At 72.1% G+C, this 110,560-nt stretch carries 117 protein-coding genes and 1 tRNA gene (2 of these 118 only partly in view); 61 read left to right on the forward strand and 57 right to left on the reverse strand.

The features are described 5' to 3' along the window. The 6 genes from DEJ12_RS12055 to DEJ12_RS12080 all read right to left on the reverse strand — a co-directional run. Nucleotides 1–684, reverse strand: partial view of an AraC family transcriptional regulator gene (locus tag DEJ12_RS12055; protein WP_111030169.1) — the 5' portion only. Its footprint begins 300 nt before the window's first position; 684 of the gene's 984 nt are visible here — the first part of the coding sequence; it begins with the start codon at nt 682–684; its stop codon lies beyond the left edge, outside the window. Between the two features lie 129 nt (nt 685–813). Beyond that, entirely contained in the window at nt 814–1,227 is a 414-nt protein-coding gene (locus DEJ12_RS12060; RefSeq protein WP_035808261.1) for an ATP-binding protein, read from the reverse strand. Then, the gene (locus DEJ12_RS12065) at nt 1,227–1,562 is read right to left on the reverse strand and encodes an STAS domain-containing protein (protein WP_017886068.1); all 336 of its coding nucleotides are present in this window, start codon (nt 1,560–1,562) and stop codon (nt 1,227–1,229) included. Before DEJ12_RS12065 ends, DEJ12_RS12060 begins: the two co-directional genes overlap by 1 nt. A 59-nt stretch (nt 1,563–1,621) precedes the next feature. Continuing rightward, entirely contained in the window at nt 1,622–2,830 is a 1,209-nt protein-coding gene (locus DEJ12_RS12070; protein WP_258370639.1) for a multidrug effflux MFS transporter, read from the reverse strand. A 347-nt stretch (nt 2,831–3,177) separates the two neighbouring features. Further along, a complete protein-coding gene (locus DEJ12_RS12075; RefSeq protein WP_111030171.1) occupies nt 3,178–5,835 on the reverse strand; it encodes a phosphoenolpyruvate carboxylase in 2,658 nt (885 codons plus the stop codon). Nucleotides 5,836–6,018: 183 nt separating this feature from the next. Then, on the reverse strand, nt 6,019–6,711 hold the full coding sequence (locus tag DEJ12_RS12080) for a heme oxygenase (biliverdin-producing) (protein ID WP_071406136.1): 693 nt from the start codon (nt 6,709–6,711) through the stop codon (nt 6,019–6,021). An 84-nt stretch (nt 6,712–6,795) separates the two neighbouring features. On the opposite strand from DEJ12_RS12080, the gene DEJ12_RS12085 reads away from it, so the two are divergent. Beyond that, nucleotides 6,796–7,641 (forward strand): siderophore-interacting protein, encoded by an 846-nt coding sequence (locus tag DEJ12_RS12085; RefSeq protein WP_111030172.1) that lies wholly within the window; start codon nt 6,796–6,798, stop codon nt 7,639–7,641. 520 nt (nt 7,642–8,161) lie between these two features. Next, nucleotides 8,162–8,728, forward strand: coding sequence for a GIY-YIG nuclease family protein (locus tag DEJ12_RS12090; RefSeq protein WP_111030173.1), 567 nt, complete (start codon nt 8,162–8,164; stop codon nt 8,726–8,728). 28 nt (nt 8,729–8,756) lie between these two features. Here DEJ12_RS12090 and DEJ12_RS12095 read toward each other — a convergent pair whose 3' ends face one another. The 4 genes from DEJ12_RS12095 to DEJ12_RS12110 form a co-directional block, all read right to left on the reverse strand. Then, nucleotides 8,757–10,307, reverse strand: a complete 1,551-nt coding sequence (locus DEJ12_RS12095; RefSeq protein WP_111030174.1) for a GMC family oxidoreductase — start codon at nt 10,305–10,307, stop codon at nt 8,757–8,759. Beyond that, the gene (locus DEJ12_RS12100; RefSeq protein WP_111030175.1) at nt 10,304–11,683 is read right to left on the reverse strand and encodes an alpha/beta fold hydrolase; all 1,380 of its coding nucleotides are present in this window, start codon (nt 11,681–11,683) and stop codon (nt 10,304–10,306) included. The genes DEJ12_RS12095 and DEJ12_RS12100 overlap by 4 nt, the downstream gene beginning before the upstream one ends. Nucleotides 11,684–11,765: 82 nt before the next feature. Then, nucleotides 11,766–12,755: a zinc-ribbon domain-containing protein gene (locus DEJ12_RS12105; RefSeq protein ID WP_111030176.1), complete on the reverse strand. Its 990-nt coding sequence runs from the start codon at nt 12,753–12,755 to the stop codon at nt 11,766–11,768. An 88-nt stretch (nt 12,756–12,843) separates the two neighbouring features. Next, a complete protein-coding gene (locus DEJ12_RS12110) occupies nt 12,844–13,095 on the reverse strand; it encodes a DUF4287 domain-containing protein (protein WP_111030177.1) in 252 nt (83 codons plus the stop codon). A gap of 154 nt (nt 13,096–13,249) precedes the next feature. Between DEJ12_RS12110 and DEJ12_RS12115 the strand changes: the two genes are divergently transcribed. From DEJ12_RS12115 to DEJ12_RS12125, 3 genes are read left to right on the forward strand one after another with little or no spacing between them, the layout of a single operon-like run. Further along, nucleotides 13,250–14,365: an amino acid ABC transporter permease gene (locus DEJ12_RS12115; protein ID WP_111030178.1), complete on the forward strand. Its 1,116-nt coding sequence runs from the start codon at nt 13,250–13,252 to the stop codon at nt 14,363–14,365. Next, nucleotides 14,365–15,138, forward strand: a complete 774-nt coding sequence (locus DEJ12_RS12120) for an amino acid ABC transporter ATP-binding protein (RefSeq protein WP_111030179.1) — start codon at nt 14,365–14,367, stop codon at nt 15,136–15,138. The genes DEJ12_RS12115 and DEJ12_RS12120 overlap by 1 nt, the downstream gene beginning before the upstream one ends. A gap of 40 nt (nt 15,139–15,178) precedes the next feature. Then, nucleotides 15,179–16,195, forward strand: a complete 1,017-nt coding sequence (locus DEJ12_RS12125) for a transporter substrate-binding domain-containing protein (protein ID WP_111030180.1) — start codon at nt 15,179–15,181, stop codon at nt 16,193–16,195. A 211-nt stretch (nt 16,196–16,406) separates the two neighbouring features. Here DEJ12_RS12125 and DEJ12_RS12130 read toward each other — a convergent pair whose 3' ends face one another. The 3 genes from DEJ12_RS12130 to DEJ12_RS12140 are packed head-to-tail and all read right to left on the reverse strand — an operon-like array spanning nt 16,407 to nt 20,154. Next, entirely contained in the window at nt 16,407–17,549 is a 1,143-nt protein-coding gene (locus tag DEJ12_RS12130) for an LLM class flavin-dependent oxidoreductase (RefSeq protein ID WP_111030181.1), read from the reverse strand. Next, on the reverse strand, nt 17,546–18,931 hold the full coding sequence (locus tag DEJ12_RS12135; RefSeq protein ID WP_111030182.1) for an NtaA/DmoA family FMN-dependent monooxygenase: 1,386 nt from the start codon (nt 18,929–18,931) through the stop codon (nt 17,546–17,548). The genes DEJ12_RS12130 and DEJ12_RS12135 overlap by 4 nt, the downstream gene beginning before the upstream one ends. Further along, a complete protein-coding gene (locus DEJ12_RS12140) occupies nt 18,928–20,154 on the reverse strand; it encodes an LLM class flavin-dependent oxidoreductase (RefSeq protein ID WP_111030183.1) in 1,227 nt (408 codons plus the stop codon). The genes DEJ12_RS12135 and DEJ12_RS12140 overlap by 4 nt, the downstream gene beginning before the upstream one ends. A 103-nt stretch (nt 20,155–20,257) precedes the next feature. Here DEJ12_RS12140 and DEJ12_RS12145 point away from each other — a divergent pair, with 103 nt between their 5' ends. Next, nucleotides 20,258–20,818, forward strand: coding sequence for a histidine phosphatase family protein (locus DEJ12_RS12145; protein WP_111030184.1), 561 nt, complete (start codon nt 20,258–20,260; stop codon nt 20,816–20,818). Between the two features lie 68 nt (nt 20,819–20,886). Here the strand turns inward: DEJ12_RS12145 and DEJ12_RS12150 are convergent, their stop codons facing one another. After that, nucleotides 20,887–21,909, reverse strand: a complete 1,023-nt coding sequence (locus tag DEJ12_RS12150) for a transporter (RefSeq protein ID WP_111030185.1) — start codon at nt 21,907–21,909, stop codon at nt 20,887–20,889. A gap of 102 nt (nt 21,910–22,011) precedes the next feature. Continuing rightward, nucleotides 22,012–22,860 carry a DUF1684 domain-containing protein gene (locus DEJ12_RS12155; RefSeq protein ID WP_111030261.1) on the reverse strand — a complete coding sequence of 283 codons (849 nt, stop codon included), beginning with the start codon at nt 22,858–22,860 and terminating at the stop codon, nt 22,012–22,014. A 348-nt stretch (nt 22,861–23,208) separates the two neighbouring features. Here DEJ12_RS12155 and DEJ12_RS12160 point away from each other — a divergent pair, with 348 nt between their 5' ends. Continuing rightward, nucleotides 23,209–24,435, forward strand: a complete 1,227-nt coding sequence (locus tag DEJ12_RS12160) for a cobalamin-independent methionine synthase II family protein (RefSeq protein ID WP_110863887.1) — start codon at nt 23,209–23,211, stop codon at nt 24,433–24,435. Nucleotides 24,436–24,726: 291 nt separating this feature from the next. On the opposite strand, the gene DEJ12_RS12165 is transcribed toward DEJ12_RS12160, so the two are convergent. Continuing rightward, nucleotides 24,727–25,689, reverse strand: coding sequence for an SDR family oxidoreductase (locus DEJ12_RS12165; RefSeq protein WP_181433107.1), 963 nt, complete (start codon nt 25,687–25,689; stop codon nt 24,727–24,729). 75 nt (nt 25,690–25,764) lie between these two features. Here DEJ12_RS12165 and DEJ12_RS18050 point away from each other — a divergent pair, with 75 nt between their 5' ends. Beyond that, on the forward strand, nt 25,765–26,025 hold the full coding sequence (locus tag DEJ12_RS18050) for a hypothetical protein (RefSeq protein WP_071405277.1): 261 nt from the start codon (nt 25,765–25,767) through the stop codon (nt 26,023–26,025). 103 nt (nt 26,026–26,128) lie between these two features. After that, nucleotides 26,129–26,983: a family 16 glycosylhydrolase gene (locus DEJ12_RS12170; protein ID WP_111030262.1), complete on the forward strand. Its 855-nt coding sequence runs from the start codon at nt 26,129–26,131 to the stop codon at nt 26,981–26,983. 25 nt (nt 26,984–27,008) lie between these two features. Here the strand turns inward: DEJ12_RS12170 and DEJ12_RS12175 are convergent, their stop codons facing one another. Together DEJ12_RS12175 and DEJ12_RS12180 are read right to left on the reverse strand one after the other, a co-directional pair. After that, on the reverse strand, nt 27,009–27,209 hold the full coding sequence (locus DEJ12_RS12175; RefSeq protein WP_111110269.1) for a hypothetical protein: 201 nt from the start codon (nt 27,207–27,209) through the stop codon (nt 27,009–27,011). Nucleotides 27,210–27,220: 11 nt separating this feature from the next. Then, a complete protein-coding gene (locus DEJ12_RS12180) occupies nt 27,221–27,586 on the reverse strand; it encodes a DUF3140 domain-containing protein (protein ID WP_111030187.1) in 366 nt (121 codons plus the stop codon). Nucleotides 27,587–27,709: 123 nt separating this feature from the next. On the opposite strand from DEJ12_RS12180, the gene DEJ12_RS12185 reads away from it, so the two are divergent. The 3 genes from DEJ12_RS12185 to DEJ12_RS12190 all read left to right on the forward strand — a co-directional run bounded on the left by DEJ12_RS12185 (nt 27,710) and on the right by DEJ12_RS12190 (nt 30,240). Continuing rightward, on the forward strand, nt 27,710–28,930 hold the full coding sequence (locus DEJ12_RS12185) for an alcohol dehydrogenase catalytic domain-containing protein (RefSeq protein WP_071405280.1): 1,221 nt from the start codon (nt 27,710–27,712) through the stop codon (nt 28,928–28,930). A 140-nt stretch (nt 28,931–29,070) separates the two neighbouring features. Next, nucleotides 29,071–29,217 carry a hypothetical protein gene (locus DEJ12_RS18055; RefSeq protein WP_164941096.1) on the forward strand — a complete coding sequence of 49 codons (147 nt, stop codon included), beginning with the start codon at nt 29,071–29,073 and terminating at the stop codon, nt 29,215–29,217. Nucleotides 29,218–29,292: 75 nt separating this feature from the next. After that, on the forward strand, nt 29,293–30,240 hold the full coding sequence (locus DEJ12_RS12190; RefSeq protein WP_111030188.1) for an isoprenylcysteine carboxylmethyltransferase family protein: 948 nt from the start codon (nt 29,293–29,295) through the stop codon (nt 30,238–30,240). Here DEJ12_RS12190 and DEJ12_RS12195 read toward each other — a convergent pair. The 3 genes from DEJ12_RS12195 to DEJ12_RS12205 all read right to left on the reverse strand — a co-directional run bounded on the left by DEJ12_RS12195 (nt 30,221) and on the right by DEJ12_RS12205 (nt 32,569). Further along, a complete protein-coding gene (locus tag DEJ12_RS12195; RefSeq protein WP_111030189.1) occupies nt 30,221–30,637 on the reverse strand; it encodes a VOC family protein in 417 nt (138 codons plus the stop codon). The two genes, DEJ12_RS12190 and DEJ12_RS12195, sit on opposite strands and share 20 nt — an antisense overlap. A gap of 242 nt (nt 30,638–30,879) precedes the next feature. Further along, the gene (locus DEJ12_RS12200; protein WP_111030190.1) at nt 30,880–31,494 is read right to left on the reverse strand and encodes a DapH/DapD/GlmU-related protein; all 615 of its coding nucleotides are present in this window, start codon (nt 31,492–31,494) and stop codon (nt 30,880–30,882) included. A 118-nt stretch (nt 31,495–31,612) separates the two neighbouring features. Next, complete coding sequence (locus tag DEJ12_RS12205) at nt 31,613–32,569, reverse strand: AraC family transcriptional regulator (protein ID WP_181433108.1); 957 nt, start codon at nt 32,567–32,569, stop codon at nt 31,613–31,615. A gap of 106 nt (nt 32,570–32,675) precedes the next feature. Between DEJ12_RS12205 and DEJ12_RS12210 the strand changes: the two genes are divergently transcribed. After that, entirely contained in the window at nt 32,676–33,005 is a 330-nt protein-coding gene (locus tag DEJ12_RS12210) for a hypothetical protein (protein ID WP_071405284.1), read from the forward strand. 10 nt (nt 33,006–33,015) lie between these two features. Here the strand turns inward: DEJ12_RS12210 and DEJ12_RS12215 are convergent, their stop codons facing one another. After that, nucleotides 33,016–33,330 carry a hypothetical protein gene (locus tag DEJ12_RS12215; RefSeq protein WP_146245575.1) on the reverse strand — a complete coding sequence of 105 codons (315 nt, stop codon included), beginning with the start codon at nt 33,328–33,330 and terminating at the stop codon, nt 33,016–33,018. 189 nt (nt 33,331–33,519) lie between these two features. Here DEJ12_RS12215 and DEJ12_RS12220 point away from each other — a divergent pair, with 189 nt between their 5' ends. From DEJ12_RS12220 to DEJ12_RS12230, 3 genes are all read left to right on the forward strand, one after another. Then, entirely contained in the window at nt 33,520–34,353 is an 834-nt protein-coding gene (locus DEJ12_RS12220; protein WP_111030193.1) for an SDR family oxidoreductase, read from the forward strand. A 137-nt stretch (nt 34,354–34,490) separates the two neighbouring features. Continuing rightward, on the forward strand, nt 34,491–34,988 hold the full coding sequence (locus DEJ12_RS12225) for a hypothetical protein (RefSeq protein ID WP_027465412.1): 498 nt from the start codon (nt 34,491–34,493) through the stop codon (nt 34,986–34,988). A gap of 538 nt (nt 34,989–35,526) precedes the next feature. Continuing rightward, nucleotides 35,527–36,684 carry a glycosyltransferase family 4 protein gene (locus DEJ12_RS12230; RefSeq protein ID WP_146245064.1) on the forward strand — a complete coding sequence of 386 codons (1,158 nt, stop codon included), beginning with the start codon at nt 35,527–35,529 and terminating at the stop codon, nt 36,682–36,684. Nucleotides 36,685–36,849: 165 nt separating this feature from the next. On the opposite strand, the gene DEJ12_RS12235 is transcribed toward DEJ12_RS12230, so the two are convergent. Then, nucleotides 36,850–37,518, reverse strand: coding sequence for an ArsR family transcriptional regulator (locus tag DEJ12_RS12235; protein WP_111030195.1), 669 nt, complete (start codon nt 37,516–37,518; stop codon nt 36,850–36,852). A gap of 45 nt (nt 37,519–37,563) precedes the next feature. On the opposite strand from DEJ12_RS12235, the gene chrA reads away from it, so the two are divergent. Both chrA and DEJ12_RS12245 read left to right on the forward strand, forming a co-directional pair. Beyond that, complete coding sequence (gene chrA, locus DEJ12_RS12240) at nt 37,564–38,769, forward strand: chromate efflux transporter (RefSeq protein ID WP_111030196.1); 1,206 nt, start codon at nt 37,564–37,566, stop codon at nt 38,767–38,769. A 14-nt stretch (nt 38,770–38,783) separates the two neighbouring features. Then, a complete protein-coding gene (locus DEJ12_RS12245; RefSeq protein WP_111030197.1) occupies nt 38,784–39,176 on the forward strand; it encodes an arsenate reductase ArsC in 393 nt (130 codons plus the stop codon). Here DEJ12_RS12245 and DEJ12_RS12250 read toward each other — a convergent pair. Further along, nucleotides 39,154–39,981, reverse strand: a complete 828-nt coding sequence (locus DEJ12_RS12250; RefSeq protein ID WP_111030198.1) for an alpha/beta hydrolase — start codon at nt 39,979–39,981, stop codon at nt 39,154–39,156. The two genes, DEJ12_RS12245 and DEJ12_RS12250, sit on opposite strands and share 23 nt — an antisense overlap. Nucleotides 39,982–39,983: 2 nt before the next feature. After that, nucleotides 39,984–40,511, reverse strand: coding sequence for a phenolic acid decarboxylase (locus DEJ12_RS12255; protein ID WP_017885669.1), 528 nt, complete (start codon nt 40,509–40,511; stop codon nt 39,984–39,986). A 63-nt stretch (nt 40,512–40,574) separates the two neighbouring features. Between DEJ12_RS12255 and DEJ12_RS12260 the strand changes: the two genes are divergently transcribed. Both DEJ12_RS12260 and DEJ12_RS12265 read left to right on the forward strand, forming a co-directional pair. Further along, nucleotides 40,575–41,045 (forward strand): MarR family winged helix-turn-helix transcriptional regulator, encoded by a 471-nt coding sequence (locus tag DEJ12_RS12260; RefSeq protein WP_111030199.1) that lies wholly within the window; start codon nt 40,575–40,577, stop codon nt 41,043–41,045. A gap of 240 nt (nt 41,046–41,285) precedes the next feature. Then, the gene (locus DEJ12_RS12265) at nt 41,286–42,236 is read left to right on the forward strand and encodes a nuclear transport factor 2 family protein (RefSeq protein ID WP_111030200.1); all 951 of its coding nucleotides are present in this window, start codon (nt 41,286–41,288) and stop codon (nt 42,234–42,236) included. Between the two features lie 24 nt (nt 42,237–42,260). Here the strand turns inward: DEJ12_RS12265 and DEJ12_RS12270 are convergent, their stop codons facing one another. Together DEJ12_RS12270 and DEJ12_RS12275 are read right to left on the reverse strand one after the other, a co-directional pair. Then, entirely contained in the window at nt 42,261–42,836 is a 576-nt protein-coding gene (locus DEJ12_RS12270; protein ID WP_111030201.1) for a GrpB family protein, read from the reverse strand. Between the two features lie 41 nt (nt 42,837–42,877). Then, complete coding sequence (locus DEJ12_RS12275) at nt 42,878–44,077, reverse strand: MFS transporter (protein WP_258370570.1); 1,200 nt, start codon at nt 44,075–44,077, stop codon at nt 42,878–42,880. A gap of 125 nt (nt 44,078–44,202) precedes the next feature. Between DEJ12_RS12275 and DEJ12_RS12280 the strand changes: the two genes are divergently transcribed. The 6 genes from DEJ12_RS12280 (at nt 44,203) to arr (ending at nt 48,009) form a co-directional block, all read left to right on the forward strand. Next, a complete protein-coding gene (locus DEJ12_RS12280; protein WP_181433109.1) occupies nt 44,203–44,760 on the forward strand; it encodes a cyclophilin-like fold protein in 558 nt (185 codons plus the stop codon). A gap of 87 nt (nt 44,761–44,847) precedes the next feature. Next, nucleotides 44,848–45,690: an SDR family NAD(P)-dependent oxidoreductase gene (locus tag DEJ12_RS12285; protein WP_111030203.1), complete on the forward strand. Its 843-nt coding sequence runs from the start codon at nt 44,848–44,850 to the stop codon at nt 45,688–45,690. 73 nt (nt 45,691–45,763) lie between these two features. Next, nucleotides 45,764–46,612: an alpha/beta fold hydrolase gene (locus tag DEJ12_RS12290; protein WP_111030204.1), complete on the forward strand. Its 849-nt coding sequence runs from the start codon at nt 45,764–45,766 to the stop codon at nt 46,610–46,612. Then, nucleotides 46,605–47,177 (forward strand): TetR/AcrR family transcriptional regulator, encoded by a 573-nt coding sequence (locus DEJ12_RS12295; RefSeq protein WP_111022959.1) that lies wholly within the window; start codon nt 46,605–46,607, stop codon nt 47,175–47,177. The genes DEJ12_RS12290 and DEJ12_RS12295 overlap by 8 nt, the downstream gene beginning before the upstream one ends. Continuing rightward, nucleotides 47,174–47,566 (forward strand): hypothetical protein, encoded by a 393-nt coding sequence (locus DEJ12_RS12300; RefSeq protein ID WP_111030205.1) that lies wholly within the window; start codon nt 47,174–47,176, stop codon nt 47,564–47,566. Before DEJ12_RS12295 ends, DEJ12_RS12300 begins: the two co-directional genes overlap by 4 nt. 20 nt (nt 47,567–47,586) lie before the next feature. Beyond that, complete coding sequence (arr, locus tag DEJ12_RS12305; protein ID WP_111030206.1) at nt 47,587–48,009, forward strand: NAD(+)--rifampin ADP-ribosyltransferase; 423 nt, start codon at nt 47,587–47,589, stop codon at nt 48,007–48,009. A gap of 6 nt (nt 48,010–48,015) precedes the next feature. On the opposite strand, the gene DEJ12_RS12310 is transcribed toward arr, so the two are convergent. Both DEJ12_RS12310 and DEJ12_RS12315 read right to left on the reverse strand, forming a co-directional pair. Continuing rightward, nucleotides 48,016–49,320, reverse strand: coding sequence for a glutathionylspermidine synthase family protein (locus tag DEJ12_RS12310; RefSeq protein ID WP_111030207.1), 1,305 nt, complete (start codon nt 49,318–49,320; stop codon nt 48,016–48,018). Next, nucleotides 49,320–49,691, reverse strand: coding sequence for a tRNA-dihydrouridine synthase (locus DEJ12_RS12315; RefSeq protein WP_258370571.1), 372 nt, complete (start codon nt 49,689–49,691; stop codon nt 49,320–49,322). Before DEJ12_RS12315 ends, DEJ12_RS12310 begins: the two co-directional genes overlap by 1 nt. A gap of 132 nt (nt 49,692–49,823) precedes the next feature. On the opposite strand from DEJ12_RS12315, the gene DEJ12_RS12320 reads away from it, so the two are divergent. Both DEJ12_RS12320 and DEJ12_RS12325 read left to right on the forward strand, forming a co-directional pair. Further along, nucleotides 49,824–50,336 (forward strand): hypothetical protein, encoded by a 513-nt coding sequence (locus tag DEJ12_RS12320; RefSeq protein ID WP_111030208.1) that lies wholly within the window; start codon nt 49,824–49,826, stop codon nt 50,334–50,336. Between the two features lie 129 nt (nt 50,337–50,465). Beyond that, nucleotides 50,466–50,993, forward strand: a complete 528-nt coding sequence (locus tag DEJ12_RS12325) for a hypothetical protein (protein WP_111030209.1) — start codon at nt 50,466–50,468, stop codon at nt 50,991–50,993. A 45-nt stretch (nt 50,994–51,038) separates the two neighbouring features. On the opposite strand, the gene DEJ12_RS12330 is transcribed toward DEJ12_RS12325, so the two are convergent. Then, complete coding sequence (locus DEJ12_RS12330; RefSeq protein ID WP_111030210.1) at nt 51,039–51,692, reverse strand: helix-turn-helix domain-containing protein; 654 nt, start codon at nt 51,690–51,692, stop codon at nt 51,039–51,041. A 188-nt stretch (nt 51,693–51,880) separates the two neighbouring features. Here DEJ12_RS12330 and DEJ12_RS12335 point away from each other — a divergent pair, with 188 nt between their 5' ends. From DEJ12_RS12335 to DEJ12_RS12350, 4 genes are all read left to right on the forward strand, one after another. Beyond that, nucleotides 51,881–52,378 (forward strand): hypothetical protein, encoded by a 498-nt coding sequence (locus DEJ12_RS12335; protein ID WP_111030211.1) that lies wholly within the window; start codon nt 51,881–51,883, stop codon nt 52,376–52,378. Between the two features lie 3 nt (nt 52,379–52,381). Further along, entirely contained in the window at nt 52,382–53,188 is an 807-nt protein-coding gene (locus tag DEJ12_RS12340) for a trypsin-like serine protease (RefSeq protein ID WP_111030212.1), read from the forward strand. Between the two features lie 162 nt (nt 53,189–53,350). Continuing rightward, nucleotides 53,351–54,457 carry a tyrosine-protein phosphatase gene (locus tag DEJ12_RS12345; RefSeq protein ID WP_111030213.1) on the forward strand — a complete coding sequence of 369 codons (1,107 nt, stop codon included), beginning with the start codon at nt 53,351–53,353 and terminating at the stop codon, nt 54,455–54,457. 138 nt (nt 54,458–54,595) lie between these two features. Then, nucleotides 54,596–55,615: a LacI family DNA-binding transcriptional regulator gene (locus tag DEJ12_RS12350; protein WP_111030214.1), complete on the forward strand. Its 1,020-nt coding sequence runs from the start codon at nt 54,596–54,598 to the stop codon at nt 55,613–55,615. Nucleotides 55,616–55,713: 98 nt separating this feature from the next. Here DEJ12_RS12350 and DEJ12_RS12355 read toward each other — a convergent pair whose 3' ends face one another. Genes DEJ12_RS12355 through DEJ12_RS12365 form a run of 3 tightly spaced genes read right to left on the reverse strand, consistent with a single transcriptional unit; the run spans nt 55,714 to nt 58,479 of the window. Beyond that, nucleotides 55,714–57,024, reverse strand: coding sequence for a HAMP domain-containing sensor histidine kinase (locus DEJ12_RS12355; RefSeq protein ID WP_146245576.1), 1,311 nt, complete (start codon nt 57,022–57,024; stop codon nt 55,714–55,716). 50 nt (nt 57,025–57,074) lie between these two features. Continuing rightward, nucleotides 57,075–57,758: a response regulator transcription factor gene (locus tag DEJ12_RS12360; RefSeq protein WP_111030216.1), complete on the reverse strand. Its 684-nt coding sequence runs from the start codon at nt 57,756–57,758 to the stop codon at nt 57,075–57,077. Nucleotide 57,759: 1 nt separating this feature from the next. After that, entirely contained in the window at nt 57,760–58,479 is a 720-nt protein-coding gene (locus DEJ12_RS12365) for a VIT family protein (RefSeq protein WP_111030217.1), read from the reverse strand. 124 nt (nt 58,480–58,603) lie between these two features. On the opposite strand from DEJ12_RS12365, the gene DEJ12_RS12370 reads away from it, so the two are divergent. From DEJ12_RS12370 to DEJ12_RS12380, 3 genes are all read left to right on the forward strand, one after another. Continuing rightward, on the forward strand, nt 58,604–59,068 hold the full coding sequence (locus DEJ12_RS12370; RefSeq protein ID WP_111030218.1) for a DUF2231 domain-containing protein: 465 nt from the start codon (nt 58,604–58,606) through the stop codon (nt 59,066–59,068). Between the two features lie 158 nt (nt 59,069–59,226). Beyond that, nucleotides 59,227–59,877: a 2'-5' RNA ligase family protein gene (locus DEJ12_RS12375; protein ID WP_111030219.1), complete on the forward strand. Its 651-nt coding sequence runs from the start codon at nt 59,227–59,229 to the stop codon at nt 59,875–59,877. A 2-nt stretch (nt 59,878–59,879) separates the two neighbouring features. Then, nucleotides 59,880–60,899: a LacI family DNA-binding transcriptional regulator gene (locus DEJ12_RS12380; protein WP_181433110.1), complete on the forward strand. Its 1,020-nt coding sequence runs from the start codon at nt 59,880–59,882 to the stop codon at nt 60,897–60,899. 83 nt (nt 60,900–60,982) lie between these two features. Here DEJ12_RS12380 and DEJ12_RS12385 read toward each other — a convergent pair whose 3' ends face one another. After that, nucleotides 60,983–61,846 (reverse strand): inositol monophosphatase, encoded by an 864-nt coding sequence (locus DEJ12_RS12385; RefSeq protein WP_111030220.1) that lies wholly within the window; start codon nt 61,844–61,846, stop codon nt 60,983–60,985. Between the two features lie 391 nt (nt 61,847–62,237). Between DEJ12_RS12385 and DEJ12_RS12390 the strand changes: the two genes are divergently transcribed. The 4 genes from DEJ12_RS12390 (at nt 62,238) to DEJ12_RS12405 (ending at nt 66,638) form a co-directional block, all read left to right on the forward strand. Next, nucleotides 62,238–63,083 (forward strand): carbohydrate ABC transporter permease, encoded by an 846-nt coding sequence (locus DEJ12_RS12390; protein WP_258370572.1) that lies wholly within the window; start codon nt 62,238–62,240, stop codon nt 63,081–63,083. After that, nucleotides 63,083–63,913 carry a carbohydrate ABC transporter permease gene (locus DEJ12_RS12395; protein WP_111030222.1) on the forward strand — a complete coding sequence of 277 codons (831 nt, stop codon included), beginning with the start codon at nt 63,083–63,085 and terminating at the stop codon, nt 63,911–63,913. Before DEJ12_RS12390 ends, DEJ12_RS12395 begins: the two co-directional genes overlap by 1 nt. Before the next feature lie 56 nt (nt 63,914–63,969). Continuing rightward, complete coding sequence (locus tag DEJ12_RS12400; protein ID WP_111030223.1) at nt 63,970–65,307, forward strand: ABC transporter substrate-binding protein; 1,338 nt, start codon at nt 63,970–63,972, stop codon at nt 65,305–65,307. A gap of 122 nt (nt 65,308–65,429) precedes the next feature. Continuing rightward, nucleotides 65,430–66,638: a glycosyltransferase gene (locus DEJ12_RS12405; RefSeq protein ID WP_258370573.1), complete on the forward strand. Its 1,209-nt coding sequence runs from the start codon at nt 65,430–65,432 to the stop codon at nt 66,636–66,638. A gap of 268 nt (nt 66,639–66,906) precedes the next feature. Here the strand turns inward: DEJ12_RS12405 and DEJ12_RS12410 are convergent, their stop codons facing one another. Beyond that, entirely contained in the window at nt 66,907–68,064 is a 1,158-nt protein-coding gene (locus tag DEJ12_RS12410) for an alpha/beta hydrolase (RefSeq protein WP_181433111.1), read from the reverse strand. 188 nt (nt 68,065–68,252) lie between these two features. Here DEJ12_RS12410 and DEJ12_RS12415 point away from each other — a divergent pair, with 188 nt between their 5' ends. Next, on the forward strand, nt 68,253–68,909 hold the full coding sequence (locus DEJ12_RS12415) for a TetR/AcrR family transcriptional regulator (protein WP_111030226.1): 657 nt from the start codon (nt 68,253–68,255) through the stop codon (nt 68,907–68,909). Between the two features lie 45 nt (nt 68,910–68,954). Here the strand turns inward: DEJ12_RS12415 and DEJ12_RS12420 are convergent, their stop codons facing one another. Further along, on the reverse strand, nt 68,955–69,830 hold the full coding sequence (locus DEJ12_RS12420) for a hypothetical protein (protein WP_146245066.1): 876 nt from the start codon (nt 69,828–69,830) through the stop codon (nt 68,955–68,957). A 100-nt stretch (nt 69,831–69,930) separates the two neighbouring features. Between DEJ12_RS12420 and DEJ12_RS12425 the strand changes: the two genes are divergently transcribed. Next, the gene (locus tag DEJ12_RS12425; protein WP_146245067.1) at nt 69,931–70,443 is read left to right on the forward strand and encodes a hypothetical protein; all 513 of its coding nucleotides are present in this window, start codon (nt 69,931–69,933) and stop codon (nt 70,441–70,443) included. A 26-nt stretch (nt 70,444–70,469) separates the two neighbouring features. On the opposite strand, the gene DEJ12_RS12430 is transcribed toward DEJ12_RS12425, so the two are convergent. The 5 genes from DEJ12_RS12430 to DEJ12_RS12450 all read right to left on the reverse strand — a co-directional run bounded on the left by DEJ12_RS12430 (nt 70,470) and on the right by DEJ12_RS12450 (nt 76,684). Further along, a complete protein-coding gene (locus DEJ12_RS12430; protein ID WP_111030229.1) occupies nt 70,470–71,810 on the reverse strand; it encodes a cation:dicarboxylate symporter family transporter in 1,341 nt (446 codons plus the stop codon). Nucleotides 71,811–71,937: 127 nt separating this feature from the next. Next, nucleotides 71,938–72,939 carry an endonuclease/exonuclease/phosphatase family protein gene (locus tag DEJ12_RS12435; protein WP_111030230.1) on the reverse strand — a complete coding sequence of 334 codons (1,002 nt, stop codon included), beginning with the start codon at nt 72,937–72,939 and terminating at the stop codon, nt 71,938–71,940. Between the two features lie 221 nt (nt 72,940–73,160). Then, nucleotides 73,161–73,841, reverse strand: coding sequence for a hypothetical protein (locus DEJ12_RS12440; protein ID WP_111030231.1), 681 nt, complete (start codon nt 73,839–73,841; stop codon nt 73,161–73,163). A gap of 46 nt (nt 73,842–73,887) precedes the next feature. Further along, nucleotides 73,888–75,132, reverse strand: coding sequence for a cytochrome P450 (locus DEJ12_RS12445; protein ID WP_111030232.1), 1,245 nt, complete (start codon nt 75,130–75,132; stop codon nt 73,888–73,890). Between the two features lie 52 nt (nt 75,133–75,184). After that, nucleotides 75,185–76,684 carry an FAD-dependent oxidoreductase gene (locus DEJ12_RS12450; protein WP_111030233.1) on the reverse strand — a complete coding sequence of 500 codons (1,500 nt, stop codon included), beginning with the start codon at nt 76,682–76,684 and terminating at the stop codon, nt 75,185–75,187. A gap of 234 nt (nt 76,685–76,918) precedes the next feature. Between DEJ12_RS12450 and DEJ12_RS12455 the strand changes: the two genes are divergently transcribed. Beyond that, complete coding sequence (locus DEJ12_RS12455; protein ID WP_111030234.1) at nt 76,919–78,247, forward strand: nucleotide disphospho-sugar-binding domain-containing protein; 1,329 nt, start codon at nt 76,919–76,921, stop codon at nt 78,245–78,247. Nucleotides 78,248–78,331: 84 nt separating this feature from the next. Here DEJ12_RS12455 and DEJ12_RS12460 read toward each other — a convergent pair whose 3' ends face one another. Continuing rightward, a complete protein-coding gene (locus DEJ12_RS12460; RefSeq protein WP_111030235.1) occupies nt 78,332–79,087 on the reverse strand; it encodes a GntR family transcriptional regulator in 756 nt (251 codons plus the stop codon). Between the two features lie 239 nt (nt 79,088–79,326). Between DEJ12_RS12460 and DEJ12_RS12465 the strand changes: the two genes are divergently transcribed. Next, nucleotides 79,327–81,498, forward strand: a complete 2,172-nt coding sequence (locus tag DEJ12_RS12465) for a phosphocholine-specific phospholipase C (protein WP_111030236.1) — start codon at nt 79,327–79,329, stop codon at nt 81,496–81,498. A gap of 143 nt (nt 81,499–81,641) precedes the next feature. Here DEJ12_RS12465 and DEJ12_RS18060 read toward each other — a convergent pair whose 3' ends face one another. From DEJ12_RS18060 to DEJ12_RS12495, 6 genes are all read right to left on the reverse strand, one after another. Then, nucleotides 81,642–82,163 (reverse strand): hypothetical protein, encoded by a 522-nt coding sequence (locus DEJ12_RS18060; protein WP_181433112.1) that lies wholly within the window; start codon nt 82,161–82,163, stop codon nt 81,642–81,644. A gap of 67 nt (nt 82,164–82,230) precedes the next feature. Continuing rightward, on the reverse strand, nt 82,231–82,896 hold the full coding sequence (locus tag DEJ12_RS12475) for a hypothetical protein (protein WP_111030238.1): 666 nt from the start codon (nt 82,894–82,896) through the stop codon (nt 82,231–82,233). A gap of 89 nt (nt 82,897–82,985) precedes the next feature. Then, nucleotides 82,986–83,525, reverse strand: a complete 540-nt coding sequence (locus DEJ12_RS12480) for a GNAT family N-acetyltransferase (RefSeq protein ID WP_111030239.1) — start codon at nt 83,523–83,525, stop codon at nt 82,986–82,988. Between the two features lie 102 nt (nt 83,526–83,627). Next, nucleotides 83,628–83,870 (reverse strand): hypothetical protein, encoded by a 243-nt coding sequence (locus DEJ12_RS12485; protein WP_111030240.1) that lies wholly within the window; start codon nt 83,868–83,870, stop codon nt 83,628–83,630. 10 nt (nt 83,871–83,880) lie between these two features. Continuing rightward, nucleotides 83,881–85,044 carry a HAMP domain-containing sensor histidine kinase gene (locus tag DEJ12_RS12490; protein ID WP_111030241.1) on the reverse strand — a complete coding sequence of 388 codons (1,164 nt, stop codon included), beginning with the start codon at nt 85,042–85,044 and terminating at the stop codon, nt 83,881–83,883. Beyond that, entirely contained in the window at nt 85,041–85,727 is a 687-nt protein-coding gene (locus tag DEJ12_RS12495) for a response regulator transcription factor (protein ID WP_111030266.1), read from the reverse strand. The genes DEJ12_RS12490 and DEJ12_RS12495 overlap by 4 nt, the downstream gene beginning before the upstream one ends. A 117-nt stretch (nt 85,728–85,844) precedes the next feature. Here DEJ12_RS12495 and DEJ12_RS12500 point away from each other — a divergent pair, with 117 nt between their 5' ends. Continuing rightward, nucleotides 85,845–87,002 carry an acyltransferase gene (locus DEJ12_RS12500; RefSeq protein ID WP_111030242.1) on the forward strand — a complete coding sequence of 386 codons (1,158 nt, stop codon included), beginning with the start codon at nt 85,845–85,847 and terminating at the stop codon, nt 87,000–87,002. Nucleotides 87,003–87,017: 15 nt separating this feature from the next. On the opposite strand, the gene DEJ12_RS12505 is transcribed toward DEJ12_RS12500, so the two are convergent. Next, the gene (locus DEJ12_RS12505) at nt 87,018–87,500 is read right to left on the reverse strand and encodes a MarR family winged helix-turn-helix transcriptional regulator (RefSeq protein ID WP_181433113.1); all 483 of its coding nucleotides are present in this window, start codon (nt 87,498–87,500) and stop codon (nt 87,018–87,020) included. Between the two features lie 52 nt (nt 87,501–87,552). Here DEJ12_RS12505 and DEJ12_RS12510 point away from each other — a divergent pair, with 52 nt between their 5' ends. Beyond that, complete coding sequence (locus DEJ12_RS12510) at nt 87,553–88,335, forward strand: NAD(P)-dependent oxidoreductase (RefSeq protein WP_181433114.1); 783 nt, start codon at nt 87,553–87,555, stop codon at nt 88,333–88,335. Between the two features lie 233 nt (nt 88,336–88,568). Here DEJ12_RS12510 and DEJ12_RS18235 read toward each other — a convergent pair whose 3' ends face one another. Beyond that, nucleotides 88,569–88,694 carry a hypothetical protein gene (locus tag DEJ12_RS18235; RefSeq protein ID WP_258370574.1) on the reverse strand — a complete coding sequence of 42 codons (126 nt, stop codon included), beginning with the start codon at nt 88,692–88,694 and terminating at the stop codon, nt 88,569–88,571. A 22-nt stretch (nt 88,695–88,716) separates the two neighbouring features. Here DEJ12_RS18235 and DEJ12_RS18240 point away from each other — a divergent pair, with 22 nt between their 5' ends. After that, nucleotides 88,717–88,842 carry a hypothetical protein gene (locus DEJ12_RS18240; protein ID WP_258370575.1) on the forward strand — a complete coding sequence of 42 codons (126 nt, stop codon included), beginning with the start codon at nt 88,717–88,719 and terminating at the stop codon, nt 88,840–88,842. 8 nt (nt 88,843–88,850) lie between these two features. Here the strand turns inward: DEJ12_RS18240 and DEJ12_RS12520 are convergent, their stop codons facing one another. Continuing rightward, nucleotides 88,851–89,783: an AraC family transcriptional regulator gene (locus DEJ12_RS12520; protein ID WP_111030245.1), complete on the reverse strand. Its 933-nt coding sequence runs from the start codon at nt 89,781–89,783 to the stop codon at nt 88,851–88,853. 167 nt (nt 89,784–89,950) lie between these two features. Here DEJ12_RS12520 and DEJ12_RS12525 point away from each other — a divergent pair, with 167 nt between their 5' ends. Then, entirely contained in the window at nt 89,951–90,307 is a 357-nt protein-coding gene (locus DEJ12_RS12525; RefSeq protein WP_111030246.1) for a putative quinol monooxygenase, read from the forward strand. A gap of 47 nt (nt 90,308–90,354) precedes the next feature. Here DEJ12_RS12525 and DEJ12_RS12530 read toward each other — a convergent pair. Together DEJ12_RS12530 and DEJ12_RS12535 are read right to left on the reverse strand one after the other, a co-directional pair. Next, nucleotides 90,355–90,427, reverse strand: a tRNA-Val gene (locus DEJ12_RS12530). A gap of 54 nt (nt 90,428–90,481) precedes the next feature. Beyond that, nucleotides 90,482–92,659 (reverse strand): hypothetical protein, encoded by a 2,178-nt coding sequence (locus tag DEJ12_RS12535; protein ID WP_111030247.1) that lies wholly within the window; start codon nt 92,657–92,659, stop codon nt 90,482–90,484. 248 nt (nt 92,660–92,907) lie between these two features. Between DEJ12_RS12535 and DEJ12_RS12540 the strand changes: the two genes are divergently transcribed. Genes DEJ12_RS12540 through DEJ12_RS12560 form a run of 5 tightly spaced genes read left to right on the forward strand, consistent with a single transcriptional unit; the run spans nt 92,908 to nt 96,562 of the window. Further along, nucleotides 92,908–93,552 (forward strand): SatD family protein, encoded by a 645-nt coding sequence (locus DEJ12_RS12540; protein ID WP_111030248.1) that lies wholly within the window; start codon nt 92,908–92,910, stop codon nt 93,550–93,552. Then, nucleotides 93,552–94,421, forward strand: a complete 870-nt coding sequence (locus DEJ12_RS12545) for a hypothetical protein (RefSeq protein WP_111030249.1) — start codon at nt 93,552–93,554, stop codon at nt 94,419–94,421. Before DEJ12_RS12540 ends, DEJ12_RS12545 begins: the two co-directional genes overlap by 1 nt. 43 nt (nt 94,422–94,464) lie before the next feature. Further along, a complete protein-coding gene (locus tag DEJ12_RS12550) occupies nt 94,465–94,998 on the forward strand; it encodes a hypothetical protein (RefSeq protein ID WP_071405333.1) in 534 nt (177 codons plus the stop codon). A gap of 35 nt (nt 94,999–95,033) precedes the next feature. Then, nucleotides 95,034–96,014: an aldo/keto reductase gene (locus tag DEJ12_RS12555; protein WP_111030250.1), complete on the forward strand. Its 981-nt coding sequence runs from the start codon at nt 95,034–95,036 to the stop codon at nt 96,012–96,014. Beyond that, nucleotides 96,011–96,562, forward strand: coding sequence for a hypothetical protein (locus tag DEJ12_RS12560; protein ID WP_111030251.1), 552 nt, complete (start codon nt 96,011–96,013; stop codon nt 96,560–96,562). Before DEJ12_RS12555 ends, DEJ12_RS12560 begins: the two co-directional genes overlap by 4 nt. An 18-nt stretch (nt 96,563–96,580) precedes the next feature. On the opposite strand, the gene DEJ12_RS12565 is transcribed toward DEJ12_RS12560, so the two are convergent. Together DEJ12_RS12565 and DEJ12_RS12570 are read right to left on the reverse strand one after the other, a co-directional pair. Continuing rightward, nucleotides 96,581–98,155: a CoF synthetase gene (locus DEJ12_RS12565; RefSeq protein ID WP_258370576.1), complete on the reverse strand. Its 1,575-nt coding sequence runs from the start codon at nt 98,153–98,155 to the stop codon at nt 96,581–96,583. Beyond that, entirely contained in the window at nt 98,152–99,207 is a 1,056-nt protein-coding gene (locus DEJ12_RS12570; protein WP_111030252.1) for a hypothetical protein, read from the reverse strand. Before DEJ12_RS12570 ends, DEJ12_RS12565 begins: the two co-directional genes overlap by 4 nt. Before the next feature lie 106 nt (nt 99,208–99,313). On the opposite strand from DEJ12_RS12570, the gene DEJ12_RS12575 reads away from it, so the two are divergent. The 5 genes from DEJ12_RS12575 to DEJ12_RS12595 all read left to right on the forward strand — a co-directional run bounded on the left by DEJ12_RS12575 (nt 99,314) and on the right by DEJ12_RS12595 (nt 103,807). After that, the gene (locus DEJ12_RS12575) at nt 99,314–99,688 is read left to right on the forward strand and encodes a holo-ACP synthase (RefSeq protein WP_171907809.1); all 375 of its coding nucleotides are present in this window, start codon (nt 99,314–99,316) and stop codon (nt 99,686–99,688) included. Nucleotides 99,689–99,769: 81 nt separating this feature from the next. After that, entirely contained in the window at nt 99,770–100,069 is a 300-nt protein-coding gene (locus DEJ12_RS12580; protein WP_111030253.1) for an acyl carrier protein, read from the forward strand. After that, nucleotides 100,066–101,241, forward strand: coding sequence for an acyl-CoA dehydrogenase family protein (locus DEJ12_RS12585; protein WP_071405339.1), 1,176 nt, complete (start codon nt 100,066–100,068; stop codon nt 101,239–101,241). The genes DEJ12_RS12580 and DEJ12_RS12585 overlap by 4 nt, the downstream gene beginning before the upstream one ends. Continuing rightward, the gene (locus DEJ12_RS12590; RefSeq protein ID WP_220034802.1) at nt 101,238–102,224 is read left to right on the forward strand and encodes an amino acid--[acyl-carrier-protein] ligase; all 987 of its coding nucleotides are present in this window, start codon (nt 101,238–101,240) and stop codon (nt 102,222–102,224) included. The genes DEJ12_RS12585 and DEJ12_RS12590 overlap by 4 nt, the downstream gene beginning before the upstream one ends. Beyond that, entirely contained in the window at nt 102,221–103,807 is a 1,587-nt protein-coding gene (locus DEJ12_RS12595) for an alpha/beta fold hydrolase (protein WP_111030254.1), read from the forward strand. The genes DEJ12_RS12590 and DEJ12_RS12595 overlap by 4 nt, the downstream gene beginning before the upstream one ends. Before the next feature lie 14 nt (nt 103,808–103,821). On the opposite strand, the gene DEJ12_RS12600 is transcribed toward DEJ12_RS12595, so the two are convergent. Further along, nucleotides 103,822–104,748, reverse strand: a complete 927-nt coding sequence (locus DEJ12_RS12600; RefSeq protein ID WP_181433115.1) for an alpha/beta fold hydrolase — start codon at nt 104,746–104,748, stop codon at nt 103,822–103,824. A 56-nt stretch (nt 104,749–104,804) separates the two neighbouring features. Then, nucleotides 104,805–105,293: a peroxiredoxin gene (locus DEJ12_RS12605; protein WP_111030255.1), complete on the reverse strand. Its 489-nt coding sequence runs from the start codon at nt 105,291–105,293 to the stop codon at nt 104,805–104,807. Between the two features lie 241 nt (nt 105,294–105,534). Between DEJ12_RS12605 and aceE the strand changes: the two genes are divergently transcribed. From aceE to DEJ12_RS12625, 4 genes are all read left to right on the forward strand, one after another. Next, nucleotides 105,535–108,279, forward strand: a complete 2,745-nt coding sequence (gene aceE / locus DEJ12_RS12610; RefSeq protein ID WP_071405343.1) for a pyruvate dehydrogenase (acetyl-transferring), homodimeric type — start codon at nt 105,535–105,537, stop codon at nt 108,277–108,279. A 7-nt stretch (nt 108,280–108,286) separates the two neighbouring features. Continuing rightward, nucleotides 108,287–109,513, forward strand: a complete 1,227-nt coding sequence (locus DEJ12_RS12615) for a CdaR family transcriptional regulator (RefSeq protein WP_027465341.1) — start codon at nt 108,287–108,289, stop codon at nt 109,511–109,513. Between the two features lie 95 nt (nt 109,514–109,608). Continuing rightward, entirely contained in the window at nt 109,609–110,550 is a 942-nt protein-coding gene (locus DEJ12_RS12620; protein WP_071405344.1) for an ACP S-malonyltransferase, read from the forward strand. Next, a protein-coding gene (locus DEJ12_RS12625; RefSeq protein ID WP_071405345.1) for a beta-ketoacyl-ACP synthase III crosses the window boundary here: on the forward strand, nt 110,547–110,560 show its 5' portion. Its footprint extends 1,039 nt past the window's final position; 14 of the gene's 1,053 nt are visible here — the first part of the coding sequence; it begins with the start codon at nt 110,547–110,549; the stop codon falls past the right edge of the window. The genes DEJ12_RS12620 and DEJ12_RS12625 overlap by 4 nt, the downstream gene beginning before the upstream one ends.

Consider the following 110,560-nt stretch of genomic DNA (forward strand, 5'->3'; position numbering starts at 1 on the left):
GGCGAAGGCGTGCATGAACTCCACGGCCTCGCGCACACGACCAGTGGCACCCTGTGGCAGCGCGACGTCGGGGGCGATGGTCTCGTGCGGGAACGTGTCGAGGAACGCCAGCGCAGTCTCCCGCACGGTCTCGGCGAGGGCCAGTGCGGTGAGCGGTGCCGGGCCGAGCACGATCGCCGCGGCGCGCTGCACCCGGGCGTTCCAGGCGCGGAGGTCCTCGGGCCGGGGCACTGCGGTGTGGTCGAACACGAGGGGGCCGGGCCGGGTGCCGTGCACCTCGGCGGCGACGCCCTCCAGGTACGTGCGGTCGAACTGCACGAGGCTCTGGCGGACGTCCTGCAGGTCGAACACGAAGGGACGCCGCGTCGGGAACACCCGCGGGGCCCCCGGTGCGAAGTCGACCTCCTGGCGACCGACGTCGACGCGGCCACCGCCGTCCGACGTCCACATCACGACGTACTCGTCGGGGACCTCGACCTCGCCCTGCATCCGCCCGTCGAACCGGGTGGAGCGGAAGGTCATCGATCCGTCGCCAACGACCTGGAACCGGTACGCGAACGGACGATCGGTCCGGGACGCCGAGAACCCCGTGCTCTCGTAGGCCTCTTCGTACAGTTGCACGGCCGCGTCGAGTCCGGCGCCGGACGTCTCGAACCGGATCCGGGGATCAGGCTCGACAGTCATCGCGCGAATCGTGACACGGTATCCGGGAAACGCGACAATCGGCGACCAGTCATTGCGGTTTGCGGCCCACGGAGTGCGCTGGGCGGACGACCGGTGGCTCCGGTCGGTGTGTGACGGCCGTGCTCCCGCTCAGTGCCGGGAGCGAAGCACCGTCCAGCGGTTCCGGTCGGCCACGCGTTCGTACCGCAGGTCGTCGACGACCATGCGGACGAGCGCGAGCCCGCGACCGCCCTCGGCGAAGTCGTCGGGCAGCACGGCGGCGTCGGGATCGACCGTCGCCGCGACCCCGTCGTCGGAGAGCAGCGCCTGGAAGCGCTCGTCGCCGATCTCGAGCCGGAGCTCGCACGAGACACCGTCCGGGCGGGCGCCGTGCTCGATGACGTTCGAGGTGAGTTCGACCAGGGCGAGCTCGAGGGCCATCCGGTCCTCGGCGGCGACGGACGGCTCGTGCTGCCAGACGCCTGCGAGGAAGTCGTGCACGGCGGACACGTCGTCCGGGGGGCACGCCAGTGCGAGCATGTGCTCGGCGACGGGGGCGGTCATCACCAGTCGGTCACCGCGGCGTCCCCGTCGGGGTACGTCCGCAGGATCTTGTCGATGTTGGAGAGCTTGAGCACCATCTGGACCTGTTCCGACGGCGCCGCGATGCGGAGGTCGCCGCCGGCCTGACGTGCGGTCTTCAAACTGCCGACCAGGGCGCCGAGGCCGGAGGAGTCCATGAACTCGACCCCGGAGAGCTCGACCACGAGCCGCGAACGCCCGTTGCCGACGATCTGGGCGACGGTCTCGCGGAAGGTGGGCGCGGAGACCATGTTGAGCCGGCCGCTGCACTCCAGGACGGCGGTGTCGGTCTCCGCCTCGTGTACGACGATGTCCATCTCGGTGGGTCTCCTCAGATCGGTGCGCCTTGCAACCAGCAACCTACCGGCTCAGCCCCTCAGTTGTGGGACCGGTTTCGCCGCGTCGCCGTCACCTGGACCACGACGGCCGCGGCCATCAGCGCTGCCATCACCCCGCCCATCGCCAGTGCGGTGCCGCCGAGGGCGCCGGCGAGCGGGGTGCCGAGACCGCCGATGCCGAAGGTCAGGCCGCCCTGCAGGGCAGCCGCCGTGCCCGGGTGCGCCGCGCCGACGTGCTGCGTGCGGGTCATCGCCGCCGGCAGGACGAAGCCCCACGCGGCCGTCACGACCGCGAGGCCGCACCACACCGGCACCGGCCCGAGCCCGAGGAGCGCCGACACCAGCACGGCCGTGGCCCCGACCGTCCCGACGACCAGGCCCAGGGTCAGCAGGGCGTCCTCGCTGAACCGCCCGACGAGCCGACCGAACAGCAGCGTCGTGACGATCATCATCGACGCGTTCGTGGCGAAGACGAGCGTGTACAGCCCCTCGGAGAACCCGAACTCCGACTGGAACACGAACGAGCTCGTCGCGATGTACGCGAAGAACCCCACCGTCGACAGCACCCCGCTCAGCACGTAGGCCCGGAACCGCGGGATCGCCAGGAGCTCGCGGATCCGCTGCCCGTTGGCCGCGAACCCGACCCCGCCACGCCGCTCCGGCGGCAGGGTCTCGCGGAACCGCAGGACCACGGCCACGAAGAACACGGCGCCGAGCACGGCCAGCACGACGAACATGAGCCGCCACGTGCCGACCGTGAGCACCGCTCCCCCGGCCAGCGGGGCCACCACGGGTCCGATCGCGTTGATGGCCGCGAGCGTGCCGAACACCTTCGCCATCCGGGTGCCGCTCGTCACGTCGGACACCATCGCCCGACCGGCCACAGCGCCCGCGGCTCCGGCGAGTCCCTGGGCGACGCGGGCCACCACGAGCGTCACGACGTCGGGGGCGAGCGCGCAGCCGACCGACGCGAGGGCGAACAGGGCGGTCCCGACGACGAGCATCGGCCGACGACCGATCCCGTCGCTCACCGGTCCGACGAGCAGCTGGCCGACCGCGAAGGCCACGAGGAACGCCGTGAGCGACAGCTGCACGGCGCCGGGCGTCGTGTCGAGGTCGCGCGCGATGGCCGGGAGTGCGGGGATGTACATGTCCGTCGCGAACGGCGAGACCCCGACGATGAGCGCCAGCGGCACGATCGGGGGCAGCACGGTCGTCGTCGGTCCCAGGCTGCGCTCCGTCGTCACCTCGGACACGCTACGCGTCCCCGAATCGATTCGACGGGCACTTCGTGAGCAGGAACGGTCGGTTCCCGGTGCCGGAGGCGACCGTTCCTGCTCACGAAGTGCGGCCCTGCGACGTGCGCGGGGACGGACAGGAGGCCCGGTGCAGGCCCGCCACGGGCCTCCCGTCCGGCGGCGCGAGTGGTCACGACACCCCGCTCACGTCCGCCGAGTGGTCACGTTCCGTCGCCCGGCGACGGCGCAGCCGACGCCTCGTGACCACTCGACGGCGCGGCCCGGGACGTGCGCGCGGACGGACAGGAGGCCCGGTGCCAGCTGGCACCGGGCCTCCTGTCCGTGGGGTGGGGGCGTCAGCCCGTGTTCTGCAGGCCGGCCGCGATCCCGTTGACGGTGAGCAGCAGGAGCCGGTGGTCGGCGTCCGTCGGGTCCGTGCTGCCGGACGTGCGGATGGCACGTAGCGCACGGAGCTGCAGGTGCGACAGTGCGTCGACGTACGGGCTGCGGAGGCGCACGGCGCGGGCGAGGACGGGTCGGTCCTCGAGCACGTCGCTGCCGCCGGAGACGCGGAGCACCCAGTCGCGGGTGCGGACCATCTCGTCGAGCACCTTCGCGGCGAGGTCGTCGCGGTCGGCGAGCTCGAGGTACCGGCGGGCGATGTGCTCGTCGGTCTTCGCGAGCGACATCTCGACGTTCTTGATCATCGCGGCGAAGAGCGGCCAGTCGGCGTAGGCGGCGCGGAGGACATCGACGTCGCCGACGGCCTCGAGCGCGGAGCCGAGCCCGTACCAGCCGGCGAGGTTGATGCGCGCCTGCGTCCACGAGAACACCCACGGGATGGCGCGGAGGTCCTCCAGCGACTCCACCGACAGGCCACGACGGGCCGGGCGGGAGCCGAGGGGCAGCAGGCCGATCTCCTCCATCGGGGTGACCCGGGCGAACCAGGGCGCGAAGCCGTCGGCCTTGACCAGGTCGTAGAACGCGACGCGCGAGACGTCGTCGAGCTGCTGGGCGAGGTCGGCGAACCGGGCGGCCGCGGCGGCGGTCCGCGCCTCGTTCGACGGCGTCGACGCGAACAGCGTCGCCGAGGCCATCTGCTCGAGGTGGCGCGCGGCGATGTCCTGGTCGCCGTACTGGGCGAAGATGACCTCACCCTGCTCGGTGAGCTTGAGCCGGCCGTCGATCGATCCCGGCGGCTGCGCGAGGACGGCCTCGTTGGCGGGACCGCCGCCCCGGCCGAGCGAACCGCCCCGGCCGTGGAACAGGGTCAGCTCGATGTCGTTGTCTCGGGCCCAGTCGGCGATGCGGGCCTGCGCGTCGTACAGCGCCAGGTTCGCGGACACCGGGCCGACGTCCTTCGACGAGTCCGAGTAGCCGAGCATGACCTCGAGCCGACGGCCGGTCGCGGCGAGACGTCGCTGGAACGCCTCGGTGCGGACCGCCTCGTCGAGGATGTCGACGCTGGCGTGCAGGTCAGCGAAGGTCTCGAACAGCGGGATGACGTCGAGAACCGGCGCAGCCTCGGCCGACCCGAGCGCGGCGACCGCGAGCTCGTGCACGTTCGCCAGGTCGGCCGGGGACTGCGTGAACGACACGATGTACCGGTTCGCCGCGCGGACGCCGTAGCGGGACTGCAGCCCGGCGATCGTGCGGAAGACGGCGAGGACCTCTTCGGTGGTCTCGCTCAGTTCGCCACCGGCGCGGATCTCCGCCAGGGCCGTGCGGTGCACTTGCGAGTGCTGGCGGACCTCGAGCTCGGCCAGGTGGAACCCGAAGGTCTCGACCTGCCAGATCAGGTTCTGCAGCTCGCCGTTCGCCGGGCGGATCGCGCCGGCGACGATGAGCGACGCCTGGATCGTGCGGAGGTCGGCCAGCAGCGCCTCGGGGCCGTCGTAGGCCAGCGGCGTGGTGCCGGTCCGGGTGGCGTCGATGCGCGCGGCGACGAACAGGAGCGCACGACGGTGGGTCTCGTTCGGTGCGCGGACGCCGATGCGCTCGGCGATGCCCGGGTCGAGGGACTCCTGCGCGGCGACGAGGGCGGTGAGGCCGGCGTCGGCGGGGGTGTCGCTCGCGTCGAGCGTCAGGGCGCTGCCGATGCGGGTGGTCGCGCGGGCGAGGCCGAGCAGGATGTGCTCCGCCGCGATCTCGGCGGCCTGGCGGGTGACGTCGGCCGTCACGTGCGGGTTGCCGTCGCGGTCGCCGCCGATCCAGGTGCCGAAGCGCACGAACGCAGGGGCGATCACGGATGCACGGCCGGCGTCGTCGCCCTGCAGCCGGTCGTCGAGCAGGCGGTACACCTGCGGGACGATCTCGAACAGGGTCTGGTCGAACACGCTCATCGCGGTGCGGACCTCGTCGAGCGGGGTCGGCCGCGTGGTGCGGAGCGGCGAGGTGCGCAGGAGGGTCGTGATCTCCTCGAGCAGGCGGCGCTCGTTCTCGGCGCGGGCCGTCGCGTTCCGGGCGCGGTCACGCTCGTCGATGAGGTCCGTGATGCGGCGGACACCCGTGGTGACCGCGCGGCGGCGGGCCTCGGTCGGGTGGGCCGTCAGCACCGGGTGGAACCGCATGGTGCGGAGGCGCTCGGCGGCCTCGGCCTCGCCGACCTCGGCGACGAGCTCGGCGTAGGTGGCGGGGAACGAGTCGCCGGCCACACCACCGTCGTCACCGCGCTGCCGGAGGACCCGCACGCGGTGGTGCTCCTCGGCCAGGTTCGTCAGGTGGAAGTACGTGGTGAACGCCTGTGCCACGGCCTCGGCGCGTTCGGCCGACATGCCCGAGACGATCGCCTGGGCACGCGCTGCGCCCTCGGCGTGGTCGCCCTCGTAGGCGTCGATCACGGCGGCGCGCAACGACTCCACGTCGTGGAGCAGTTCGTCGCCCCCGTTCTCCCGCAGCACCCGGCCGAGGAGGTTGCCGAGGTACCGGACGTCGGCGCGCAGGTCACTGTCGACCGCACCGCTGACGTCGTCCCGCGCGCGCTCGTGGCGTGCAGATCCGTCGATCGCCGTCATGGAGTCCTTTCCGGGTCGTCCGGGAGGCTGGTCCCGGGTCCCAGCAGCGTATCGGCACCCGGGGGCGCATGACGTCGACCGTCCGGACGGACGCGGGGCCGGGTCCGGACGGACGCGGGCGGGGTCCGGACGGACGCGGGGCAGGGTCCGCGCTGGCCCGCCTCGACGACACCCGCTGTGCGGTCAGGCCGTGACGGCGGCGACCGTCGTGTCCCCCGGCTCCTGACGGAACGGAGCACGGCGGGCATCGAGGCCGGCGAGCAGCCCACGGTTCAGGTCGTAGGCGAGCTCGACCTCGGCGATCACCCGCTCCTGCTCGTCGGCCGTCCAGGGCGCGGCGTCGAGCTGGGCGCGGTAGGTGTGCTCGAAGTCGCTCGGGTCGGCGACCTGGTCGAAGATGTAGAAGAGGACACCGTTCGTGTCGAACCCGAACCGCTCGGCCAGCACCTGCCCGATCACGTGCCCGCCGGACACGTCACCGAGGTACCGCGTGTAGTGGTGTGCCACGAAGCCGCCGGGCCACTCCGCCGCGACCTCGTTGAGGCGCCGTACGTACGCGGTCGTCGCGGGCAGCGGGCACACCAGCTCGGACCAGTCCGGGCCGATCAGGTACTCGAGGTCGGCACGGATCGCCGGCATCCGGGTGAGCTGCGCGGTGACGAACGGCGCCGCCACGGGGTGGTCGGCCATGCGTTCCGCCGCCCGCTCGAGCGCGTCGTACACGAAGGCGTACTGTCCGAGCAGGTCCGCGTAGTCGGCGACGTCGCAGTCGCCGCCGAGCAGGTCCTGCATGAAGCCGCTCGTGGCCGAGGCACCGTGCGAGCGCCGCGTGCGTCGGCGCAGCAGCTCGGAGAACGGGATGACGGTCGAGTCCATGAGGTAAGGCTAACCTTAGTGATGCGCGCGTCAAGCAGGGAGCACCCAGGTGGCGCCGAACCCGCGAGAGGAAGCTCCCCCACGATGAGCTCGAAACCCAAACGCCCCCAGCACGTCTTCGTCGTCGACCGCACCGAACGGCTCTCGCCCCACATGGTGCGCGTGCACCTGGGCGGCTCGGCCTTCGAGGACTTCGTCGCCCAGGCCGACCCCGACCGGCTCGGTGCGACCGACAAGTACGTCAAGCTCCTGCTCGCGAAGCCGTCGCTCGGACTGGTGCCGCCGTACGACCTCGAGGCCCTGCGCGAGACCCTGCCGAAGCACGACCGCCCCGCCCGCCGCACCTACACGGTGCGGGCGGTCGACCACACCACGCGGACCATCGCGATCGACTTCGTCGTGCACGGCGACGAGGGCCTCGCCGGTCCCTGGGCAGCGTCCGCGCAGCCGGGTGACCGGCTCGCCCTGTCCGGGCCCGGTGGCGGCTACGCGCCGACCACCGACCCGGCGGTCACGCACGTGCTGCTCGGTGACGACAGCGCCCTGCCCGCGATCGGCGCAGCACTCGAGTCGATGCCCGACTCCGCCACCGGGGTCGCCCTGGTCGAGGTGGCCGGGCCCGCCGACGAGCAGGACATCCGGCACCCGGCCGGGGTCGACCTGCGGTGGCTGCACCGGGACGCCACCGGCGCCCAGCCGGGCACGCTCCTGCTGGAGACGGCCCGCGGGCTGCCGCGTGCCTCCCGGCCCGTCCAGGTCTTCGCGCACGGCGAGCGGACCGCGATGAAGGCGATCCGTCGGCTGCTGCAGGACGACTGGGGGCTGGAGAAGCGCGAGATGTCGTTGTCGGCGTACTGGGCGCTCGGTCGTGGTGAGGACGAGTTCCAGGAGGAGAAGCGCGAGCCCGTCGGGGTGATCTTCACCGACTGACGGCGGGCCTGCGTGTCTGTTCCTTCCCATGACGGGCGGGATGGCTGATGGGAACGGGCATACCGGGTCGGACGAACGGACCAGGTACGCCCGATTCGACCAGGTACGGCCGTTCTCGGTCGGTACGCCCGGTTCGGCGGAGGTGCGAGGCGCCCGTTTCCCGCAGGTACGCCCGTTCCTTCCCAGAACGGGCGCGATGGCTGGTGGGAACGGGCGTACCTGGTCGGAAGAACGGACCAGGTACGCCCGATCTTGGTCGGCACGCCCGTTCTCGGTCGGTACGCCCGGATCGGCGGACGTGCGGGGCGCCCGTTTCCCGCAGGTACGCCCGTTCCTTCCCAGAACGGGCGCGATGGCTGGTGGAAACGGGCATACCTGGTCAGAAGAACGGACCAGGTACGCCCGATTCGACCAGGTACGCCCGGTTCGACCAGAGACGCCCGGTACGGCCGGTCCGCACAGCGCGCGGAGCGGCCGGGAGGCCCGGGGCACGTCGGCGGGTCGGGCTAGCGTTCGGCGCATGGTCACCTCGTCGTGCTGCGTGCCGGGTTGCGCGGGCGTACTCGCGGACGATCTCGCGGGCGTCCCCCTGTGCGGCGCGCACGTCGCGTTCGTCGCCGACCTCGCGGCCGAACACCCCGGCGTCGAGGACGCCCTGCCCGGCCCGTGCCCGGCGTGCGGTTCGCGGATCGGGGTGCGGTACCCCTCGGGGATGGTGTGTGCCCGGTGCGAGTGGCGGTGGGGTGACGTGCCGGACGGCGACCTCGCTCCCCCTCGGGTCGACGTCGTCTACTACCTGCGGATGCGCGACGACTTCGGCGACCGCATCAAGATCGGCACGACGATGAACCCCCGGCAGCGGCTCGCGGCGATCCCGCACCAGGATCTGCTGGCGTTCGAGCGCGGTGACCGGACCCTCGAACGCCGACGGCATGCCGCATTCGCCGCCAGCCGGTACCCGGGTACCGAGTGGTTCCGGGTGACGCCGGAGCTCCTGGCCCACGTGGACACCGTCGCCGCCGGCGTCGACGACCCGTGGGACCTGCACGCCCGGTGGACGAGCGAGGCGCTCGCGCTCCGAGGCTGAGCCCCGGCCGGACGGTCGGGGCTCCTGCTCAGGCGGCCTGCAGCATGCGGTCGGCGGTACGGAGCGAGAGCGCCATGATCGTCAGCGCCGGGTTCGCGATGACCGCGCTCGGGAACACCGAGTTGTCGGCGATCCACAGGTTCGGGACGTCCCACGAGCGGCCGTCCTGGTCGACGACGGAGGTCTCGCGGTCCGTGCCCATCCGCGCGGTGCCGATGGTGTGCGCCGTGCGTTCGAGCACCCGGACGTCCTGGCCACCGGCAGCCTCGACGATGGTCGTCATCGTGCGGACCGCGTGGCGGCGGATCGCCTCCTCGTTGGAGCCCGGGGTGAACGAGACCCGGGCACGTGGGACACCGTGCTCGTCGAGTTCGTCGGTCAGCTCGAGGCGGTTGTCGTCGTACGGCAGGCACTCGGCGTTGATGCCGACGCCGGCCGAGAACGGGTAGTCCTGCAGCGCCCGGACGAGCTCGGCACCGCGGAGTCCGCCGCCCCGGACCAGCGAGGTCGCGAAGGTCTGCGGCTGCACGCCCAGGCTCTGGATGAGGTAGCCGCCCGCGAAGTCGGCGTCCGCCGGTCGGACGAAGTCCTCGGTGATGATCGACGACGGGTACCCACGGTACGAGCGCATCGACTCGTCGAACCGCGCCCACACCTGGGTGGCTCCGTGCGCCGTGAAGTTCCGGCCGACCTGCCCGCTGCCGTTCGCGACACCGGTGTGCAGCAGCAGTCGTGGCGTCTCGACACCACCCGCGGCGAGGACGAGGGTCCGGCAGCGCTGGCGGTGCTCGCGGCCGTCGGCGGTGTACAGGACCGCCTCGACCCGTCCCGCCGCGTCGAGCTCGATGCCGTGCACGAAGGACTCCGGACGGATCTCCGCACCGAACGCCACGGCGGCCGGCAGGTAGGTCGTGTCCATCGAGACCTTCGAGCCGTTGCGGCAGCCCTGGTGGCACGAGCCGCAGGACACGCAGGCCTGGCGCAGCCCGTGGTGCTCCTGGTGCCGGTCCTCGGTGGTCAGGCCGACCGGGGCGTCGGTCGCGGTGATCCCGGCGGCCGCGGTGCCGCGCATCATCATGTCCGATGAGGCGTTCCGGGCCGGCGGGCGCATCCGGTAGCGGCGGGAGGGGTCCCACGGGTAGTGCTCGGGGCCGGCGACGCCGACGTCGTGCTCGACCTGCTCGATCCAGCCGGTGAGCTCGGCGTGGCTGATCGGCCAGTCCTGCCCCGCGCCGCTCTCGGTCCGCAGCCGCAGGTCGTGCTCGCTCGGCCGCGGGGTGAACGCGCCCCAGTGCAGCGTCGACCCGCCGACGCCCGTGCCGCTGTTGTTGGGGCCGAAGGCCGTGGGGGCTCCGCCGCCGCTCAGCCGCTCGTCCATCCAGTTGATGTCACCGGGGGCGGCGACCTCGTCCGGCACGTGGTCGCCCGGCTCGGTGTTGCGGCCAGCTTCGAGCGCGACGACCGTCAGGCCACGGCGGGCCAGCGATGCGAGGAGCGGTGCTCCCCCGGCCCCGGTGCCGACCACGACCACGTCGACGACGTCGTCCGTGCCGTACGTGCGTTGTCCGTCGAGTCTCATCGTGCAGCTCCGGTCGTCGGTGCGGTGTCGATCGTCGTGGCGGTGCCGGCGGGGGCCTCGGGTTCCCAGGCCTCGCGCTCGCCCGCCGCGAGCAGCTGGAAGCCCTGCTTGCGGACGCCGTCGCCGCCGTTCGCGTAGCCGTCGAAGTCGATGGCGGCCATGGTGGCGGGGTGTGCGAGCCAGTGCTTCACGAGGTCGACGCTGGCGTCCTCGAACCACGCGCGCAGCTGCTCGGCGTCGAGGTCGCCGTCGGCGCGGTACCGCCCGACAGCCACGGACTCGAGGGCCTGGTCGAGCACGCCGTCGCGGGCAGGTGCAGCGAGCACGTCGAGCGCGGCACGGTAGGCCTCGGCGTCCACCGGCAGGCCGTCCGGCCGCCAGCCGTCGCCGAGCCCCGCGGCCAGCTGCGCGTCGACCCGCAGCGCCAGGTCGACCTGGTCGGTGTCGGGCTGCGGGACGACGATCCGTGCGACGGCGCGCAGGGTGTCCAACTGCGTCGGCGTCAGCGCGTGGGGTGCGGCCGACGGGTCGTCGGGCAGCGCACGCTCGGCGAGCAGGCCGCGGGTCCGGGCGCTGACCCGCGGCGAGGCGATCACGCGGGCGTGCTCCACGGGGACGACCGGCGACCCCGTGACCCGGCGCTGCCAGAAGTCGCGGATGCGCTCGGCCACGGCCTCGGGCTGTTCCCAGGGCAGCAGGTGTGCGGCGCCGTCGACGACGTGGAGCTCGCTGTTCGGCCAGTGCGGCAGGGTCAGGCGGCGCTGGGCGTCGGCATCGAGGTCGCCGTCCTCGGCGCCGGCGAGCACCAGGGCGGGCACGGGGTTCGGTGCGGCGTCCGACCAGTCCTCGCGGCTGCCGCGGGACAGCCAGTCCGTCCAGGCGGCGGGGTCGGTCCGCTCGACGTCCTGCACCGCCGCGCTGTGCCGAGCGGGCGCCAGGGGTGCGGCGGTGTTGGCGGCGACGAACTCCTCGGCGTCATCGGTGCCGATCGGGCCACCGGCAGCCCACGAGAGCATCGTCCAGCGCCGGTCGTCGTCCATCGGCTCCGGAGCGAGCGGGGACGCGGCGAGGAGCACCACGGCCCGCAGCCCGAACAGGCCGTTCGCGCCGGAGATCGTGCGGTCGGCCACCACCGTGGCGACCTTGCCGCCCATCGAGTGCCCGAGGAGCATCCACTCCGTCGAGCCGCTCGCCCCGATCGCGCGCTCCACCAGGACGGCCATCTCCTCGACGGTGGTGCCGGACGACGCCGGGCTGCGGCCGAAGCCGGGCAGGTCGATGCCGATCAGGTCGAGGTCGCCGAGGAGTTCGGCGCGCAGCAGCGCGAACTCCTCGGAACTCGCGCCGAGGGCGTGGAGACAGAAGACGGTGGTCACCCTGTATACCTACCCGTCGCTCGCGACCGCTCCCAGCCGGGCCGTACCCCGCCGGGTCGCGCGTGTACCCCGATCGACGGTGTCACCGGGCGTACGCGTCGACGAACAGCGCGCCCCGGAGCTCGCGCAGGGTGTCCGCCAGCCGGTCGACGGTCCGGCCGGAGATCCCCGAGACCTGGAGGTCGTACGGGCCGAGCGCGGGGAGCCGCCCGGTGCGGATGCGGACGACCTCCCACCCCACGGCGCGGACGGCGCGGTCCTTCTTCCGGTCGGTCTCCTGCCGCGGGCCGACGTGCTCGAGGCCGTGCCGACCGGTGGAGTCGTACTCGATGGCGACGCGGAGCTCGGGCAGGATGATGTCCGGCCAGGCCTCGACGTGGTCGAAGAACGGGCGGTCGAGTCGGATGGCGGAGTGGTCGTACGTGAACGCGAACCGCTCGGACAGCATGCCGCGGAGTTCGGCCTCGACCGCCGAGGCGGTCGCCGGGGCGCAGACGCTCGTGAACGACTCACCCGACGGCAGCCGCGGGGTCTTCGGGCAGATCGTGCGGGGAACGGACTGGGCAGTCCGCCGTGGCGCCCCTCCGGCCGACCCGGCGGACCCGGCGACGGGCCGACGGGACCGGGAACGGCTCGACGCGACGGCTCCGGCCGGGACCCCGCGCACCGGAGCCGCGGGCAGCGTCTGTCGTCCGGCACTCCGGACGACCCGCTGCGGCACCGGCACGGCCTGCGGCCAGTCCGACGGCAGCACCGGCCACCGCTGCGGCTGGGCCTGCACCGCGCACTCGGGGCACCAGACGGAGCGGCGGCGCTCACGGCCCGGGCGGGACCGCTGTTCGGACGGGGTCGCGACGAAGACGTGCCCGACGTCGCACTCCCAGGTGAGCAGGACCTCGGCCGCCGGGGGGACCTGGGTCAGGACGACGTCGTGGTTCCAGTCGGGGTGGTACTGCCGGATGAGCACAGGGTACGGCGCCCAGTCGGCGCGGAACTGTCCGACGGCGTACGGCACCGCTTCGCCGCGCGACCACTGTCGGCGGCGCCACCACGCATCGACGGGTTCGGCCACGCCCCCACGCTAGGAACGACCACCGACACCCGCCGCACCACGCACTGCGACCGACACCCGCCGCACCACAGGCGAGCGCCGCGACCGCTCAGGAGGCCAGCGCCTGCTTCACGTAGGCGACCAGGGCGTTCGCGTGCCCGTGCCCGAGGCCGTGCTCGGCCTTGAGCCACCCGACGACCTCCATGTGCTGGTGGCCGTCGAGCCGGTCGGCGACCAGGTCGAGCCACTCCTGCACCGGGCGCCCGTACGTCGCCTCGATGCTCGGGAAGTAGGACGCCGGACCCTTCACCTTGGTGCCGTCCGCCGGGGGCACCGGGGCGGTCACACGATGCGCTGTCATGGCGCAACGGTAGCGCTCCGTCTGCCGTCACGGAACGTCACGCAGGACACCGTTTCGTGACGCCGGGTTGCGCCGGATGGCCCGGTGTTGCGTCGCGTGGCGGGGTGTTGCGCGACCCGTTGTCGGCGTCGGCCGGCCCTCCTACGGTCGCGACATGACCGACACCACCAGGGCCCCGCAGTGGGAGGCGACCAGCGTCGACGACGCGGGCCGGACGACCGGGGCGAGCCGCGCCTCCAGGCCGGAGACCGCGACCATCGACGCGGCCGGACACGCCGCACTCGACCGTTCCGTCGTGCCGTTGCGGCACCCGCTGCGGTGGATCGCCGCGGCCCTCGTGCTCGTCGTGCTGCTGAACTTCGGCGAGACGCTGTTCACGAACGAGCAGTGGGGGTGGCCCGCCGTCGGCAAGTGGCTGTTCAGTCCGGCGGTCCTGACCGGCCTGCAGCTGACGCTCACCGCCACCGCGCTGAGCGCCGTGATCAGCTTCGCCGGCGGGATCCTGGTGGCCATCGCCCGGCTGTCGCACAACCCGGTGCTGTCCGGGCTGGCGTGGGGGTACGTGTGGCTGTTCCGGTCGGTGCCGCTCATCCTGGTGCTCGTCTTCCTGTACAACCTCGGGTCGCTGTACCCGACCATCGGCATCGGGATCCCCTTCGGGCCGCAGCTCGAGGTGCCGACCGCGAACCTGCTCGGGGACCTGGCGATCGGGGTCATCGGGCTGAGCCTCAGTGAGATCGCCTACGCGTCCGAGATCGTCCGTGCCGGGGTGCTCGCCGTCGACCACGGGCAGCACGAGGCGGCGCAGGCGCTCGGGCTCCCCCGTCGCCGGCAGTTCGTGCGGGTGATCATGCCGCAGGCGCTGCGGTCGATCGTCCCGGCGTTCGTGAACCAGGTCGTCGGGCTGCTGAAGGCCTCGTCGCTGCTGTTCTACGTGTCGCTGCTCGACCTGTTCGGCGTGGTGCAGAACCTGTCGAGCACGTACCCGGGCGACATCATCCCGCTGCTCGTCGTCGCCACCATCTGGTACCTCGTGCTCACCAGCGCGGTCTCGATCGTGCAGTACTACGTCGAGCGGTGGACGGCCCGCGGGTCGGTCCGTGCGCTGCCGCCGACACCGTGGCAGCGGGTGCGGAGCGCGCTGCGGGGCGGCGGGACCGGACGTGGTCCGGGACGGCCTGGAGGCGCGGGTCGCCGCACACAGGCAGCCGCCGCCGAGCGCGCGGTCGCGTCCGGGTCCGCTTCCACCGTCGACGACAGGAGCATCTGATGAGCGCCGCCATCGCGATCCACGGAGCCGTCAAGGCGTTCGGGGACAGCGTCGTCATCGACGGCATCGACCTGTCGCTGCCGTCCGGCAGCGTGACCGTCGTCCTCGGCCCCTCCGGTTCCGGCAAGTCCACGCTGCTCCGGGCGATCAACCACCTCGAACCGCTTGACCGCGGGGTCGTCACCGTCGGCGACGAGCCCATCGGCGTCCGCCTGCGCACCGGCCGCGACGGGGTCCCGCGCTGGAAGGAGCTGCCCGAGCGGCACATCCTGCGGCAGCGTGCCCGGATCGGGTTCGTGTTCCAGCACTTCAACCTGTTCCCGCACCTCACCGCGCTCGAGAACGTCGCCGAGGGGCCGATCGCCGCCGGGGTCCCCGTCGCCACGGCCCGAGCGCGGGCTCAGACCCTGCTCGATCGGGTCGGACTCGGCGACCGCGGCTCCGCCCGCCCCCGGCAGCTGTCCGGCGGGCAGCAGCAGCGCGTCGCGATCGCCCGGGCCCTGGCGCTCGAGCCGTCGGTGGTCCTGCTCGACGAGCCGACCTCGGCGCTCGACCCGGAGCTCGTCGGCGAGGTGCTTGGCGTCATCCGGTCCCTCGCCGAGTCCGGCACGACGCTCGTCATCGTCACGCACGAGATCGCCTTCGCCCGCGAGGTCGCCGACCACGTCGTGTTCCTCGACCACGGGCGGGTCGTCGAGCAGGGGCCGCCGGCCCAGGTGCTCGACCACCCGCAGCACACCCGCACGCGCGACTTCCTGTCCCGCGTCCGCTGACCCCCGACCCCCGATCCCCGCACGCACCCCAAGGAGAACCATGTCCACGATCACCCCCGCCCGCTGGCGCAACCGCGCCGGCTTCCTCGTCCTCGCAGCCGGCGTCGTCGTCGCCCTCGCCGGGTGCTCCGCGGGCGCTTCCGCCGACACGAGCGGCGCACCCGACGGCTCCGTCACCATCGGCGCCGCCTCGAACGGTGCGGCGAACAAGACGACCGTCAAGGTCACCGAGGACACGAAGCTGCACGACGCGCTCCCCGCCGCGGTCCGGAAGTCCGGCAAGCTCACGATCGGTGTGGGGGCCCTGCCCGCCGGGTTCCCGCCGCTCGCCTTCACCGGTGACGACCAGAAGACGATCACCGGTTCGGAGCCCGACCTCGGACGGCTCGTCGCGGCGAAGCTCGGGCTGCGCGCGGACGTGCAGAACGCCACGTGGGACAACCTGTTCGTCGGCATCGACAGCGGCAAGTACGACGCCGGCTTCTCGAACGTCACGGTCACCGAGGAGCGCAAGGAGAAGTACGACTTCGCCTCGTACCGGCAGGACAACCTGGCGTTCCAGGTGCTGGCGTCGAGCTCGCTGCGCTTCGACGGCGACCCGTCCGTGCTCGCCGGGAAGACGCTGTCCGTCAGCTCCGGCACGAACCAGGAGAACATCCTGCTCGAGTGGCAGAAGGAACTCCGGGCGAAGGGCGAGGACTTCACGATCAAGTACTACCCGGACGGCAACGCGATCAAGCTCGCGCTCGACTCGGGCAAGATCGACGCATACTTCGGCCCGAACCCGACGATCGCCTACCAGAACACGCAGAGCAAGGGCACCGCGAAGGCGACGAAGACCGCGGGCACGTACTCCGGCGCCGGCTCCTCGTTGCAGGGGCTCATCGCCGCGACGACGAAGCAGGGCAGCGGGATCGCGAAGCCCGTCGCGGCGGCGATCAACGAGCTGATCGAGGACGGCACCTACGCGAAGTGGCTCGCGGCCTACAACCTGTCGAACGAGGCCGTGAAGACGTCCGAGGTGAACCCCGAGGGTCTGCCGCTCGACAACAGCTGAGGTGTGCCGTGACACCCCCGTGGCCGTTGGGGTCGCGGGGGTGTCGTGCGTGCGGGGGTCGGGGGGCACTCCCCGCTCGACAATCGACGATCGACGAGGGGAACGACTCGTGGATCGTCGGAACATGCACACGCACCCGATGCGTGGGCAACGAACGACGTCCCACCCGTCGAACGACAGGTGGGACGTCGGAACATGCGCACGCAGCGAGCTATCGCGCAGCCAGAGCGGACTCCCCCTCGACGACAGGCGCCGCCCACTCCGCAGCGAGCAGCTCGTAGGAGCGCACCCGGGCGTCGTGGTCGTGCGCGATCGTCGTGACGAGCAACTCGTCCGCTCCCGTGACCCGTCGGAGCGTCTCGAGCCGTTCCGCGACGTGTGCCGGTTCGCCGACGAACCGGGTCGCGAGCCGGTCCGCCACCGACGCCTCGGCCTCAGCGGGGAGCCGCAGCTGCCGAGCCTGGTCCGGGGTGGGGTACTCGATCGCCCCGACGCCGGAGCGGATCGAGTGCACCCACTGGGCGTACCCGAGCCCGAGCTCGTCCGCCTCGGCCGCGGTCGGCGCCACGAGCACGTCGGCCGACACGATGACGTGCGGCGCGTCGAGCACGCCCGGGCGGAACGCGTCGCGGTAGGCCTGCACCGACGCCAGGACCGTGCCCGGGGACGAGTGGTAGTTCGCGCCGTACGGCAGGCCGAGCGCGCCGGCGATCCGGGCACTCTCGCCGCCGGTGGAGCCGTGGATCCACAGCTCGACGGCGGCGCTCGCGGCCGGTGGGGCCTCGACCACCGCACCGTCCCGCGACCACGTGCCCGCGAACAGGCCGCGGATCAGGTCGAGTTCGCCCGCGAACCGTTCGACGTCGCCCGGCACCCGCCCGAGCAGCTCCCCCTGCAGGGCGAACCGGCTGCCCGGCGCGATGCGGAACTCGAACGGCGCGGGGACGAGCAGGCCGTCGACGACCTGGTCGGTCCGCGGGGCGAGCGACGGCGGCTTCGGGGCGCCCGGTGCTGGTGCTCCGGAGCGGCCGAGCCCGAGGTCGATCCGCGGACCGTACAGCGCGGCGAGCGTGCCGAAGGTCTCGGCGATCTGCAGCCCCCGGGTGTTGCCGACCAGGGTCGCGGCGCTGCCGACCCGGATGGTCGAGGTGGCTGCGGCGACCGCACCGATGACGATCGTCGGGGCACTGCCCGCGACGCCTGGGTTCAGGTGGTGCTCGGCGAGCCAGTAGCGGGCGTACCCAGCACGTTCCGCGGCGACGGCCAGGTCGACCGTGTTCGCCAGGGCCTGGGCCGGCGTCGTCCCGGTGCTCACCGGGACGAGGTCGAGGACGGAGAGCGGGACGCGGCTCATGCGAGGACCCGCTGCCGGTCGAGGACCCGTCCGGGCAGGTCGAGCGTCTGCCGGAGCGTGGCGCCCTCGTCGTACGACTGCCGGTAGACGCCGCGCTCCTGCAGCAGCGGGACGACCCGGTCGACGAACTCGTCGAGCCCGTACGGGTTGGTGTGCGGCACGACGACGAACCCGTCGGTGGCGCGCTCCTGCACGTACCGGTCGATCTCGGCGGCGATGTGTGCGGGCGTGCCGACGAAGCCGCCACGGGTGGAGGCGCGGATGACCAGGTCACGGATCGACAGGTGTTCGGCCGCGGCGAGGTCACGCCACGACTGCACCAGCGCGGGCACGTCGCGGGTGTGGCGGACGCGGCCGCGGGTGATGTCGGCGCCCTCCAGGTCGGGCTCGATCGAGGGCAACGGCCCGTCGACGTCGTACGACGACAGGTCACGGTTCCACACCTGTTCGAGGAACGCGATCGCCGTCGCCGGGCTGACCTGGGCGCGGCGGATCGCCCGGGAACGTTCCTCGGCCTCGTCCGCCGTGTCGCCGAGCACGAAGGTCGCGCCGGGCAGGATCAGCAGCTCGTCCTTCGACCGGCCGACCCGTTCGAGTCGCTCGGTGACGTCGCGGTAGAACGACTGCGCGTCGTCGAACTCGGTGTGCAGCGAGAAGACCACCTCGGCGTGACCGGCGGCGAGGTCGCGGCCCTCGTCGGAGTCGCCGGCCTGCACGACCACGGGGTGGCGCTGGGGGCTGCGCGGCACCGGGAACGTGCCGGTCACGTCGAACTGCGGGCCGTGGTGGTCGACGTCGTGGATGCGGGAGCGGTCGGCGAACACGCCGGCCGCCAGCGGCCCGGCGGCGCCCGGCCCGTTCGCCACGATCGCGTCCGACTCCCACGAGTCCCAGAGCTCGCGCGACAGCTCCACGAACTCCGCGGCTCGCGTGTACCGGTCGGCGTGGTCGAGGAACCCGCCGCGGCGGAAGTTCGCACCGTGGAACGCGTCCGAGCTCGTCACGACGTTCCAGCCGGCGCGGCCGTCGGTCAGGTGGTCGAGCGTGGCGAGCTGCTTCGCGAGCTCGACGGGCTCGTTGAAGGTCGTCTGCAGCGTGCCGACGAGCCCGATGTGATCGGTGACGCCGGCCAGCGCGGCCAGGATCGCGAGCGTGTTCGGGCGCCCGACGACGTCGAGGTCGTGGATGCGTCCCTTCTGCTCGCGCAGCCGCAGCCCCTCGGCGAGGAACAGGAAGTCGAAGCACCCCCGCTCGGCGTTCCGGGCGAAGTGCTCGAACGACGAGAACGCGATCTGGCTCTCGGCTCGGTCGTCGCTCCAGACGGTGGTGTTGTTGACGCCCGGGAAGTGGGCGGCGAGGTGGACCTGACGCTTGGCGCTCATGCTGAGACCCCCGAGGAGACGGAACCGACACCGGCACCGGTGACGGCAGGACGCGCGTACCGGCTGACCGCCGGCGCGATGCCGAGCCGCGTGCGCAGGTCGGCGGTGGGACGGGACGCCACGTCGGCGCGGAGCCCCGCGGTGACGAGCGCCGGGACGAGCTGCCGGGCGATCGCGGTCGAGTCGATCGGGATGCGCAGCGGACGGAGCCGGACGCCGGCGTACCCGAGCGCCCGCAGATCCGCGATCCGTGCCACCAGGTCCGGCACCGTCGTCGCGAGGACGGACGTGTCCGACCCGGAGCCGACGGCGTACTGGCCGCCGGCGGCCGCGTCGAGTGCGGCGAGCTCGTCGGCGGCGGCTGCCGGCGACGACCCGATGAGCACCGCGAGGTCCGCGAGGACCGGACGGCGGAGGTCGGACCCGGCCGCCTGCTCGGCGTCACGGACGAGTGCCAGCGCACCCCGATCCTCCAGGCCGTCGAAGCCGGGCGTGACCAGCACGACGTCCGCGGCGTCCACCGCGAACGCCGCCGCGTCAGCGCGGTGCGCGAGCGAGAAGACCGGCGGGCGCCCCTGCGGCGACCGCGGCACGATCGACGCGCCGTGCACCGACACGAACGAGCCGGAGAACGCCGCGTCGTGGATGCGGTCGCGGTCGATGAAGCGGCCGGTCGCGACGTCACGGATGATCGCGTCGTCGTCCCAGCTGTCCCAGAGGCGGGAGACGACCTCGGCGGCCTCGCGGGCCTCGTCGAACAGCGTGGCAGCGTCGTCGCCGCCGGGGCGGCGGCCGAACAGGGCGGCCTCGCGGGTCGTCGGGCTCACCTGGATCCGCCATCCGGCCCGCCCCAGCGAGACGTGGTCGAGGGTCTGGAGGCCCGTGGCGACGTGGAACGGTTCGGTGTGCGTCACCGAGACGGTCGGCACCAGACCGATCGCGCGGGTCGCGGGGGCGACCGCGTTCGCGACGAGGAGGGCGTCGAGGCGGCCGACGACGGTCGACGTGTCGAGGTCGCCGTCGGGGTCGGTGGGGCCGGCGGTGAAGGAGTCCTCGAGGGTGACGGCGTCGACGCCGAGCCGGTCCTGCTCGACGACGACGTCGCGCCAGTGCCGGAGGCTCGTGAGGCGCTGCGCTGCCGGGCCGGCGGCGCGCCAGGCGGCCGGGTGCCAGCCGGCGCCCTGCAGCGCGGTGACGAGGGTGATGCGGTCGGGCACGGTCATGGGGCGACGCTAGGACGGTTCGGCCGGGCGGCGAAGCGGTGTTGCGGAACGTGACCGACGGTGTCGCCGTGTGACGTACCTCGCACCGTGCGAGGATCGCCGGATGGTCTCGTCGTTCCTGACCCACGCGGAAGTGGTGGTCGACCCCGCGGTCCCGATCGAGTCGTGGGGGCTGTCGCCCGAGGGTCGCGTCCGGGCCGCCGCCGCACACCGGCTCGCGTGGACGCCGGGCTCCCGGCGGATCGTCTCGAGCACCGAGCGCAAGGCCGTCGAGACCGCCGACCTGCTCGCCAGCGCCGTCGGACTGCCGGTCGAGCGCGACCCCCTGCTGGGCGAGATCGACCGGAGCGCGACCGGCTACCTGCCGCCGTCCGAGTTCGAGGCCGTCGTCGACTCGTTCTTCGCCTTACCCGAGCAGTCGGTCCGCGGCTGGGAGCGGGCGATCGACGCCCAGGAGCGCATCGTCGCAGCCGTCCGCCGGCACTGCGCCACCGGCGACGTCACGATCGTGTCGCACGGCGCGGTCGGCGCGCTGCTCCTGGCCCACCTGCGCGGCGTCCCGATCACGCGCGCCCTCGACCAGCCCGGCATGGGCAGCGTCTTCCACTTCGACGCGCCCGCCTGGCGGGCGACCAGCGGCTGGAGACGCGTCCCAGCGACCTGACGGGAGGCGCGGGGCGGGGCCGCCACGGGCCTCCGTCCGCCGCCTGCGCGGCCCGACCGCCCCGCTCGTCAGACCACGCGCGTCGCGCCCGTCACGGGGCCGGGGGCGGCGTCCTCGTCGTCGGCGTCGTGCAGGGTGCGCTCGGCCTGCCCGAGCAGGTGGTGCACGGCGAGGCCGATCGAGCGGGCACCGACGACCGCGACGAGCACGCTGAGCAGCGCCAGCAACGTGGCGGTGGGGATCCAGGCGGACGGCAGCGCGAGTGCCCGGAACCACTCCACTGCGGCGGTGGCGACCGCGGCTGCCGGGAACACGAACGACCAGAACCCGAGCGAGAACGCCAGGCGGACGTACCGCGGCAGCAGGGCCAGCTGCACGAGGACCATCAGGACGCCGAGCCCCGCGATGGCCTGCACGGGCAGCGTCACAGCGCCGTCGGTGAGGGCGAACACCGACAGGGTGGCGACCGCCGGCGGCGCGACCAGGATCGCCATCGTCGGCACGAGCGGCCCCGGCAGCGCCGGCCGGAACGCCAGCCGGATGAGCAGCAGGCCGGTCATGACGCCCCAGAAGAACACGCCGACACCGAGGGCCGGCCAGGACAGCCAGCCGACGCCGACCTCGTGCGTGGCGACCGAGGCGACCAGGGCCGCGGCGACGGTCGGCAGCAGGTAGCCGCCGTGCACGGACTCCAGGGCGAGCCGGCCCTCGAACCAGGTGCTCAGCAGCCAGGCGGCGAACCCGGCCGCGGTGGCCACGGCGGCGAGCACCACGACCTGCCCGGCGACGGGGGCGAACCGCGCCAGGTCGACGCCGAGCAGCATCGCGGTCGCGGGGACGAGCGCGGCGATCGGGCCCTGCGCCGGGTGGCGGAGCTGGTCGACCAGCCGTTCGCTGACGCGTGCGCCCCGGACGATGTGCGCACCGAGCAGCCACACCCACGCGACGGCGGCGATCGCCCAGAACACCTGCGGCACGACGGTGGGCAGGTGCAGCACGGGGGCGGCGTACGACCACGTCTCGGCGAAGCCGGCGAGGCCGAACGGGACGGCGAGGGTGTTGAGCGGGATGCGGGAGGTGGGTCGTGGCATGGCTCCCCCATTCTCGTGGACGGGTCGGCTGCGCCGGTGCGCGCCCGGGGCCGTGCGTGCGCGGCGGGGCGTGCGTGCCCGCGGGCCGTGTGTGCTCGGCGGTCAGGCTGCGGGCAGTTGCTCGCCCGCCTCGACCGCGACGTCGAGCCGGTTCTCGGCGGGCGGCAGCGGGCAGGTCGCGTGCGGGGTGTACGCGCACGGCAGGTTCGTCGCCCGGTTGAAGTCGATGCGGGTGGCACCGTCGGCATCCGGTGCGGCGATGTCGAGACTCCGGTTCGCCGCGTACGTCGTCACCCCGCTCGTGCGGTCGGTGAACAGCACGTGCAGACCGCCGGCGTGCCCGTTGAACGCCAGGAGCGACCGCGGCCCGTCGAGGTCGAACGTCAGGACGCCGGGGGCCTCGTAGACGTGCAGCAGGCCGTCGACGACGCTGCCGACGGTGACCTCGCGCGGGGTGTCGAACGGCTCGAAGTGCGCGTCCACGACGAAGCGCTCAGCGGCCGAGTACGCCGGGGTGCCCTGGTAGCCGACGCGGGTCGGGTTCGACGGGTGCCGCGGGCGGAGCAGGTCACTGCCGCCGCGCCGGGCGACCTCGATCACCACGGTCTCGTCGCCGTCGTGCCACACCACGTTGGTGCTCGAGCGCTCCGGCAGCGGGCCGAACCGGTGCGTCCCGGTGACCGGCTGTCCGTCGACCTCGATCGTCTCGTCGTCGGCCAGTGCGACCACCGGGCCGTCCTCGTCCGTCGACCAGCTGCCCGGGGCGTCCTCGAACCGTTCCGGCGTCGCGGCGAGCCAACGGATGCTCGTGATCGCGAGGAACCCGTGCTCGCTCGCGCGGGCCTGCTCGTGGTCGTCGTGCCAGGCGGTCCACGATTCGGCGAAGGTCGGTGCGGCCGGGTGCGTCGGGGTCGTCGTGGTGGTGTCGCTCGTCGGGGTCGTCGTGCTCATGGGTCGACCGTACGACGCGTGGCCCGGTGGCGCGACGATCGTGTCGCCGTGCGTCGGCGGGCGGCGGGGCGGGCGCGCACGGGCGGGTCGATGCGGAACGACACCGTCGACGTCGTCCGACATCGAGCCTGTCGTTCACACGCGCCTGCAACTGTCCGCGCACGCTACAGGTGACCGAGTCGGTGTCGTACGACATCGACCCTGTCGTTCGGCGTCCACACGAAGCCACAGTCGCGCAACGTAACGGGCCCGATCCCTCGTGGCAGAGTGGCACTGCAGCGCACCGCGAAGCCTCGCGCGCGGCCCCCGACTCCCGACAGTCCGCACCCATCGAGAGGAAGGCAGCGCATGCCCTTCGAGAACACCGACCGCATCCAGGCCACCACCGCCGGATCGCTCCCCCGCACCCCGGAGCTCATCGCCGCGAACGCCGCACGGCCCGTGGCCGCCGACGGCTTCACGCTCGAGACCACCGACGAGGTCCGCGCCCTGACGAGCGCGGCCGTCGACGACGTCGTCGCACGGCAGACCGCGCTCGGCATCACGCAGCCCGGTGACGGCGAGTTCGGCAAGGCGATGTCGAACAGCGTCGACTACGGCGCGTGGTGGGGCTACTCGTTCCAGCGCGTCAGCGGCCTGAGCCTGACCGACGAGAACATCTTCTCGCAGCAGCCGGTCCGGTCCACCCCGGGGAACATCCGGCTCACGAGCTTTCCGGACCGCCGCGACTGGACGATCTTTCACGACGCCTACACCGACCCCGAGTCGGGCATCGGCACCGGCAAGAACGCCACCGCGTTCCCGACCACGACCGGTCCGATCACCTACACCGGCCACGAGGCCGCGGCCACCGACGCGGCGAACCTCAAGCACGCGGTGGAGGCCGCCGGCGCGGACAACGGCTTCATCACGGCGCTCTCCCCCGGGTCCGCCGCCCGCATCGCGAACGAGTACTACGCGACCGAGGAAGAACACATCTGGGCGTGGGCGGACGCCCTGCGCGAGGAGTACACGACGATCCTCGACGCCGGCCTCGTGCTGCAGATCGACGACCCCTCGATCGCCGAGAACTGGGACCAGATCAACCCCGAGCCGAGCATCGAGGACTACCGCGCCTTCACCCGCATCCGTGTCGAGGCGCTCAACCACGCGCTGCGCGGCCTCGACACCAGCCGCGTGCGCTTCCACCTGTGCTGGGGCTCCTGGCACGGCCCGCACACGACCGACATCGAGCTCCGCCACATCGTCGACCTGATGCTCGACATCGACGCCGGTGCGTACTCGTTCGAGGCCGCGAACGCCCGCCACGAGCACGAGTGGACCGTCTGGCAGGACGTCGCCCTGCCCGAAGGCAAGGTCATCGTCCCCGGTGTCGTCGGCCACGCGACGAACGTCGTCGAGCACCCCGACCTCGTCGCGCAGCGCATCGAGCGGTTCGCCTCGGTCGTCGGGCGCGAGCGCGTCATCGCCGGCACCGACTGCGGCCTCGGCGGCCGCGTGCACCCGCAGATCGCCGCGGCGAAGCTCGAGTCGCTCGGTGAGGGTGCCCGGCGCGCGAGCGCGAAGCTCTTCTAGCCGCCCGTTCCTTCCCAGAACGGCTGCGGTACCTGGTGAGATCGGGCGTACCTGCCAAGAAGAACACGGCAGGTACGGCCGGTTCCGCCAGGTACGCCCGATTCCGCCAGGTACGCCCGATTCCGCCAGGTACGCCCGGTTCGGGCAGGTACGCCCGATTCCGCCAGGTACGCCCGGTTCGGGCAGGTACGCCCGATTCCGCGAGGTACGCCCGGCTGTGCACGCGCGCACGGACGAACGGGAGGCCCGGTGCCAGCTGGCACCGGGCCTCCAGGCCGTCAGCGGATGCGTCTACCGACGCGAGCGGCCGAGCACGACCGCCGCGCCCGCAGCGGCGACGCCGAGCCAGACGAGGGGCCGCGTGACGCGCCGACGCTTCGCGACCCAGCCGCCGTTCGTCGCGTTCGCGGCGTCGGCGGGGGCGTAGAGGTTCCCGTCGCTCGGGGCGCCCTTGCCACGGAGCGCGAACGTCTCCACCATCGGCTTCGTGATCTTGTGGAACAGGCCCGGGAACACGTACTGCAGCGGCACGAGCGATGCCTGGATGCGTCCGACGAAGCGGTAGCGCTTGGGGTGCGTGGCGGCCTGCACGACGGCGCGTCCGGCCCGCTCGACCGAGACGGTGGGCGGGAGCGGGTGCGAGGTCTTGCCGGTGTAGTTGGCGCCGTTCTGGTAGATCGGGGTGTCGATCGTGGACGGCAGCAGCGCGGTGAACTTGATGCCGGTGCCCGCGAACTCGTCACCGAGCACGTCGACCAGGCCGAGCGCAGCGTGCTTGCTCGTCACGTACGCCGACTGGTACGGCGCCGAGAGCAGCGACTGGATCGAGCCGACGAGCACGTAGGTGCCCTTCCCGCGCTGCTTCCAGTGCGGCAGCAGGTGCGTGATGGCGTTGAGGTGCCCGTACAGGTTCGTGTCGACGACGCGCTTGAACGCCTCGGTGGGGGTCTGCTCGAACAGGCCGTAGACGAACAGGGCCGCGTTGCCGACGAAGACGTCGATGCGACCGAAGCGGGTCGTCACGGTGCCGATGAGGTCCTTGACCTGGTGCTCGTCGGCGACGTCGGTCGGGATCGCGATCGCCTCGGCGCCGAGCTTCCGGCACTCGGCTGCTGCGGCCTCGAGCGAGTCGTGCCCGCGTGCGGCGAGCACGAGCGTGGCGCCCTGCCGGGCGAACTCGTGTGCGGCGGCCCTCCCGATGCCGCTCGATGCTCCGGTGATGACGACGATCTTCCCGCGGTACCGATGTCCCATGTGTCCTTGGTACCCGGCCGTGGTCCGTTCCCGCACAGCCGGGTCGTACCCCTGCACGCGGTGCGAAGATGGAGCATGCGCAAGGACGACCTGACCGTCGACGAAGCCGCGGTCATCGCCGAACACGCCCGCGCCGGTGTCCTCGACGTCGACGACCCCGAGGTGCGGAAGGTCGTCGAGCAGGCGAACCGGGTGCTGGTCCGTGCACAGATGTGGGGCGAGGAGCGGAGCCCGAAGCTGCGGCGTCGCCGACGGCTCATCGCGGTCGGCGCCCTCGTGATGGTGCTCGTCTGGGTCGCGGGCCTGCTCGTGCCGCTGGCGATGCGGTTCGGCTGACCGGTGCGCCCCGCGGACGAAGCGGGATCCGGGCCTGTTCAGGTGCGGTCTGATGGTGCATGATCCGACGACCACACCACCATCGCGCTGCAGGGAGCACGACATGGACCAGCACATCGATCGACGGCGCTTCATGACGCTCGGACTCGCCGGAGCCGCGACGACCGCCCTCGGCGCGACGGCGATCCCGGACGGCTCGGCACAGGCCGTGACCGGAGCTGCGGCGCCGACCGCTGCGCCCGTGCTGCTCGCCGCCGACGAGTTCGACGGCCCGACCGGCAGCGCGCCGAACCCCGGGATCTGGCGGTACGACCTGGGTTCCGGCGGCTGGGGCAACGCGGAGCTGCAGACCTACACGGACTCGCGGCGGAACGCGGCGCTCGACGGTGCCGGCAACCTCGTGATCACCGCACGCCGCGAGGCCGACGGGTCGTACTCATCGGCCCGGCTGAAGTCCGAGAGCACCTACACCGCGCAGTACGGCCGCATCGAGGCGCGGATCCGCATCCCCCGCGGCCAGGGCATCTGGCCGGCGTTCTGGATGCTCGGCGCGGACATCGGGCAGGTCGGCTGGCCGGCGTGCGGGGAGATCGACGTCATGGAGAACGTCGGGTACGAGCCGGGGATCGTGCACGGAACGGTGCACGGGCCCGGGTACTCCGGCGCGCAGGGCATCTCGGCGGCGTACACGAACCCGTCCGGAGCAGCGTTCGCCGACGACTTCCACGTGTACGGGGTCGACTGGCGCCCCGGCTCGATCACCTGGACGGTCGACGGCGTCGCGTACCGGACGGTCACCCGGGCCGACGTCGGCTCGGCGACGTGGGTGTTCGACAAGCCGTTCTTCGTGATCCTCAACGTCGCGGTCGGCGGGAACTGGCCGGGTTCGCCGGACGCCTCGACACGGTTCCCGCAGCAGATGACCATCGACTGGCTGCGGGTCCACCAGAGCGCCTAGCCGGGATCGCCGAAGCGGACGAGCGTCAGGGGCGGCGGTTCGCCCGGGCGACGAGCCACAGGTAGGTGCTGTGCCCGACCAGGGCGAGTCCGAAGAACACCGCGGCGACCGCGTAGACCCGGTCGAGCTTGCCCTGCCCGATCACGAGCATCACGACGCAGAACGCGACGGCGATCGCGAGGACACCGACCTGCACGGTCGACCAGATCCGTCGGAAGCGCGGCATGCCCGTCTCGTTCACACCACCCATTCTGCCCGACGCCGCCAGTGCTTCTCCGGGTCGTGGCCCCAGTTCATGAGCGAGTACCGCCAGGGGGTGTCGTGCACGTCGCCGTCAGGACGCTGCTCCGAGTGCCGGGCGACGTAGCCGACGACCTTCCGCATGTGCGCCAGGTCGTCGTCGGTGCGGTCGGCCTTGTGCTTCTCGAGGATGCGGACGATGTGCCGACCGCTCTCGTGCCCGGTCGACTCGCCGCCGCCCGAGGGCTTCTGCCCGACGGACTTCGACTCGTCGGTGTCGAGCCACTTCCGCAGCTCGGTGGCGGTCATGTTCACCGCGTCGTCGAAGTCGGCCCGGGTCTGCTCGTCGTCGTGCTCGCTCATGCCGTCGAGCAAACCCGGCGGTGCTGGACGACTGCGCAGGGCGGATGCGCCTCCGACCGCGCCCAGCCCCTCGCGCGTTTCCTGACCGAGCGAACCCCGCACCCGAACAGGAAGAGGCATCACATGCGCGCAGTCGTGTGGCACGGCATCGGCGACATCCGGCTCGACGAGGTCCCGCAGCCGACGATCCAGGACCCGGAGGACGCGATCGTCCGGATCACCCGCAGTGCGATCTGCGGCACCGACCTGCACTTCGTCCGCGGCACGATGGCACCGATGGTCGAGGGCACGATCCTCGGTCACGAGGCCGTCGGCGTCGTCACCGAGGTCGGGGACGCGGTGCGCGGCTTCAGCCCCGGCGACCGCGTCGTCATCAACTCCACCGTGTCCTGCGGTGCCTGCCGGTACTGCCGGATGGGCAAGACCGCCCAGTGCGACCGCTCGAACAGCAACGGACCGCAGGCGGGCACCGCGTTCTTCGGCGGCCCCGCCTCGACCGGACCGGTCGACGGCATGCAGGCCGAGTACGTCCGCGTCCCGTGGGCCCGCAACACCATGCACCCGCTCCCGGACACCGTCTCCGACGAGCAGGCGATCCTGCTGTCCGACATCTTCCCCACGGGGTGGTTCGGCGCGGAGCTCGCGGGCGTCACGCGCGGTGACGTCGTGGTGGTGTTCGGTGCCGGGATCGTCGGACAGTTCGCGGCGGCCTCGGCGTACAAGCAGGGCGCGGCCCGCGTCATCGTCGTCGACGGCGAGGAGACCCGGCTCGCCGCCGCGCTCGCCCAGCACTGCGAGGTCGTCGACTACAACGCCGAGGACCCCGTCGAGACGATCATGTCGCTGACCGACGGCATCGGCGCGGACTGCGTGATCGACGCGGTCGGCGTGGACGCCGAACGCCCGAAGCGCGGCCCGGCGGCGGTCGACCAGGACCAGGCGGCGGCGTTCGACGCCGAGGTCGCGGCGGTCGCACCCGATGCCGCGCCCGACGGCTTCGGTGCGCAGCAGCAGTGGAAGCCCGGGGACGGCCCCTCGCAGGTGGCTCGCTGGGCGGTGGCGAGCGTGGCGAAGTACGGCCGCATCGGGATCATCGGCGTGTACGGACCGACGGCCGAGCACTACCCGATCGGCGAGGCGATGCTCAAGAACCTCACCGTGCGGATGGGGAACTGCGATCACCACTCCGTCACCCCGCCGCTGATCGACATGGTGGCCGCCGGACAGTTCGACCCGACGGCCCTGATCACCGAGCACGAGCCGATCACCGACGCGATCGCTGCCTACCAGGCGTTCGACCGACGCGAACCCGGCTGGATCAAGGTCGAGCTCGGCACCTCCTGAACCGAACGCGACGCGCCGGAACGCGACGCACCGGACCGCGCTGCACCGGACCGCGCTGCACCGGACCAGGACGACACCGGGTGGGAATGGAACGGCCCCGCCCGGTGTCGAACTCTCCACCGACCACGAAGGAGCCCACCATGAGCCTCGACCTCCACAAGAGCACCGGCGCCGGAACCGTCACCGACGAGCGCGCCTGCCTGCCGAAGCCCGTCCTGCCCACCCTGCACGACGAGCGCACCCCGTCCTTCGGTCGCTGGCTCGGACAGATCAACCACACCGACTGACCGACCGTCGGGAGCGACGGCACGCACGGCCCGCCGACTCCTCGGCCCCTCGCCGCGCACTGCTACCGTGCACCCATGTCCTGGGGCCGGCGGTACTACGCGCTGCAAGCCGTCGGTGGAGCGGCCTGGTGGATCGCCGTCGCGACGCTGCCCTGGATCCGCACGGCGACGCTCGGCTCGCTCGACCCGGTGCTCGTCGCCGTGTTCGACGTCCCGCTGTTCGTCGTCGCCTCGGCGCTCGCCGCCGCCGGTGTCCGGGCCGCCGCGGTGGTCACGACGGTGTGGACCGCCCTGGTGCTCGTCGCCCTGAGCGTCTGGGCGACCGTGACCGGCGAGGCCGGCTGGGGCGTGCTCGTCATGCTCGTCGCCACGATCGGCTCGGCCCTCGCCCTTGCCCTCGTCCTGCTCGGACGGGTCCCGACGGAGTGGGTGACGAGCGGTCCGCTGCGGATCCGCACCGCTGACGCCAGCGCCCCGCGCTCCCGGCACGTCACCGCGACCGTGCTGCAGATCGTCGTCTTCTGGGGCCTGTTCCTCGGGGTGTTCCCCCTGCTCATCGCGTTCGCCGAGCACCGCTGGGGCCTCCAACCGCAGCTGCCGGCACCCTTCGTCACCGCCCTCACCGTCGTCGGTGTGGTCGTGCTCCTGCTGGCCAGCGCGCTCGGCATCGCGTCGGCGGCGGCGATGTCGACGAAGGGCGAGGGAACACCGCTGCCCTCGGCCACCGCGAACCGTCTGGTGGTCGCCGGGCCGTACCGGTCGGTGCGGAACCCGATGGCACTGGCCGGCATCACCCAGGGCGTCGCCGTCGGGCTGCTGCTGTCGTCGTGGCTGGTCGTCGTCTACGCGGTCGCCGGTTCCGTGGTCTGGAACTGCATCGTCCGCCCGCTCGAGGAATCGGACCTGGCGGAACGGTTCGGCGACGACTTCCACCGCTACGCCGAGCAGGTCCGGTGCTGGGTGCCGCGGTGGCCGGTGCCGGCACGCGTGGGTTCGGTGCCGCTCAGCTCGTCGCGCCGCTGATGTTGACCAGCCACGACACCCCGTGGCGATCGGTCAGCATGCCGAAGGTGTCGCCCCAGGGGGCGGTGGTGAGTGGTTCGACGATCGTCGCGCCCTGGGCGAGGCCGTTCCACCACCGCGTCAGCAGTTCGTGGTCGTCGCCGCTGAGCGAGAGCGAGATGCTGCTCTCCGCCGGTGTCGGCATGCCGGACGGCGCGTCCGAGGCCATCAGGAGCAGGCCCTGGTCGCCGTCGAGCTGCCCGTGCATCACCTTGTCGGCGTCGGCGGGGTCCTGGCTCATGCCGGCTTCACCGAACGTGCCGATGGTGAGCGTCCCGCCGAAGACCGAGTAGTAGAACTCGAGCGCTTCGCGGGCGCCGCTCCGGAACCCGAGGTAGGGGTTGAGGCGAACGGTCATGACGGTCTCCCTCGTCCTGCGCGGGCGTCGTCGTCCGCGTCGTGATCATGCTGGCAGAGTGCGCGACCCCGCGGAAGGAGACGCCGTCGTCTTCGTCCGGCGCCGCCAGGTCGTCGAGACGCCTCCACATTCGGCGGCGTCTCGACGACGGCACGGCGTCGCAGCAACACACCGGCGTGTTCGAAGCAGCACCAACGCCGGACGGGAGGCGCGTGGCGACGCCGCCACGGGCCTCCAGGCCGTCACGCGGCGGAGTCCACCACCGGCGGTCGCGCGGACGGGGCGAGCTCACGGATCCGCTTCGCGGGGACGCCGGCGTAGACGCCGTGCGCCGCCAGGCGGCCGACGACCACGGCGCCGGCGGCGACCACGACGTCGTGCTCGATGTGGGCGCCCGGCAGGATCGTGGCGCGGCCGCCGATCCAGACGTGCTCCTCGACGACCACCGGACGGCCGGTCGCGACGTCGCTCCACCGGCCCTCGGCGTCGATCTCGTGGTGGCTCGTCATGATGAGCACCTGCATCCCGATCGCGGTGTTCGCACCGATCGTCACGGGGGCCACGGCCTCGACGGTCACGTTGCGGTTGCAGAAGACGCCCCCGCCGATGGTGAGGTGCTTCGGGTCCCCCGTCAGCGAGAACCCGGTCCCCACACCGGACTCGGCGCGTGCCCCGGCGGCACGGAGCAGCAGCCGCCGGACGATCCGGGGCAGCAGCGGGGATCCGAGCAATGCCGTGAAGACGAGGTGCTCACGGGCGTAGGAGGCGTCCTCCACGAGCCGACGGCCGAACGTCGACGGATCGGTCGTCGGCGGGACGGCCGTGGTCGGGACGGGTGGTGCTGCTGAGCCGGCCATGGGGTCTCCAGTCGTCGTGGCTGCGTGTCCGTGCAGCGCAAACGTAGGGCGACGATCGTCGGCGATCGGCCGGACGGTGAGCGGTTGCGGGATTCTTGCGGGGCCGCGCGGCTGCTCGCTACGCGCGGGCGCCGTCGCGCGCGGTGGACGCCGTCTGCCGGGGCAGCTCGCCGAACTCCTCGCGGTAGCTCCCTGCGAACCGGCCGAGGTGGGCGAACCCGGTGGCCCGGGCGATCTCGGCGATGCTCCGCCCGTCGCCCGACTCGAGCTGTTCGCGGGCGAGCAGCAGCCGGATGCGACGCAGGTACATGGTCGGGGTGATGCCGTGGTGTCGCTGGAACGCCGCCTGCACGCCGCGCACGCTCAGGCCGGCGGCCTCGGCGACGTCGTCGACGGTGATCTGCTCGGTGGCGTGCTCGAGCAGGAAGGTCTCGGCACGGGCGAAGCGGGCGGTGGCGGCCATCGCCGGCTCGTGCTGCCCGACGGGCCAGTGCGGGATCGCGGTGAGCAGCCCACCGGCGGCGAAGCGCGCGAGCTCCCGCTCGCGTTCGACCGGGACGGCGTCCGGTCCGGCCAGGACCTCTTGTGCGATGGACCGCACCATGAGCCACCAGGCAGCGAGCGGCGCGCCCTCGGGGACGTGCCGCGGACGGAACTCGATGGGACCCGGGGCCCAGTCGCCGCGCTCGGCCGCGACCTGTTCGACGATCGAGCGGTCGATCCGCAGGACGTCCTTGTTGCAGGCGATCCAGCGGAAGCGCTGGGGCCCCTGACGGAAGAGCGTCGGCCGGCCGATCTTCACGGTGTTCTCGTCGAGCTGGGCGACCCCGGACTTCATCCAGAAGATCATCATCGCGTCGCCGGGCTCGATCGTGCCGCTCAGGACCCCGGTGCAGCGGGTCGACTCGAGCGACAGCAGCGCCGTTCCGCGCACGCGCTCCTCGAACACGAACTCGGCGTCCGTCGGTTCGACCGACAGTCCGTGGGTGATGTGCGTCCGGGCCATCGCCTCGGCCGCCACCGACGGCTCGGCGGTCTGGATCTCCCGCAGCAGGCGGTGCATGGTCTCGGGCACGTGATGATCCTGACGACAAGTCGGCGTCGGCGCAACGAGCGACGCGCCGTGTTCCTGTACGGCGGCCAGCAACGGCGCTGTTGGCTGTGCAGATGGAGGCCCGGACATGAAGCAGATCCAGTACGACCGTTCCACGATCTTGACGAGCGACGACGTGGCCGATGCCGTGATCGAGTACGCCGCGGCCCTGGCCGGTGGCAACCGGGCGGACACCGTCGCGATCCCCTCGGTGGCGACGGACGGCACCATGACGACCACCAAGGTCCTCATCGGTCCGTCGAGTCAGCTCGTGGTCGAGGACGCCGAGGAGGACGAACTCGAGCGCGAGGACACGGTGTTCGTGGCACGGCTGCGGGCCGCCGCGCTGACGTTCGAGCACGACGAGGTGATCCACGCGGACACCCGGACGGACCTGACCGAGGGGCCGGTGGCGTAGGGGCGCCGGCTCAGCGCCCGAAGTCCGGCGGCGACGCGTTGGTGTCGACGGCGAGCGCGGCCTCGGTGCGCCGGTCGAGTTCGAGCAGGAACGCCTCGCCCTCGGGTTCGAGGTCGTCGTCCGGAGCGGGCTCGAGGGCAACCGGGATCGCCGGGGCCAGGAGCACCTCGATCGTGCTCGCCACCCCGAAGTCGTCAGCCGTCGGGATCGACACGACGTCGCTCAGTCGGCTCTGGTGCAGTGCGGCGGCGTACCGGATCACCGCGTCGGCGATCGAGTCGCTCGTCAGGACGCGGACGGTGCCCGCGTAGTTCACGTACTTCAACGTTGCTCCCTGGTGAAGAGGAGCTTCCGTCGCGGTGACGGTTCCCTGATCCGGTGCCACGGTAGGCCGCCGTCGTGCCGGGTACACATCTTCGGGCACCGAACGGGGTACGCCGTGACCCTGGACAGGCGTTCAGTGGCGCCCGCCCAGCATCGGGGACGTCCAGGGAAACCGACCACAGGGAGAGACATGACCGAGCAGCAGCAGCCCCCGGGGAGCGACCAGGAGCTCACCCCGAAGGCCGACCACGGCGAGGAGTCGTACCGCGGCTCCGGCAAGCTCACCGGCAAGCGCGCCGTCATCACCGGCGGGGACAGCGGCATCGGGAAGGCCGTCGCGATCGCGTTCGCGCGCGAGGGTGCCGACGTCCTGATCAGCTACCTGCCGGACGAGGAGGACGACGCGCAGGACACGAAGCGCTGGATCGAGGAAGCCGGTCGGAAGGCCGTGCTGTTCCCGGGCGACGTGAGCGACCCCGCGTACTGCCGATCCGTCATCGACCAGGCGGTCTCGGAACTCGGCGGGCTCGACGTCCTCGTGAACAACGCCGCCTACCAGATGATCCACGAGACGATCGAGGAGATCAGCGACGAGGAGTGGGACCACACCCTCGCGACGAACCTCAGCGCCTACTTCCACCTCGTCAAGGCCGCGCTGCCGCACCTCGGCCCGGGGTCGTCGATCATCGGGTCGAGCTCGGTGAACTCCGACAACCCGAAGCCGAACCTGGCGCCCTACGACGTCACGAAGGCCGGCGTCGCGAACCTGTCGGCCGCGCTGGCGCAGCTGCTCGGGGAACGCGGGATCCGCGTGAACAGCGTCGCCCCCGGTCCGATCTGGACGCCGCTGATCCCGTCGACGATGCCGCCGGAGCAGGTCGAGCAGTTCGGCAAGCAGTCGCCGCTCGGCCGTCCCGGCCAGCCGGCCGAACTCGCGCCCGTCTACGTGCTGCTCGCCAGTGACGACGGCAGCTACGTCTCCGGCGCGCGGGTCGCCGTCACCGGCGGCACCCCGATCCTGTGACGGGACGCCGGTCCGGCAACGGGACCAGGTGACGGACGGGAGGCCCGGGGCACGACGTGCGCCGGGCCTCCCGTCCGTCGTCGGGGGACGCTCCTGGCTGAACCGCCGCCCACCGGGGCCGGCCTACGTTCAGGGCCATGTCCACGCGAGCGAAGACCGTCACGGCGCTGTTCGGCGCCGCCACCGTAGCCCTCCTGCTCACCGCCTGCGACCCCGGCGGAGCCCAGAACATCAACCCCGTCGGCAAGGTCCCCGGCTCCGAGGAGAAGTCCCAGTCGGCCCAGTGCGACGTGGCCGCCAGCGCCGCCGTCGACATGATCGACAAGGCGGTCGGGTCGCACGACACCACCGAGTTCGCGAACATCCAGAAGGGGGACGGCGGCTGGTACCTCGGTGCCGCGATCGTCCCCGCGGACAGCAACGACTCGAACGACGACGAGGTCACCATCTGGGCGACCACCGCCGACCCCACGGCCGACGACTTCGACGGCCCGCTGTACGCCGTGAACGACGTCGCCAAGCAGGCCGTCGCCGACGAGACGACCACCACCTCGGACGCGCCGACGCCGTTCGCCGACGACTCGAAGGCCGCTCAGCAGGTCGAGAGCTGCGTCGTCGAGGCGTCCGACCGCTAGTCGTCGGACACCGCGTAGTGGCCGATCAGTCCTCGGGCTGGTCGGCCACTTCCACGTCCTACGCGGCGCCCGAGATCGGGGACCGGCGGTTCCTCGACGATAGCGGGAAGGTGCGAGGACGTCTGCCACGAGTTCGGGTCAGGAGCAGACGTCCTCGCGCTACGACGCCGTCGGGTTCGACGCGGTGGTCATGACGAGGCCAGCCCGGGAACGGGGGGTCGGGCACCCGCCGGTAGGGTCCGGCGGGGTAGCTTCCGGAGACTGTACGTCGACCACGGCTCAGACGTGTCCATGTTCCGCAGGAACCGGACAGTGCCCGACCGTCCGCCGCGCGCCCGGCTGGGCGTCCGCCCGGGGACTCGTGAAGGCCCGCTCAGCAGCGTCGCAGTTCACTAGACGATCGTCTTCTGAACGCCTACGGTTCCCAGCACCCCGTTCCGCTCCCGAACCGTGAGAGTCCGCATGCGCAGCCCCCGCCAGACCACCGAGCTCGAGACCGGCCGCTGACGTGGCCGCGGCGAAGGCGACCGTCCTGCTCGTGAGCGACTTCCCCCTGTCGGCGATGCGGGGTGAACGCGCCGCGCTGGTCGAGCAGGCGAAGGCCTTCGCGGAGTCCGGTCACGTCGTCTGGGTGGCGACTCCGCGCTCGAGCGAGACCGCCGAGCTGCGGAAGCACGGCGTCCGCCTGTTCGAGGTCGAACCGTCGATCAGCGCCCCGGAGAGCGACCTGCCGGTGGTCCGCAACTCGGTCCGTGTCCGCCGGTGCCTCGGCACCCTGATGCTCGAGGAACGGATCGACCTCGTCGTCACCCACTCGGACTTCGGCCTCGCCGCGGCGGCGCTGACCACGGCGCGATCCCTCGAGCTGCCGACGATCCACACCGTGCACGGCTCGGCGCCGGTCCGGGGCCGGACCGCGGCGGCGATGGCGCCCCTCGCACGGCACGCGCACCGTGTGGTGACCGGGATCCGGCCCACGCGGCACCGCTTCACGGGGCACCCCATGGACGACGCGCGCCGCAACATGGCCGTGGCCGTCTCCGGGGCGGCCGACGTCGTCGTCACCCCGACGACGCGGCAGGCCCGTGTCCTCCGCGAGGCCGGCGTCGGCCCGGTCCACGTCGTGCCCAACGCCCTCGGCCGCCGACCGGTCGAACCGCCGCCGGCGCCGGAACTCGGCCCGCTCCGGCTCGTCTGGGCGTCGCGGTTCACCCCGGACAAGCGCCTCGACGTCCTCCTCAACGCGATCCGGCTGGTGGAGATCCGGCTCGGGGCACACGCCGTGCGGGTCGACGTCGCCGGCGGGACCGTCCCCCCGACCCGCACGCCGGTGTCGGTCCGCGTCCACGGCCGCCTGTCGTCGCAGGCCGTCCACGACCTGCTGCTGTGCGGGCACGCGGCGGTGGTCTGCTCGCTCGAGCACGACGGCCAGCCGATGACCGCGCTCGAGGCGTTCCGGGACCACCGTCCGGTCATCGTGTCCGACATCCGCCTGGCGAGCGAGTTCGGCTCCGCCGCCGTCCTGACCGACGACGAGACCGCGTTCGGGCTCGCCACGACGATCATCGAACTCGCCTCGGACCGGACGCTGCTGCGGCCGCACACCGCCGCCGCGATCGAGCACGCGCGGCTCGCGACGGCGGAACGGCACACCGATCAGGTCCTCCGGCTGGTCGCCGGCAGCTGCCGGCCCTGAGTGACGGCTCCCCCGCGAGCGCGCGCCGCCCTGGGCGCACCACGGGACGGACGGGAGGCACGGTGCGGGCCCGCCCCGGGCCTCCAGTCCGCAGGCGGTCGAGCAAGGAGAACGCCCCGATGAGGAGGGGGGATCTCATCGGGGCGTTCCGTTCATGGGGCCGCGTCAGGCGGCGAGGCGCGCAGCGAGCGCGGTGGCGCGGGACCGGAGGTCCGCGTAGGTGGCCTCGTACGCGTCCGGCGTGCCGACGCGCGAGGGGTTCGGCAGCGACCAGTGCAGGCTGTCGCCGTCGTCGATCGACTCGTGCGCGCGGTCGCAGACCGTGACGACCAGGTCGCCGTCGGCGACGAGGTCGCGGAAGGCTCGCGGGACGTGGCGGCGGAGGTCCAGGCCGTGGCGTTGCCCGACGGCGACCGCCCCGGGGGCGATGGCGGCCGCGGGACGCGTGCCGCCGGACAGCGAGCCGATCTCGCTGACCTGCGCCCAGACGCCCGCGGCCAGCGGGGAGCGCGCGGAGTTGCCGGTGCAGACGAACAGCACGCGGGACACCGGTCGGCGCACCGCCGCCGAACCGTGCGGGACGCCGCTCGGCTCGAGGTGCAGGTAGCTGCGGCGCCCGTCGCCGTCGGAGCGGCGTCGCGTGACCAGACCGGCCTGCTCGAGGACGCGCAGGTGGTGCGCCAGGAGCGGCCCGGAGATCCCGAGGGCGGCCCGCACCTCGCTCGGGCTGGCGTCGGACGCGGCGAGCAGGTCGACGATCGCCAGGCGGGCGACGTCGCCGAGGGCCGCGTGCTGCGTCGCACGCCGCTCGAGGTCCTGCCGCACGGTGTTCATCGGTTCAATGTTGACTGAACCATCTGCCGTCGTCAAGATGAGCCGGTGACGACGAGCCCCGAGCCCCTGCGGTCATCCGCGCCATCGGTGTTCCTGGTGTTCCTGCGGCTCGGGCTGACCTCGTTCGGCGGGCCGGTCGCACACCTCGGGTACTTCCGTGAAGCCTTCGTGGTGCGTCGCCGCTGGCTGCGGGACGACGCCTACGCCGACCTCGTCGCGCTGTGCCAGTTCCTGCCCGGACCGGCGTCGAGCCAGGTCGGGATGGCACTCGGGCTGCAGCGCGCCGGACTGCTCGGGCTCCTCGCGGCGTGGTGCGGGTTCACCCTGCCGTCCGCGGTGCTGCTCGTCGCGTTCGCCCTGCTGGTCTCCGGCACGCCCGACCTGGCCGGCGCCGGGTGGCTGCTCGGGCTGCAGGCAGCCGCCGCCGCGGTGGTGGCGCAGGCGGTGCTCGGCATGGCGCGCTCGCTCACACCGGACCGCCGTCGGGCGACCATCGCGGCCGCCGCCGCGATCGTGGTGCTGCTCGTCCCCGGCCCGGCAGCGCAGGTCGCGGTCATCGCGGTGTGCGGTGTGGTCGGCGCGGTGTGGCTCCGCGGCGTCGTCGCTCCGCCCGAGGACGTCGCCGACGCCGACGTCGCCGTGCGCCTCCCCCGCTGGGTCGCCGTGTCGGCGCTCGTCGCGTTCGCCGCCCTGCTCGTCGCGGCACCCGTCGCCGCGAGCGGCACCGGGGCCGTTCGCCTGTTCGGGGTCTTCGCGCAGGCGGGCTCGCTCGTCTTCGGCGGCGGCCACGTCGTCCTGCCGTTGCTCGAGTCACAGACCGTGGCCACGCACCTGGTGGGCCACGCGGACTTCCTGGCCGGGTACGGCGCCGCACAGGCCGTGCCCGGGCCGCTGTTCACCTTCGCCGCGTACCTCGGCGCCGTCGCCGACGGCAGTCCGAGCGGGCTCGTCGGCGCGGCGGTGGCACTCGTCGCGATCTTCCTGCCGGCGGCACTCCTGGTCATCGGTGCGCTGCCGTTCTGGCACGTGCTCCGCGCCCTGCCGTGGGCCCGGCGCGTGCTGGCCGGCGTGAACGCGGGGGTCGTCGGGCTCCTCGCCGCGGCACTCTGGGACCCGGTCATCACCGAGGGGGTCCGCTCAGCACCCGCACTGGCGCTCGCCGTGGCCGCCTTCACCGCCCTCACCCGCTGGTCCGCTCCCCCGTGGGCCGTCGTCATCGGAGCCGGCCTGCTCGGCGCCGTCGTCCTCTGATCGGAGCACCCCATATGCCCACCGTCCTGTTCGTCTGCGTCCACAACGCCGGCCGCTCCCAGATGGCCGCCGGCTTCCTGCAGCACCTGGCGGGTGGCCGCGTCGACGTCCGGAGCGCCGGCTCCGAACCGGCCGACCAGCTCAACCCCGTGGTCGTCGCGGCGATGCTCGAGGAGGGCATCGACATCCGGAACGAGCAGCCCGCCCTGCTCAGCACCGATGCCGTCCGCGCCGCCGACGTCGTCATCACGATGGGGTGCGGCGATGCCTGCCCGGTGTTCCCGGGCAAGCGCTACGAGGACTGGGAGCTCACCGACCCCGCGGGGCTCGACCTGGACGCCGTCCGGCCGATCCGCGACGACGTGCGCGCGCGGGTGCAGGACCTCATCGCCCGGACCGCTCCCTGACGCGGTCGAGCAGGCGGTCGACGAGCTGCTCGCGCCACGGGACCGACGACCAGACGTGGTCCGCACCCTCGACCGCGGTGAACGTCGCCCCGCTGAGCAGTTCGCCGTAGCGCCGGCCGTACTCGACCGGGACGATCTCGTCGGCGGTGCCGTGCAGCACGTCGACCGGCCCGTCGTACCCGCGTGCCTGGGCGTAGACGTCGAGTCCGTCCCGGACCTCGTCGACGAACCCGCGCCCGAGGGCGGTCCCACCGAAGTCGAACCAGCCGCGGTCACGGACGGGTGCGAGCGGCTGCCCCTGGATGGTGTCGTGCACGGCGATGTCGTCGACCACGACCCCGGCCGGCGACCACAGGGTCAGGCTCCGGACCAGGTCGGGGACCCTCGCCGCCGCCATCGCCGACTCGACGGCGCCCACACTGTGGGCGACGACGTCGATCGGTGCCCCCTGGTCGTCCGAGAACGCCCGGATCATCGTGACGACCTGCTCGACCTCGTCGCCGATCGAGATGTCCGCGAACCGTCCGTCGCTCGTGCCGTGCCCGAGACGGTCGTAGGAGCGGACCGTCAGACCGGTGTCGGTCAGGGCGGTCGCGGCCTGCACGAAGAGCTGGCGCGGACCGATCGACGAGTCACCGAACCCGTGCACGAACAGCACCGAGCCACCGGCAGCCGAGGGTGCCGACGGTGCCGACGCCGACGCCGACGCCGACGCCGGGCGGTACTCCCACCCCCGGAGCGCCCCGCCCCGGTGCTCGAGCCGGATGCTCGTCAGGGCACGCTCCAGCGGGCGTTCCGCGGTCATGCTCAGTTGCTCCGGTCGGCGAACCCGGCCGGCAGGTCGGCGGGCGCAGTGTCGACGACGGTCTCGTCGTCCTGGCCGACGAACTCGAACAGGGTGATGTGGGCGAACTCGGGGACGACGTAGATCGGGTAGGTGGGGCCGGCGTCGCGGTACTCGCGCATCCGGTCCAGGTGGTCGTTCTGGAACAGCACGGTCTTGCTGCCGTCCTCCTCGACCCAGTGCGGGAAGAAGATCGTGCCGTGCAGCACGCGCTCCCCCGGCACCACGGTCACGACGACGCTCGTGCCGGTCGGCTCGTTCCACGACACCTTGTAGACGCCGGCGGTGAGCACCACGAGGTCGACCTGCTGGTCCTTGACCCAGCGCCCGCCGACCATGCCGGAGTGGATGCGGTAGTCGATGGTGGTGGCGTTCTTGACGTACATCTCGTACTGCCAGCCATTGGCGTACGTGTAGATGAACCGGTGTCCGACGATGCCGGAGAGGTCCTGCGACGGGACGGGCTGTGCGACTGAGGTGGTGATCGTCATGCACCCATCCTGCGCCAAACATAGTTTTGTTCCAAACCTTTTTCGAGGACCTAAGCTGAGGACATGGGCAGCGAGCACGACACCGCAGGACTCCGGGACATCGCCCGGCGGCTCAGCGACCAGGTCGGCCCGTTCCGCCGCACCCTGCTGAACGCATCACGCCGTGACGGTGCACTGCCGGAACTGCCTGACGCCCAGATCGAGGTCCTGCGACGACTCGACGAGGCCGGATGGCTCACGCCGACGGCGCTCGGCCGGTCCCTCGGCCTCGCCCGCTCCACGGTCAGCAACCTCGTGACCGCGATGGAACGCGGCGGGCTCGTCCACCGGCGGCTCGCCACCGGCGACGGCCGCAGCACCGAGATCGCCCTGACCGAGCTCGCGTCCGAGCGGCTCCGGGTCTACGACGCCTCGGCCGAGCACGTCCTGGTCGGCGCGCTCGAACGCCTGGGCCCGGACGGGGTCGACGCGCTGCGCGCCGCGCTGCCCGTGCTCGCCGAGCTCCGTCTGGCCATCGAGGAGCCCGGAGCGTAGGGATCGGCTGACAGTGCGCGTGAGCCGTCCCACAGGTCCGGACCGTCGATCACCAGCGGGAACGGGTCACCCTGGCAGCGCGTGCACAGGCCACCCTGGAGGCGCGCACCGGGACTGAGAAGCCGGTCACGGTCGCAGCGCGCGGCGGCTCCAGGGCGCACGGCGGCCCCCAGGGACCGGTTCCATCGTTCTGCCGTGCAGACGACATCACTTCTCCCCATCATCGCCAAGGCGTGTGCGGTGGCAGCTCCGGTCGCCATCGCCGTGTCGCTCGTGGCCGGTCCGGCCGTGGCGGCACCCCTCCACACCTCCACCTCCGACACCTCCACCTCCTCGCACCACACGGTGAACCGTGCGGCGCGGACGACCTCGGGTGGCACGGCGGTCTCGCGGCTCGACCGTCGCGCCGAGCAGCGCAACGAGGCCACGGTCCGGCACCTGTTCCGGTGCGCGTTCCGGTCCCCCGCGTCCGCGAAGGCCCGAGCGGCTGCGCGGACCGCCGTCGCGACCGGTGCCGTCGCGCACGGTGCGACGAGCGCCTCGGGTCCGTCCGCGTTGCTCGCCGAGTTCACCGCCGACCGCTCCCGGGTGCCCGGCGCCCACGCCGTGATCAAGCACATCGCCGGTGACGCGGACCTGGTGGCCGTGCACTGGCAGATCACCGCGAAGCCGAAGGACGAACGCACCGGTGACGCCGCCGTCGACCTGTTCCGCATGCGCGACGGGCGCATCAGCGAGTGGTGGGCACTCCGTCAGACGGTGCCGACGGGGACCCCGGCCAGCGGCAACACGAACAGCATGTTCAGCGACCTGTACCCGGCCGCGAAGCGTGACCGTCACCTGACCGAGCGGCAGGAGGAGCACAACCGGGTGCTCGCCGTGACCGCGTACAACCGGCTGTTCCGCGACCACGACGTGTCCGTCCTCGACGAGAAGTTCGACCCGGCGTACCTGCAGCACAACTCGGTCGCCGCGAACGGCACGGCCGCGCTCAAGCAGTTCTTCGCCGGCAGCGCCGCGCAGAGCCTGCCGAAGCAGGAGTCTGTCATCTCGCTCGCCGACGGCGACCTGGTGTGGACGTTCTCGAAGCCGGTCGGAGCGAAGGCCGACGCACCGTTCGGCGCGGCCGACCTGTTCCGGGTCGACCACAACCTGATCCGCGAGCACTGGGACGTCGTCCCGACGAGCTGAGGCTCGACCCCGGAGCCGCGCGTCTCAGGACGCGCGGCTCCGTCGTGCCCGCTCCTTGATCGCGGTGATGACGGCCGTCTTCGCCTCGGCGTAGGCGTTCATGTCGTCCCAGCTCCGGTCGAGCAGCTCCCGCTTCGTCCGTTCGTACAGCGCCCGGTCGTCGGCGTCGGCGCGCAGGTGGTCACGGAGGAGCAGGTACTCGTCGACCGCCGTCGCACCCCGCTCGTAGACGTGCACGTGGACGTCGCGGGCCGGCGTCCGGACCAGGCGGTGGCCCGGCTCGCGGACGCGCAGCTCGTACCCGGCGGCGAGGAGCTGGTCGAGGTACGTGGCCTCGGCGGTGATGTCGGCGACGACGACCACGATGTCGACGATGGGTTTCGCTGCCAGGCCGGGGACGGCCGTGGAGCCGATGTGCTCGACGACCGGAGCGTCCGCGCCGGAACCGGGGAGGGCCTCCAGGATGCGTCGCCGGTGGTCCGCGAAGACCGCAGCCCACCCGCTGTCGGCGGGGTGCAGGGTCACGGTGACCGGCTCCGGGCCGCCGATGATCTCGACGGTCGTGACGTCCGGGCGGGGGTGGTCCTCGTCGTGCTGCACCCGGACATGATCGCAGCCCGTGGTCGCCGTCGTCGATCGCGTCAGAGCTTCGCGGGGAACGCCGATCCGCGGCCGATGACGGTGAGGAGCGCCGCGACCGCCCCGAACACGATCATGACCACGGCGAGCACCAGCCCGTCGGAGGCCGTCAGCAGCGCGGCGCCGAACAGGCCGGCCGCGAAGATCGCGATGTTGAACGCGACCGGCAGGAACGCGCTCGCGACGTCGGCGTCCTCGCCGCCGGCGGTCGTCAGGGCGGCCTGCAGCTGCGTGGAGGAACCGCCGAAGCCGATGCCCCACAGGCCCGCGGCCACCAGGACCGCGACCGGCGACGTGTGGCCGACGAGCAGCACCACCCCGGCCAGGACGAACAGGCCGACGCTGCCGTGCAGCAGGGGTCGGGGGTGCCGGTCGAGCAGCGCGCCCGTCACGACGACGCCGAGGATCGCGGCGATCCCGTAGACCAGCAGCACCAGCCCGGCGCTCAGGTCGGTACCGGTCGCCCGCAGGTACGGTGAGATGTACGTGTAGATCGTGTTGTGCGCCACCATCCACGTCGCGATCACCGCGAGGATGACCGCGATGCCGCGGATCCGGAACACCTGCACGACGGACATCTTCGCGGCGCTCGTCTGCCCCGGGGCATCCGGCACGAACAGCGCGATCAGCGCCAGGACCACCACGCCGACCAGGCTCAGCCCGATGAACGACGACCGCCAGCCCAGGGCGTTGCCGATGAAGGACCCGAGCGGGGTGCCCAGCGCGAACCCCACCGGCGCGCCCGTCGAGACGATCGCGAGCGACACCCCGGCGAAGCGGGCCGGGCTGATCCGCCGGGCGTAGGTGGCGAACATGCCCCAGATCGTCCCCGACATCGCGCCGGCGACGAACCGGGTGACCAGCGCGACCGCGACGTTCGGCGCGAACGCGGTCAGGGTGTTCGCGACGAGGAGCACGGCGATGGCGGCGACGATGAGCGGCTTGCGGCGGAACCCGCGGGTCAGGGCGATCGCCGGGACCGTGGCGATGACCGTCCCCATCGCGCACGCGCTGACGAACAGGCCGACCGTGCCCTCGCTCGTGCCCATGCCATCGGCGATCGCGGGCAGCAGCCCGGCCGGCATCGTCTCCATGGCGACCAGGAGGAACCCGATCGCGGCGAGCAGGGCGAGCGGGAACCAGGGCAGTCGGCCGTCGCTGGCCCGGTCGGTCGTGGGGAGGTCGGAGGTCGTCGTGGTCACGGACCGACGGTAGGGGCATGGTCCGGCGGACAGGGAGGTTCGGCTGGACCCCGTTTCGCCGGAGCCTCACTGGGCGGGTGGTGGTGGGGCTTCGATGGTGGTGTCCACGAACAGAGGGAGCCCCGATGCCCGTCCGCACCAGACGCCGTCCCGCCGCGGGTCCGCACCTCGCGCTGGGCCCGCTCGCGCTGGCTCCGGTCGTCGCGCTGGTGGTGGGGGCGCTCGCCGGGTGCAGCGGCGTCGACCGCGCGGAGCCGCCTGCGTCGGCGCCGGCATCGGCGGCCGCGACTGCGACTGCAGCTCCCACGATCACCACCCCGACGGAGGCCGACCCCGTGCACATCACCATCGAGCTCGACGGCGAGACCCTGACCGGCCGGTTGACGGACAGCGCGACGGCGCGCGCGCTGGCCGCCCGGCTGCCGGCGACGCTGACCTTCGCCGACTACGGCGGGCAGGAGCAGATCGCCCGGCTCCCCGCGCCGCTCGACACCACCGGCGCCCCGAGTACGAGCGATGCGCCGGCGGGCACCATCGCGTACTACGTGCCCGACCAGTCGATCGTCCTGTACTACACGGACGTCGGCAGCTTCCCGGGGATCGTGCCGATCGGCACCGTCGACGACTTCGGAGCGGTGCGCGACCTGCCGTCCGGCGCCGCCACCATCCGAGTGCGCGGCTGACGGGCGTCCGCCCCTTCCCGCGTCCCTGCCTCGCCTCGCGTCCCTGCCTCGCCTCGCGTCCCTTCCACCGAACAGGAACCACACCCCATGACCGGAACCAGCACCTTCCTCATCACCGGCACGACCCGCGGGATGGGCACCGACTTCGCCCGGACCGCCCTCGACGCCGGGCACCGGGTCGTGGCGACCGGACGCGACCCCGAGCGGGTCCGCGCCGTCCTCGGCGACCACGAGCGCCTGCTCGCCGTCGCGCTCGACGTGACCGACCCCGAGTCGGTCCGAGCAGCAGTCGACGCCGCGACCCACCGCTTCGGCGGCGTCGACGTCCTGGTGAACAACGCCGGGAGCTTCCAGGCCGGGTACTTCGAGGAGATCTCGACCGAGCAGTTCCGCGCGCAGATGGAGACGAACTTCTTCGGAGCGCTCGCGGTGACGCGTGCGGTGCTCCCGGTCATGCGACGGCAGCGCTCCGGGCACGTCGTCAGCATCAGCTCCACCGCTGGCATCGTCGCCGGCGCCGGCGGGAGCGCCTACTCGGCGTCGAAGTTCGCGCTCGAGGGCTGGATGGAGGCCCTGCACGACGAGGTGGCGCCCTTCGGCATCCACACCACCGTGGTCGAGCCCGGCTTCTTCCGCACCGACCTGCTGGCCGAGGGCGACTCGACCTTCTGGGGCGACGTCGCGATCGACGACTACGCCCCGCTCTCGGCCGGGTCGAAGGAGTTCTTCCGCGGCATGCGGGGCAACCAGTCCGGCGACCCCGCGAAGCTCGCGCAGGTGCTGCTGACGCTGATCGCGATGCCCGAGCCGCCGCTGCGGTTCGCCGCCGGCGCGGACAGCGTGGCGGGGATCGTGCAGAAGGGACAACAGCTCGTCGAGCAGGCGCAGGCGTTCCCCGAGCTGTCGACGACGCTCAACCTGGATGTGTGACGACTGCCCCTTGCCACCGTCGGCTACGGGTATTAGCCTTTGAGTTACTACCCGTAGCCGAAGGAGCCACGTCATGCTCGAACACCTGGACACCGAGGGCGGCACGATCGCCTACGACCTCTCCGGAACAGGGCCGCTCGTGGTCCTCGCCCACGGCATGGGCGACAGCCGGCACTCCTACCGTTTCGTCGTACCGGAGCTCGTCGCGGCCGGCTACCGGGTGGCGAACGTCGACCTCCGCGGCTGCGGCGACTCGAGCACCGGGTGGGACGGCTACCAGCGCACCGACATCGCACGTGACCTCGTCGCCGTGGCCCGCCACCTCGGTGGCCCGGCCGTGGTCGTCGGGCAGTCCATCAGCGGGGGCGCGGCGACGATCGCCGCGGCGACCGCACCGGACCTGCTCGCGGGCATCGTCGAGCTGGCGCCGTTCACGCGCAAGCAGTCCGTCGACGTGGGCGGACTCCTGCGCAACCGCCGACACCGCGCCGGCACCGTCCAGCTCGCGCGGGTCATGACGAGCGGCAGCCTGCCCGGCTGGCTCGCGTACCTCGACATCGCGGTCCCCGCCAAGCCCTCCGACTGGGCGACGGAGCGCAGCCGGATCGAGACGACCCTGCGGCGACCGGAGCGGATGGCGGCCCTCCGCGCCATGACCCGCACGTCGCCCGCCGACGCCGGCGAGCAGCTGGGTGCCGTCCGGTGCCCCGTGCTGGTCGTCGAGGGCAGCGCCGATCCGGACTGGGCCGTGCCCCGCGCCGAGGGCGAGCGGATCCTCGCCGACCTGCCGGACGGCCTCGGCGAACTCGCCGTGATCGACGGCGCCGGCCATTACCCCCACACCGAGACGCCGGCGGCGCTCCTCGCCCTGCTGCTGCCGTTCCTCGCCCGCACGCTGCCCGTCGCAGGTCCCGTTGCCTAGGGCGGGGCTCGACCCGGCGACCGTCACCGAGGCCGCGGCGACGCTGGCCGACGAGATCGGTCTGGCCCAGCTGAGCATGAGCCTCGTCGCCGACCGCCTCGGGGTGAAGGCACCGTCGCTGTACAAGCACGTCGACGGACTCGGCGACCTCACCCGCAGGATCGCGATCCTCGGCGCGAACGAGCTCGGTGACGCGCTCCGCGACGCCATGCAGGGGCGCAGCGGTCGGAGTGCGCTCGAGGCGGCGGTGCAGACCGTGCGCCGGAGCGTCCAGGAGCACCCGGCGCGGTACCAGGCAGCCGTCGGCGTCCGGCCGACCGGTGCCGATGACCCCCTGGCGGTCGCACTCGGCCGCACCCTGGCGTCCTTCGCCGCGGCGCTCCGCGACTACCCGCTCGACCCGGCCGACGAGGTCCACGCGCTCCGGGTGCTCCGCAGCGTCCTGCACGGGTTCGCCACGATCGAGGCGTCCGGCGGGTTCCAGATGGACACCGACGTCGATGCGAGTGCAGCGTGGATGGTCGACTTCCTGGATCGCGGCTTCCGTGCCGCGACGACACGGTGACCGTCACCACGGCGGCGCGCCCGCCGAGGCCCGTCGGTCACGACCCGCTCCGTGGCGGCCTCCGGTTCCTGGCGGAGCTCGTCGCGTGGGTGGGCGTGCCGTGGGCGCTCTGGCCCCACTCGCCGGTGCTCGCGATCACCGCCGTCCTGGTCCTCGTCGTGCCGCCGGCGGTGTTCGGGACCCCGGGTGACCGCCCCGGAGGCGATCCGCCGGTCGCGGCACCGGGAGCGGTCACCATCGCGTCGGTCCTCGCGCACCTCGTCGGGGCCGTCGCTGCAGCCTGGGTCCTGTGGCCGACGGCGGTCGCGATCGTCGTCACCGCGCTGTGCGTCGCCGTCGTCGTCTCGGAACAGCCGCGGTGGCGCGCGCTGGTCGGACGCGGGCGCTGAGCCGTTCGTAGGCTGACGCCATGGCAGCAGCAGACGAGACCGGTCCGTTCTGGCACGGCACCGTGGCGGCCCTGCGACCCGGGGAGTTCCTCTCCCCCGGTTTCCGCTCGAACTACCGCCCCGACGTCGTGATGAACCACGTGTACTTCACGGCGACCCGCGACGGAGCCGGGCTCGCGGCCGAACTCGCGGCCGAGCTCGTGCCCGGCGATCGTGAGCCGCGTGTGTACCGCGTCGAGCCGACCGGTCCGTTCGAGGACGACCCGAACGTGACCGACAAGAAGTTCCCCGGCAACCCGACCCGGTCGTACCGCGGTGCCCTCCCGCTCCGTGTGGTCGGCGAGGAGACCGGGTGGACACGGCTCACCCCGGAGGCGTTGCGCCAGTGGCGCGAACGACTCGTCGCGCTCCCGCCCGAGGAACGCGGCGAGATCGTCAACTGACCGACGTCAGGCCGCGATGATGTTCGGGGCGAACCGGCACCAGTAGTCCGTGATCGGCCCGTCGGACTCGCGGATGCCGACTCCGAAGGACTCGCCGCCCACGACCCACGACCCGAGCACCGGGTGGTTGTGTCCGTTCGACCCCGGGAAGTCCGGGAGCTCGTGGTACTGCTGCCACACCCGTTCGGCCCCGGTGCCGGGGCGCCGGTACTCGCGACCGTTCGTCGTGACCGAACCGTCGGCTCGGTGCACCGCGATGCCGTCGCCCTCGCGCCCGAACACGGGCTTCACGACGAAGTCGCGCATGCCGTTCGGACCGTCCGCGAAGGCCGGCAGCAGGTTCGGGTGGCCAGGGAACAATCGCCAGAGCGCGACGAGCAGCAGCTTGTTCGACAGGAACATCTTCCACGCCGGCTCGTACCAGCGGCCGAGCCGCCCGCGGTCGCTGACCAGGAAGGCGCCGAACTCCTCGTCGCCCTGCGCCCGGTCGTCCCCGGAGACGAGGTCCTCCCACGGGTACAGCTTGAAGAGGTTGCGGATCACCGGGTACTGGGTCCCCGGCTCGTCCCCGGGCAGCGTGAACACGCTCCGCGATGAACCGGCCGGCTCCTGGTCGCCGACGAACTGGCGGGCCGTCGGGTGCCAGCCGATGTCCTTCATCTCGATGCCGGTGTGCTCCCACCCGGCCTCCCCCGCCAGGTCGCGCATGTAGGCCACGGTGTCCCAGTCCTCGCCCGCCGTGTCGAGGTCGGAGTGCGCCACGAACAGTCGGCCACCGTCCTCGGCGCGCAGGGATTCGTGCAGCAGTGTCCGCCAGCGCGCCACCATCGCCTCGTGGATGCCGTTCCACTGGTCGGTCTCGGCGGACAGTTCGCCGGTGGTGAGCCGGTCCTGCATCCAGTGCCACTGCGTGACCGATGCCTCGATCAACCCGGTCGGGGTGTCCCCGTTGTACTCGAGCATCTTGGCGGGTGAACCGTCTCCGGCGTACGCCAGGTCGAACCGCGCGTACAAGTCGGGCTCATCGTGCTCGAGCGACCACGAGGCGAGGTCGAACCCGGCTCGCGTCAGGCCCAGCGTGCCGAGGGCGCCGGTGGCGAGGTACCGGGCGGCTTCGAGGCACATCCGGTGCAGTTCCTCGGTCTGCCGCTCGAGCGCCTCGACCTCCGGCAGCGTGAAGACGTACGCGGCGGTGTCGTTCCAGTACTCGACGGGCGTGCCGTCGTCGCGGACGGACCGCGAGTAGATCAACCCGGTCTGCTGGATCCGGCGCCGCCAGTCCGGACGCTCGGGGAACTCGATGCGCTCCATCAGCCGCCGAACCCACCGTGACCGCCGGCTCCGCCGAAGCCGCCCTTGGTGACGGAGCTCCCACCGGACGAGAGGCCGGCCTTCGCGGTCTTCCCGGCGGGCAGGGCGCTCGTGCCGCCGGAGACCGCGTCCCCCACGCCGGGGACCCTCGTGGCACGGTTGGCGAAGAGCGGCAGGAAGTACCAGCCGGCGTGCCCGCCGTGGTTGTTGCAGTCGTCGTCCGGCAACCGCTTCTCGGTCGCGTTGTCGCGGCAGATCTTCGCGTAGTCGCTGTCGACGCCGGCTCCCTCGCCACACCCGGTCAACGACGCTGCCAGGGCTGCGACCACCCCGATGGAGACGACACGGGAAGCTCGGCGACGAACACTCACGAAGGGGAACAGTACCGCTCCCCATGGACCGGTGTCCGCGTCGGCACCTCGACCAGCGCAGACGATCGTCTGGCGAACCGGTAGCGTGTGCGGTGGCGGCAGCCGCCGCACACCGTCCACGAAGGGCCGACCATGCCGCGGAGCACCGATCGGGTCCGGGCGTCTCCGATCATCCTCGCCGTGGGGATCGCTGCGCTCGCCGTCGCCATCGCCCTGCCCGCGCCGTCACCGACCACGCCGGGCCCCGAGACGATCGGCCTCGGCGCATCCGGCGCACTCGGCGCCGCACTCGGGGCACCGACCGTGACGAGTGGCGCACACCGGTTCGCGATCCGCCCACCACGGACGGTCGGCACCAGCGGAGTCGTCAGGGTGCGGTTCGCCGGACTGGGCACCCCCGGTGCCGTCGTCGTCGTCCACTACGGCAGCCCCGGGGACGACTCCGGGAACGAGCGCGTCGCGGAGATCGAGCCGGGCAGCAGCGCCGTCGGCTCGACCGGCCGGTTCGCCTTCACGGCGGCGCTGCCCGAGCTGCCCCGTGGAGCCGACCGGGCGTCCTGGAGCGCCCGCCTGATCGACCCCACGTCACTGGACGTCCTCGGCCGCGTCGAGGGCGTTCACCTCGTCGAGCACACCGAGCACTGACCACCGATCCACGGCCGGCACGATGAGAGGGCGCGCAGGATGCTGGCTCCCGTCCCGTCCTGCGGTTACGTTCGCTAGACGAACGTCTGGCCAGCAGTCAGCGGCGAGACCTGACCTCGAGGAGCCCCCGTGTCGACACCCCACCGCACCCCGTCATCCCGACCCGCGTCCATCGCACTCGGGGCCGCACTGCTCCTGACCTTCGGCCTCGCCGGCTGCTCCACGGCCGGATCCGCAGCGCCATCACCCTCTCCGTCCCCAGCCGCGCAGGGCGACGCTCCCGCGACGACCGACTCGTCACCGTCGGTCGACGTGACCGTCGCCGCGACGACACTCGGCAAGGTCGTCGTCGACGGCAAGGGCATGACCGCCTACTACTTCGACGCCGACGTCAAGGACTCCGGGAAGAGCACCTGCACCGGTGGCTGCGCGACCGCGTGGCCCGCGATCGAGGCGACGACCACGACACCGAAGGTGTCCGGCATCACCGGCAAGGTCGGCACCATCACGGGCGTGGACGGCGGACGGCAGATCACGATCGACGGCCGACCGATCTACACCTTCATCGGGGACAAGAAGGCCGGTGACGTGACGGGTCAGGGCGACAAGGGCGTCTGGTACGTCGTGAACCCGGACGGCTCCGAGCAGAAGAAGTAGGCCGGGCACCCCGGCGGGACGGCAGGGATGCCACGCCCGCCGGGGTCAGTCCTCGGGCTCGGCCGGGTGCCCGCCCACGCGCACGGGCTCCACCTGCTCGAGCAACGCGTGCACACCCGGCAGACCGAGCCCGGTGAACAGCGCCGCCCACAGGTCCCGGAGCTGCCCCTCGGTGTCCCGCGTCAGCCGGGCGCTCGTCCGGGCCCACATCACCCCGAAGGTCGACGTCAGCACGAGGTCCGCCGCACGTGCCCACTCGGGGTCGGTGGCCGGTCCGGTGCCACCGCTCGAAGCCGACAGGTGCCGACGGACGTAGTCGTCCCACGTGAAGACCCGTGGAATCACCTCCCCCGCACCGCGGAGTTCGTGACTCAGGCGGATCGCCCCGGCAGCCACCGGACACCGTATGGCGTCGGAACAGGCGGACGTGAGCATGACGAGCAGGTGTTCGAGCCCCTCAGGCTGCCGGATCAGCGAGTCGATCGCCGCCCAGCGCGCCTGCTGCCGCTCGATGACCGCGAAGGCGAGTTCGTGCTTGGACGAGAACACGTGGTAGCCGATCGCCGACTTCGGGCGGTCCATCGCGGCGGCGACCCGTGCGAACGAGGTCCCCGCGTAGCCGTGGCTCGCGAACACCGCCGCCGCAGCCTCGATGATCTGCTCGCGGGTCCGGGTCTTCGCCTGCTGCCGCTGGTTCATCGCACTCCTCGGTCGGGTCTTGGTTCATCATACGAACGTCTGACCAGGAGTCGGCAGCGGTCCCACCGGGCGCAATGCCTCTGATCCCCTCAGCTTCAGGATTTCGCTAGACGATCGTCTGGCGCGTTGTTAGCGTTCACGCACACCGGGCCACCCTGGCCCGTCCCCCCACGAAGCGAGGAGTCCCCATGCGTTCGACCCCGTCCACCCACCGCTCCCCGTCGGTCCGCCGACTGACCGTGCTCGCGACGTGCGTCACCCTCGGCGGTGCGCTCGCCGCCGGCGTCCTGGTCCCCGCGCAGGCCGGAGCCGCCACGATCTCCCACACGGCGCACGCCACACCCACCTCGACCCGGGCTGCGGCCGTGGCGTTCACCGCGAAGACCCACGGCGGGCCCGACCGGAAGAGCTTCACCGGCATCACCTTCGCCGGGACCGGGAAGCCCGGGACCCTGGTCATCGTCTACTACGACGCACCGGGCAAGCCGCGGGGCCTGTTCAACAAGCACATCGCCGAGGTCACCTCGGGCGACGACGTCGTCAGCGCCAGCGGCCACTACCGCTTCACCGCAGCGTTCCCGGACCTGCCGCGCGGCACCACGACACTGCACTGGCACGCCCGTCTCAGCGACCCGGACACCCTGTCGGTGATCGGACGCGTCAACGGCACCCGCACGCTCGGCTGACCCGTGACCCGCCACGCGCAACCGGCGCTCGTCCGCTCCCTGGCCGTCGCGGTGTCACTTGCCGCCGTCGTCGGGGCCACCCTCACCGGGGCTCCGTCGGCCTCGGCCACCACGAACAACCCCGACCGGGTCGCAGCGCCGATCATCGCCGGCACCGAGGTCGGTGTCCCCGGCGGGTCCTGCACGGTCGGTGCCGTGCTGTCCGCCAAGGGCTTCCGGAGCCAGCGCAAGCAGTACCAGCGAGCGACCCGTTGGGTGGTGCTCGCGAAGCACTGCGCGCCGCTGCAGGCACCCGTGCAGCTCGCCGGCGCGACCGTCGGCAACGTGGTCTGGCAGTCCGCGGACTCGGACCTCGAACTCGCCGTCGTCCCGCCCCTGGCGTGCACCCGGGCGCGGACGGCGACCGGGTCGTGCGACCGATCGGTCGCGACCTGGACACCCCGGGCATCGGGTCGTGTGTTCAACCGGGTGGACGGGGGCCTGGTACGCGCCGCCGTCACCGGCATCGGCAAGCCAGATGCCGATCCCTTCTGCACCAGCGGGGCGGCGAGCGGGCTGCACTGCTCCTGGACGGCCACACGCGTGCCGGCAGGGAGCCATCCCGGCGTGCAGCACCTCGCCGCCGCCAGCGCCGGCGCTGGCATCGAGCCGGGCGACGCCGGCGGACCGGTGATGAGCGCCACGAACCGGTTGTACGGGATCATCTCGAGCAGCACGACGAGCACTACGGGTTCGACGGTGCTGCTCTACACGCCCGCCCGGCAGGTCCTCACCGAGCTGTTCCGGTACCGGCTGGCCCCGGCGTCCTGAGCCGCTGGGTGGGCGACTGAGCGCTGCCTCATGACCCGGACACGCCCCGGCCACCTCGCCGCCACACCGCCGACGACCCGCGCCGCGATCCTGCGGGGAGCCGGACGCCACCACGTCCGGCTCCCCCCGACCCCCGGGTCCTGATCAGATCGAGGTTGCCCCGTGTCCCCGCTCCGCCGCTCCCCACTCACCCACTCCCCACGCACCCGTTCGCCGCGCACCACCCGCGTCGCAGCGACCGCCCTCGCCGGCTTGGCCGTCGTCGCCTCCGCCGCGTTCTCCGTCACGGCAGCCCACGCCGACGACGCCCTGCAGCCGGCGCTCACCGCCGCCGACCACCCGATCACCGACGTCCCCGGGCTGGTCAACGGCCGTGAACTCGCCGCGGTCCACGGACGGTCGGGGCAGACCGTGAACGCCCCGCGCCTGATCCGCTCCGAGTCACTCGACAAGGTCACCGCCGCCGGGGCCACGACCCTGGCCGACGAGTACCACGTCGACCTCGTCGTCGACCTGCGCACCCCGTCCCAGATCGCCGCGAAGCCGGACGTCGCGATCCCGGGTGCGCGCCACGTCGACATCTCCATGTTCGGCGCGGACGGCGACTACAGCGACGACACCGCGATGTACCACGACCTGGTCGACAAGGGCCGGGTCGACCAGGCGACACCCGGGTCGATGATCACCGCGTACCGCCGGGTGCTCCGGATCCTCGCCACGCACACCAGCGGCACGGTCCTGATCCACTGCTCGCACGGCATGGACCGCACCGGCACCGTCGTGGACCTGCTCGACCGGGTGCTCGGCGTCGACAGCGCGGACATCCTGCACGACTACCTGCTCTCGAACACGCAGCTCGGGGTGACCTGGGCGACACCGCAGCTGCTGCAGGGCACCTTCGAGCAGGACATCGCGACCGAGTACGGCGGCATGGGCTCGTACCTGACCGACACGATCGGCGTGACCAAGCACGAGGCCGCCGCCCTGCGCGAGCGTTTCCTCGTGTCGAACGACGACACCGTCTCCTCGATCGCGGTCGCGGGCGTGCGCGTCCACCTGCCCGCCGCTGCCTCGTCGCACGGCGCGACGGTGACCGCCCCGGTCCGGACGCTGCGCGTCAACGACGTCCACGTGCACACGACGAACCCGAACGCGGTCGCAGCAGTGCACGTGTCCGGCCGGACGGCACGCATCACGGTCACCGCCCAGGACGGCACCACGACGAAGGAGTACCGCCTGACGGTCCGCCGCCCGGCCACGAAGCGCTAGCCCGGCACCCACGCCGACCGCCCGCGGCCCGCGCCGGGCGGTCGGCGTGACCAACTGTTCACCACCACCGTCGCCCGGTCCGGGCGTCCCCCCGGCTACCGTGACACTCGTGCAGTCCTCCAGACAACGGCGCCCGCGGTGACCGGACACCCCGCCGTCCCGACCATCCACGACGTCGCCGCCCTGGCCGGTGTGTCGAAGTCGGTCGTCTCCCGCGCCCTCGCCGGCGCCTACGGCGTGGCTCCATCGACGACCGAGCGGGTCAAGCGCGCCGCGCTCGACCTGGGCTACGTCGCGAACGCGAACGCCCGTGGCATGTCGGCACACCGCACGCACACGCTCGGGGTGTTCGTCCGCGATGCCTCCACCCCGTTCTACGGGCACCTGCTGACCGCGTTCCAGCTGCAGGCCGCGGCGCGCGGGTACCGCGTCGTCACCGCCACGGGTGCGGGGTCGTTCCCGGTCAGCGAGGAACGCCGGGCGCTCGAGACCCTGGTCTCCCTGCGCGTCGAGGGGCTCATCGTCTGCAGCGGCGCCCTGCCGATCGCCGACGTGCTGCCGTTCGCCCGACGCATCCCGACGGTGGTCTCCGGGCGCCCCGAGACGAACGACGCGGTGAGCAGTGCGTACTGCGACGAACGCGGCGGCGGACGCGGGCTCGCCGACCACGTCGCCGACCTCGGACACCGTCGCGTCGCCGTGCTGACGGTCACACCGTCCGGGTCACTGACGCAGTCGGCACGCACCGACGCGATGGTGCGTCGGCTCCGTGCGCGCGGCGCCGACGTGCTCCGTATCCGCTCCGAGGACCACGGAGCAGACCCCGAGGACCTCGACTCGTTCCTCGAGCAGGTCCTGCGGGCCGGCGGTGTCACGGCGATCATGGCACCGAGCGACCGCTGGGCCGTCGGTGTGCTCGAGTCGATGCGCCGCCGCGGCCTCCGTGCACCGGACGACCTGTCGGTCACGGGCTACGACGGGGTCGCCCCACTCGCCACCGAGCTGCTCGGCATCACCTCGTGGCGACAGCCGCTCGGCCTGATCGGTCGTCTGTCCGTCGACGACGTGGTCGACCAGATCGACGGCCGTTCGACGGGCGTCACCCACAACGCGGTCGACGGCACCCTGGTACCAGGCCGGACCGCGGCCCGGGTCTGAGCGCCGGGCGGAACGCCCCCGGCCCTGCCCGGCCCGCTCCTCAGCCGCGACGTTCGGTCGTTCCAGAGTCCGAGTGACGATGTGGTCGGCGATCCCGGTCAGCACGCGGGGAGCGTGACGCTGGCGACGGCACCCCCGGAGGGGACGTTGCGAAGGTCCGCCGTCCCGTGGGCACGTTCGGCGATGCCTCGTACGAGCGAGAGCCCGAGTCCGCTCCCGCCGAGGACGGCACGCCGTGCGCTGTCCGCACGCGTGAAGCGGTCGAAGGCCTGTGGGAGGAAGTCGTCCCGGACGCCCGGGCCGTCATCGACGACGCGCAGCTCCAGCCGCCCGTCGGCGGACTGCTCGAGTGTGACCCGGATCACGCCGCCGTCCTCCCCGGCCGCGATCGCGTTCGTCACGAGGTTGTCGACCACCCGGGCGAACGCCGCGGGCTCGATCCCGTAGTGCTCGTCCGGCGCAGTCAGGCGGACGGCGAAGTCGATGTCGCGCAGGCCAACGGACGAGACGGCGCGAGCACGGTCGATCGATCCCATGAGTTCCGTGACGAGCGCAGCGACGGGCGTCGACGGAACGGCGCCGCCTTCACCCAGTCGACTGAGTTCGAGCAGGGCGTTCGCCAGCGCGACCAACCGGGCGGCATCGCTCTCGGCTGCGCGCAGCGCACGTTCGAGGGCCACGGCATCGCCGGACGAGCGGTGCGCGAGTTCGAGCCGCGCGGTCAGTGCCGCCAGCGGCGTGCGGAGTTCGTGGCTCGCATCGGAGACCATCCGCCGCTCACGCTCGGTGTTCTCGCGCTGCCGGTCGATGAAGGTGTTGAGGGTCCGGGCCAGTGCCGCGAGTTCGTCGTCGGACGCCCCGACGGGCAGGTGTCCACCACCGTTCCCGGCACTGAGGTGCTCGGCGATCCGGCGCATCCGCCCCACCGGGCGCAGGGCGAGCGTCGACAGCAACCACGCCGTCGCGGCGAAGGCGAGCAGCGCCACGATCGTGCCGACGACCAGTGACCGGTCCATCCGCGCCACCGTCTCCTCTCCGGCCCGACCGTCGTGCGCGGCCCAGACGACGAACGACCCGGCGGCGTTCCGCACCGGCACACCGACGACCGTCACGACCCGGAGTGCGGTGTGGAGTCTCAGCGTGTCGCCGTCGTCCGGCACCGTCGAGGGCAGCGCCGCACGGACGTCGCGCGGCAGGGAGTCCACGACCCATCCGCCGGACGACGACCGGATCCCGACCAGGACGTCCTCTGCCGGACGGTCCGGCGCCTCGTCCGGGTTGCGCCGGAGATCGGAGACGAAGGGCGCGGCGTCACCGGAGGCGAGGGACCGGTCGGTCGCGAGCGTCGCGCGTTCGATCTGCACGTGCAGGACGACCGCGACCCCGGAGAGCACGACTGCACCGACCATCAGACTCCCGAGGGTGATCCGGGCACGGATCGACAGACGTCGCAGGAACCTCACCTCGCCGACACGACCTCGAGGGCGTACCCCACGCCGCGCACCGTCCGGATCACGACGTCAGCGCCCGAGGCCTGCAGTTTCTTGCGGAGGTAGCTGACGTACTGGTCGACGATGGTCGGATCGAAGTGCTCGGGGCTCCCCCAGACCTCCTCGAGCACCTCGGTTCTGGTGCGCGTGTCAGGGGCGCCCTGGATCAGGAACCGCAGCAACGAGAACTCCTTGACGCTCAGCGGCAGGTCCCGCCCGCGCACTGACGCACGCACGGCCAGGGTGTCGAGCCGCACCGACCCGGCCTCCACGATGGTCACCCCACCCGCGGCGCGACGCCGCAGCTGCGCCCGGATCCGCGCGTTGAGCTCGGTGATCGCGAACGGCTTCGTGAGGTAGTCATCCGCCCCGGAGTCCAGCCCGAACACCCGGTCGTCGACGGCGTCCCGTGCGGTCACCAGGATCACCGGGAAGTCCTGGCCGAGCTCACGGAGCCGCCGACAGACCTCGAAGCCCGTCATCCCGGGCAGCATGACGTCGATCGCCGCCGCCTCGAACGACTGGGCCCGGGCCTGGACGAGTGCGGCGATGCCGTCGGTCACGACCGTGACCACGTGTCCTTCACCGGTCAGGCCGCGCTCGACGAGGGCACCCATCTCCGGGTCGTCCTCCACCACCAGGATGTTCGCCATCTCAGACGACCCCGCTCGTGCCGAGCAGGGACCCGATGACGAAGGTCGCCGCGAGGGCCAGGGCTCCACCGACGACCACCCGGGCGGTGGCGCGGCGCAGCGAGCCTCCGCCGATGCGGGCTCCCGTGGCTCCGGTCAGGGCCAGCGCGAGGAGGACGACGACGAACGTCGCGGGCACCCGGATCGCCTCCGGGAAGAGGAGGATCGCCAGGAGCGGAAGGAGCGCGCCGATCGAGAACGCTGCGGCGGATGCGAACGCGGCGTGCCACGGGCTGACCACCTCGTCCTCGTCGATCCCGAGTTCGGTGGTGAGGTGTGCGGCGAGGGCGTCGCGCTCGGTCAGTTCCGAAGCCACCTGTTCGGCCGTTGCTCGTCGGAGACCGCGGGCCTGCCAGAGCTGCGTGAGCTCCTCGAGCTCGGCGGCCGGGTCGTCGGCCAGTTCGCGGCGTTCCTGCTCGATGAGGGACTGCTGGCTGTCCTTCTGGCTACTCACCGACACGTACTCGCCGAGCGCCATCGACACCGCGCCGCCGACGAGGGCCGCGATGCCGGCCGTCGCGATCGCCGGCACGGACGACGAGGCACCGGCGACGCCGACGACGATGGAGGCCGTCGACACGATCCCGTCGTTCGCGCCGAGGACTCCGGCGCGCAGCCAGTTCAGACGTGCCGCGAGGTCGCCGGTGTGCGCTTCTCCGGCGTGCGGCTCCGCGGTGCTCATGGTCTCAGCGAACCATGTCCGGGACGCCCTGTTCGTGTGAGGTTTCGAACGATCCGAGCCGCCAGATCCTGTTGTCTGGTCGAACCGCGCCTGCACCGTCGGGCGCTCGACGTGAAAGGCCGTCATGGACTGGCAGTTCGGCGGGATACCGCTCCACCCCCTCTTCGTCCACCTGACCTCGGTCGCCGTCCCGGTCGCGGCGTTGACCGCGATCGTGGTCGCGGTGTGGCCCGCGGCACGACGGTGGCTCGCGGTCGGCGCACCGATCATCGGCCTCATCGCCCTCGTCTCGGTCCCCCTGGCGACGTCCTCGGGTGAGTGGCTCGAGCACCGAGAGCGCGAGAGCGCACTGCTCGAACGGCACACCGAACTCGCCGACGGCCTGCTGCCGTGGTCGATCGCGGTCTTCGCGCTCCTGCTGCTGTGGTGGGCCTGGCACAGGTTCGCGACCGACCGGGTGACGAGCGGCGGGGCGCTGCGCGCGGTCGCGGTCGTGGGTCCCGTGCTGCTGCTCGCCGCCGGCGTCGTGTCGATGATCGAGGTCATCGTCATCGGACACGCGGGCGCCGCGTCCGTCTGGAAGGGCTGACCGCATGGACAGCGACGGCACCTGCTCGGCGCCGCCGACACCCATCGTTCACCGTCCTGTCACGGACCGACGGGTGAGATCCGGACCCGTCCGGTCGATCATGGGGAACGTTCCCGACCATCGGGAACGTTCCCCATCGACCGACCACGGACGGACCCATGCCCCAGAACGTCACCGCCAAGCTGCCGCGCGACCCGAGCGACCCGTACCGCCACGGCATCTACCTGCGCCCGGACGCCCGCACCTGCCGGGCCGTCACGGTCGTCACCGACCAGCTCCGGGCGCAGTACGGCCTGCTGTCGGCCGGCGCCTTCCCACCGCACGCGACGCTCGTCGGCAGCCAGCCGTTCGGTAGCAACGAGGACCAGGTCGTCGCGGCCGTCACGGCACTGCTCGACGGCCGACCGGCGTTCGACGTCCACAACGCCGGCGTCCGTGAACAGGGCATCGGGTTCGTCTACGACGTCGCGACCCGACCGGACGGCTCGCACAACGACGACCTCGTCCGGCTCGCCGCCGACATCGAGGCCGTGGTCGCACCGTTCCGGCAGCCGATGCAGGTCCCGTTGGCGAACGACTACGACCCGGAGCAGTACCGCGCGCACCTCTCGCTCGCCTCGCACGACCTGTACGGCCGACCGGACCTGCACGACGAGGTCGGCGCGTTCATCCGCGAGCTCGACGTCGACGTCCCGACCGGGTTCCGCGGCGACACCGTCGTGCTCTACCGGACCGCGAGCCCGGACTGGTCGGGTCGCTGGTGGCAGACGATGACGTGGGAGCACGTCCACACCTGGAAGCTCGCCTGACCGTGGCCGCGACCCTCCGCGACGTCGCCGAGCGGTGCGCCATCTCGCGATCGCTCGTGTCACTCGCCCTGCGGGGCGACGACGGTGTGTCCCGGCCACGTCGGGAACTCGCGGTGCGGACGGCGGACGAGCTGGGCCTCCCGGTCGGTTCGCTCGCCAGGCGACGCGCGCAGGGCGCGCCGCTCGTACTCGGGGTGGTCGTCACCGAAGCCGCGAACCCGTTCCACGACGAAGCGCTCCGGAGCGCACGCGCGACCGCGCAGACCCTGGGGTTCGCGCTCCGGGTCGTGGACGGGTTCCGTGACCCTGCCCGGCTGGCCGACGGCCTGGAGGCCCTGCACGCCTCCCACGGATCGGCCGACGGTGTCCTCGGGGTCGCGGTCCTGAGCAGTCGGCTCGCCCCGGCACGGCTCGCTGCGGTCGCGCGCGACCTGCCGGTCGCGGTCCTCGGGTCGAGCGGGTCGGCGCTCGCCGGCCTCGGACTCGACACCGTGCGCGCAGACGAGGAGGCGGGCATGCGCGCGCTGGTGCTCCACCTCGCCGCACTCGGGCACCGACGCACGTGCTTCGTGGCGGAGTCCGACCACCCCTCGACCACTCGTCGTGCCGTCGCGCACGCCGCGGTCACCGCGCAGCTCGGCGCACCGGGCGACCACCGCGTCGACGACGTCGAGGCCCTGGCGGCCGACCCGGCGCGGATCGCCCGGCACCTCGGAGACGGGGTGACGGCGTTCGTCGCGACCAACGACGCGACCGCGGCTCGGCTCGTGGCGATCGCCGACGGCGCGGGGCTCGCGCTCCCCCGGATGGCGGCGGTGACCGGGTTCGACGGCACCGGTCTCGGCGAACGGCTCGACCTGACGAGTGTCGACCAGCCGCGCGTCCGGATGGGCGCGCGGGCGGTCGAGCTCGTGGTCGAGCGGCTCCGGGGTCGCCGCGGCGACCGGCACGAGGTGCTCTCGACGCACCTGCTGCCGCGTGGGTCCACCGCCAGGGCGGTCGCCGGGCACCCGCTCGGCTGACCGCTCGCGACGCCCACGTCGAATCGGTCGGCGGCCCGGTCTGCGGCTCAGTCGGCGGGCCGGCTGGCGGCCCGGTCGGCGGCTCAGTCGGCGGCGGTCGTGGCCGACAGCTCCTGCACCCGGCGCACCAGCTCGGCGTGCGATCCCCCGGCGCCGGCGGCGACGTAGTCGTCGGCCAGGTGGGCGCGGTCGACGGCTTCGCCCCGACGGAAGCCCCGGAACCACCCGCCGGCGCGCTCGAGCACCAGCGCTCCGGCGGCGACGTCCCACGGGTGCGTGGCGAAGCCCATCGTCACGTCCGACCACCCGGCGGCGACGTGCACCAGGTTGAGGGCGCCGCTGCCGAGGCTGTGGTGGTGGCGGTACCGGAGCGTCAGGTCCCGGAGCAGGTCAAACGCCGCTGCTTCGCCGAGCAGGTCGAGGTCCTGCTGCACGGGGAAGCTCGTCAGGACCGTCGCTGCGTCGTCGGGCCCGGACGACGAGTGCATCGGCGCACCGTCGAGCCAGGCACCGTCGTCGTCCGCCGCGAACACGTGGTCGGCGACCGGGTCGAACACCACACCGGCGACGACCTCGCCGTCGACCTCGGCCGCGATCGAGATGCACCAGTACGCGAGTCCGCGAGCGAAGTTCGCGGTGCCGTCGATCGGGTCCACGATCCACCGCACCACGGGGCCCGCGGTGCTGCCGGTGTCGCCGGCGGTACCGGTGTCGCCGGTGGTGCCGCCTTCTTCGCCGAGCACCACGGAGCCCGGCACGGCGGCGGTGAGCACCGCCGTGATCGCCTCCTCCGCCGCGCGGTCGTGCAGGGTCACCACGTCGTGCGCATCGCGCTTCGTGCTGATCGTCATCGGGGCGCGGAAGACGGCGAGCAGGTCGGGCGCGACGGTGCGCGCGGCCTCCTCGGCGATCGCCCGGAGTGTCTGGGGAGCAGGAACGGTTCGCATGGTCCCCGGTTCTACGACGTCGAGGCCCCTGGACGGCGAACCACGCCGGTCGACGGGCCGAACCCGAGGTGAACGCGGGGCGTGCAGCGGTGAACGTGGGCACCCGATCGGCGGAGGGGTTGAACGCGGCGTGAACGGGTGACGGCGGGTGGTCGACGTGCCTTGACCGGTCTTCGACCCCCGCCGCACAGTGGAGTCGTTCCCGGTTAGGGAACGTTCCCTACTCGGAGGAGTCCGCCCCATGACGGTCCCCGTCAGGTCCGGCCTGGTCGCCGGTCCCCCGCGCACCGCAGGGTCGCCGCGGTCGCCGCGGTCGCCGCAGTCGCCGCGTCCACCCCGGGCGACCCGGACGACGCGGTCCTCGTTGCGCTCGGACCGACGGCTCGGTCTGGTGCTCCTCGCACCGGCGCTGCTCGCGTTCGCGGTCTTCGTCTTCTACCCGCTCGGCCGCGTCCTGGTCCTCAGCACCCAGGGCACCGACATCTTCGGCCAGCCGGCGGGCTCGGTGGGGCTGCAGAACTACGTCCGCACGTTCACCGACCCCGCGTTCGGACGGACGATGCTGACCACCGCGGTCTTCTGCGTCGGCGTGGTCGTCGGCCGCATCGTGTTCGGTCTGCTCGTCGTGATCCCCCTGACCGTGAAGCTCCGCGGCCTGCCGGTCTTCCGCGCACTCCTGACGGCACCCATGGTCGTGTCCGTGTCAGCGGGGTCCGTCGCGTTCGCGGCGATGCTCGCACCCGGCAACGGGCTGCTGAACACGGTGATCACCCAGTTCGGCGGCGCGCCCGTCCCGTTCCTGACGAGCACGCAGTGGGCCTTGGCGAGCGTCATCGTCGTGACGATCTGGGGGTCGCTCGGGTTCACCGTGCTGCTCCTGCTCGGAGCGTTCGGTGCCATCGACCAGGACGTCATCGAGGCGGCGCACCTGGACGGTGCCGGGCCCGTGCGGACGCTCTGGTCGATCTCGTTGCCGCTCGTCACGCCGACGATCTTCTTCGTCGTCGTGACCGGAACCGTCGAGGCACTCACGACCTTCGGGCAGATCCAGATCCTCACCGGCGGCGGTCCGGCCGACTCCTCGAAGACCCTCGTCTACGCGATCTACCAGCAGGCCTTCGGGTCCGGCAGCGCGAACTTCGGCCTCGCCGCCGCGCTCGGGGTCGTGCTGTTCCTGCTGGTCCTCGGGCTGTCGCTCGTGCAGTTCGGCGTGCTCGAGAAGCGGGTGAACTACTGATGCGCCCCGTCACCGCGCGCCGGCTTCGGAGCGTCTTCGTCTACGCCTGGCTCGTCATCGCGGTCGTCGTCGTCTGCTTCCCGCTCTACTACGTGTTCGAGGGCGCGCTCACCCCGACCCGGTACCTGGACCAGGGCCTCGCCGGTCTCGTGCCGATCCACCTGACGCTCAACAACATCGTCCGCGCCACGCAGGTCGTCCCGCTCGGGCAGCAGTTCCTGAACAGCGTCGTCGTCACCCTCGCCCAGACGGTACTGCAGGTCGGCATCGGCATCATCACCGCCTACGCCCTGGTGTTCTGTCGGCTCCGGGGCACCCGTGCCCTGTTCCTCGTCCTGCTCGCCAGCATGATGATCCCCGGCGAGACGACCCTGATCGCGAACTACCTGACCGTCTCGTCGTGGCACCTCATCGACACGCTCCTGGTCGTCTTCCTGCCGTTCGTGGCCTCGGCGCTGACGATCTTCCTGTTCCGCCAGGCGTTCCTGAGCTTCCCGGACGAGCTGCGCGAAGCCGCGGTGCTCGACGGCGCCGGACACTTCCGGTTCATCCGGTCCATGCTCCTGCCGCTCACCCGCCCGACGCTCGTCTCGGTCACCCTGGTGAGCGCGACGGCCGCCTGGAACGGGTTCTTCTGGCCGCTCCTCGTCACCAACTCGCCGGAGCACCGCACCGTGCAGGTCGGCATCGCCCAGCTGTCCGACGCCGAGGCCGCCGACATCGGCGTGGTCCTCGCCGGCGCTGCCATGGTGACCCTCCCCGTCCTGGTCCTCGTCCTCGTCGCCCAGCGGTTCCTCGCCGGCGGCCTCACCGCCGGGGCGCTCAAGTGACGACACGCTCGATCCCCTCCCCGACCCCCGCCCGCCCCACACCCGAAGGACGCACCATGCCCGCACGTCGTTCCACCGCCCTCACCGCACTCGCCACCGGGGCCGTCGCGGTCCTCGCCCTGACCGGGTGCTCCACGTCGAGCTCCGCGTCGGACAGCTCCGGCCCCGTCACCGTCGACTTCTGGCACGCCATGTCCGGGCCGCCCGCGACCGAGCTCGACGCGCTCGTCGCCCGCTTCAACAAGGAGAACGACCAGCACATCACCGTGAAGTCGTCGTTCCAGGGCGACTACGCGGCCGTCCAGACGAAGTACACGGCGGCGGTGCAGTCCGGCTCGACGCCGGACCTGCTCATGATGAACGACGTGTCGACCGGTTTCATGATCGACTCCGGCCAGACGGTGTCGCCCGCGAAGATCAGCGGCTCGACATCGGGCGCCGACACGATCGCCCCGGCCGCCGCGACCTACTACAGCGACGGCAAGGCACTCGCGGCGATGCCGTTCTCGGTCTCGATGCCCGTGCTCTACCTGAACAAGGCACTCGTCGCGAAGGCCGGCCTCGACGCGACGAAGCCGCCGAAGACGTTGGCGCAGGTCGCGACCTGGGCCGAGAAGATCCACGCCGCGACCGGTGGCTACGGCATGAGCATGAACATGGGCGACTCGTGGATGCTCGAGGAGCTCAGCGCCTCGGGCGGCCAGCCCTTCTGCACGCCGGACAACGGGCGGAAGGGCAAGCCGGTCACCGGCGTCTCGCTCACCTCGGACACCCAGGTGCAGTTCATGACCACGCTGCAGAAGCTCTACCAGGACGGCGCCGCCCTGAACCCCGGCACCGACTCGACCGTCCAGAACTCAGCGTTCTCGAGCAACAAGGTCGGGATGCTGCTGACCTCGTCCGGTGCCTACACGACGGTCGACCCGAACGGCTCGAAGTCCGTCGTCGCCCGGTTCCCCACGACGTCGGCCTCCGACGACGCCGGGCAGGTCATCGGCGGCAACGCGCTGTGGATCTCCGGCAAGGGCCACTCGTCCGCCGAGCAGCAGGCGTCGTACACGTTCGCCAAGTGGCTCCAGACGCCGGACGTGCAGGCCGAGTGGGCGAAGGCGACCGGCTACGTCGCGATGAACACCGACGCCCAGGACACCACCGTGGGCAAGCGCTCCCTGTCCGACCCGAACATCGCCACGATGTACCAGCAGCTCGCCGACGACCCCACGAGCGTCGCCGCGGCCGGCTGCATCACCGGAGCGTTCCCGACGGTGCGCGCCACCGTCATCGGCGCCTTCAACCGGATCGTCGAGGGTGCCGACGTCGAGTCGACCATGACCGATGCGGAGCAGCAGGCCGGCAAGCAGATCGAGTCCTACAACGAGGCCGCTGGCAAGTGAGCACGGTCGGCGCGTGAGCGCCCCGCGAGGCTGACCAAGGGTTCATGGAGCACGACCGTCGTTCGCCATACGGTTGTCTGACGAAGCGGGCAGGCAGCCCGCGCGACGATCGGAGCCCTGTGGTGTCTGCTGCGAACGGCCGGCCCGGCTACGGGGATCCGGAACCCCTGCGCATCGTGTTCTCGTTCCCACGGGGGCGGGGACACCTCGCGCCGATGCTGCCGCTCGCCCGCGCGGCCAGTGCTGCCGGACACCGGACCGCACTGAGCGGCGCACGCGAGGCGGTCCTCGAACAGACCGGGTTCTCGCACCGGCAGCCGCGGGACGTGGAGCTGCCGGCGAGCAGGCCGGGCACCGGCACCCTGACCCCGATCGACCCGAGCACGGTGCTCACCCGCGTCCCCCAGGTGTTCCTGGGAGACGCGGCCGCCGGGGCCGTCGTCGACGTCGGACGGCTGGTCACACGGTGGACGGCCGACCTCGTGGTCTGCGGGGAGTTCGACTTCGGCGCGATGACCGCCGCCGAACGAGCCGGGGTGCCGTGCGTGGTGGTCCTGGCCTTCGCCTCGGCCGGTGGGACCTGGCGCGACGCGGTGCGAGAGCCGCTCGAGGCGCTCCGCCGACGCGCGGGACTCGGGCCCGACCCGCAGCAGCACATGCTCGGCGGCGCGCTCACCGTCATCCCGTTCCCGGCGTCGATGCGATCCGGGCAGGAGCTGCATGGTCCGGTGATCCGGATGCGACCGGACACCTGGTCGTCACCACCGTCGGACGCCGCGGCGTGGTTGGCCGCCGGCAACGGACCGCGCGTCTACGTCACGCTCGGCACCGAGTTCAACACGAAGTCAGGTGACCTGTTCGCTCGGCTCATCGACGCCCTCGCCGCCCTGCCGGCACGGATCCTCGTGACGACCGGACCCTGGGTCGACCCGACGACCTTCCCGGTGCCGGCGGGGCCGGGAGCGATCCGGATCGAGCAGTACGTCCCGCAGGACTCGGTGCTCGGGCTCGTGGACCTCGTGGTGAACCACGGCGGGTCCGGATCGGTGACCGGGGCACTCGCGCACGGGGTGCCCCTGCTGGTCCTGCCGCTCGGTGCGGACCAGTTGCCGAACGGCGGCTGCGTCGAGGCCCTGGGCGCCGGACTCGTCCTCGACGCAGCGACGGCGACCCCGGCGGACATCCGCACCACCGCGTCGCGACTCCTGACCGAGCCGTCGTTCCGCGTCGCAGCCGGACGGGTCCGGACCGAGATCGCGACGGGCGAACCTCCGGCCGTCGTCCTGGCCGCCGTCGAGCGCCTGGTCGGCTGGACGCCCGCCCCGCGGTGAGGAGCGCAGGTCCCGCCACACCACGGCGGCGCGGCTGTCCGACGGTCAGCTCGTTGGTGAGCGAGGGTCTGTCGGCGCCTGCGGCCTTGGGCGAGTTCGGCGCGAGTTCCCAACCTGCATCGCTACCGCTGTCCGGCCGCGCATGACCCTCCTCCGCGGCCGTCGGTATGCCTGCGGCGCCGAGCTCATAGCTGAACAGCCGATGCAGGACCGCGAAGCGGCCATCGAGGCACCTCGCCGCTCACGTCTCGGATCGTCAGCAGGTTTCCTAGGGGGCAAGGTTGCGCTTCTCGAGCCAGTTCTCGGTGACGGTCATCTTGACCTGGCCGCCGATGCTGTCCTCTGTGGCGTCGAATCCGTGCCAAGCGAAGGGGACCTGCACGATCGTCGCGTCGGCGCCCGCTTGTTTCGCCTGTTTCATCACCTCGTCGTTGCCCTTGGCGGGGATGAAGTCATCTCGCTCGGGCTGCAGGACGAGAGTCGCCGGGATCGCGGCGCTGAGGTAGGTCGAGGGCGACACCGCTCGGACGTGGTCGGGGACATCAGCAGGTGCGCCACCGAGGAAGAACCGCGTGAACTCCTGCGGGTTGAAGCTCGGCAGGGGTGAGGCGCCGTGGTCGTACGTGTAGTCGATGTTGCTCACGGGATACCCGGCCACGACGGCGTCGGGAACGGGGACCTTGCCAGCTCCGGGGCACGTGGAGGGGGCGGCACCCGCGGCGGCGGACCAGCCGAGGAGCATGGCGAGGTGGCCGCCTGCGGAGTCACCCATGACGGTCAGCTTGCCGGTGTCAGCGCCGACGTCCTTCGCCAGCTTGTCCGTCCAGGTCAGGGCGCAGGCGACGTCGGCGGGGGCTTCGTCCCATGTTGCGTGCGTGGCGTCCGCGAGCCGGTAGTCGACGTTGACGACGTACCAACCCCGATCGGCCCACCGCTGCGCGAGACTGTCGGACTCTTCCGCAGTACCGCCGTACCAGCCGCCGCCATGGATGTACATCATCACCGGCGCGCCCTTCGGGCCGCCCTTGGGTTCGTAGATGCGCGCTTGCTGGGCCTTGCCGCCAGCCGTGACGTAGGTCGTGATCTTGGTCGGGGTCACGGGCGTGTTCGTCAGCGCCAGAGTGCGGGCGAAGTTCACGGAACCGCCGTTCGCCGTCGCCGAATGCACCAGGGCTGCGGTGATGCCGGTCGAGGCGACCAGCGCCCCAAGGGCGAGAACAGAGGCGATGCCCCGGATCACGGGTCGTCGCCGTGCCCGCCAGAGGGGAACGCAGAGAAGAACAGCGATGACACTGACGATCACCAGGTGTGGCGCGAAATAGCCCCAGGCCATCGAGCCGCCGAGCGTCACGATGTTGCTCGTCGCGGGAACGAGGTTCCCGGCAGCGAGGACGACAACAAGGCCCCCCAGGACGGCGCCGACCACGGCAGCGACGGTCCGCGCCCACCGGAAACGCGCCGGACGGTCTCTGCCAGTCCGCTCGTCCTGCGGAGGTAGGGACTGGGGTGACTGCTCGTTCGTGCTCATGGTGCCCTTCATGCAAGCCGACGTGGTGAATCGAGACTACGTCTAAACATCGACGCCGTCTAGCTCTTGGGCGTTACACTCGGCGTATGAGTTCCCCTGCAATCCCGCGCGGACGCCGCGAGATGTTGAAGGCCCGCTCACGACGCGCGATCCTCGACGCGGCCATCGCGTTGGTCGCCGAGCGGGGTGGCCCCGCCTTCACCGTCGAAGAACTCGCCGAGCGTGCTGACATGTCTCGGGCGACGGTGTTCAACTACTTCCCTTCGGTGTCAGACGTCTTGGTGACGGCGAGTGTCGAGCAGTTCGAGACTGCGTGGGCGACGTTCGACGAAGTGAGTGCGGCCGCGCCAGGGACCGACGGTTCTCGTGCCGCTGTCTTTGACGAGGTGTCTCGGTCATTGCGCGCCACGAGCATGCCCGACGTGATCGTGTCCGTCGGAGCAGTCGTCGGGCGAGGCGACGAAGCGTCACCCCGGCACGAAGCCCTGCTCCGACAGGTCATGGACCGAACCTCGCTGCACCTGGCCGAGCACGTCTCCACCCGCTACCCGAGTTGGAGCCGTCTCGAAGTCGATCTGCTCGTTGGATCGCTCATGAGCGGCGTCACGGTCGCCTCGAGCCACTGGCTCCTGAACGAGGGCGGGGACCTCAGCACAGAGTCCAGGGCCACCTGGACCCGGATGCTCGACAGCGCAATCGAGGGGTCACGAACCGGCTACGGCCAGAACAACCGACCCACCTGAGCTGTCGATCCACTGCGCCGGAGCGACGACCCGACGACTCCCGGGTCAGCGCACGAGGCAGATCGTGCGGAAGTCGACGTCCGGACCGGGCCGTGTGTACGACGAGCCGCTCTCGAGCCAGTCGGCGGTCGGCGCGATCTGGTCGGGCACCGTGTCCTCTTCCGACCGCGCGTCGATGCCCTCGGACGCCCAGTACTCCCGGACTCCGTCCACGTCGCGGTTCGCACCCTCGATCAACGTGTGGTCCTCGGGCAGCAACTCGTTGCCCTGCTCGTCGGTGTACTCCCCCGGGTCGTACCAGTACATCCACCGCACCCCCTGGTGGGCGTTCGACAGCTGGCACTCCTCGCTGTACGCACCACCGGCTCGCTCGCCATCGCGGTAGGCGGACTTCCGGTCGCCGCCGAGGATCCGCACGGTGCGGTCCCCGATCCGCTCGAGCGTGGCCCGGGCGTCACCGTGGGCGAAGTGCCGCTCGGCGGCGGTCGCGGGCTGCGCGCGCTGTCGGGCATCGGCGACCATGCTCCGCACCTGTGACGTCAGGACCAGGCCGTTCCACGGTACGGCGATGACCAGCACGACGATCGCCGCGACCACGGCGGCCAGCGAGTGCCGCGGTTCGCGCCGACGAGCCCGGACCTGCACGACGAGCACGACCACTGGGATCCCCACGGCGAGCACGGCGCCGATCACCAGCCGTGCCAACACGCCCCCGGCACCGAGCCGGTCGTCCATCGACCCGAAGTCGCGCGCCAGGTACGCCCCGATCTGGACCGCCCAGCTCACGACGAGCAGCACGGGCAGCACGAGTGCGATGGCGATCGCGTTCCCTCGCCCCGTCGTCGGGCCCGTCCCCTGGTCACGCCAGTCCTGCTGTTCCGTGCCCATGCCGGCCCCCGCCCCCGTGGTGTCGGGGACCATCCTGCCAGCAGAACGAGCCCCGGGTCCGCGGGCGACGCCTCCGCCCCACCCCCGAAGCGGTGGTGTCCAAGCGGCCTCTGTTGCTGCCAAGATGACCGACGTGACCACGACCACGCCTCGCGCCGATCCCGACGCCGCTGCCGACGGCTTCGAAGGCGGCTGGTTCCGCGTCGACGACGACCTGGAGCACCTGGACGACGTGGTGTGGCGACCCGCCACGGACGCGGACGACACAGCGACCACCCCCGGCCCTGCCGCCGTCATCGTCGGTGGCGAGCCCCGCGAGCACGTCGGTTCGACGCTGCCGTTGGCGCAGCTGGCGGAGATCGACGTGGCACGTCAACGCACCGTGCGGAAGCTCTGGCTCAGCCCGATCACCATCGTGGTTTGTCTGCTCGTCTTCACCGCGCTCGAGGTCTCGGGTCTGCCGTGGCGGACGGACCTCGGCAGGCAGCTCCTGGTCGGACTCGGCACGGCTCTGCCGGTCGACGCGCTCTGCATCGCGATCTGGTGGCGGATCACGCGTGACCCCTCGGGCGCCGTCGTCCGCAAGATGGGCGGCCACCGGACCCGCCAGCAGTACGACCAGCAGCGCGCCGTCCTCGAACGCTGACCGTGCCGCGAGCGCGCCCCGACCCCTCAGCGAACCGGCGCCGACACCGCCGCTGCGGGCGATGGCTCCGACGACGGCCGCACCCCTCGACCAGGCCGGAGCACCGCCTCCACCCGCTCACGGTCGAGCTCGCCCTGCCACCGCGCCACCACGAGCGTCGCGACGCAGTTGCCGAGCAGGTTGACGCTCACCCGCATCGCGTCCATGATCCGGTCGGCACCGAGCAGCAGCGCGACGCCCGCGACGGGGAACAGTCCGAGGCTCGTCGCCGTCGCCGACAGCGCCAGGAACGACGAGCCCGGAACCCCGGCCATGCCCTTCGACGTCAGCAGCAGCACCCCCAGTGCGGCGACCTGCTGCTCGAGCGTCAGCGGCACCCCGAACGCCTGGGTCAGGAACAGCAGCGAGATCGACAGGTAGATCGCCGCCCCGTCGAGGTTGAACGAGTACCCCGTCGGCACGACGAGCCCGGCGACGCTCCGTGAGACGCCGACCTCGGTGAGCCGGGTGATCATCCGCGGCAGGACGGCCTCGGTCGACGCGGTGCCCAGGGCCAGCCCGAACTCGGCGCGGGTGTGCCAGACGAACCGCCAGATCGGCACCCCGGACAGCAGCCGTCCGCCCACGAGCAGCGCCACGATGAACACCGCCGCTGCGCCGTAGCAGGCCGCGATCAGCAGCCCGTACGACCCCAGGGTGTCGATGCCGTACTGCCCGACCACGTACGCCATCGCCCCGAACGCACCGAGCGGCGACAGACGCATCACCCAGCCCAGGATCCGGTAGACGACCTCGAGGCACAGGTCGAGGCCCCGCACGAGCGGCCGCGCACGGTCACTGCCGATCGCGGCGATCGCCGCGCCGACGAACACCGCGAAGACGAGCACCTGCAGGATGTCGTTCGTCGCGAACGCGTTCACGACGCTCGACGGGATGAGGTCGAGGATGAAGGTCCCCGCGTCCGGCGCCGTGCCGCCGGCGGTCTTCGCCGCCACGGCAGAGGCGTCGAGCGACGACGAGTCGATCCGCAGGCCGGCCCCGGGGCGCACGAGGTTGCCGACCAGCAGGCCGAAGACGAGCGCGCACGACGACGCGAGCAGGAAGTAGATCATCGCCTTGCCGGCGATCCGTCCCACGGAGCGCAGGTCACCGACGTGCACGATGCCCGTCACCACGACGATGAACACCAGCGGCGCGATGACCATCTCGATCAGCCGGATGAACCCCTGCCCCACCACGTTGAGCACCGGCGCGGCCGCGGGGAAGCAGACCCCGACGGCGATGCCGAGGGCCACCCCGATCGCGATCTGCACGAACAGCGAGTGGTACCAGCGAGCGGGAGCACGATCCGTGGTGGTGACGTCCATGCATCCACCCCACCGCGCGCGTGTTTCATCGACGTTGCGAGTCTGTTCCCACCTGCCGCGCCGCACGTCCACCGAAACAGGGCCGCACGCCCACCGAAACAGGGCCGCACGCCCACCGGAACAGGGGTCAGCTGCCGCCGACGACCGTCAGGGTCGGCCGGTGCCGAGCGCCGGAGTCGTCCTGGCTCGTCAGCACACTCCACGACCGGACGACACCGGCCGACGGACCGACCAGGGTGTGGTCGATCGGCATCGCCAGCCGCGGATCGAGCCACGTCGGCCACGTGCCCAGACCCGCGGCATGCACGGTGGACGCGGCGTCGCGGCAGGACCCGAGACGCCCGTCATCGAAGCTGTCGACCGATCCGTTGAAGTCCCCCGACACGACCACGTCAGCGCCGCGGCCGCACTGTTCGCCGACCCACCGCAGATCGGTCCGCCAGCCCGCCAGGCCCCGCCCGATCGGTTGCGGAGCGTGCACGGCGACGATCGTGGGGATCGACGGCCCGGACACCGTCATCGTCTTCACCCGATCGACGCCGGGCGACATCGAGGCGCCGGACGCGCGATCGGCCCCGACGAGCACCGCCACCTGCGTGCCGGCACCACCCATGAAGAGACGCACCGGCCGACCGTGCTGCCCCATCGCCCGCGCCACCGCAGCGGCGGCCCGTCGGTCGCCCGCGTCGGGGAGCACAACGACGTCCGCCCGTGCGGACAGCGCCGCACGGGCGATTCTCTGCGGACCGACGAGTCCTCCGTTGGTGTTCCACTCGAACACCCGGAGCGCACCCCGGGCACCGTCGCCCGGCCGCACGTCCCATCCCCGCACGCCGAGCACCGCCGTGTTCGCCACGGCGACGACGAGCAGGAGCGCACCGAGTGACGCTGCAACCAGCCGCACGAGTCGCGTGCGTCGCAGGACGACGGCGACGAGCACCAGGGCGAGACCGGCAGCGACCAGTCCCGCGGTCACGAGGGACCGGGCCGGCAGCACGGCGGCGAGCACCGGAGCCCGCCCGACACCGAGCCACGGAGCGGCGACGAAGACGGCACCGAGGACGGCACCGACCAGCAGCGCGATCACGACCACCACGGCGGTCCGGACGGCAGCGCGACGACGAGGCACCCTCGGATCATCGTGGACGGCAGCCTGCAGCCGCCGGTGAACGGCGACCTCCCGCTGAGGATCCTGCTGGATCTAGCACCCGCCGCACCCGCAGCGGCGCCGGGAACCAGCCCACCCCGTGGGGCGTCACAACACCGGACTGGAGGCCCGGTGCCAGCTGGCACCGACCCTCCAGTCCGTCACCCGCCCACGTCGCGGGCCGCACGCGCGACCACGGGCAGCTAGCTGCCGCTCGCCTCGACCACGCGCCACACGAGCATGCCGACCGTCACGAGGGTGCCGAGCACCGAGACGATGGCCGCGACGACGCCGAGCCGGCGTCCGCGACCGGGCCGCACGATCGCGACCACCGCGAGGATCGACGCGACGAACTGGAACGGCCACCCGAGCACGAACACCGACGGCCAGCAGCTGCTGTACAACCCGGTCAACGCGAGGAACAGCGCGAGGAGCGCGACCCCGAGCCGGTTCGCCCCGGCGGTCTCGGCGGTCCCGCCGTCCGGGTCGTCGTCGAGCGGGGCGCCCGGGTACGGGTTGTCGGGGCGGAGCGCCTGCAGCGCCCGGATCCGTTCGGCGTCGAGCGCACCGTCGCGGGCACGGGCCGCATCGGCCAGCGCGAGGGCGTCGTTGCCGTGCCCCGCAGCCTCGTGCTGGGCGATGGCCCACGCGAAGAGCGCACGCTGTCGGGGGTCCGAACGGGTCGCGGCATCGACCGCCCAACCGAGCGTCGTGAGGAAGAGCAGGCCCCCGAACGCGAGCAGGACCGCCCGCCCCGGCTCGTCGGGGTCCACCCGGAAGAGCACCACGCTGCACGCCACCATGCCGACGCCGAACAGGGCCGTCGCCCCGATCTGGCCGCGCCAGTAGCCGTTGCCCGAACTCGCCCCCGCGGGTGTGGTCATGCAGCGACCCTAGCCCCCGGGCTCCGCGACGCCGACACGGCTCCGGTCAGGCGGCGGGAAGGACTCCGTCGAAGGTGACACGGAGCTCACTCGGACCCCGGAGGAGCGCGTTGCGGCGGTACGGCGGCGGGTCGAGCACCAGCCTCGGGTTGACGAGCCGCCGGAACAGGGTGGCGAGGGCGATCTGGGTCTCCAACCGGGCCAGTGGGGCGCCGAAGCACGCGTGGATCCCGGCGCCAAAGCTCAGGTGGTCGTTGCCCGCGCGGTGCGGGTCGAACCGGTCCGGCTCGGGGAAGTGCCGTGGGTCGCGGTTCGCTGCAGCCCAGGCGATCCACACGGGTGCGCCCTCGGGGATGGTGATGCCTGCGACGGTGACGTCGGCGAGGGCGATGTACTTCGGGGTCACCTGCGCCGGCGGTTCGACTCGGATGAGCTCCTCGAACACCTGCGCGATGGTGTGCGGGTTGTCGCGGATCAGCTCGATGGTGTCGGGGTGGCGCAGCATGGTCAGGGTGCCGTTGGCGATCATGTTGACGGTGGTCTCGTGCCCGCCGACGAGCAGCATGATCGACGTGTTGAGCACCTCCGTCTGCGACATCGGGCCGTCGGGGCCGTGGTCGTTGACGAGTCCGGAGAGCAGATCGCCCTGCGGTGTGCCGCGCCGCGACTCGGCGAGTGCGCCGAGGTACGCAGCCAGCTCACGGCTGGCCTCGTCTGCTTCGCGCCGCTTGACCGCGGCGTCGGCGTCGTCCGTGGCCTCCGGCGGCGCGATGATGGCTGAACTCCAGGCGTGGAAGCGGGGCTCGTCCTCCGGCGGGACGCCGAGCACGTCGCAGATCATCGCGACCGGCAGCGGGTACGCGAACGACTCCACGACGTCGATCTCGGTGCGTCCGGCGAACCCGTCGATGAGGTCGTTCGTGATGGCATCGATGTCCTGTCGGAGCCCGTCGATGTAGTCGGCGGCGTGCGGCGGTCCGAAGTGGCGCATCGTCTGCCGGCGCAGGCGGTCGTGCACGGGCGGGTCCGTCATGACGAACGCCGACGTCAGCGCGGGTTCGCCCGGATCGGCACCCTCCGCGCGGTGCTTCGCCATGGGGTCGGAGCTGATCCGCGGGTCGTGCATGAGCTGCACGACCTCGTCGTACCCGGTGACGAGGAACGCGCCGTTGTCCAGCTGCTGCACCGGGTGGGTGCGCAGCTGCGCGTAGAGGGGGTTGGGGTCGTGCCGGTTGTCCTGCTCGAGCAACGTGTCCCACGTCGTCGACGCGGTGTGCGGGTTGTTCGTCATTGGGTTCTGCTCCTGTCGTCTGGCTCTGATCGGTGGTGGTGGGAGCGGTCCGCTAGCGTGCTGCGGCCACTCCGGGATCCCGTGACGGGTCGACGGTCGGGTCCTCGAGCGGGAAGGTCGCACCAGCGGCGATCTGCGCACGGTAGTACGGCAGCCACTTCGCCTGGTTGACGGCGACGGCGGCCACCAGGCGTCCGTCCCTGCCGAACGTGACGACACCGGATCGCTCGTCGAGGGACCCCTGGGCGACCTGCGCGGAGTCCGCGACGGACGGCTCTCCGACGGCCTTGAGGAGGTTGCCGAACTGCATCGTCCAGAAGACCGCGGTGCTCTCGTGCGGCACGTGGCTGTCGTGCACGAGGTTCCGCGCTGCGACGTCGGCCTGGCTGACCGCGGCACCCCAGTGCTCGCTCGTCCAGGGGCCGGGGCCCGCCGACGGGTTCGGGTGCCGCGCGACGTCGCCGGCGACGAAGACGTCGTCCATCGGTTGCCCGTCGGTGTCGAGCGCCCGTTGCGCGACGTCGCACAGCACCCCACCGGCGTCCTGTGCGACACCGGACCCGGTGAGCCATTCACTGTTGGGAACGGCCCCGACAGCGACGACCGCCAGGTCGACGTCGACGGTGGAACCGTCGGTGAGTCGAGCACCGCAGAGCCGTCCGCTGTCGTCGTCGAGCAACGACACCACGCCGGTGCCGGTCCGGAGGTCCACACCGTGTTCGCGCTGGACATCCGCCATCATCCGTCCGATCGCGGTCCCGAAGACCTTCACCATCGGAGCCGGCCCGCGATCGACGACGGTGACGGGGATGCCGAGCGTGCTGCACGACGACGCGATCTCGCCGCCGGTGAACCCACCGCCGATCACCAGCACTCGACCAGGTCGGTCCTCCAACCGGGTGCGGATCCGTGCGGCGTCGTCTGCCGTCCGCAGCACGAAGACGCCGTCCAGGGCGGCCTCGGACTCGACGGGCCACGGCCGGGAGCGACGTCCGGTGGCGATCAGCAACCGGGTGTACCGGATGCGTTCCCCACCGTCGAGGACGACCTCCCGGCCCGACGTGTCCAGCGAGACCGCTGCGTGGCCCAGGCGCCAGTCGACGTCCAGGTCGGCCGCGTGCGGGAGGGTCGTCGTGGTGGTGCCGACCACGCCGGTGAGCACCTGTTTCGACAGCGGCGGGCGGTCGTAGGGCCGGTGCGGCTCGTCCCCGACGATCGTCAGCTGGCCGGTGAACCCCGCTGCGCGCACCGTCTCTGCGGCTCGGAGGCCGGCGAGCGATGCACCGACGATGACGACCGCGTCGCTGGACGTCAACGGCGCGGCACCGCGCACGGCGGGGTCGGCGTGCCGGACCGGGAGGCGCGTTCCCCCGACACGGATCGCCTGCACCGGACACGCCGCCGCGGACTCCAAGACGCGAGAGCGTTCCTCGTCGCTCGGGTTCGGGTTGTAGACCAACGCTTCCTCCCCCTCGAACCGGAACACGCCGGGTGCGAGGAAGCAGCACTGGGCGTAGCTCTGGCATTTCGTCATGTCGACTGCGATGTCCATGGAGTCCTCTCGTCGGGGTGTGGTGGTCCTCAGCGTGCGCCGATCCGGAGCGCGAGCGGTACTGCAGCGGGAGCGCCCCGACTACTGCGGACGCAGTACGTCACCCGGGCGCCGACGTGTGTGCCGTCGTGTGCTCGAGGACTCTCACCCACTCCCAGTCCGTGCCGCGCCACGCGCCTGCTCGCCGCGCCTACGCTCCGAACGTCCGGCCATCCCCCGACGGAAGCGGCGCCCGTGTCCTCGTACCTGCTCTGCGCCCCGCCCGTCTACGGCCACCTCGCGCCCCTCGTCGACGTGGGCCGCGACCTCGCCGAACGCGGCCACGAGATCACCGTGCTGACGGGGTCCAAGTACCGCGAGCTCGTCGTCGGCGCCGGGCTCCGGTTCGTGGCGCTGCCCGCCGACGTCGACTTCGACGACGCCGATCTGCAGGAGCGGCTCGCCGACGCCAGTGCGGCACGCGGGATCGCCGTCGTCCGCGAGGGCATCATCGCCATGTTCGTCCGCGCGATCCCGTCCCAGTACCGCGCGCTGACGGCGCTGCTGGCAGCGGGGCGCTTCGACGCGGTGCTCGGCGAGGCGACGTTCACCGGGCTCGCCCCGTACCTCGCGCTGCCGCGGGGCGACCGCCTGCCCGTGCTCGGGATCGCGACCACCCCGGTGACGCTCACCAGCGTCGACGCCGCCCCCTTCGGCACCGCGCTCGCGCCGGGTCGCGGGCCGCTGGCGCGCGTGCGGAACCGACTGCTCACCGCCGCGATCCACCCCGTCCTCACCCGCCCGCTGCAGCAGGCCGTCGACGCCGTGCTCGCCGAGGTGGGGGCGCCGCCGTCCCAGACCGGGACGTTCGACTTCGCCTACCGCTGCTTCGACACCCTGTTCCAGCTGAGCGTCGCGGAGCTCGAGTACCCCCGGCGCGAGCTCCCCGACTCGGTCCGGTTCGTCGGTCCGGTCGTGGCCCGCGCGGCACCGACGCCCGCGGCCGACCTGCCCGCGTGGTGGGGCGACCTGGACACCAACACTCCGGTGGTGCTCGTGACCCAGGGCACGATCGACACCGTCGACCTCGGCCGGCTCATCGCGCCGACACTCCGCGCGCTGGCGGACGAGGACGTCCTCGTCGTCGCGACCACCGGTGGCCGCCCCGTCGACCAGGTTCTACGCGCGCTCGGCACGGCACTGCCCGCCAACGCCCGGGTGGCGACCTTCCTGCCCTACGACCAGCTGCTGCCGCGGTGCAGTGTCGTCGTCACGAACGGCGGGTTCGGCGGCGTGCAGCGTGCCCTCGCGCACGGCGTGCCGCTCGTGGTCGCCGGGTCGACCGAGGACAAGCCGGAGGTCGCCACCCGGGTCGCGTGGGCCGGGTGCGGACGGAACCTGCGTTCCGGGACGCCACGGCCGGCGGCGATCCGTCGGGCGGTCCGCGAGGTCCTGGCGACGCCGACCCACCGCGCCCGCAGCCGTCAGGTCGCGGCGTCGATCGCGGCCCTGCCGGACCCCGTCGACGTCATCGAAGCAGGGTTGGCGGCGGCCGCCGCCGCGGACGGCGCACAGCGACGCTGACCCCGCCTGCCGGCCCACGTCGTGGGGTCGCGTGGAGACGGACGGGAGGCCCGGTGCCAGCTGGCACCGGGCCTCCCGTCCGTCTCATCCCGCGTCGTCGTGCCCGGTGCCGGTCCGCGGTGCCGTTGCCGTTGCGGACGCCGTCCGGATCCGGAGCGGCACGGTCCCGGCGACGTACCGGTCGTCGCCCGCCTCGAGCGGGCGGCCGTCCTCGGCGGTGCTGGACCGGCGCACCTGCAGGAGGGCCGCGCCGGGCCGGACCCCGAGGAGCGCGGCGTCGGCGTCGTCGGCCAGCAGCGCGTCCACGGTGGTGACGGCGGCACCGACCCGGATGCCGAACCGGTCCTCCAAGGTCGCCGACACCGACGTCTGCCCGCCGGGGATCGTCCGGATGACGGCGGCGACCCACGGCGCGTAGGCGGTGCGCTCGAGCATGACGTCGACACCGTCGAGGGAGCGCACCCGCACGACGTGCAGGACGGGCTCGTCGTGCGCGGCGCGGAACAGGCGCCGCTCGCGCACGGTGGCCGGTCGTTCCTCGACCGCCACGACCCGCCCGCCGGGCTCGTGCCCCCGGGCCCTGGCCAGTTGGCCGAAGGACTCGAGCGCGCCCGCGTCGTGACCGAGCGTCGTTGTGCGCACGCGCCAGCGGGAGCCGGCACGTGCCGTCAGGACCTGCCGGTCGCGGAGCAGCTCGAGCGCGTTCCGCACGGTGCCGCGCGCGACGGCGTAGTCGGCCGCCAGGTCGTGCTCGGCCGGCAGGACACCCGTGGCGTCGAACTCACCGCGGAGCACCCGGTCGGCGAGGTCCTCGGCGATGTCCCGGAACAGTGGTCGCACCCGGTGATCCTCCCCCGCCGCGGTACGAGCTGTCCAGGTGTGTCGGAGTCCCCGCGGGATCGACACCGGAACGACAGGGCTGCGCCGCGGCACACCTGGACAGGTCGATCCCGACTCCACCGGACGCGTTCACCCCGCCGCCACGGCCGGGCAAGGCACGGTTCAGCGCACCTCGTTGTCATGCTGACGGGCGCTCCTCCCCCGCAGTGCCCGCACTCCCACGATCTGGAAGGCCTGCGATGAGCACGAGGAAGCCCGAACACGGCGCACCCGACGTCAGCCTGGACGCCGCACCACCGCTGACCCCGGACGCGGCGTACACCGCAGCGGTCCGCCCCGGCCTGAGCCGCCGGACGGTCCTGGTCGGCGGCGCAGCAGCGATCATGGCCGGCGTCGCCGCAGGGTCTGCGTTCGGACCGGGCGCGACCGACCGCGCCAGCGCCGCGACCGCCCGTGCCGTCCCCACCGGCACGATCGCCGACGTGAAGCACGTCGTCGTGCTCATGCAGGAGAACCGGTCCTTCGACCACTACTACGGCACGATGCCCGGGGTCCGCGGGTTCTCGGACAAGCAGGCGCTCGAGCTGCCGACCGGACACGACGTCTTCCACCAGCCGGCAGCGGCCCGTACCGACGGTGGCGCGATGCTGCCGTTCCGGCTCGACACCACCCGGTTCAACGCGCAGAACGCCGACGGCCTCGACCACTCCTGGGGCGGTGGGCACACCGCCTGGAACGGCGGTGCCTGGAACCGGTGGGTCGACGCGAAGAGCGCCCAGACGATGGGCTACTTCACCAGCGAGGACATCCCCTACCAGCGCGCACTCGCCGGGGCCTTCACGGTCTGTGACGACTACCACTGCTCGCTCAACGGTCCGACGACGCCGAACCGCCTGTACCAGTGGTCCGGCACCATCGACCCCCGCGGCGCCCAGGGCGGACCGGCGACCGACAACCCGGCGGACTACGAACCGGTGTTCGCCTGGACCACCTACGCCGAACGACTGCAGGCGGCGGGCGTCACCTGGAAGACCTACGCCAACGACGAGGTCGGCGACAGCTCCGCCGACCCGTACGTCGGCGACTACGGCGACAACCCGCTCTGGCTGTTCGAGCAGTACCACCGCGCGCTCGCGTCCTCCGACCCCGCCCAGCAGGAGCTCGCCGCGCGTGCCGGGCTGCACGACGGGTGGAAGCCGAACTCCGGCAAGGGCCTCGACGTCACCCACCTGCTCAGCCAGTTCGGGCAGGACTGCGCGACCAACAGCCTGCCGACCGTGTCGTACGTCGTCGCCCCCTACGGCTGGAGCGAGCACCCGGCGGCCAGCCCGGACTACGGCGCCCACTACACGAACGCCGTCGTGCAGGCGCTCTTCAGCAACCCGGACACCTGGGCCTCGACCGTCCTGCTCATCAACTACGACGAGAACGACGGGTACTTCGACCACGTCGTCCCCCCGTTCGCCGAACCCGGCACCCCCGACGAGTACGTCGACGGACTGCCCATCGGCATGGGCGCCCGCGTGCCGATGACCGTGGTGTCGCCGTGGAGCCGTGGCGGGTGGGTCAACTCGCAGGTGGCGGACCACACGTCCGTGATCCAGTTCCTCGAACACGTCACGGGCGTCCGCGAGCCGAACATCTCCGACTGGCGACGGACCGTCTCCGGGGACCTGACGAGCTGCTTCGACTTCAGCGCCCCCGACGCGAGCATCCCCGGCGCCGACGTGGTCCCCGGCATCGAGCAGACCCGCGCGCTGGTCGCGGCCGCCGACGCCGACCAGGCGAAGCCGCCCATCGAGGAACCCGCGATCGGCGCGCAGACCGTGCCCGTCCAGGAGCCCGGCACCGTCCGCCGCCGGAGTCTGCCCTACCGGCAGCACGCGGACGCGAGCGTCGACCACCGGACCGGTCGCGTCACCGTGACCCTCGCGAACGACGGTCGCCAGGGGGTCAACTTCCTGGTCTACCCGAACACCGCGATGCCGTTCGCCGCCCACCCGAAGACCGTCCCCGTGGGCGCCACCGCCGACTGGGCATGGGACACCACGACGACCGCCGGCGCCTACGACGTGAGCGTCTACGGACCCGACCGGTTCCTCCGGCGCTTCGCCGGCACCGTCGAGGTCGGTGGTCCGGCGACCGGCGGTATCCCGCACGTCTCGGTCGTCCGGGACACCCGCGGTCGGCGCACCCTGCAGCTCCTGCTCAAGAACACCGGCCGGGCCGAGCTCCGCTTCGTGCTCGTGGCCAACGACTTCGTGGAGCACCGCGAGACCGCGCACGTCCGCGGTTCCGGGCACAAGACGATGCACTGGCCGCTCGACGAGTGGGGGTACTACGACGTGGTCGTCACCGCGGACGGTGTGCCCGGGTTCCGGTACCGTTTCGCCGGACGCGCGGAGCGCTGAGGCGGGCCGACCCGCGTGGGTCGGCAGGGGCGGTCAGGCCGCGTCGACGACGGACGGGAGGCCCGGTGCCAGCTGGCACCGGGCCTCCCGTCGCGTCTCGTGACCGTCTCACGTCCGTCCCGCGTGCCGTCTCGCTCGTCGTCTCACGCGTCGGCGGCGGTCCCGGCGGGTGCCACCGGTGTGACCGGGGTCGCGGCGTCGGCGGCGTCGGCGTCGGCGTCGGCGTCGGCGTCGGCCTCGGCGTCGGCGTCGGCTCGCGCAGCCTGTCGGGCCAGCGCCGCGTCCAGGAAGCGTTCGACGAACGGCAACGCCACCACGATCGCACCGATGACGGCCGCGACGGGGACGATCACCGTCCAGCCGCGCAGGATCGAGTAGATGGTGGCGCCGAGGACGACCCACACCACGACCGTGAGCGGCCGCACCGGACCGGCGTCGGCGAGCAAGTTGATCGCGTCGACGGCCGCGGGCAGCCCTCGCCGTCCGAGCAGTGTCAGCATGACCCCGATGACGATGAACCCCATCGCCCGGACGGTGCCGACCCACGCGACGTCGCTTGCCGGATCTGCCAGCACACGCTGGATGAACACCACTGCCGCAAGGACCCCGACGGCGAACAGGGCGACGATCACGATGACGGTCAGGAGACGGACGGAGCGGCGCACGAGGACTCAGCATAGGGACCCGTCGGGGGCACCCGTCGCGGCGCCCCCGACGCACCAGCTCGACTCGCTAGGCGACGACCACCTGCGCGTTGACCAGGATGTCGTGCAGGTCGGGACGGAGCGCATCCTGCGAGGTCGTCCGGACCTTCACGATGAGCGCCGCTCCGGGCTTCGCGAAGGCGCGTGCGACCGTCGCCGACCAGGACCCGTCCGTGTTGTGCCCGGCGATCGACAGGAACTGCGCGGTGCCGCCGGTGATCGTCGGCAGCAGCTGCTCCTCGAGCCGGTCGGCCGGGAGCCCCGCAGCCGTGAACAGCTGCTCGGTGGCGGCACGGTCCCCGATCGTCGGGTCGAGGTCGGTGAGCCGCTGCTGCGTGATCGTCGCCACGGAGCCGTCGGCGTTCGTGTACTCCCGCGACCCGGTGGTCGGGTCCTCGCCGGTCTGCTCCCAGCCGTCGAGTGCCGAGACCTGGAGCCCGAACGCGGGCAGCGTGCTCGCCGAGAGCGCGTCGCCGTCCTCGAACGTGAGGTCCTTCGTTGCCGAGTCGACGGTGGCCGGCGCGGTCGGCGTCTCCGTCGGTGCCTGGGTCGGCGCTTGTGTCGGTGTCGATGACCGCGGTGTGGCCCGCTCCACTCCCGGTGCCGTGGTGCCGGTCCCGGCGCAGCCGGAGAGTGCGAGCACGACGATCACGGTCGCCGTCCCCGCGGTGGTGATCCTGGATGTGATGGACATGTGGTTCCCCCTCGGATCCCGCCGTGCGCCCCGTGCACCGGTGGGTCCGCCTGGAGCCTACGGGTCCCGGCGGCGGCGCGCCGCTCGGGTCACACGTCCGGGTTCTGTCCAGAAGCGCCGAGCGATCTCCGGAGCACGACGAAGTGCAGCCCCGCGACGCGAGCGACGTGTGCCGGGAACGGTCGGGTCTCCCCCGTCGCGATGAACCCGCTTCGCTCGTACACGCGTCGCAGTCCCTCGTGCACGCTGAGCACCTCGAGCTCGACGGACTCGCACGCCATGGCTTCCTCGGCGTACGCGATCGCCGCGGTCCGGAGCCGCCGGGAGATGCCTCGGGACTGCCACGCCGGGTCCACAGCGAGCATGCCGAGGTGCGCCGTCGCCCGGTCGGAGGCCCGCAGGTGACACGTCGCGACGATGGTGGCGTCGTGGACCGCGACGAGCACCACCGACCGCGGGGCACGGATCATCGCACGCACCTGGTCCGGGCTCGTCCGCTCCCCGGTCACCAGCTCGGCGTCGCTCACCCAACCCTGTTGGTTGGCGTACGCACGGACGACGACCGCAGCGACGGATGCCGCGTCCGTCTCGGACGCCGACCGGATCTCGAGCAGGGGTTCGTCTGTCACGACCGCATGCTCTCACGCAGCGCACAGGCATCTCGCCGAGCTCTGCGCACGCTCATGCACTGGGCGGGCGTGGGCGTGCTCTGGGCGCCGGCGTCGGGCCGGCTACGAGTCGTCGCCTGCGTTCCGAGCACGCTTCCGCGCCTGCGCACGGGCGTAGGACACCGAGCCGATCTGCACGGCGGCGAGGATGATCCAGAGGACCGCCATCTGCATGTGGAACCGGGACGGTTCGACGACGGCCAGGACGAGCCAGACCAGCGCGATGACCGCCCACACCCAGGCGAGCCACGGCAGGGGCTTGCCGATCAGCCGTTCGAGCAGAGTGCGTCGCTGCATCTCGGTCATGGCGCTGACGCTACCGGACGCCAGGGTGATCGCCGAGGACCCGGGGCGACGATCGGTTGGATCCTTCCGGATCTGGTGGCTGCCGTTCCGGGAAGCGGGCCGAAGCGGTCAACCCGCCGGCAGCGCGCGGCGTCAGGGTCAGCTCCGCACCGTGCACGGTCGCGATCATCGCCACGAGCGGCAGGCCGAGTCCGTGCCCGCTCCCGTTCGTCCGCGTGCGGTGGCGGCGGCGGAACGGCTCCGTCAGCTCGTGCGCCTCGTCGGCCGGGATCACCTCGCCATCGTTCTCGACCCGGAGCTCGGACGACCGATCGTCGAGCACCACCCGCAGGCTCCCGCCGGAGACGTTGTGGACCACGGCGTTGCGGATCAGGTTGCCGACGAGTTGCCCGAGCAGCGGTCGGTTGCCGAGCACGACGACGTCGTCGAGTTGGACCGACACGACGATCCGCCGGGCGAGGCGTTCCGCGTCCACTGCCAGCAGCGCGGCCGCAACCTCGTCGCGGAGCGACACCGGGCGCGCGTCGATGGGTTCGTCCCCCCGTGCCAGGTCGAGCAGCGCCGTCGTCATCCGGATCATCTGGTCCGTGGTGACGAGCAGTCGTTCGAGGGTCTGCGTCCGGTCCGGACCGTCGGGTGTGCGGAGGGCGACCTGGAGCATCGTCTTCATCGTGGCGAGCGGGGTCCGGAGCTCGTGCGAGGCGTTCGCCGCGAACCGCGACCGACTGACGAAGGCGGTCTCCAGGCGGTCGAGCATCCGGTTCAGCGTCGCACCGACGTCGCGGATCTCGTCCGGTGGCCCGGAGACGTCCACGCGGGCGTCCAGCGTCCCGGCACCGAGCCGGTCGGCGGTCGTGATGATGTCGCGTAGCGGGCGGAGGAGTCTGCCCGCGACGAGCCAGCTGACGACACCACCGATGCCCCCGACCACGAGCAGCGCCGGGACCGAGACGATGACGAAGAGGCGGAGGACGTCGTCGCGGCCGGTGATCTCGTACACGTCGTGCGTCGACCCGTAGGGGAACGGGCCTGCCGTGAACGCGTAGCCGGTGACGATGGCGAGGACTGCGAAGACGACCGCGAGCATGACGGCGCCGGTGAGCAGGATCAGGGCCGTGTAGGTCAGGGTGAGCCGCGTCCGGATCGACAGACGGTGTAGCGCAGGGATCCTCATGCTCCGTCACCCTCGCGCACAGGCCCCTGTGCCACCGCGTACCCGACACCGGGCAGCGTCCGGATGGCATCGGGACTGCCGAGCTTCTTGCGCAGCGTGGAGATGGTCAGCCGGACCGCGTTGGTGAAGGGGTCAGCGTGCTCGTCCCACACCTGCTCGAGCAGCTGCTCGGCACTCACGACGCCACCGTCCGCACGCAGCAGGACCTCGAGGACCGCGAACTCCTTCCGCCCCAGGCGCAGGTAGCGTCCGTCGCGGTAGGCCTCACGTCGGAAGGGGTCGAGCCGGAGGCCAGCCGTCTCGAGGACCGGCGCGACCGCGCGACGCGCTCGCCGGTTGAGCGCGCGGAGCCGTGCCACGAGCTCCTCGAAGTCGAAGGGCTTGCCCAGGTAGTCGTCGGCCCCGAGCTGGAGGCCGTGGACCCGCTCCGCGAGTGTCGTCGACGCGGTCAACATGATGACGCTCGGCGCTTCCGGATCAGCAACGATCCGGGCACAGACCTCGTCGCCGTGCAGACCGGGGATGTCCCGGTCGAGCACGACCACGTCGTACGCGTGGACGGCCAGCTGATCGAGCGCGGCGAAGCCGTCGCCCACCGTGTCGGCGGCGATCGCTTCGAGCCGCAAGCCCGCGCGGATCGCCTCCGCCAGGAACGGCTCGTCCTCCACCACCAGTACCCGCACGTCGCTCCTCGCTGCCCCGGCCGATCCGGACCCGGTCAGCACAGCAGATCGGATGTATGCGGAGCGTATGCGCTCGACCAGACGCTCGGCTGACGTGCCGACTGTTCCGATGAGGGCATGTCCAGAACCGACCCCGCGCTCGAGAACCCTGTCCTGCCGTCGTTGACCGGCCTGCGCTGGGTCGCTGCGTTCGGGGTCTTCGCCTACCACGTGCGGAACCTCGGGTACTTCGACGGGAACGCGCAGAGCACCCTGAGCGCCGTGGTCGGCAGCGGCGACACCGGAGTCTCGCTGTTCTTCATGCTCTCCGGCTTCGTCCTGGCCTGGTCAGACCGCACCGACGGGGAGCGCGCAGGACCAGTCCGAGCAGCTCTGACCTTCTGGTGCCGACGCGCCTCGCGGATCTGGCCACTGCACTTGGTCGCCGTCCTCGCCGCGATCGTCGTGGGAGCGACACTGATGCCGAGCATCCGGACGACGTCGCCGGCAGCCCTCGTGGCGAACGTCCTGCTCGTCAACGCCTGGCACACACCGTGGTGGCAAGCCGGGAACCCGGTGTCGTGGTCTCTCGCCTGCGAAGCGTTCTTCTACCTGACGTTCCCGTTCCTCATCCGACCGATCCGACACGCCCACCCAGCCGTGCTCACGGCCCTCGCCGTGCTCGCAGCCGTCCTCGTCCTGGTCGCACCGGTGCTCGTGCCGCACCTGCCCGGTTCTCCCGTCCCGGCGAGCTGGCCACCGGCACGGTTCCCGGAGTTCCTGCTCGGCGTCCTGAGCGCTGCCCTGGTGCGCGCGGGCGCCTGGCGCGGACCACGACTCGCGGTCCCCGTCCTGCTGACGGTCGCAGGACTCCTCGCCGCAGACCTGCATCCCACCTCGGGCTTCGCGCTGACCGGCTGCACGGTCGTGGGGTTCTCCCTGCTCCTGCCCGCGCTCGCCAGGGCGGACACCGAAGGACGCTCCACCGGCCTGTCGTCTCCGCTGCTGGTGCACCTGGGGAGCAGGTCGTTCGCGTTCTACCTCGTCCATCTCCTGACGATCGACGCCGTGCTGGCCTTCCGGCCCCAGGGCGCGGCCGCCGGAGGCGTCAGCAGCGCGCTCATGGCCCTGCTCGCGTTGGTGGTCGCGATGGCCGTCGCGACCGTCCTGCACGACGCGGTCGAGGTCCCGGCGCGCCGGCTCCTGCTGCACGGCCTCAGGAACCGCGCGGCACGCGCTGGCATCAGCTCCCCGCGCGTCCCCACCAGCATCGCCACGACCCCGTCGAGACAGTGACCGCTCGTGCCTGCTTCAGGTCTGGGTGCTGTCGGAACGGACGAGCGAACGTGCTGCACGCGACGACACCGTGTCCTGCATCGACGTACCGACGATGACGGCTGCGAGGGCGTCCATGGCCGGTGTGAGTTCGACACCTTCCAGCTGCGCACGGAGCCAGACTCGAAACTGTTCCTTCGCCGCCGTGGCCGCCGCGGCGAGCTGCCGTCCCGCAGGCGTGCAGCTGAGCTGGATCCGGCGCCGATCATCCGCACTCTCCTGGCGATCGACCATCCCCGCCGTGACCATGCGGTCGACGAGCCTGCTCGGGTGCCCGCCTTCGAAGAGCACCAGCCCGCCGAGCTCTCCCAACGACATCGGTCCGTACAGGTCGAGGAGTTGCAGCACTTCCGCCTGGCTGGGCGTCACGCCGAGCGGCTTGAGGAGCTCGGTCAGGCGCCTGTCCGACTCCCGCGAGACAGCCTTCGTCAGCAATCCCAGTCGTTCGAGGTCATCCATCCCCCGATCCTCCCACAACAGGCATATGCTGTAGCACATGATGACATCGCACATGAATCGCCCTCGCCTCGCCATCACCGGCGCGAACAGTCGCACCGGTCAGCAGATGCTCGCCGAACTGCACGGAGACGCCATCGCGCTCGTTCGCCGGAGTGGCCGGGTCGATGCCGCCACGGTGATCACGGACTGGACGACGTCGACTGCCGCCGAGACCGCCCTCGGCCAGGTCGACGCCGTTGCGCACCTCGCCGGCAACTTCGGCGCGCCGCACTGGGAGGACTACCTCGCCGGCACGGTCGAGACCACCCGCCTGGTCGCGGATTCGGTCAGCGAAGGCACCCGCATCGTCTACCTCTCCCAACTCGGCGCGGACTCCTCCGCCGAGAACTGGTACGAGCGCGCCAAGGGCATGGCGGAAGAGATCCTCGCCCCGATGAACGCCACCGTGTTCCGCATCAGCGCGATCGTCGGCGGCCGAGACAACCCCCAGCCGTTCGACTTCATGGTGCGTGGCGGCACGGACGGCGATCCGGTCCCGATCGCCGGGGACGGCTCCCAGGTCTTCCGTCCGATCCACATCGACGACGTCGTCAAGGCGATCCTGCTCGCGACCCGGCCCGGTGCACCGAGTGGCGTGTTCGACCTCGTCGGGCCCCAGCAGCACACGATGCAGGAATGGGTCGACATCGCCCACGGCGGCCCGACTCCCACGACCCGGCGGGACGATCTCCCGCCAGCGATCGACGACCTCCTCGCCAACCCGGTCACTCCTGGCGATCCCACCGCGCTGCTGGCTGCCTTCCCGGAGCTCCAGCTGACCGAGTGGCGTCCCTGAGCACCGATCACACCGGCGTCGTCAGGCACGTGACCGAGCGATCAGCTTCACGCGGCCCGGGTGGTCTCCGGTCCTCGTACCCGCGGACGGCATCGTCGAGGTCCTGCCCAGCCGACCGGGCACGCAGAGCCTCTCGCGTTCGATGACGATCACCGATCGAGACATGGCCCTCCCGGTGCGACGGCAACGCGTCAAGCCGCGCCCGACGGCTCACTGCGACGCTGCGAAGCAACTCAACGCTGGGCCGCAGGCCGCACGACGATCTCGTTCACGTCGACGTCGGGTCGCTCGGCCACCGCGTACGAAACGGCGCGGGCGATCGCGTCGGCGGAGATCGACTCGGCACGGTAGTCGACCATCGCGGCCGCGGCGGAGGGGTCGGTGATCGTCGAGGGGTCACCCGGCCTGCAGCTGGTCGTCTACGGCTGCGAGGCCGGGTCTGCAACGGCGCGCGCGCTGATCCTGCTCTCCATGGGCGCGGCGAGCACATCGACGATCAGCGAGTAGTGCTCCCGTCAATCGGGGCGCTCACCTGCGCGGGCGACCGTTCGGTAGCGCCCGGGCGGGACCGACCGTTCGCGGCTGAAGGCTCGGCTGAACGCGTAGACAGAGGTGTACCCGACGTCGGCGGCGATCTTCTGGAGGCCGTCGTCGGTGTCACGGAGTCGACGCGCTGCGAGGTCCATCCTCCAGCGGGTGAGGTACTCCCCCGGCGTGGTGTCCGCGAACGTCCGGAAGCGGCGCACCAGCGTCTGCTTCGACGTTGCGACGTCACGTGCGAGCGCCTCGGTCGTCCAGGGGTGACCGGGAGCCTCGTGGATCCTCGTGACAGCCCGCATCAGGAGCGGGTCGCGGAGCACTCCCCACCACGAGGCGCCGGGTTCTGGCGAGGAGGCGAGCCAGGTCCGCAGGATCGCGACGAGGAGGACGTCGACGAGACGATCGAGGACGAGGTGGGTCGCGAGGCCGGGACGAGCGAGTTCGTGCCCGATGAGTCGGACGATGTCCGCGAGGCTCGCGTCGAGCTGCTGGGCCCGGAGGTGGATCACCGGAGGAAGCAGGGCGAAGACCGGTGTGGATCCAGCGGGGTCGTGCGAGTACGACGCGCCCAGGATCTGCGTCTGCTCGTCCCCGTCACCCAGACGCAGGAGGCCACCGTTGCGGCGTGCCTCGTCCGCGGCCGCGACGTCGCACGAGTGGATGTCGACGCCGGGCGCGCTGGAGAGCGCATGTGCGGCGCCGGTGGTCAGGACGACGACGTCGCCCGTCGTCAGGAGCCTCGGGGCACCGCCCTCGACCATTAAGTAGGCGACACCGGCAGCGACCGCGTAGACGACGGCGTCGCGATCCCGGACCCATTCCACGCCCCAGTCGCCGGCGGCCGCGATCCGGGCGCCGGCACTTCCCCGGACTCCGGAGACGTCGAGTACTTCGGAGAGGACGTCCACTTCGACGAACGTACGCCGGTCTTTCCAGATGGACCATGGAAGCACTCCGCTTGGTCCTCGCGGACATGAACCTGGTCCGCAGGAGCATTGAACGTCCCACCGGCCACTCCTAGCGTTGGCGACGTCCGGAGCACTCGGACGGCAACGACACGAAGAAAGCAGTCACCATGAGCACGACCGAAGACACCGTCCCCGATGGCTTGATGCCCGCCGACGTCCTGGCCTCGACGACCCCGGTGGCCGTCTACGGGTTCGCCCGCGCCCGGGCCGGCAAGGAGCAGGCACTCGAAGACGCGATCCGCGCGATCATCCCCACGGTGCGGTCCGAGCACGGCTACGAGCAGTACTCGGTGCACACCACGAAGGAGCAGCCCGGGGCGTTCGCGTTCTACGAGCGGTGGTCCTCCGGGGCGGACATCGCGCGCCACGTGCAGCAGCCACACATGCAGGACTACTTCGGCAAGCTCGCGGAACTCGTCGAAGGCGACCTCGAAGCCGAATGGCTGTGGCCCCTCGGCGACTGACGGATCGCTGGTCGGTCCCGGTGGGAGACCGGCCAGCGGTGGCTCGGTGGGCCCTGCCGGGATCGAACCGACGACATCCACGGTGTAAACGTGGCGCTCTACCAGCTGAGCTAAAGGCCCTCACCACGATCCTAGGGCGTCAGCGCTCGATCGTCGTCGAACCAGGCGGGCACGTCACGACACCCCGCACCGGGGTCGGTCGCAGCGGATCACGAGTCCCTTCGCGTCCTCGTCCCGGTCCTCCGGAACGCCACCGGACAGCACGATCGGGGCGTCGTCGGCGGTGAGGCCGATCGCCAGCGTGCTGGTGCCCGACCGTTCGTCCTGCACCGGCGGGAACCGGGCGATCGTCGTCTGCTCGGAAGTGGTGCACCGCGCGTCACGGCACGAGAGCAGTCCCAGAGTGCCCCGTTCCTCGTCACGGACCGCGACGAGTGGCCGCCCCGATCGGTCGACGACGAACGCCGGAAGGAGGCTCGTCGGCCCCTTCGGCGTGATGTCCGTGTGTGACGAAGACGAGCACGACGCATCCGCGCAGAACGTCAGCCGTTGGGTCGAGACACCGTTCGACCGCGCGAGCACGACCGGGTTCCCGTCGCCGCCGATCGCCACCCGTGCGTCGTACGCCTCGTCCCACGCCCGGACCGGCTCCCCCGGCGGGATCGCGTGCGACAGGTCGCGGACGACGGGCTGGCCGCCGTCCGGGCTGAACGACACGAGCCGAAGGGCGGTGAAGGTCGGCGAACGAGCGTCGGTCTCCGACACCAGCGAGACCACCGCGGTGCCGTCCGGCGCGACGGCGACGTCCACACCCTGGTGGTCCAGCGGCGGGATCCACGGCAGCGCCACCTGCCGAACCGTGTGTTCGACGCAGGACACGTCCTCGCAGAACACGGCGACCAGGTGCGAGCGTCCTTCCGGTTCACCGCCGCGGGCGATCCCGACCACCACCGGCCGGTCGCCGGAACTCGCGACTGCCACGTCGGTCATCCAGTAGCTGACGCGCCCCTGATCGGTCTCCACGATGTCGACGGCGGCGACCGTGGTGCGGCGCCCCTCCGGGCGATCGACGGCGGGTGCCTCGTCGGCGGAGTCACGCTGCTCCGCCCGTCTCCCCGCGGGCCAGGCGGCACCGTCCGACTTCGGCGCCGCATCGAGTTGATCCGCGCGTGAGTGCACGACTTCGAGCTCGTACTCCTGCGCGACCTCGTCCTCGAACCGCACCTTCCACTGGGCGGTGAGCAGCCCGCCGTCGCCGGCGCTCCCGATCGCGGAGCCGCCGGTCAGGCCGGGCATCTCCACGGGGGTGTCGCACGACGCATGCCCACACATCCGCAGACGGCTGGGCGGTGTCGACGGCGTGCTCACGACCGCCGTCCGGCCTCCGACGTCCGCGATGTCGCCGCCGAGCAGGGCGCGCGCGTCGGCAGGGGCGGCGTCGTACTGCACAACGCCGAGCGGATTGCTCGAGACGATCACCGCGAACACCACCGCCGGGACGAGCACCACGCCCGCTCCGACGAGTCCAGGCCGCGCCCGTCGTCCCCGGGCCATCGGATCGGCCGGGTCGACCGCCAGCGGTGACCGAAGCCGACCGCCTTCGTTCCGCGTTGCGGCCCCACGCACCGCGATCGCGACGATGACCAGCACCAGACCGGTCACGGCGACGCAGCACCAGGCCACGATGACGCTGCTCCGGAGCACGGACGGCGGCAACAGGCGCAGCAGCAGCACGCCGACCCCGAGCACCGTCATCAGCGCCGCTCCCCCGACGAGCGCGCGGCGCGGCGTCGCCGTCGCCTCGTGCCCACCACGGACGATGACCCGACCAGATCCCCAGGCGCGACGGAAGGCCGATCGACGGGGCACACCGGCCACGAGCAACGCCCACCCGAGCAGCAGCGGCGCCCCTATGACGACACCGACCGCCAGCACCACGACGATCACGACGGTGCCCCTGACACTTGCCCGCCACGACACGGCCGTGGCTGTCCCCGCCGCCACCGCCACCAACGCGACGAGAGCGGCCTCGACGACGAGCCGCCAGTGGTGGACCGACCACCGCCACGCGTCGCGCGGCCCCGCGGTCGCATCATCCGTGGCCGCGAGCATGACCACGGTGGTTGCGGTCACCCCGAAACCGAGCCCGAGCGCCGCGATGACCGTGCCCACGGCGAGCAGGGCCACGGGTACCCCGGCCCCCTCGAGCGCCGCGAACGCACCGTTCACCAGGGCGACGCGACCGCCCGGCACGCCGAGTAGGAGCACCACCCCGGCCAGCAGCAGCCCGGCCGTGAACGGCACGACGAGGGCGAGCACCCCGCGGCCCCCGCTCCATGCGATCGACGGCACGGGTGGTGGACCGTCCTGCCGCCGCACCGCGGTCTCGGTCGAACCCGTCCTGGCGACACCCGTCCCCGGTCGTGCACCATCCATCTGCTCGTCCCCCTCCGACAGCGTCCGCCCATGCTGGCAGGTTCGACGCCAGACGTCCAGAAGGTGACATTTCAGCCGCGGACCCGTGCGCTGGCGAGAGTGCCCACCCCAAATGGTTTAGCCCCAGGCTTACTTTCGACGATATGAAGCTCTACGCTTAACCCATGCAGCCCGAGCCCGTGATCGCCGTGATCGTCGACCTGGTCGACTCCCGCACGCTCGAGGACCGCTCCGCAGCCCAGCAGGACGTCGAGCACGCCTTCGACAGTACCCCTGGCGTCACCGCGCTCGACCCCCTGCGCGCGACGGTCGGCGACGAGTTCCAGGTCATCTACGCCACGCTCACCGACGCGCTGCTGGCCACGACGGCCGCGACCCTCACACTCCCCCCGACCGTGCAGATCCGCCTCGGCATCGGCCGCGGGCAGGTCCGGACGATCGGCACCGGCGGCGCCGGCCCGCTGCAGGACGGCCCGGGCTGGTGGTCGGCTCGGGACGCCATCAACGAGACCCACCGGCGCGAGGACGGCCGGACCGCGTTCCTGCGGTCCTGGTACCACGACGCCGACGACCGCCACGGAACGACGGAGCGACTCGTGAACGCCTACTTCCTCAGCCGCGACCACGTCGTCTCGCGACTCGCACCCCGCGCCCGCCGGATCGCACTCGGTCTGGTGCAGGGCCGCACGCAGGCGCAGATCGCCGCAGACGAGGGGATCACCCCGTCGGCGGTGTCCCAGTCCGTGCAGAAGTCGGGCGTCGCCGCCCTGGTCGAGGGCCTGCGTGTCCTCGGGGACGGGGGCAGCTGATGCTCGCCGGAGTCCTCCTCACCCTCGTCGGGCTCGCCGACGTCGTCCGCGCACGGACCGGGACCGATGCGGCTCCACGGCGCGGGCTGACCGCCACGGTGATCGTCCTGCTCTGGGCCGCCGTGACGGCCGTGGCGGTGCTCGGCCTCGGCCTCGCCGTCTGGTCGGTGCTCGTCACGGTCGTCCTCGCAGCCCTGTGGGTCGCGACGACGATCCCGGTGCGGTCCGGGGGCGCACCCGGCGGTCGTGGTCGGGCACTCCCCTGGCTCCGACGCTCCGGGTCCTGGCCGGCCGTCCTGCTCGCGGTCGCCGTCGCCGTGCTGCTGCTCTGGGTACCGGCTGCCGACGCCTCCGGCTTCGTGGTGGACTGGCGCCGGGACGTCGGCCCGTCCTTCGTCGGCGCGGTGCCGCTCGCCGCGATCGTCGCCGGGATCGGATCGGCGCTGTTCCTGGTCGACTCGGCCAACGTGGTCGTCGCCCAGGCACTGCCAGCAGAACTCTCCCCGGACGACCAGCGCACAGCGGCGGCGGCGGCAGCAGCAGCAGCCGGCCGACCGAAACGCTTCGGCCGACGACGCACCGGCAGGGCGTCGGACGAAGACGACGACCAACCCGGAGACCGCACGGTCACCCTCAAGGGCGGACGCATGATCGGCCCGATCGAGCGCCTGCTGCTCGCCGGGTTCTCGTTGGCCGGCGCCTTCCCCGTCGTCGCCGCACTGATCGCCGCGAAGGGGATCGTCCGGTTCCCCGAGATCCGCCGCGAGACGACCGGGTACCAGGCCGAGTACTTCCTGATCGGCAGCCTGGTGAGCTGGGCGATGGCCTTCGCCGCCGCCGGCATGTGCTGGTTGCTGGCACTGGGCTGACGAACGCCCCCGGCCCCCGATCACCGCAGGTACGCTCTCCCCCGTGAACGGTGTCGGAGTCGGTGTCCTCGACGAAGCCGGGCGGCTCCGCCTGCTCGGCGCCGGTGTGACGGGCGCGGCCTTCGCCGTCGTCCTGGTCATGCTGGTCCTGTCCTCGTGGACCGAGGCGACCACCACCGTCCTGGTCTCGGCCGGCATCCCGACCGCCGTGGCTGGTGCCGCGATCGCCGTCGTCCTGCAGCGCCGCGCCTGGCGTGCCGAGGGCGGCTACGAACGGTCGATCGTCGTCCGCGAGTGGATCGCCGACGGTCAGGTGCCCGCGGGTGTGCCGGCGGACCAGTGGATCCCGCTCGTGCAGGCCCAGGCCGACCGCGAGGGCGCAGGCTGGGGCAAGGTCGTCCTCGGCGTGCTGTGGATCGCGATGACCTGGTCGATGCGCGACCAGCACGGCACGCTCATCACGACGATGCTCATCCTGCTCTGGAGCGCGATGGCCCTGTGGGCAGCCGTCTGGGTCATCCCCCGCGCGCGGGCAGCGCGAGCGCTCCTGCGCCGCGGCGTCTCGACGATCGGCTGAACCCCGCCCGTCCGCGTCTGACTACGCTCGGACCCATGCAGAGTCGCCCCCTCGGCCGCACCGGCCGCTCCGTCTCCCCCATCGGTCTCGGCACCTGGCAGTTCGGCGGTGACTGGGGTCCCGTCTCCGAAGCCGACGCCAACGCCGTCATGGACGCCTCCGTCGAGTCGGGCGTCACCCTGTTCGACACCGCCGACGTCTACGGCGACGGCCGGAGCGAGCAGCTCATCGGCGCGTGGCGTGCCGCGAACCCCGACGTGCCGCTGACGATCACCACGAAGATGGGCCGTCGCGCCGACCAGGTCCCCGAGAACTACGTCGCCGCGAACTTCCGCGAGTGGGTGGACCGCTCGCGGAAGAACCTCGGGCAGGACACCCTCGACCTCGTGCAGCTGCACTGCCCGCCGACCCCGGTCTACGAGGACGACGCCGTCTACGACGCCCTCGACGCGCTGGTCGCCGACGGCTCGATCGCCGCCTACGGCGTCAGCGTCGAGACCGCCGACCAGGCCCTCACCGCGATCGCCCGACCCGGCGTCGCGAGCGTCCAGATCATCCTCAACGCGTTCCGTCTCAAGCCGCTCGACCGCGTGCTGCCGGCCGCACTGGAGGCAGGGGTCGGCATCCTGGCGCGCGTCCCGTTGGCCTCGGGTCTGCTCTCCGGCAAGTACACCACCGACACGTCGTTCGCCGAGGGCGACCACCGCAACTACAACCGCCACGGCGAGGCCTTCGACCAGGGCGAGACCTTCAGCGGCGTCGACTACGACGACGGCGTGCGCGCCGCGCAGACCTTCGCGGCGTCCCTGCCGGACGCCGTCTCGGTCCCGCAGGCGGCGCTCGCGTGGATCATCGCGCAGGACGGCGTCACCGCGGCGATCCCGGGCGCGCGCAACCCGGAGCAGGCGCGCTCGAACGCCGCGGCCGGCGACCTGCCGCCGATCGAGGGGCTCGACGCCACCGTGCACGACCTGTACGACACGTGGTTCCGCGCGAGCGTCCACGACCGCTGGTGAACCTGCGGAGCGTCGCGGTCGCGGTGGCCGCACTCCTGCTGCTGTCCGGGTGCGCCGCACCCGGAGCGGTGACCACCCGCGACGCTCCACCCTGGCCACGGCCGTCCGACCTGACGGCCCGCGCCGAGTCCGCCGGGCTCCGGAACGTCTGGGGCGAACGGCTGGCCGAGCACGTGCACACGCACCTGACGATCCTGGACGGCGACGAGCCGGTGACCGTCCCGGCGAACATCGGGCACTCCGACGACCGGAAGTTCGCCGCGGAGATCCACACGCACGACACGTCGGGCATCGTGCACGTCGAGTCCCCGACGGAGCAGACGTTCACGCTCGGGCAGTTCTTCGACGAGTGGGGCGTCTCGCTCGGTCCGGAGCACGTCGGTGGTCTGCGCGGCGAACTGACGGTGTGGGTCGACGGGCACCGGAGGATCGGCAACCCGCGCTCGATCGAGCTCACGGACCTCCGCCAGATCGTCCTCGTCGTCACGACCGTCGGCGAGGTCCCGCACCTGCCGGCCCCCTTCGACTGGCCCCCGCAGTACGACTAGCGCCGGAGCCGGCTCGACTCAGGCCTCCTTCGCCGCGACCCACGACAGGTCGAGTTCCCACTGCTCGACCGACGCGGCCGGCAGCTGCCACACGTACTCGTTCTTGAGCTTCTTGCCGTCCTCGCGGAACGGCCCCGTCCGGTACGGGTAGAACGCGACCGTCGGCAGCGTGCCGGGCGGGGCCGTACGGATCGCGTTCGAGAAGTCCTTGTTCAGCCGCCGCAGCTCGGCGATCACGTCGCCCCGGGCGGAGTCCGCGTCGAACTCACCGGCGCCCGACGCGAGCTGGAACGCGATGTGCAGCTGCCGGTCGCCGTGGTCGTCCTCGTAGCTGATCAGCCGGTGGTTCTCGACGGCCTCGAGCAGCTCCGGGTCGCCGTACACGACGTCCCGCACCACGTCGGGTGCGACGACGGCCCCGTTGTAGTCGACGGACAGGTCGGACCGGCCGTAGTGGAACAGCAGCGGCAGGTCGAGCTCGGCCTCGGCGGCGAGCGCCGCGTGCCCCGTCGCCCGCAGCACGGAGCGGAGTTCCTTCATCCGCACCACGTGTCCGCGGTCGTGGATGTTGTAGCGGATGCGTGGGCTGATGTTCTCGGAGCGGGCGATGGTCACGACGAGTTCGCCGAGGTCGTTCGTCTCGATCAGGTAGCCGAACGGGTTGAACTGGAACACCATCGGCAGTACCCCGTACTCGCCCTGCTTGGTCAGGGCGGCGGAGAGTTCCGGTGAGGCGGCGATCGCCCGGCGCAGCTGCACGCTGAACGGGGTCTCGATGCCGAGGTTGATCTCGAGGTCGCTCGCCCCGTAGGAGCCGAGCACGGCCTGCGCGTACTGCTCGATGTGGGCGCGCATGTTCTCGCTGATGCCCTCGCCCCCGAACGCGGCGACGATCGTGTACTGGCTCCAGTCGAGCCGGTCGTCCTCGAACAGGGCCTTCAGGAACGGCGGGTAGCTGCAGATGATGTAGGTGAAGTCGGTGCCGAACTCGCGCATCGTCTGCACGATCTTGTCGCGGTCCGGGCCGATCGACTTGATCATGGAGGACTCGGTGAGCGAGGCGGTCACGTTCATCCCGGTGGCCCAGGCCCCGAGCGAGAAGGCGTTGAGCACGAAGGGCTGCTTCGACAGGTCCTTCGCGGTGCGGGAGAACCCGAGTTGCAGCAGCTGTCGGGTGGCCTGGCGTTCGTCGGGGCCGCGCACCCAGCTGGTCGGGGTGCCGCTCGATCCGCTGGACTCGTCGACGACGACGCCGCGTCGGGGCAGGCGTCCGTCGATGCAGCGCTCGGGGATGCTCCAGCGCTTGACGTAGGAGTCCTTGTCCATCTCGGGCAGTCCCGAGATCGCTGTGGCGATCCCACCACGGGTGTCGAGCCGGGAGGCCCGTCCGGACTCCGCCAGGAACGCGCGGTACGCGGGGACCCGCTTCGCAGCCCGTTCCGCGGTCCGCCAGGCGCGCCAGCGTCCGAGGGTCCAGCGGAGCGGCTCGATGCCGGGCGTGAGCAGGAGCTTGTGGGTGCCGACCCGGGGCATGAACAGTGCGACGAAGGTCTCGACCACCCACACCACCGAGAACACCGCTGCGCGCTTCACCGGTCACCGCCCACGGTCATCGATGCTGCGGGTCGGCGGTGTGCCAGGGGTGGTGGGTCGCTGTGCCCGAAGCGGAACAGCATCCAGGCCATCCGCCCGTCGGACTCGTCGACGCCCGCACGTTCCACGAACGCGGCGTGTGACCGCGGGTTGGTGATCACGGTGCCGAAGGGGTGCATGGCGATGCCGCGGGCGGAGAACTCCAGCCAGATGCGCATGAAGACCCGTCCGGCCTCGACGTACTCGGCCGGGGTGCTGAACGGTCCCTCGAGCCAGGCGAGCTGTCGGACGCCCCGCATGGTGGACAGGTACACCCTGCGGAAGACCCCGCCGATGCCCGGGGCCTGCCAGAGTCCGCGGTGCTCCATGGCGAACCGGAGCACCGGGCCGGGCATGAGCATCGTCTCCGCGGACAACCCGTCACCGGTGGCCGCTGCCTGTCGCTTCGAGAACCGCAGCCAGTGCAGGATCTCGTCGTGCACGGCGTCGTGCTGCAGGTCGTCGAACAGGGTCTCCTGGTTGACGCGCACGATCTCGTCGACCGTGGCCCGGTCGTCGGTGGTGCGGAAGCGCTGCCCGGCCGCCGACGCGATGGCGGACGCGGCCTCGATCGCGGAGGCGTCGACGAGCGTTGCGTCGTAGGGCCTGCGTGAGGTGCGCCGTGCGAGGAAGCCGGCCAGGGCCTCCCGGTCGTCCGCGGTGACCACGTGCGGACGCAACGTCACCGTGCCCAGCCGGTGCAGGTGGTCGTCCGCCGTCGCGTCGTGCCCCGGACCAGCGTCGAGCCGACCGAAGTCCATCTCGGCGTGGTCGAGCCGTTCCTGCACGGTGAACCCGTGCGCTCGTGCCACCACGTCGAGCCCGGCCAGGAACACCCCGGCGCAGACGTGGCCGAACGGGATGCCGAACGACTCCGCCGGCAACCCCCGTCGCAGGTCGTAGAACACGGTCGCGGTGCGGTCGTCCTCGACGCGCACGACGATCGGTTGCGAGTTGTGCGGCGACGGGTAGTGCCGCGCGTCCTCGATGATGCCCGTCCACGGTGATGCCATCGTTCCCCCTCGGTGGTCCCTGGCGACGATCATACGAACCCCCTCGGCGCCCCATGCCCCTCGGGGAATGCGCTGTGGAGAACTCGTGCGTAGCCTGCTCCTCGTGATGACCATCCGCACCGGCACCGACCTCGCCGCGGTCGAGGACGTCGTCGACGCCGTGACGGCGCACGGCGAGCGGTACCTGGACCGGGTGTTCACCCTGCGGGAGCGCACCGACACCGGCGACGACCCGGAGCGCCTCGCTGCCCGGTTCGCGGGCAAGGAGGCCGTCGTGAAACTGCTCCGGCCGGCTCCGGACCAGGCGATCCCGCTGCGTGACGTCGCCGTCGTGCTCGACGCCGGCGGTGCCCCCACGGTCGAGCTGTCCGGGGCGGCCGCGGCCCTGGCGGAGTCGATCGGGTGCGGCCCGATCGCGGTCTCGTTGGCACACGAACGGGGGCTCGCGGTGGCGACGGCGGTGGCCCTCTCGGAGCGCTGACCCGGCGCTCCGGACAGGGGTGCGGTTTCCCGCACCGGCACGGCGGTTTCCCGAGGGCCGTTCCTCTTTACGGTTGCAGTCATGGAACAGGACCCGAACCCCTCCAGCACCACCGCGACGATCGCCGACCCGGCCACCGACCGGGCCGTCCGTCGCGCCCTCGCCGAGCACGGCAGGCTGACGGTCGACGCGTGGGACGTGGCGTCGATCGCCGACCTCTACGCCCTCGGCATGACCTCGCACGCCACCGTCAACGTGATGCTCGCGGTGGAGTCGGACCTCGACGTCGAGTTCCCCGACTCCGTGCTGAACCGGTCCACCTTCGCGACCGTCGAGTCGATCGTCGCCGCGGCGGAGCTCGCCGCGGAGCTCGCCTCGTGACCCTGGTCCTGCCGGCACCGTCGGTCGTCGACCGCTTCGCCGAGCGTGCGAGCGCGGTGGCCGAGGTCGCCGCACAGTTCGCCGACGAGGTCGACCGCGACGCCCGGCCCCCGCGCGAGGCCATCGCCGCGATGCGGGAGTACGGCCTGCTCGCGGCAGCGGTGCCGACCGAGCACGGTGGCGAGGGTGCCTCCGTGGCGGAGCTCTCCGCGATCGCGACCGAACTCGGCCGCGCCTGCGCCGCGACCGGCATGGTGTTCGCGATGCACCAGGGCCAGGTCATGGCGCTCTGGCGGCACGGCGGCGACGGTGCCGGCGTGCTCGAGACCATCGAGGCCGTCCGTGGCGGTGCGCTCGTCGCGTCGGCCACCACCGAGCGTGGCGTCGGCGGCGACGCCCGGCGGTCCACGTGTTCCATCGAGCCGACCGACGACGGCCGGATCCGCCTGCGCAAGGACGCGCCGGTGATCTCGTACGCCACCGAGGCCGACGCGGTGTTCGTCACCGCCCGTCGCGACCCGGACGCCCCGGCGTCGGACCAGCGACTGCTCATCTGCCGCACCGACACGATGGTCCTGTCGCAGACGTCCACCTGGGACACCATGGGGCTCCGCGGCACGTGCAGCAACGGGTGGATCCTCGACACCGAGACGACGACCGACCGGGTGTTCCGCGACGACTACGCCGCGATCTCCGCCCAGACCGTCCTGCCGGTGTCGCACGTGCTCTGGGCCTCGGTCTGGCTCGGCATCGCGGTCTCGTCCGCCGAACGTGCCCGCAGCGCCGTCCGGAAGCAGGCCCGCGCCGCCGTCGGGACGACCCCGCCCGGTGCCCTGCGGCTGGCCGAGCTCCTGGTCGACCTGCAGGCTCTGGCCGACTCGGTGCGCCACGCCGCCGAACGGTTCGACGCCGCCGCCGACGACCCGGACGTGCTGGCCTCGAGCGCGTACGCCCTGGCCGCGAACGCCCTGAAGATCGGTGCGTCCGAGCGCGTCACCGACATCGTCACGAAGGCGCTGCGCATCGTCGGGATCGCGGGCTACGCCGCCTCGGGTCCGATGAGCATCGCCCGACACCTCCGAGACGCCCACGGTGCCGCCGTCATGGTGAGCAACGACCGTCTCCTCAAGAACGACGCCGACCTGGCCATCATGACGGGAGTGATCCTGTGACCATCACGGACACCACCACGCACACCACCGACACCACCACCGCGGACAGCGCCGCCGCGGACACCACCGCCGCGCTCGACGCCGCCCGCGCCGCCCTCCGCGCCCGCCTGCTCACCGACGGCGTCCTCCTCGACCTCGGCACGCCCGGCCTCTACGGCCGCACCGGGGTCTTCGAGCGCGTGTACGCCGCGGTCGACGCCGCTGCGGTCCGCAGCCAGCAACACCTCGGCGCCGAGGTCCTGCGCTTCCCGCCGGTCGAGCCGCTCGCGTCCTTCGAGCGCACCGACTACATCGCGTCGTTCCCGGACCTCGCCGCGTCGATCTCCGGGTTCACCGGCGACGACCGCACCCACCGCGCACTGCTCGCCGCCCGCGAGCGCGGTGAGCGCTGGGAGGGGTTCCTCGAGCCGGCCGACCTCATGCTCACCCCCGCGGTCTGCCACCCGGTCTACGGCCTGATCGGCGACACCGTGCCGCAGCAGGGCCGGTTCTTCGACGTCCTCGGCGACTCCTTCCGCCGTGAGCCCTCGCTCGACCCGATGCGCCTGCAGGCCTTCCACATGCACGAGTTCGTGCACGTCGGCGCCCCCGCGTCCGCAGCGGCCCACCGGGACGGCAGCATCCCGGTGATGCGCGCGCTGCTCGAGTCGTTCGGGCTCGAGATCGACGTCGTCCCCGCCAACGACCCCTTCTTCGGCCGCGTCGGGCAGATGCTCGCCCGCAACCAGGTCGAGCAGGCGCTCAAGTTCGAGTTCGTGACGAAGGTCTACGGCCCCGACCACGACGCCACCGCGATCAGCTCCGCGAACCTGCACGAGGACCACTTCGGCACCTCGTTCGGCCTCCGCACCGAGGACGGAGAGGTCGCGCACAGCGCCTGCATCGCGTTCGGCCTGGAGCGCATCACCATCGCCCTGTTCGCCGCCCACGGCACGGACCTCGACGCCTGGCCGGCGTCCGCCCGCGCCGCCCTCGCCCTGTGACCACGCTGCACGGCTGGTCCGGATCGCCGGCGATCCGCGCAGCGGTCCAGCTCCCCGCCGCCGCGCGCGCCGGCGTCGTGATCTGCCCGCCGCTCGGGCAGGAGGGCGTCATCGCGTACCGCACGCTCCGTCTGCTGGCCGACCGCCTGGAGGCCCGTGGCATCGCCTCGGTGCGCTACGACCCGTCCGGACGTGGTGACGGCGCACCCGACACCGCGCCCGACGCGCAGGTCCGGTCCGCACGCCACGCCGCCGCCGTGCTCCGCACGACGGGGGTGCAGCACGTCGCCTTCGTCGGGCTGGCCTCGGCGGCCCTCGTCGCGGCGAACGCGGCCGCGGACACCGACGGCCTCGTCGTCTGGGACGCACCGGCCTCGGGGAAGGGGTGGCTCCGCCGGCAGCGCGCCCTCGCGACCATCACGATCGGCGCCGACCGCGTGGTCGACGGCGTCGAGAGCCTGATCGGGTTCGACGTCGAGCCGGACGAGGCCGCCGCACTCGCGGACCTCGCCTTCGCCCCGCGCACCGGGCCCACCGTCGCGCTCGTCCGTCCGGGTGCCCGGCCGCCGAAGCCGCTCGGTGGCGTCGAGGTGACCGAGGTCACCGGCAGCGCCGAGCTCCTCGACGGCACGAGCATCCACGCCCGCATCCCCGGAGCCGCCGTCGACACCGTCGTGGCCTGGCTCGACACCTGGGCACCTGAGACTGCGGTGCCCGTCCGCACCCCCGTCCTCGACGAGGTCCTCGACGTCGACGGCCGCGTGTCGGAGCGCATCGTCCACCTCGGCGTTCAGGGCCTGTTCGGGATCGAGACCGTCTCGTCCGCCCAGCACCACGACGCCCCCGTCGTCGTGCTCCACAGCGGCGGCGCCGAACACCGCGTGGGGGCCACCGACTACCAGGTCGAACTCGCCCGCGCCCTCGCCCGCGACGGCGCCCGGGTCGTCCGGGTCGACCGTCGTGCCACCGGCGAGAGCACCGGCGTGCACGAGGACGAGCGGAGCTTCCTGTTCGCGCAGGAGTGGGTGGAGGACCAGTCCGCCGTCGTCACCGCACTCGCCACGCCCTCGGACCGGCTCGTGCTCGTCGGCATGTGCGCCGGCGCCTGGGTCGCGGGCCGCGCCGTCGAGGAGGCCCCGCGCCTGGTCGTCGAGATCAGCCCGAACGACTACCGTCGCGTCCCGGCCGAGCCCGGCTCGTACGCCGACGGGGTCCGGGCCATCGACGCCCCGTCGCCCGCACGGATGTGGGTGCGTGAACGCTACAACCGCTTCGTGCCGAAGGCCGTCCGCGACCGGATCGCCCGTCGCGACCGGATGGGCGGGGTCGTCGGCCACGTCCGCCCGCTCGTCGAGCACGGCACCGACGTCGTCGTGATCGTCGCTCCCGAGGACGCCGCCCTGTTCGACCGACTCGGTGGGCAGAAGGCCGTCCGGCGCTGGCCCGGCGACGACCGCCGCGGATCGGTGTCCGTCGTCCGCGTCGAGGACGGCGACCACTCGCTGTTCTCCCCGACGATGCGCGAGGCCGTCGTCGCCGAGGTGCGCTCCCGCGTCGCGGCGACGTTCCCCGTCCACACCTGACGCGCCCGCCCGGCTCAGCGCAGGCCGAGCTCCCGCGCGACGGCGTCGGGACGCTCGACGTGGGCGAAGTGCCCGCAGTCCTCGAGCAGCACCGTCCGGACCTGCGGCACGAGCGCCCGCAGCGCCTCGAGGTCCGTGACCCGGGCGAACACGTCGTCGCGCCCGGCGATCGCCGTCACCGGGCAGGTGATCGCGCGCCACCGGTCGACGTCGTACACCGCCGCCGACCGTGCCGCCTCGGTGAACTGCTCCGGCCGGAGCTCCTCGACGAAGGCCTCGAGCACGCTCGGGTCCAGACGTCGAACGTGCGTGAACACCGGCGCCGCGACGAGCGGCAACAGACCGATCCGCGCGATCCACCGGAGCAGCGGACGAGCGGAGCCACCGGTCACCGTGAGGCCCGCACGCAGCAGGGTGAACGCCGGCAGGGTGCCGAGCGCCCGCACCGGGTGCCGAGCCGCGCCGGCGGTCGCGACCGTGGTACCGGACACCAGGGCGAGCGACCGCACCCGCTCGGGCGCCACCACCGCCAGGTGCAACCCGACGAACGCTCCCATGGAGTGCCCGACCACGTCGACCGCGCCGACGCCCAGCGCACCGAGGACCGCCGACACGGCACCCGTGACGGCGTCGAGCCCGAGCGGACCGTCGGGAGCCGGCGAGGACCCCCAGCCCGGCAGGTCGACGAGCACCAGCCCGCGGTCGCCGATCCCGTCCGCGGCGCGCAGCAACGGTGTCCACGTCGACCAGGACCCGGCGACGCCGTGCAGCAGCAGGAGCGGGTCCGGGCCGGCGCGGTGGTGCACCACGACTGGCCCGGTCGGGGCCTCCACGACCGTGCGGGTCAGCCCCCATGCGCCGGGCGTGACGCGCACCGGGTACGGGGCGTAGGCATCAGCGGTGACCCCGTGATCACGTGGGTCGGTGTCGATGGCGTGCACCGGGCCTCCTGTCCGACCGTCGACGCGGACGCGTCCGTCAGGAGGGATTCGGAACGCTAGCCGACGGGGACGGGTGCCGAGCAGGCGGCGAGCCGGTCGAGGGCCGCCTTGTACTCGGCGACGTCGCGCTGCAGACCGGGCTCGGTGATGATCGAGGCCTTGATGCGGCCCTGCACGTCGATGACGAAGGTCGCGCGGGTGGCGAAGCCCTTGTTCTCGAGGAACACGCCGTACTCCTTCGAGACCGCGCCGTGCGGCCAGAAGTCGGCGAGCAGCTCGAAGTCGTAGCCGTTCGTCTCGGCGAACGAGCGGAGCGTCGCCTTCGAGTCGACCGAGATGCCGAGCAGCTCGATGCGCTGGTCCTGGAACATCGTGATGTTGTCCTGCAGGGTGCAGAGCTCGCTCGTGCACCCGGACGAGAACGCCAGCGGGAAGAAGACGAGTGCGACCGGGCGGTTGCCACGGAAGTCGCTGAGTCGGACGTGCTCACCGAACTGGTTCGGGAGCTCGAAGTCCGGCGCGAGTGAGCCGATCTCCAGTGCCATCGCTACGTGTGCTTCTTCCTCGGGCGTGGGGTGTGCCCGTCGGGTCCGTGCGCCGCGGATCGCGTGTGCACGATCGGCCATGCTACGCCGACGACACGCGAATGCAAGCACCCGTCCACCTGCACGTCACCATCAGCATCAGCGTCGGTCCTGGGGCCTAGAGTGGACGGGGCCCCAGCCGGTCGCGACCCGACCACCGGAGCCACCATGTCCACCACCACGAGAACGAACGAGGTCAAGGGTGACGGTGAACGACCAGGACCCGTACAGCGCCGGGGCGAACGACCAGGATCCGCAGGAGACCGCCGAATGGCGTGAGTCCCTCGACGGGCTGGTCCAGACCCACGGACACCAGCGCGGTCGCGAGATCATGCTGAGCCTGCTCAAGCGGTCCAAGGAACTGCACCTCGGTGTGCCGATGGTCCCGACGACGGACTACGTGAACACCATCGCGCCGGAGAACGAGCCGGAGTTCCCCGGCGACGAAGAGCTGGAGCGCCGGTACCGCCGCTGGATCCGCTGGAACGCGGCCATCACGGTGCACCGCGCACAGCGTCCCGGCATCGGGGTCGGCGGGCACATCTCGACGTACGCGTCCAGCGCTGCGATGTACGAGGTCGGCTACAACCACTTCTTCCGCGCGCAGGACCACCCCTCCGGTGGCGACCAGGTCTTCTTCCAGGGCCACGCCTCCCCCGGCATGTACGCCCGCGCGTACATGGAAGGTCGCCTCTCCGAGGACCAGCTCGACGGGTTCCGGCAGGAGAAGTCGCACGCCGGCGGCGGCCTGTCGTCGTACCCACACCCGCGCCTCATGCCGCACTTCTGGCAGTTCCCGACCGTGTCGATGGGCATCGGCCCGATCAACGCGATCTACCAGGCGCAGCAGGCCAAGTACCTGTCGAACCGCGGCATCAAGGACGCCATGGACCAGCAGGTCTGGGCGTTCCTGGGCGACGGCGAGATGGACGAGGTCGAGTCCCGCGGGCAGCTCCAGGTCGCCGCGAACGACGGCCTCGACAACCTGAACTTCGTCATCAACTGCAACCTGCAGCGACTCGACGGTCCGGTCCGTGGCAACGGCAAGATCATCCAGGAGCTCGAGGCGTTCTTCCGCGGTGCGGGCTGGAACGTCATCAAGGTCGTCTGGGGCCGCGAGTGGGACGACCTGCTCGCCCGTGACACCGAGGGCGCGCTCCTCAACCTGATGAACCAGACGCCGGACGGCGACTACCAGACGTACAAGGCCGAGAACGGTGCCTACGTGCGCGAGAACTTCTTCGGGCGCGACCCGAAGGCGCTCGAGCTCGTCAAGGACTACACCGACGACCAGATCTGGAACCTCAAGCGCGGTGGCCACGACTACCGCAAGGTCTACGCCGCGTTCAAGGCCGCGACCGAGCACAAGGGCCAGCCGACCGTCATCCTGGCGAAGACGGTCAAGGGCTACGGCCTCGGCCCGAGCTTCGAGGGCCGCAACGCGACCCACCAGATGAAGAAGCTCACGCTCGACAACCTCAAGCAGTTCCGCGACGAGATGCGCATCCCGATCTCCGACGCGCAGCTGGAAGAGAACCCCTACACGCCGCCGTACTACCACCCGGGCAACGACGACGAGGCGATCCAGTACATGCACGAGCGTCGTCGCGCGCTCGGTGGCTACGTGCCGGAACGTCGCACGAAGTACACGCAGTTCACGCTGCCGGACGACTCGAAGTACCAGGTCGTCAAGAAGGGCTCCGGCAAGCAGGAGGTCGCCACCACCATGGCGTTCGCACGCCTGCTGAAGGACCTGCTGCGCTCGCCCGACTTCGGCGACCGCGTGGTCCCGATCATCCCGGACGAAGCACGCACGTTCGGCATGGACGCCTACTTCCCGTCGGCGAAGATCTACAACCCGAACGGCCAGCACTACACGTCGGTCGACCGCGAGCTCCTCTTGGCCTACAAGGAGAGCCCGCAGGGCCAGATCATCCACGTCGGCATCAACGAGGCGGGTGCCCTCGCGGCGTTCACCGCCGTCGGCACCTCGTACTCGACGCAGGGCGAGCCGCTCATCCCGGTCTACGTCTTCTACTCGATGTTCGGGTTCCAGCGCACCGGCGACGCCATCTGGGCCGCCGGCGACCAGATGACCCGTGGCTTCATGATCGGCGCGACCGCCGGCCGCACCACGCTGACGGGCGAAGGCCTGCAGCACGCGGACGGTCACTCGCCGCTCCTCGCCACGACGAACCCGGCCGTCGTCTCGTACGACCCGGCGTACGGCTACGAGATCGGCCACATCGTCAAGGCCGGCCTCGACCGCATGTACGGCACGAACGAGGACGGCTCGCCGAAGCACGCCGACCCGAACGTCATGTACTACCTGACGGTCTACAACGAGCCGCTGGTGCAGCCGGCCGAACCCGAGGGCGTCGACGTCGAGGGCATCCTCAAGGGGATGTACCTGCTCAAGGCGAGCGAGCACGACGGCCCGAAGGCCCAGCTGCTCGCGTCCGGTGTCGCCGTGCCGTGGATCCTCGAGGCGCAGCAGCTCCTCGCCGAGGACTGGGGCGTGTCGGCCGACGTCTGGAGCGTCACGAGCTGGGGTGAGCTCTACCGCGACGGTGTGGCCGCCGAGCAGCAGGCGTTCCTCAACCCGAACGAGCCGGCCCGCACGCCGTTCGTCACCGAGCGGCTGCTCGGCACCGAGGGTCCGGTCGTCGCCGTGAGCGACTTCATGCACCTGGTGCAGGAGCAGATCCGCCCGTTCGTGCCGACCGACTACGCCACCCTCGGCGCCGACGGCTTCGGCTTCTCGGACACCCGTCCGGCCGCTCGCCGCTTCTTCCACATCGACGGCCCCTCGGTCGTCGTGCGGACGCTGCAGCAGCTCGCCCGCCAGGGCAAGGTCGACGGCGCGCTCGTCCAGCAGGCGATCGACAAGTACCGCCTGCACGACGTGACCGCCGGCACCACCGGCAGTGCGGGCGGCGAGAGCTGATCAACCCGTGACGACGGTCCGCCCGGACCACGAGAGCCAGGAGAGCGCGCGCGAGCGTGCGCTCTCCTGGCTCCGTCAGGTGTCCGGAGAACTCTCCACCGCCACGATCAAGCGGCTCGAGGACACGCTCCCCTGGTACAGCGAGATGCCCCCGGGGCGCCGCTCCGCCGTGGGCCTCGTCGCCCAGGCGGGCATCACCTCGTTCATCAGCTGGCTCGAGGGCACCGCGTCGACGCCGTGGATCGCCGCGGCCGACGTCTTCGGGTCCGCCCCGCGGGAGCTCCTGCGCTCGGTGAGCCTGCAGCAGACCCTGCAGCTCATCCGCGTCGTGGTCACCGTGGTCGAGGAACGCGCCGCCGACGACGAGATGCTGCAGGAGGCGATCCTCAAGTACTCCCGCGACATCGCGTTCGCCGCCGCCGACGTCTACGCCCGCGCAGCCGAGGCCCGCGGCCTGTGGGACGCCCGGCTCGAAGCGCTCGTGGTCGACTCGATCCTCTCCGGCGAGTACGACGACGAACTGCCGTCCCGCATCGCCGCCCTCGGGTGGCACGGCCACGGCGAGGTCGCGGTGCTCGTCGGCACCGCGCCGAAGCAGCTCGAGGTCGACCAGGTCCGGCGGACCGCACGGCACATGGACGCCGACGTGCTCGTCGGGGTCCAGGGGTCGCGGCTCGTCGTGGTGATCGGCCGCGCCACCCCGCGCGACGACGTCCCCGAGGGCGAGGAGCCCGTCTCCTTCACGACCATCGCGCAGGCCCTCGAACCGCTGTTCGGCGAGGGGCACCTGGTGCTCGGCAACGAGGTCCCCGGGGTCGTCGACGCGTCGACCAGCGCGAAGGCCGCCCTCGCCGGGTTCGCCGTCGCGCGTGCCTGGCGCGGCGTGCCCCGCCCGGCCCTGGCCGACGACCTGCTGCCCGAACGTGCCCTGGCCGGCGACCCGCTCGCCCGGTCGGCCCTGGTGCAGCGCATCTACGTCCCGCTCAAGGACCAGTCCACCGAGCTCCTGCAGACGCTGTGGTGCTACCTGGACACCGGCCGGTCGCTCGAGGCCACGGCGCGCGAGCTCTTCGTGCACCCGAACACCGTGCGCTACCGCCTGCGCCGGGTCGCCGACATCATCGGGTGGGACGCCACGCACGCCCGGGACGCCCTGATCGTGCAGTCGGCGCTCATCCTCGGCGCGATGTCCGAGTCCGCGACCGGCCGTCGCCGCATCACGCCCCGACGCTAGAGCGCTCCGGACGGTAGAGAACCGACAATGTCCCGCGGGGATTCGTGTGGGAAGTCCACACGGGCCCCGCGGGGTGAGAACGCGAGGATTGTCCGGTGATCGTCGTCGTCGCGCCCGGACAGGGCTCCCAGACCCCCGGCTTCCTCGCCCCCTGGCTCGAGGACGCCACCGTTCGTGAACGAGTCGGGCAGTGGTCGGAGTCGATCGGCGTCGACCTCGCCGAGCACGGCACGAACTCTGACGCGGACACCATCAAGGACACCGCGCTCGCACAGCCCCTCATCGTGGCCGCCGGCCTGGTGACCGCCGACGCACTGCTCGCCGAGGGCCGTCGTGCCCTGGTGGGCGGGGTCGCCGGACACTCGGTGGGCGAGTTCACCGCCGCCGCGGTCGCCGGGATCCTCGAGCCGACCGACGCCGTCGCCCTGGTCGCCGAGCGCGGCCGGGCCATGGCCGACGCCGCAGCGCTCGAGCCGACCTCGATGGCCGCCGTCCTCGGTGGCGACGCCGACGCGGTCGCCGCAGCCCTCGCCGAGCACGGCCTCGTGCCCGCGAACCACAACGGTGGCGGCCAGACCGTCGTCGCCGGTGCCGCAGACGCCATCGCGGCCCTCGCCGCCGACCCGCCCGCCAAGGCCCGGGTGATCCCGCTCGCCGTGGCCGGTGCGTTCCACACCCGCTACATGGCCCCCGCCGTCGAGCGGGTCGCCCCGGTCGCGGCCGCCGCCACCGTGCAGGACCCGACCCTGCCGATCTGGACCAACGCCGACGGCTCCCGCGTCGACGACGGGCGCCGCTTCGTCGACCTCATGGTCCAGCAGATCGCGAGCCCCGTGCACTGGGACGCGGTCATGGAGTCCTTCTCCGCCGCCGGCGTGACCGGCATCATCGAGCTCGCACCCGCCGGTGCCCTCGTCGGCCTGGCGAAGCGCGGCCTCCGCGGCACGCCGACCGTCGCCATCAAGACCCCCGACGACCTGCCTGCAGCGATCGACCTGCTGCAGCGCGCGGGCCAGGAAGCAGACGCAACCGCATGACCGACCCGAC

It is taken from the genome of Curtobacterium sp. MCLR17_059 (assembly GCF_003234665.1).
Lineage (GTDB): Bacteria > Actinomycetota > Actinomycetes > Actinomycetales > Microbacteriaceae > Curtobacterium > Curtobacterium flaccumfaciens.

Excerpts from the sequence above, each read along its gene's own strand:
- DEJ12_RS12060 (WP_035808261.1), bottom strand. The coding sequence starts at position 1,227 with ATGACCGCCCCCGTCGCCGAGCACATGCTCGCACTGGCGTGCCCCCCG.
- DEJ12_RS12065 (WP_017886068.1), bottom strand. The coding sequence starts at position 1,562 with ATGGACATCGTCGTACACGAGGCGGAGACCGACACCGCCGTCCTGGAG.
- DEJ12_RS12075 (WP_111030171.1), bottom strand. The coding sequence starts at position 5,835 with ATGACGGCGATCGACGGATCTGCACGCCACGAGCGCGCGCGGGACGAC.
- DEJ12_RS12080 (WP_071406136.1), bottom strand. The coding sequence starts at position 6,711 with ATGGACTCGACCGTCATCCCGTTCTCCGAGCTGCTGCGCCGACGCACG.
- DEJ12_RS12085 (WP_111030172.1), top strand. The coding sequence starts at position 6,796 with ATGAGCTCGAAACCCAAACGCCCCCAGCACGTCTTCGTCGTCGACCGC.
- DEJ12_RS12090 (WP_111030173.1), top strand. The coding sequence starts at position 8,162 with ATGGTCACCTCGTCGTGCTGCGTGCCGGGTTGCGCGGGCGTACTCGCG.
- DEJ12_RS12095 (WP_111030174.1), bottom strand. The coding sequence starts at position 10,307 with ATGAGACTCGACGGACAACGCACGTACGGCACGGACGACGTCGTCGAC.
- DEJ12_RS12110 (WP_111030177.1), bottom strand. The coding sequence starts at position 13,095 with ATGACAGCGCATCGTGTGACCGCCCCGGTGCCCCCGGCGGACGGCACC.
- DEJ12_RS12115 (WP_111030178.1), top strand. The coding sequence starts at position 13,250 with ATGACCGACACCACCAGGGCCCCGCAGTGGGAGGCGACCAGCGTCGAC.
- DEJ12_RS12120 (WP_111030179.1), top strand. The coding sequence starts at position 14,365 with ATGAGCGCCGCCATCGCGATCCACGGAGCCGTCAAGGCGTTCGGGGAC.
- DEJ12_RS12125 (WP_111030180.1), top strand. The coding sequence starts at position 15,179 with ATGTCCACGATCACCCCCGCCCGCTGGCGCAACCGCGCCGGCTTCCTC.
- DEJ12_RS12130 (WP_111030181.1), bottom strand. The coding sequence starts at position 17,549 with ATGAGCCGCGTCCCGCTCTCCGTCCTCGACCTCGTCCCGGTGAGCACC.
- DEJ12_RS12135 (WP_111030182.1), bottom strand. The coding sequence starts at position 18,931 with ATGAGCGCCAAGCGTCAGGTCCACCTCGCCGCCCACTTCCCGGGCGTC.
- DEJ12_RS12140 (WP_111030183.1), bottom strand. The coding sequence starts at position 20,154 with ATGACCGTGCCCGACCGCATCACCCTCGTCACCGCGCTGCAGGGCGCC.
- DEJ12_RS12145 (WP_111030184.1), top strand. The coding sequence starts at position 20,258 with ATGGTCTCGTCGTTCCTGACCCACGCGGAAGTGGTGGTCGACCCCGCG.
- DEJ12_RS12150 (WP_111030185.1), bottom strand. The coding sequence starts at position 21,909 with ATGCCACGACCCACCTCCCGCATCCCGCTCAACACCCTCGCCGTCCCG.
- DEJ12_RS12155 (WP_111030261.1), bottom strand. The coding sequence starts at position 22,860 with ATGAGCACGACGACCCCGACGAGCGACACCACCACGACGACCCCGACG.
- DEJ12_RS12160 (WP_110863887.1), top strand. The coding sequence starts at position 23,209 with ATGCCCTTCGAGAACACCGACCGCATCCAGGCCACCACCGCCGGATCG.
- DEJ12_RS12165 (WP_181433107.1), bottom strand. The coding sequence starts at position 25,689 with ATGGGACATCGGTACCGCGGGAAGATCGTCGTCATCACCGGAGCATCG.
- DEJ12_RS18050 (WP_071405277.1), top strand. The coding sequence starts at position 25,765 with ATGCGCAAGGACGACCTGACCGTCGACGAAGCCGCGGTCATCGCCGAA.
- DEJ12_RS12170 (WP_111030262.1), top strand. The coding sequence starts at position 26,129 with ATGGACCAGCACATCGATCGACGGCGCTTCATGACGCTCGGACTCGCC.
- DEJ12_RS12175 (WP_111110269.1), bottom strand. The coding sequence starts at position 27,209 with ATGCCGCGCTTCCGACGGATCTGGTCGACCGTGCAGGTCGGTGTCCTC.
- DEJ12_RS12180 (WP_111030187.1), bottom strand. The coding sequence starts at position 27,586 with ATGAGCGAGCACGACGACGAGCAGACCCGGGCCGACTTCGACGACGCG.
- DEJ12_RS12185 (WP_071405280.1), top strand. The coding sequence starts at position 27,710 with ATGCGCGCAGTCGTGTGGCACGGCATCGGCGACATCCGGCTCGACGAG.
- DEJ12_RS18055 (WP_164941096.1), top strand. The coding sequence starts at position 29,071 with ATGAGCCTCGACCTCCACAAGAGCACCGGCGCCGGAACCGTCACCGAC.
- DEJ12_RS12190 (WP_111030188.1), top strand. The coding sequence starts at position 29,293 with ATGTCCTGGGGCCGGCGGTACTACGCGCTGCAAGCCGTCGGTGGAGCG.
- DEJ12_RS12195 (WP_111030189.1), bottom strand. The coding sequence starts at position 30,637 with ATGACCGTTCGCCTCAACCCCTACCTCGGGTTCCGGAGCGGCGCCCGC.
- DEJ12_RS12200 (WP_111030190.1), bottom strand. The coding sequence starts at position 31,494 with ATGGCCGGCTCAGCAGCACCACCCGTCCCGACCACGGCCGTCCCGCCG.
- DEJ12_RS12210 (WP_071405284.1), top strand. The coding sequence starts at position 32,676 with ATGAAGCAGATCCAGTACGACCGTTCCACGATCTTGACGAGCGACGAC.
- DEJ12_RS12220 (WP_111030193.1), top strand. The coding sequence starts at position 33,520 with ATGACCGAGCAGCAGCAGCCCCCGGGGAGCGACCAGGAGCTCACCCCG.
- DEJ12_RS12225 (WP_027465412.1), top strand. The coding sequence starts at position 34,491 with ATGTCCACGCGAGCGAAGACCGTCACGGCGCTGTTCGGCGCCGCCACC.
- DEJ12_RS12235 (WP_111030195.1), bottom strand. The coding sequence starts at position 37,518 with ATGAACACCGTGCGGCAGGACCTCGAGCGGCGTGCGACGCAGCACGCG.
- DEJ12_RS12245 (WP_111030197.1), top strand. The coding sequence starts at position 38,784 with ATGCCCACCGTCCTGTTCGTCTGCGTCCACAACGCCGGCCGCTCCCAG.
- DEJ12_RS12250 (WP_111030198.1), bottom strand. The coding sequence starts at position 39,981 with ATGACCGCGGAACGCCCGCTGGAGCGTGCCCTGACGAGCATCCGGCTC.
- DEJ12_RS12255 (WP_017885669.1), bottom strand. The coding sequence starts at position 40,511 with ATGACGATCACCACCTCAGTCGCACAGCCCGTCCCGTCGCAGGACCTC.
- DEJ12_RS12260 (WP_111030199.1), top strand. The coding sequence starts at position 40,575 with ATGGGCAGCGAGCACGACACCGCAGGACTCCGGGACATCGCCCGGCGG.
- DEJ12_RS12280 (WP_181433109.1), top strand. The coding sequence starts at position 44,203 with ATGCCCGTCCGCACCAGACGCCGTCCCGCCGCGGGTCCGCACCTCGCG.
- DEJ12_RS12285 (WP_111030203.1), top strand. The coding sequence starts at position 44,848 with ATGACCGGAACCAGCACCTTCCTCATCACCGGCACGACCCGCGGGATG.
- DEJ12_RS12290 (WP_111030204.1), top strand. The coding sequence starts at position 45,764 with ATGCTCGAACACCTGGACACCGAGGGCGGCACGATCGCCTACGACCTC.
- arr (WP_111030206.1), top strand. The coding sequence starts at position 47,587 with ATGGCAGCAGCAGACGAGACCGGTCCGTTCTGGCACGGCACCGTGGCG.
- DEJ12_RS12310 (WP_111030207.1), bottom strand. The coding sequence starts at position 49,320 with ATGGAGCGCATCGAGTTCCCCGAGCGTCCGGACTGGCGGCGCCGGATC.
- DEJ12_RS12320 (WP_111030208.1), top strand. The coding sequence starts at position 49,824 with ATGCCGCGGAGCACCGATCGGGTCCGGGCGTCTCCGATCATCCTCGCC.
- DEJ12_RS12330 (WP_111030210.1), bottom strand. The coding sequence starts at position 51,692 with ATGAACCAGCGGCAGCAGGCGAAGACCCGGACCCGCGAGCAGATCATC.
- DEJ12_RS12335 (WP_111030211.1), top strand. The coding sequence starts at position 51,881 with ATGCGTTCGACCCCGTCCACCCACCGCTCCCCGTCGGTCCGCCGACTG.
- DEJ12_RS12355 (WP_146245576.1), bottom strand. The coding sequence starts at position 57,024 with ATGGTCGGTGCAGTCGTGCTCTCCGGGGTCGCGGTCGTCCTGCACGTG.
- DEJ12_RS12360 (WP_111030216.1), bottom strand. The coding sequence starts at position 57,758 with ATGGCGAACATCCTGGTGGTGGAGGACGACCCGGAGATGGGTGCCCTC.
- DEJ12_RS12365 (WP_111030217.1), bottom strand. The coding sequence starts at position 58,479 with ATGAGCACCGCGGAGCCGCACGCCGGAGAAGCGCACACCGGCGACCTC.
- DEJ12_RS12370 (WP_111030218.1), top strand. The coding sequence starts at position 58,604 with ATGGACTGGCAGTTCGGCGGGATACCGCTCCACCCCCTCTTCGTCCAC.
- DEJ12_RS12375 (WP_111030219.1), top strand. The coding sequence starts at position 59,227 with ATGCCCCAGAACGTCACCGCCAAGCTGCCGCGCGACCCGAGCGACCCG.
- DEJ12_RS12385 (WP_111030220.1), bottom strand. The coding sequence starts at position 61,846 with ATGCGAACCGTTCCTGCTCCCCAGACACTCCGGGCGATCGCCGAGGAG.
- DEJ12_RS12395 (WP_111030222.1), top strand. The coding sequence starts at position 63,083 with ATGCGCCCCGTCACCGCGCGCCGGCTTCGGAGCGTCTTCGTCTACGCC.
- DEJ12_RS12400 (WP_111030223.1), top strand. The coding sequence starts at position 63,970 with ATGCCCGCACGTCGTTCCACCGCCCTCACCGCACTCGCCACCGGGGCC.
- DEJ12_RS12415 (WP_111030226.1), top strand. The coding sequence starts at position 68,253 with ATGAGTTCCCCTGCAATCCCGCGCGGACGCCGCGAGATGTTGAAGGCC.
- DEJ12_RS12420 (WP_146245066.1), bottom strand. The coding sequence starts at position 69,830 with ATGGTCCCCGACACCACGGGGGCGGGGGCCGGCATGGGCACGGAACAG.
- DEJ12_RS12430 (WP_111030229.1), bottom strand. The coding sequence starts at position 71,810 with ATGGACGTCACCACCACGGATCGTGCTCCCGCTCGCTGGTACCACTCG.
- DEJ12_RS12440 (WP_111030231.1), bottom strand. The coding sequence starts at position 73,841 with ATGACCACACCCGCGGGGGCGAGTTCGGGCAACGGCTACTGGCGCGGC.
- DEJ12_RS12445 (WP_111030232.1), bottom strand. The coding sequence starts at position 75,132 with ATGACGAACAACCCGCACACCGCGTCGACGACGTGGGACACGTTGCTC.
- DEJ12_RS12450 (WP_111030233.1), bottom strand. The coding sequence starts at position 76,684 with ATGGACATCGCAGTCGACATGACGAAATGCCAGAGCTACGCCCAGTGC.
- DEJ12_RS12465 (WP_111030236.1), top strand. The coding sequence starts at position 79,327 with ATGAGCACGAGGAAGCCCGAACACGGCGCACCCGACGTCAGCCTGGAC.
- DEJ12_RS12475 (WP_111030238.1), bottom strand. The coding sequence starts at position 82,896 with ATGTCCATCACATCCAGGATCACCACCGCGGGGACGGCGACCGTGATC.
- DEJ12_RS12485 (WP_111030240.1), bottom strand. The coding sequence starts at position 83,870 with ATGACCGAGATGCAGCGACGCACTCTGCTCGAACGGCTGATCGGCAAG.
- DEJ12_RS12490 (WP_111030241.1), bottom strand. The coding sequence starts at position 85,044 with ATGAGGATCCCTGCGCTACACCGTCTGTCGATCCGGACGCGGCTCACC.
- DEJ12_RS12500 (WP_111030242.1), top strand. The coding sequence starts at position 85,845 with ATGTCCAGAACCGACCCCGCGCTCGAGAACCCTGTCCTGCCGTCGTTG.
- DEJ12_RS12505 (WP_181433113.1), bottom strand. The coding sequence starts at position 87,500 with ATGGATGACCTCGAACGACTGGGATTGCTGACGAAGGCTGTCTCGCGG.
- DEJ12_RS12510 (WP_181433114.1), top strand. The coding sequence starts at position 87,553 with ATGAATCGCCCTCGCCTCGCCATCACCGGCGCGAACAGTCGCACCGGT.
- DEJ12_RS18235 (WP_258370574.1), bottom strand. The coding sequence starts at position 88,694 with ATGGTCGACTACCGTGCCGAGTCGATCTCCGCCGACGCGATCGCCCGC.
- DEJ12_RS12525 (WP_111030246.1), top strand. The coding sequence starts at position 89,951 with ATGAGCACGACCGAAGACACCGTCCCCGATGGCTTGATGCCCGCCGAC.
- DEJ12_RS12540 (WP_111030248.1), top strand. The coding sequence starts at position 92,908 with ATGCAGCCCGAGCCCGTGATCGCCGTGATCGTCGACCTGGTCGACTCC.
- DEJ12_RS12545 (WP_111030249.1), top strand. The coding sequence starts at position 93,552 with ATGCTCGCCGGAGTCCTCCTCACCCTCGTCGGGCTCGCCGACGTCGTC.
- DEJ12_RS12555 (WP_111030250.1), top strand. The coding sequence starts at position 95,034 with ATGCAGAGTCGCCCCCTCGGCCGCACCGGCCGCTCCGTCTCCCCCATC.
- DEJ12_RS12570 (WP_111030252.1), bottom strand. The coding sequence starts at position 99,207 with ATGGCATCACCGTGGACGGGCATCATCGAGGACGCGCGGCACTACCCG.
- DEJ12_RS12575 (WP_171907809.1), top strand. The coding sequence starts at position 99,314 with ATGACCATCCGCACCGGCACCGACCTCGCCGCGGTCGAGGACGTCGTC.
- DEJ12_RS12580 (WP_111030253.1), top strand. The coding sequence starts at position 99,770 with ATGGAACAGGACCCGAACCCCTCCAGCACCACCGCGACGATCGCCGAC.
- DEJ12_RS12605 (WP_111030255.1), bottom strand. The coding sequence starts at position 105,293 with ATGGCACTGGAGATCGGCTCACTCGCGCCGGACTTCGAGCTCCCGAAC.